Here is a 101,980-nt window from a genome sequence, read left to right as displayed (position 1 = left end):
TACTCACACGAATGGGAAGCTCAATGATAAAGGTTGGGCTAGTCATGGGACTGAATTTTACTTTAACGACCAAGGTCGTTGCACGAATTCCTCCCCTTGTTAAAACAAGGGGCTTCCTTCGTGATTATTCTGTGATGGTGGCGCAGGACGCCTGAATGACACTTATCTCAGTCTGCTGCACCTGGATATCCCGGCTCGAATTGAAGTTGATTCCACCAGTACTATGCTTTCACTCGTCGCTAATGGTATCGGATGGACCATTACGAGAGCGTTAGCCATTTTGCAAAACCCTGAAAAAGCAAAAGACGTTATCGTTTTACCGTTGCCTGCACCGGAGCTCTCTCGCCCACTTTATTTGGTCGCCCGACCTGATGAATCTCAACGTCTGATATCCCGGGTTGGAGAAGTCTCGCGAGAGATCTTCAATAACGAAATTACGCCTGAACTCAAAAAGATCGCCCCGTGGCTTCTCAAACCCAAAAAATAACCGACTCAAAAAATAAAGGCTCAGCTTAGATATAGTTTTGTGGAGCTAATTGACGTTCAACCAACTCGATCATGATATGAATCGTCTTGATATGCAATTCCTGCACACGATCAGCCCAACGGCCCGCCGGCGTCACAATGGCCACATCCGCCCTTTGAGCCAAGGGACTATCGACCTTGCCGGTTAAACCGATCACTTTCATTCCTTTTTCGTGAGCTGCCTCAACGGCATCAAGAACGTTGCCGCTTGTGCCGGAAGTAGTGATGGCTAAAAGCACATCGCCTTTTTGACCCACCGCCTGAACATAGCGGGAAAAAACAGCATGATAGCCGTAGTCGTTTCCCACGCAGCTCATATGAGACGGATCAGAAATAGCTATGGCTGCATAACCCGGACGATCACTTCTAAAGCGCCCGGTCATTTCTTCGGCAAAGTGCATAGCATCACACAAGGAACCACCGTTGCCGCAGGACAAAATTTTCCCGCCGCTACGGATCGCCTCAACCATTAATTCGGAGGCGCTAACAATGGCCTCTTGAGTCTGATCGGCTTCAATTAAAGCATCTAGCGCAGACCGCGCCTCTAAAAGTGCCGCTTTGACATGTTCTTTAGCCATAATCTCTATCCTCTTTGCCTCATTTTTTACCGGCGGCCAAAAATAGCTCCGGCAATGGTGTTGGCATCCGTGTACTCCAGCTCAACTCCTGCCGGAATACCTCTGGCCAAGCGAGTAACTCGAATTTGGGGAGCAACTGAAGCCATCGCTTTGGCGATAAAGTGTGCCGTAGCATCCCCTTCCGGGGTAAAGGGTGTCGCTATGAGTACCTCACGCACGAGTTTATCTTTTTTCACACGCTCCAGAAGCTTTTGCATATTGATGTCCTCTGCCCCAATGCCTTTTACAGGAGAAATTAGGCCCATCAGAACGAAGTAAAGTCCCCGGTACGCCATGGTTTCTTCAATCACCCGCTGATCTGCCGGCGTCTCTACGATGCAAATCTTCGTACGATCCCGAGACGCATCCGCGCAAATCGGACAAACCACCTCATCGGTAAGTGTGTTGCAGAGTTCACAGTGCTTGACGGTTTTAACAGCCCGTTCAAGCGTTTTTAAAAGTTTCGCCGCTTGTCGTCTGTCATCCGACAGGAGTTGTTCGGCGATACGGGAAGCCGAACGCGGCCCCAAACCGGGCAGACGCTTGAGCGCATCCACAAGGTCATCCAATGTGGGACTTAGCGTTGGCATCATTAATCCTTAGAAGGACATTCCCGGAGGAAGGGGCATTCCGGCCGTTGCCGCTGCCATTTTTTCCTTGGTGATTTTTTCAATCTGATCCAAGCAATCTTTTGTGGCCATGAAGATTAAATCTTCAACCATGTCCACGTCTTCCTGCAATAAACTCGGATCCACTTTCACAGACTTCAGCGCGTGCTTACAGGTCATCGTCACCTGAACGAGATTGCCGCTTGCGCTGCCCGTCACTTCAAGGTGCTCAAGTTCATGCTGCAAACGCTTGATATTTTCCTGTACTCGTGCGGCTTGTTTTAAAAGCGCTCCCATGTTTCCACGCATAATCTTTCCTTTCTTTTTATCAATAGGTTAAGAAACTTTCTTTTTTACCGACATCGGATCAATGCGAGCGTTAAAGCGTCGCATGACGGTTCTCGCCAACGGCGTTTGCTTAAGCGCTTCGATCGCTTCCTTTCGCTCAGCCTCGTCGGTTATTGTGACAAATTTATTCTTTTTGCGCTCAGCCTCTTGAGCCTTTTTCTGCTCTTTTTTCAACCTGGCACGCTCCTGGCTGATAGTGCGTGAGCGCGGCGTCTCCAACTCAAACTCAAAACGCATCCGGCGGCCAAAAAGCGGATCCACAATTCGCTGAACCGAAAGCATCGCTTTTTGGTTTTTCAGCCGGTTTTCATAGAGCGGATCTATACGCAGTTTGATCAGATCACCTTCTATCGAAACGCACTCACTGCGCTCCAAAATATCCTTGGCATAGGTTGCAGGATAGGTGTAGCGAAGCTTCTCGTACCAACGTTTACCGACTTCTGTAAATTCGGGAATCTGATCATAATCCTCGGCGTAATCATACTGATCGGCAAAAGACTCGTCCTCAGCGGTTTGCGCATCCGCTAAAGAAGGCTCAACCGAAGTTGATACGTAGCCGAAGTCTTCAATTGAGTCCTGCATCTGAGAAGCATACTCATCATAGTCATCGACGAACGGAGGATCGTCTTCTTCAATGACACTTGGCTCAGAGACTTTCTTCTCTTCTTTTTGCGGAGGAGTCGGCTCAAGGCGACTGCTCCGATCAGACTCCCCCAGAGAAGCTTCCTCCCATGGGGCAGGTTCTTCGTCAACTTTTTTTTCAGTTTCAGGAGCAGTCTTTTGCTCCTGAGATTGCGCTGACGGTTGTGATGGCGGCATCTGAACCGCACTTTGTTCAGTCTCCTTTGCGCTTTGAGGTTTAAAGCGTTCAGGTAATTTGACCTGTACGCTGCCGGCCGGTTTAAAGGCAAGCATACGCAATAGCGCCATGGTGAATCCGGCATACTCATCGGGCGCCAAATTCATATCTGCCCTGGCATTTAAAGCAATTTGATAGTAAAGCTGAACTTCTTGCGGCGTGAAGGTTCGCGCCAATGTCAAAATCGCCTCACGATCCATGTCATCGGCTGCGATACTCGCCACATCAAATTGGGCCAAAGCAATTTTGTGCAAAATGGAGGCCAAGTCACGAATCGCCTGGCTAAACGAGAGACTGCGCATGGACATCTGCTCGGCTACCTGCATCATTTCATGGGCTTTTCCTTCAGCCAGATAACCCAAAAGCTTGATGAGCACGTCGCTGTCCATCATGCCCAACATTTCCCGCACACTCTCGAGAGTAATCGGTTTATCGCCCGCAAAAGCGATGGCTTGATCGAGCAGACTCAAACCGTCACGCATAGAGCCTCGGGCCCCCACGCCCAAAAGCTTCAAAGCGGCGGGTTCGGCCTGAATATTTTCTTCCTTCAGAATGTGTGCCATATGTTCTGCAACGGTCTGCGGCGAAACATTCTTCAGATTAAATTGCAGACAACGAGACAGAACCGTAACAGGAACTTTCTGAGGATCTGTCGTTGCCAAAATAAATTTCACATATTCGGGCGGCTCTTCGAGCGTTTTCAACATGGCGTTGAAAGCGTGAGAAGTGAGCTGATGCACTTCGTCGATCATGTAGACTTTGTAGCGGGCGTTGGTAGGCGCATACATCGCCTGCTCGAGCAACGCGGTCATCTCCTCGACCGAGCGGTTGCTCGCCGCGTCCATTTCAATATAATCAACGAAACGCCCTTCATCAATGGCACGACACGCTTCACAAACTCCGCAAGGATGATCCGTCACCCCGCCTTTACCGTCCGGTCCTACACAATTAAGGCTTTTAGCCAAAATACGTGAAAGCGTTGTTTTACCGACACCACGAGTGCCTGTAAACAGATAAGCGTGATGAAGCCTATTTTCACGCAAAGCGTGTGTGAGCGCTTGAACCACCGGCTCTTGTCCCACCACACTTTCAAAATCATGAGGGCGCCATTTACGGGCCAAAACCTGAGAAGCCATAATCAACCTATGAACCTTTGGCAAAACGCTCAAGCGCCTCACCCGTTAAACGACACAATCTCCAATCAGGCAAAACCGTTGCACCGACCTTTTCATAAAATCCGATCGCCGGCGTATTCCATTCCAAAACAACCCACTCGAAACGACCGCATTTTTCCTTAACAGCCAAGGCAGCCAAGTAACGCATAAGCGCTTTCCCATAGCCTTTTCCACGATAGGCCGGATCAATGAATATATCCTCAAGGTACAAGCCCTTGCGGGTCAGGAAAGTTGAAAAATTATGGAAGTAAAGCGCAAAACCAACAGGGGTGTCATCCTCGTAGGCAATCACGGCATGCGCCGTCACCGATTCACCGAATAATTCTCGACGCACATCGTCAACCGTCGCTGTTACTTGGTCCAATAGCTTTTCGTAGTCGGCGAGTTTCTTAATAAAATTTAAAACCAATTCGCAGTCTTTTTCTTCTGCCGGACGAATTTCAAACATTTCTTTTGCTCATTGAGTTTGGTTCAAACAGGTGTAGTTTAGCGAAAATCTTTTCGATTAAACACCGATTTCCAAAAGCATATCGTAGAAAACTCGCGAAGCCAAAAACAAAAAGAAAGCGCCTCCCACGCAATTAATCACTCTTGCTGCATTTGGCGTAGACAAGAGCCGTCGGAAGTTGGAAGCTATCCAACCGTATCCGCAGTGAATTAGAAAGACCGTACAAAAGTATGTCACCGTCATCACACAAACTTGAGGCAGAAAAGACAGTTCGTGGTCAATGAATTGGGGAAAAAGCGAGACGAAAAACATGATAAGCATCGGGTTGGTCATCTGAAGCGTCACCGTTATGAAAAACCTACCTGAAGTTGAGTAGTTATACTCAAAATACCTACTCAGTCTCAGGTTTTTCTTCCTCCATCATCGAGATCAGTTTCACTTCAGATCACTCCGAAGCCAGCGCTCATCCCTCACCGAAAAACTCTCTTGCGAGAATCGTTTCAGGCCCACCTGAGGTCACGTCCCGAGTTTTCCCCTCTTCTTGGCAGGCAAAGGCGTTCACCGTGTAACTCACGGCACCGCCGGACTCATTAAAATCAGCCCGGCCGCTCGGTATATCTTCTTAAATTGATCGCCGCATTGAAGTCTCGATCCTTGATCTCTGCCCCACAATGCGCACACTTCCATCGTCTGTCCGAAAGCCTTAACTCGTCATTTTTCTGACCGCAATAACCGCACGTCTTAGAACTGGCATAAAACCGATCCGCTATGATCACCTCACAGCCTCTTTGCTCGGCTTTGTACTCCAGTTGACGCCGAAATTCGTAGAAACCAACGTCGGCTATGCAACGAGCCAGTTTCCCGTTTTTCAGCATTCCACTCACATTCAAATCCTCAATCACAATCCGAGAGAAATGAGTGGTCAGGTAGTTAGTGGGCTGATGCAAAGCATTCTGTCGGTAATTGAAAATCTTGCGATGCAACTCACCGATCTCCAATACCAACTTGATACGGTTTTTACTGCCTTTCTGACTTCGTGCGAGCTTCCTTTGCAGTCGACGAAGCTTCGACAGACTTTTCTTTAATGGTTGCAACGCTTCAAACCTCTTGTGGTTCGAGAGCACCGCCAGTGACTTCACCCCCAAGTCCACTCCCACCGTGCCTTGGTTTTTGGCCGGTTTTAAGTGGTTGAGATTGGCGAGTTCACAAGTCAGACTCACATACCATCGTTTTCCGCGTCGCGAGACCGTTGACCAAAGCAGCTTCGCTTCTTTAAATCGCAACGGCTCACGCATCCGCACCCAACCTAATTTCGGTATACGGATGCGTGAACCTTTGACTTCAAAGTGGTCATTGCTGATTGTGAAACTGTCAGAGACGTACTTTTTCTTGAATTTTGGGTACTTGAAATGCTCGGGGTTCTTCCAAAAATTCGCAAACGCTTGTCCTAATTGAATGATGGCCATCTGCACAGCGCACTTGGTCACTTCCATCATCCACGGGAATTGCTCACGTTTTATAGCATTGAGTTTGCGGCGAATACTGTATTGATTGGGTTCGGGCTGAGTCGGATCTTTCTTGTAGGCTTCATACTCTTCGATCCATTCATTCAATGCCCAATTAAAAGCAAATCGGGCGCAACCGACCGCTTTTTTCAAATACAGCTCTTGACTGTCGTTGACAATGAGCTCGATTTTATGGGCTCGATGAATCTGCATCTTCCTATTCTTTCAATCTATTGCGCGGCTTTCACTGCTTTTTTCATCCCGTTAATCAACTTTTGACTCTTTTTACTGCGTGAACCATAAAGTCTGGCACTGAAAACGGTAATGATTTCTAAAACATCTTTAGCTAAATCTTCTTCAAAAGAGGCTTCTTCCCCCTTATTGACGATCACCACTTCAACGCCTTTCATTTCGCAAACCGAGAAAATCAGCTCTGCGCCAAAGCGCAGGAGACGGTCTTTGTGAGTGATCACCAGGCGCTCAATTTTACCGTTAAGAAGTTTTTGCAGTAAAGACTGCAATCCCTTTTTTCGATAGTTCATTCCACTGCCAAGATCGCTGATGAGCTCGAAATTCCAACCTTGCGCGGCACAGTACATTTCCAAAACGGTTTTTTGTCTTTCTAGATCTTTTTTCTGATCAGCGCTTGAGACTCGAGCGTAAGCTAGCGTTATACGATCTGGCTTAGGAGTAACTTTCCGGACAAACCCCATGATTTGTTCAGCCGAATACCTTCTCTGATTGCCTTTGGTTCGCTGGGGAACTAATTTCCCCTCGGATTCCCAACGTCTGAGGGTAGAAATAGAGACGCCTAATCATCACACGCCTCATAGTGAAAGTTTTTTCGGGAATTTAAATATATTTCATTACTAGTGAAAGATTTTGATAAAACCAGAAAAATCTTTCACTAGATTTATTCTCAATTTATCAGCGTCATAAACCTTATCTGTGCGAAGTAGTTCACTACTGTGGGGTAGGTTTAGAGAAATGGTCTGATTGTGCTAATAAGCAAAAAAGAAGTGGCGAAACTTTTAAGTGCTACTAACTTGAAAAAGGTAAAAATATTTTTCGTTTGTTTTTCAACTAGTTATAAAAATTAAGCAAAAACTTCATCTAAGTTGAATCAGCAAAAAACAAGTAGCGTTAGTAGTCTGGATAGCAGTTTATACCGATGATAAAACAGGAGTAAACAGACTATTCATCGAGAAAATTTATGCCTAAAAAGCTATTACATTAACTAAAAAAATTGTTGAGCAGTACTGCGATACCCCTACCCGTCTCCAGATCTAGTCACCGACTGAACTATAAATGCTATGCCGATGGGAGAGCTCCCGGTTACAACACCACGGTCGTATTGGATGTTTCAATCCGCTGGACCATGAGAAAAGAGGGCAAGCTCTATTGGCCTGACTTGGCCTGTTTCACACACTACAAAAGGCAAAAGAATGAGCTCAAGCTTGCTTCTGCTGAAACGTATGCGTACTGCCGCAAGTGGTACTTCAAATAACCCGCTATCTCCAAAGAAGGGTGGCATCCGGCTCATCTGCAATCAGGTGGGCTGGATGCATCAAATTCTGAAGCCTGCCCTTGTAGGCTCACTTTAAAAGGAAAGAATAGAGAGGTAATAGCATGAAATTAGCTGAAGCCCTGATCCTGAGAAAGGATCTGCAAACCCGATTGGTTCGCATACAAGAACGCTTAAATGCCAATGTGCTGGTTCAGGAGGGTGACCGCCCCAGCGAGGATCCTGCTGAACTTATCAAGCGTCTGAACGAAACATGCGCCGAATTGAACACCTTAATTTGCCGCATCAACAAGACTAACTCGAGCACATTGATGGATGGACGGCCTCTGGCGGACGCAATCACGGAACGAGATCTGAATCTTCGCAAAATAAGCATCCTGCGCTCTGCTCTCAAGAAAGCCGCAGACCGTCCCAGCAGGTACTCTCAAAAAGAGATCCGCCTGTTAACGCCTCTGGATGTCCAGAAGGAAGAAAAAATCGTGGATCGTCTCTGCTACGACACTCGGGCTCTAGACGCCAAGATCCAAGGCAAGAACTGGGAGGTTGAGTTGCTGTAAACAATTCGGTTGTAGCAAACGAAATTTGGGCGAGGACACAAAGCTGAAAAGCTTTAGCTCGTATGAGCAACCAGTTGAGGGCTGGAGTCTGGCTAACGGCGGCCAATGATTAACAGTCAAGCCGTTACGGTGTACGCGAGAACGCTTACCGAGCACATTAACTACCAACGTTCTGACAAATTTTGATTTGCGAGGGTGGGTTTGGGGTTTATAACAATTGCTTTTAAACGTGAGAGGGCGATCTTGGAAACAAGCATCGCCCTTGAGCTTAACAAGGGTATCAACTAACTTTGCAGGTGCTTTATGTCTCTCTCAAAACTTTCGTTAACGCTGCTTTGCGCTTCTTGTCTTTCCCTGACAGCGTGCAGCATGACCAAATTAACCGATAAGGCCTATGACTGGCAATACGATACAACAGAAAGCCGAGCCAAAAACATCGGTGATGTCTTCGGGTTAAAGGGTGTTTCGGATGCTGAACTGCCGAAAGACGCCAAGATTGACAAAGACTCCATCCTCTTAAACGGTTCTATCAATTCTGGCTTATTGCATTGGGGCAGTCATTTTGGGACGGGTGCCACTGGTGTCGGTGCCTTAGGTTGGGGCTTCGGTTTCGCCCTTCTTGATAGCGCATTGCGTGGCGATCCCTTTGAAATGCAAGACGGATACTTCGGCTACGTTCCTGTATCGAAAGCCAAGGTGGGTGATCAAGCTGGCAAACAATTCCTTGACCACATCGTGACTGCAACTAAAAAAGCCGCCAAGGAATTAGGCATTACTAAAAAGTTCAAAATTGTTGTTAGAGATGCTTATATTTGGGGCGAACCTGATCGCTATGCTGGCAAGAACATTTATTTTGTCAACGAACGCTCAGGCTGCAAAATTACTGACGATCCTAAAAACAGTTGCCTAGTGAAGGTTTACGTTTCGCATCCCGAACAACAAACCGTAATCACCCCTGTTATTGCAAACGGCAAAGTCATCCCTGCTTGGAAGATTGAATCCCGAGATATCGACCGCGCTGCTCTTGGATACGATTCTTTAACCTTATATCGTGGCGATAGCGATCAGTTCCCTTATAACAAATACGACCTTTATCCAATCATCGCTAAGTATTTGCCGCAATACGCGTACATCTATTCTGCTCCAGCTAAGACAAAGGAATACACCTATCGTATGCCACCAATGATCTACGAGAAGAACAAAACTTTGTTCTTTGTTAAGCCTCAAAGATAATTATTCTGAGAAATCAAATTACCCCTGCTCATTTTTTAACAGGCTATAGCCGAAGATTTTTTGTAAAAAGTTTTTTCCATTTGATTGAACATGGTGAACATGGTTAGCATGATCAATTTAATATACGATCTATCTATTTGTTTATATTGATACTTTTCCGCTTGAACCATACAATCTCCTCAAACCTCCGATCAATTGATTGGACGTTATAAAGCCTGTAAGTAACGTTAAATTCAGGTGAGTTTCCGTTTGTCTCTTCGCGATGACAAAAAACGGCAGTAGTAGTTGTTCAATTTTTGAACAACCATTAAGAACCCAAGATTAAAAATCTTGCTGCCTCATACACAGAGACGCAGAAATCTAATAAGGATAAAAACCTTGGATATCAGGCGATCTGTAAAAAATCAGATAGTGAGTTCACTCACTTACGGTGATGAGAGGATGACTGGCAACGCCTTGAACCGACTGATTTTGAAACCATTGTTCAGCACTTCTTTTTTGTGCAAATAACACTAACCTATTTTTTGCCACGAGGGTTGTATGAGGAATAAAGGCTGGGGAACCCGGTCATTGCGAGGAATTGGGGAAATTGAATTAAAGCGCGCCGTTGCGCGTAAAGAAATTTCCTTCTCCTCCCGTGCTACGCATTTTGAACATTGGGTTAAGTTCTGCGACTACTGCAAATCTAAGGGTATCGGTCGGCTAGAAAACATCACCTCAGAATCTCTGATTGACTACGGCCGAACCCTAGCAGAGCAATCACAACAGAAGCAACTTTCTGTAGCCTATGCTCAAAATTGTGTTTCCTCAGTCAATACCATTATGCGACTGATCATTGGAACACAATGGAAAAGAATCTCACCGACAAAAGACTGTGGCATCGGTCATCGATCTTTTGTACGAACAACACCTCCCCGTACCGATAAATTGATCTGGGAAGCAATTGCTGCCTTATGGAATCGCCCTAGAGAAAAAGCACTTGTTTGGCTTTGTTTTGCCTTTGGTCTTAGATCGAAAGAAGCTTCTCTTTTAAATATCCGTCAGGCCATTAAAGAAGCTGAAAAAGAACAACAAATTACCGTTATTAAAGGTACAAAAGGCGGTCGAAAACGAATTGTCCGTATTACTAATGCAAATCAAATCGAAGCATTGAAATTTGCACTTTCCAGCATCGAAAACAGTGACTTGTGTCTAGTGCCAAAACACAAAACCTACAAGCAGTGGCGAGAGGGAGATATGAGGCACGCAAGGGAAATTGTGAAAACAGTAGCTCAAACCACAGGGTTACAAGCTCTTAGAGCTGCTTATGCCTGCAACAGATATCAAGCACTATCGTCATTTGAAGCACCTGTCATCAAAGGCAAAAGAAATGCTCCCAAACTGCTTGATATCTCGACCAGACAAGAGATCACAGAAGAGTTAGGTCATAGCCGCCTATCAGTTACTAATGCTTACTTAGGGAGTAGTAAATGAACCTAAGACAAGTGGCCTGGCAAGCCACAGCCGGCTACCGAAAAAAAGGTGCCAAAAAGTACCGACATCTTCAGTGTGCAAGGTTATTGAAATTTATCGCCTTTGCTCAAAAGCGAGGGGCAAGGGACTTTGGCCAAATTGGCAAAAGGACCTTCATCGCGTTCTGCAAAGAATACAAACTTTCAACCAAAACGGTTGAAGAGTACCGGAAGATTATTTCCTTTTTCAACCAACTGGTTGATGGGAAAATTCACATTTGAGAGGTAAAAATGTTAAAGCAAGCATTTAACATCGATCAGGCGGTTATTTGCACTGCCATCGACAGCCATTGTGTTGGACTTTATCCAATATTCGATGTGCCTTATCTGGCTGACGAATTAGAGCTCGAATCCATTCGAGTTGATCTGGATGATCCAGAGGGCATGCACATTCACTTTCGCCCTAGCCACATTTCAGCGATTAGAGCTAAACCAATTGAACCGTCGTTAGGCGAAGAAATCTGTAAAGACTTTTTGTCTGATCGAATTGGCTTATTCTTGCCGTTTGACAGTAGCAGATATCTTGGTGTTAGCGAACACGAATTGATTTGCTCAAGAGTCGGTGAGCTCCAAAGCATCTTCAATTTGGGGAACATCATTCGCATGAGTGATATCTTTCCTAAAATTGAATTTGACCTCCAACGTAAATTGAACGATGGAAGCGTTGGTTGTGTATCAGCTGGCGTTTATTCATTACTCATGGAATATGTCGGAGATTCTTTCCCGGCGTATCAAGCGTTGTTGGCTGAGCAAACGGAAGTATTCAACTCACTGCTTTCGTGTCAATACTTGCCCTTACACTCAATCCCAAACAAAGTAGCCAATCAAATTGGTGCTGTAAAAGTTGATGGTATTGGTTGGTGTGTCGACCTGTTTGAGGAAGGGACGTTGGAGCCATTCATTGCATATTTGGCAAAATCGCCCGCAATTGCTGAAATTGTTAAGCAACATGAGATCTGGTGCCATTACCGTCAAAAATCTTGCAGACGTCTCTTGAGAGCTTACGAAGAATTGATGCGTGACTATCAAAAATGGTCATCCGATCCTAAACCTTAACATCAAAACTAAAGGTGATTCACAAACGTGTTTCACCTTTCAACTTATATATACGTTGCGCAAAAACAACAAAAAAAGCTAAAGTTTGATCTAATACGTTAGTAGTTTCTTTAGCAGTTTGATTTTGAATTTCTTTTAAAATCAATGAGATAATAAACCAAAAAAAGAAGTGGCGAGCCTTATCCTCGGCACTACATTCACTTCGCTGTGGCTGCTCCGTTCCCGGCCTGACCAGGTTCACGACGAATGCATGCGAGGGGACCCGCCGGGAGCGCAGTTTATCAAATTTCCCCTGAAATTTCAGGATTTTTTCGTTGAACTTTTTGTAGAAAAACGGCCTACGAAAAAACACTCGCAGGCCGCCTTCTTTTAAAGCTCTAACGACTTAGAGCGGTTTGGGCAACTGAATTTGATCGCCCGTGCTCGTGATGTAGTCGTTATAGATTTCTTCGGCACTCGGGAAGTACCACTGGCCATTCGGGAGCTTCACCGTCGTTTCCTTAAGTCGGAAGGTCTTAGCGCCACATGTCCAGACGTTATAGAGCTTCATATGCGTACACAAACAGCACTTCATCTCTTCAGGCTTAGGCATAGCCTTCTTTGTCATCATGTCCCACCACTGGGTCAAATACGGACACTTACCCTCTTTAAGCATATAGCCGTACGGCTCACAGTTAGGCGGCACACGCATCTTAATGGCCGGAGACGACTTCAGCATACGCATCAAATAACCCGTAGCCGAGAGGTGATTGACTTCGATGTCATCTTCCTTGGCATTGATGTAAGCGGTCTTAACCGCATCGGGCAGGCCACATTCCTTACTGATCGTAAAGCGCGTGGCTACCTGCACTCCATCGGCTCCAACCTCTTTAATCATTCTGACGGCTTCACCACCCGTGAAAATACCACCGGCAGCAAACACCGGAATATTAAGGTGATTATGGGCCAGATACGCCTTTACATCTCTGACAATATCTTCAAGCGAAAATTCTCTCCAGTCTTCACCGAAGCCCAAATGTCCGCCAGCCAGCGGACCTTCCACCACAATGTAATCAGGCAAACGATTAAGGCGACGGTTGCGGTTTAAGAAAAGATTCAAAGCGCGAACAGACGAAACAACAATACCGAGCAAAGCATCGTTGAAGCGTTTGTTCTCACTCATGAGATTGAAGCTTGACAAATGTAGGCCCGCCGAAAGCGTAATACCGTCAATACCTGCATCCAAGGCAGCGTTTAGACGAACGCCGAGTGACTCATGAGGGGCGTTATAGGTCAGTTTTTCCATGCAATTGAGAAATACCAAGCCTTTGCCCGTAGCACGGCTCATCACATCGCCCACATAACGCAAAGAGGCCTCGCGCACATCATTTAAGTCAAAATGATTGTCAGATTTATCCGGATTTTTTTGGCATCCGTAATAGCGCTTAACTTTCTTAGCCGTAAAATCAGTGCCGTAAAGACGGTCGGACAAATCCATTTGCATGGCATCGGAAATGTGAGCAATACCACCCAACTTCTCCACGGCGAGAACCATCTCAGCCGTGGAAATGTTCACACCCATGCCGCCGACCATGAGCGGAACATATTCTTTATCTTTCAGACGAATTCGCAAGTCCTTAAGACAGACATCACTTAAAGCGTTCATCAGAGACTATCCTCATGGATAAAAATTACTATCTGAAAAGTATGACAGTCCAGTTTGTAAAAACCGTAACAGAAAAACTAGGACATTCCCCTAAGGCAATCACCCTTGACAAGCCACTCTTTTTCAGTAAATTAAGTCAGATTTAAACTTTCAGGAACTTAAAAATGGCTTTATTAACGGGCAAGAAGCTGCTGATTACCGGCATCTCTTCGAATCGCTCCATCGCCTACGGTATCGCAAAAGCATGTAAGGAAGAAGGAGCCGAACTGATTCTGACCTATAACAACGAACGTTTCCGCGAGCGTCTTGAACGCTTCGCAAACGATTTCGGTGCCGCTGCTGTTATTCAATTAAACGTTGCAAGTGATGAAAGCATTGAAGCTGCGGCTGCCCGTGTCAAGGAAGTGTGGCCGGAAGGTTTTGACGGTTTTGTGCATTCCATCGCCTGGGCTCCGCGTGAAGCCATTGAAGGGTCATTTTTAGAAGGTCTTTCCCGTGAAGGCTTCATGGCGGCGATCAATATTTCCGCCTATTCTTTCGCCGCCTTGGCTAAAGCCTTCCTGCCACAACTTGAAGGCAGAAAAGCATCCCTTGTGACGCTTTCTTTCTTGGGCGCTGAAAAGGTCGTTCCCAATTACAACACGATGGGTGTTGCTAAAGCCGCCCTTGAAGCCGTCACTCGTTATATGGCCGCCGATCTCGGCCCCAAGGGTATCCGTGTTAACGCCTTATCGAGCGGTCCGATCCGCACGTTGGCGGCAAGCGGCATTAAGGATTTCCAAAAGATGCTCGCTCACGCTCGCGATATCTCGCCGTTGCGTCAGACCGTTACGATTGAAGATGTGGGTCGTTCGACCGCGTTCTTGCTGTCTGACTATGCACTAGGCATTACGGCTGAAACGCTTTATGTGGACGCAGGATTCCAAGCCATGGCTGGTCAAGTCCAGGCTCAAGAAGAAGCCTAATAACGAAACACTTGTTTGAAGTCGCCCGAAATTTCGGGCGATTTTTTTGTATACGTCAAAGTTCCTTGAAAACTATTACCAAAATAGACAATTTCAAATTCCCAATCGCTGAAAAATCCGTTATGCTCGTCTCATCAGACACAGTGGCATCACTGTCAGGACAGTTTTTATTTTTTATTGAATGAAGGTGAAATCATGAGCGATATCGTTCACTTAAATGACTCCAACTATGAAACCGAAACGGCACAAGGTGTTGTGGTTGTGGATTTCTGGGCTCCTTGGTGCGGACCTTGCCGCGCGCTTGCTCCGCATTTGGAAGCCGCCGCTCAAAAGTTTGACGGTAAGCTTCGCATTGCCAAATATAACGTTGACGAAGCCAATGAATACGCAGCCAAACTCGGCATCCGCTCCATTCCCACTTTAATCGTTTACGAAGACGGCAAACCCATCCAACAGCACGTCGGCTCCATGGGTCAATCTCAGTTGGAAGATTTTTTAAATCAATTTGTTTAAAATGCCCTCCGAATCCGTTCCGGAGCTCATTATCCGGAACGGAATCTTTTGATTAAATCCTTTTTATACCTAACGATCAGAACAGCGGTGAAAGCTTGTCTGCCTTCCCCTGCCTTTTCAATACACAATTTCAAAAATTCAAATGCATCTTTCCGAACTCAAATCGTTGCATGTCTCCAAGCTCTTGGACTGGGCTATTGACCTTGGTGTCGAAAACGCCAACCGCATGCGTAAGCAAGAACTCATGTTCTCCATTTTGAAAAAACGCGCCAAGGACGGTGAACAAATTTTCGGTGATGGAACGTTAGAAATTCTGCCCGACGGCTTCGGTTTTCTCCGTAGCCCCGAAACCTCTTACCTCGCCAGCACTGATGATATTTACATTTCTCCTTCACAAATCAGACGTTTTAACCTGCACACGGGGGACTCCATTGAAGGTGAAGTGCGCACTCCGAAAGAAGGCGAACGCTATTTCGCCCTTGTCAAAGTTGAAAAGGTAAACGGTCAGCCGCCGGAAAACTTAAAGCATCGCATGCTTTTTGAAAACCTCACGCCGCTCTTTCCGAATGAACATCTGGTGCTTGAGCGCGATATCAGAGGCGATGAAAATTTAACCGGCCGCGTCATTGACATGATCGCCCCGATCGGTAAAGGTCAACGTGCCTTGATTGTTGCTTCACCCAAGAGCGGTAAAACCGTCTTGATGCAACACATCGCCCATGCCATCACAGCGAACCATCCCGACTGCGTGCTTTTTGTTCTGCTCATTGACGAACGTCCTGAAGAAGTCACTGAAATGCAGCGTACAGTTAAGGGAGAAGTGGTCGCCAGTACTTTTGATGAACCGGCATCTCGCCACGTGCAGGTAACCGAAATGGTTATCGAAAAAGCCAAGCGTTTGGCCGAAAGCAAAAAAGATGTCGTGATTTTGCTTGACTCCATCACTCGCCTGGCACGTGCCTATAACAACGTGATGCCCACCTCCGGCCGCGTGCTCTCAGGCGGCGTGGACGCCAATGCTCTGCATCGCCCCAAGCGCGTTTTCGGTGCCGCCCGTAATCTTGAGGAAGGCGGCTCTCTTACGATCATCGCCACCGCCTTGGTCGATACCGGCAGCCGCATGGATGATGTGATCTATGAAGAATTCAAAGGCACCGGCAACATGGAAGTGCATTTGGAACGTCGCTTGGCCGAAAAACGTATTTACCCGGCTATCAATGTTCTGCGTTCCGGTACCCGCCGCGAAGAACTGCTTTTGAAGCCGGATGTTTTACAAAAGGTTTGGATCTTGAGAAAACTTTTGAGCGACATGGACGAAGTCGAAGCCATGGAATTCTTGCTCGAACGCTTGAAAGCAACCAAGAGCAATGCCGACTTCTTCGATTTAATGCGTCGCGGCGGTTAAGCTTTAAAAAGCTGGCAAAAGCGGCTCTTCCAATCAACCGGAGAGCCGTTTTTTTAACCTCAACCCAGAAAACGTCTAATCATTGCGAAGCAAATGATTCCGCCTAAAAAGGCAAAGACCGCACCCGCATAACCGATCCATTCAATAGCCGGTATCGAGCACACCCAACCACCCACCAGCGCACCGCTGCCGATTCCAACGTTGGCAATCCCTGAATAAATTGACATGGCGATAGGAGTGGATTGCGGTTCCAGCCGAATCACAACGGCCTGAAATACCAAACCGAAAATTGTGAAAGTGATCCCCCAGAAAACACACAAAAGCATAGCTGACCAGATGTGTGCCGAAGACAATTCCATTAATGCCAGAAAAATACCGACACCAAACGTACCGGTTGCAAAAAAGAATTTGGGCTGTTGCTCATAGCAACGAGAAAAGAAAATGCTGGCAAGAATACCTGCCACACCAAACAAAGTCAGCGAAAAGGTAATCTCGCTTTCGGGCATATGAGCGACCTGAGCCATAAAGGGCTCGATATAACTGTAACCCGTAAAGTTAGCCGTAAAGATCAAAGCGGTCAGAACGTACACCCCAATTAAGGCAGGATTTTTCAAAATGCCCGGCAATTTTGCAACAGAAGAGCCTTGGGTGTTGGCGGGCACGCGCGGAAAAATAAAGAGTAAAAATATGGCAACCGCCAAAGCCACTAAACCGATTGAGAAAAAGGTGGCTCGCCACCCCATGTAAAGACCGACCATGCGACCCAAAGGAAGACCGGCAATCATGGCAACGGCTGTCCCTGTTACAACAAGGCTCAACGCCGTGGCGCGTTTACCTTGAGGAGCGATGCGCACAGCTAACGGCGAAGCAATGGACCAGAAAATGGAGTGCGAAAAGGCAACGCCTGCTCTTGAAAGCATCAGCGTGATGAAACTAGGCGCCACCGCTGACAAAAAGTGGCTTACTACGAATAGACCGAGAATGCCCAAAAGCAATTTTTTAAATTCCACTTTTGAGGCTAAAAGCATCAAAGGTAGAGATAAAACTGTCACAATCCAGGCGTAGACTGTGATAATCGTACCGGCCTGGGATTCTGTAATTTGAAAATCACGGGCTATATCGCTTAAAAGTCCAATCGGGATGAATTCAGACGTATTGAAGATGAAGGCCGATAAAGTAAGGCCTGCTACCGGAGCCCAGAGTTTGAGAGCACCAGTCTCTTCTTGTTGAGCCATGGCGCTTTCCTTTCTTTGAATTTAATACAGGCGCAAATTATAGAAAGATACCCAAGGAAAAAATAGACTTGTGACTTTCAGGCAAGATCAAGGTCAGTCACGTTTAATATTTTTAAAATTTTTAAAAGTACAGTTTCAAAAATTTTAAAAGTTGGCTTTTAATTTTTTTTAACTGATCTTTGAAGGGATAAAAATTTGGAATTCGTTTTTCTCTCAACAGTTTTGCAAAAATTTGATATTTATAGGAATTTATTGGATAATTCCGCTTCTCTGTCGGAACGTGGAGATGCATGCCCGCGGTAAGACCTTGGTTAACCGGGCTCGTGCGCAAGGCTCTCAGGGCGGCCGATAATTTTTTAGGAAAACTTTACAAATGAAACAAGGTATTCACCCCGAATATCGCGAAGTGGCCTTCTGCGATTTGTCCATCAACAAGACGTTCATCATCAAGTCAACCGCTCAAACCAAAGAAACGGTTGAAATCGACGGCGTGACCTATCCGCTCGTTAAGCTTGATACATCTTCTGAAAGCCACCCCTTCTACACGGGCGCTCAAACGCGCATCGTTGAAGCCGGCCGCGTGGAAAAATTCCGCGCCAAGTACGCCAACCTCGGCAAGAAGGCTGCGAAGTAATTTTCTCTTTGAAAGTTTCTCGCAAACAGAGGCAGTCTGTCATATATGGACTGCCTCTTTTCGTTACAATAGCTAAGTCAAATTCATTAGCCTATTCACATGTTTGAAGAACGTCCCTCCCCGATTGTTGCCTCGGCTGCTTCGGCTCGGAAGTTGCCTCGTATGGCGCTTCTGGCCCTTTTGGTTGTATTCATTATTCCGGGCTTGCTGTCACGCGACTTTTGGAGTTCATATGAGCTGACCAGTTTTGCGCTTGTGCACTCGATGCTGCAAAGTGATGCGGTCGGCTGGCTTTTGCCGCAATTGGGAGAGAACGCCTATGTGACCGATGGCCCTCTGTCTTTATGGGTATCGGCTCTTTTTGCCAAAATTTTCGGACCGCTTTTCTCCGAAGCCAGCGCAAGCCGCTTAAGCGTTCTGGTTTGGTTTGCCATTGCAACTTCAAGCATTTGGTATGGGACTTGGTATCTTGCCCGTCGTTCAGAAGCTCAACCCGTTGTTTTAGCGTTCGGCGGTGAAGCCTCGCCTATTGATTACGGACGGGTTGTCGCCGATGCGGCATTGCTTATGTTTGTCGCGACTTTCGGCCTTTTTGTTCCGATTCGGCAGCTGTATGTTGAAACGGCGCTTTTAGCAATCGTTGCCGCCTTTTTCTTTTCCTTGGCATGGACCTTGAGAAGGGATGTTTTAGCCCCTCTTTTAACAGGAGTGACGGTCGGCGCTGCTGTTCTTGCCTCTAATCTTTTTGCAGGTATTTCTCTTTTAATCATTGCGCTTTTCATTCACGCAAGAGTGCATGCCTACGAAACACCCTTTATAAACCGAGCCACACTCATTATTGTGGCTGCCTGTGCTACCTTTTTCGTCTGGCCCATTTTGGCCGTTGCCGTGGCCATTGAAACGGTTGACGCCTGGTTTGATATCTGGTGGCAAACGCAATTAGGCTTTTTCGGTCTTATCGCAAGTTCTGATGTTTACTGGATGCTGGAAAACTTTATTTGGTTTCTCTGGCCGTTGTGGCCTTTCGCCCTTTTGGGCCTTTATGCTTTCAGAAAACAGCTGGACCGCACACACATCAAAATACCGCTTTGGATTTTCATCGGACTTTTGGTATTTTCCGCCGCCGGTCACCTGCCCGGTGAGCGCTTCCTGATGCTTTTGACCGTTCCGCTCTGCATCTTGTCCGCATTTGGTCTCTTGTCAGCCAAACGATCACGCGAAAATATCCTCGACTGGTTCTCTGCAACCGTCTTCACATTAGCCCTGATCACCATATGGCTTTACTTCTTTGCCTGGCAAACCGGGTGGCCACCCAAGATGTCTAAGTCCATTGTGAATTTGGCACCTGGACTTGTCCCCTCGCTTCACGGATTGCTTTTTGTACTCTGCTTTGTCACGCTTTTAGGATGGCTTACCCTGGTTTTGTGGCGTATGAACCACTCACAAGTGGTGGCTTGGAAGGGCCCTTGGCTTGCCGCCGCCGGCATCACGGCTCTTAGCATCACCACGGTTTATTTATTTGAGCCGGTCATCGACCGCGCTCGCAGCTATGAACCGATTGTCCATGAAGTGACAACAGACTTATCAGCTCACGCTAAAAAACGAGACTGTCTGAGCATTCAGGAAGTTGATCCTGTCAAAGAGATCCTCTTTAACTACTACGGACTGACATTTAAAGATGACAACACTTGTCGTTTCGTTTTCACGACTGACAAGGCCTTTAAAGACAGTTCTCAAAAAGAATCTTCTGTTCTCGGCCGCTACAGTCGTCCGCGAGACCGTGAACGCTTTGTGTTATATAAAAAAGGTGAATAATGAGTCATCCGCTTCCGCAACGTCTGACCCCACCTGATATTTCCGGTCGTGCCATTGCTAAATTGGCCGGCCCCATTTTCGTTGCCAATATCGCTATTGTGGGCGGCGGCACCATCGACACAATTATGGCCGGCCATTTAGGCGCAGACCACCTGGCCGCCATCGCTTTGGGTCTGGCTTCCATGATCATGGTTTTCATGGGGTTGGTCGGCATTCTTCAAGGCATGAGCCCGTTGGCCGGACACCATTTCGGCGCACGGAAATTCGAGAAAATCGGTTTTGAACTCTCTCAGTGTCTCTGGCTTGCTTTTTTCCTATGCTTTATCGGCATGCCGCTTTTAGGCTGCACGGACATTTGGACCAATCTGGCTCAAGCCCAAGGCCCGGTAAAGACCATGGCCTCTCAGTATCTTTTGATCAGCATGCTGGGGTTGCCCGCGGCTATGGGCGGACGCGCTTTTATCGCATTGAATGCCGCTGTCTCCCGTCCCAAGGTGACGATGTACGTTTCTTTGGCCATGCTGGTGCTCAAAGCGCCTTTAAATGCGGTATTCATGTATGGCTGGCTGGGATTTGACGCATTGGGCGGCGCCGGCGCTGCCGTCTCTTCTACGATTCTGACCTGGCTTTCGTTCTTCGTTTATATCTACGTTTGGAAGAAAGATTCTTTCTACCAGCTCATGCGCTGCAAACGCTTCTACGGTCCAGACCCTCGTGCCATGTGGGCGCAACTGAAAATCGGTATTCCGATTGGACTGTCGACCTTCTTTGAAGTGAGCTCGTTTACGTTGATGGCCATTTTCATTTCGCGCTTTGGAGCCGTCACTGTTTCAGCGCACCAGATTGTCGCCAACATCACAAGTCTATGCTACATGCTCGCACTGGCAATCGGGATTTCCTGTACGGTCTTGGTCTCCCAGTGCTTGGGAGCCGGTTGGCCCAGCGTCGCTGAAAAGGCAACAAAAAAATGTCTGACTATTGCCGTATCGGTCGCCTCCATTGTCGCTTTGTCTCTCTTTTTTGGCAGAAGCTTTTTGCTCTCACTTTACACAAGCGACGAAACCGTTATTCGCATCGGTTTTTCGCTTATTCTCTTTGGCATCCTTTATCACGTCTTTGATGCCATGCAATGCGTGAGCTCCTTTGCATTAAGAGGTTATCGGGTCACATTCTGGCCGATGGTCATTTATGGCGTATTGCTTTGGGGGGTAGGACTTTTCGGCGGCTACTACATGGCTTTTATTGGCGAACCTTTCAGCACTCCTCTTGCTGCATACGGTTTCTGGGGCATGACAGCTCTCGGACTCTTCTTAGCCGGTGTTGCGCTTGCCATAACTGCACTTTATGTTGCCCGAACCCGTACCAAGGAAGAAGAAGCGGTCGCCAAGAAAGCCGCTGAAATGGCTTCTTAATCACAAAGGAGAGACAAATATCCTAATAAACCGTTGTCTCTCCTTTGAATCTTCAAAAAAAGTTCTGAATTTTTCAGGCGATTAGTCAAAAAGACAAAATATCAAAGCTTTTGTTAAATTCAAAACAATTTGAAAATTTTCTTCCCTGAACCATCCTCTGTTCCCTATCATGTTTTCTAAGAGCAATGGTTAAAGGAGAAGCAGATGAGTGTTCAACAAAATTTAATCGCCGGCGTCTGTGTGGCCATCGGTATCGCCTCTGTCGGCATTTCTCTAAAGGCCGGTATTGACCATTTTGTCGATCGTGATCGTGTCGTTACCGTCAAAGGACTGGCTGAAAGAAACGTTCAAGCCGATTACGTCATCTGGCCTGTCACCTTCCGCGTCACCGGCAACGATTTGAGTGCGCTCTATGAAAAAGCGCAAACACAAAGCGAAGAAATCCGAAACTTTTTAATCAGCCAGGGCATAAAAGCTCAAGATATCTCTCAGGGCACTCCTTCTGTCCAGGATCTGCATGCTGACTTTTACGGCAATAACCTGCCGCCCGAGCGATACCGTATGGAAATGGCCGTTTCTGTGGCAACCACCGATGTTGATACGGTTTTAAAAGCCATGGTCAACCAAAGCGAATTGATTCAAAAAGGGGTTCTTTTTACGCAGAATTACCGTACGCAATTTTCCTTTAACGGTTTGAACTCTATCAAACCGGAGATGGTTGAAGAAGCCACTAAAAACGCCCGATCCACCGCTCAAAAATTTGCTGAAGACAGCGATAGTGAATTAGGAAAAATCAGACGCGCCTCTCAGGGGCAATTCTCAATTTATGACCGAGACAGCAACACGCCCTACATTAAACGCGTTCGGGTGGTTACAACCGTTGAATACTATCTGAAGGATTGATGGATAAAGCTGGGCCGCCTCCCCGGGCGGCCACTTTTAGTTTGGAATCAAGAATTCTTTAATGTGCTCGGTTGCCAAAGCATTGGCATCTTCTTCAAACGGATCAATGGTCACCAGTTGCGGCATCGAACGCATCCATGTCATCTGACGCTTGGCTAATTGGCGAGTGGCAGCAATGCCTGCCAAAACAAATCGGTCGTAATCGATCTCACCGCTCAGATAATCGATGGCCTGACGATAGCCGACAGCTCGCATGGAGGGGCTTTGACGCTCGAAACGATCATCGGCCATGAGATGCTTGACTTCATCGAGAAAGCCCGCCTGAATCATCATTAAAAAACGTTTTTCAATGCGTTCGTGCAAAAGCTTCCGATTCTTGGGTAAGAGCCCTAATGTCAGGAAAGTGTGCTCTGAACCTTTATTTTGCTGACTTTGATAATAGGAAATCGGCTTTCCAGTTTGTCGATACACTTCAAGAGCCCGACTGATACGTTGAGAATCCGTCGGATGAAGCCTGTGAGCGGTCTGCGGATCCACTTCGGAGAGTTTTTCGTGCATGGCCGGCCAGCCCAATTGCCGCGCTTGCCGTTCAATTTCTTCACGCACGTTCAAATCACTGGAAGGCATTTGATTTAAGCCATCTTTCAGTGCCTTGGCATAAAGCATCGTACCGCCCACGATTAAAGGCAAACGGCCACGAGCTGTAATCTCTTCGATCAATCTTTCACAATCTTTAAAAAAATCGGCCGCGCTGTAACTATCAAAGGGATCGCGAATATCAATTAAGTGGTGAGGAACGCCTTCTTTTTCCTCTTCGGTGGGTTTGGCTGTTCCAATATTCATCCCTCGATACACTAGGGCCGAGTCTATGGAAATGATCTCCGCATTAAATGTATGGGCAAGCTTCACCCCTAAAGCTGTTTTCCCGCTTGCTGTCGGTCCCAACAATAAGACAGCCTTGGCCATCATTTGCCCCGCATAAAAAGCTTATCTAAGTCAGACATGGACATCTGCACCCAAGTCGGTCTGCCGTGATTGCATTGATCAATACGCTCGGTCTGCTCCATTTGACGCAAAAGCGCATTCATCTCATCGATACTTAAATAACGATGTGCCCGAACTGCGCCATGGCAGGCCATGGTGGCCAAAATCTCGTTGCGCTTTTCTTCCACCAAATTGCTCGCCCCGAACTTTTTAATGTCAGCCAACAACTCTGTAATCAGCGCTTCTCCAGTTTTCTCAATATCTGCAGCCAAAACAGCGGGAACAGCGCGCAATCGCAGATGTGTAGGAGAGGCAATTTCCAACTCTATACCAAGATTTAAAAGCAATGACTGATTGTCTTCAAAGGTTGCCATTTCTTCAGCATCAGCTTGAAACACAAGCGGAATTAAAAGTTGCTGAACAGCAAGCGTTTGAGCGTCCATCTGTGCTTTTAATTTTTCATAAACGATTCTCTCATGCGCTGCGTGCATATCCACAAGCACCATACCGTGATCGTTTTCGGCCACAATGAATACGCCGCCAACCTGCCCTAAAGCTCTTCCCAAGGGATAAGTCAGTTGCTCCTGATCATGCGCCTGAGTAAACGCTGTACCCGAGCGGATAGCTTGAACAGTGTCCGGAATAACACGCCCTCGAGACGGTTCTGCTTTAGTCTGATAAAAGTCTAAGTACCGATTCAATTGCGACGGTTCATAAGCCGGTGCGGCTTGGGAACGCAACTCAAATGCGCGGGCATGAGTTGAGCCCGTCCCCTCCGATATCGGTTTTTGCACCGTTTGAGTGTGCGGTTGAGATTGATCTGAAGCGCCTGCATCACTTTCCATTGCCGATAAGGCGGGAGCTAAAGCGTTTTGAACCGCGTGCATCACAAACTGGTGAACCCACTGAGAATCCCTAAAGCGCAATTCACTTTTTGTCGGATGAACATTAACGTCCACCTTCACGGGATCGATGTCTACAAACAAACAGTACATCGGCTGCAGCTGATTGTGCAGCACATCAGCATAGGCGCTCTTGACCGCATGGGCTAAGAGCTTGTCGCGAACAAAGCGACCGTTGACATAGCAATATTGAGCATCGGTTCGAGCACGACCGGCCGTTGGCAATCCTACCCATCCATAAACACGCGCAGAAGCCGTTTCGGCGTAGACCTCGCGTTGTGCGCGAGCAAACTCATCGGGCAGAATCCTGTTGACACGCGAGCGGCTTTCTTCAATAGGTAAAACCAAAACCGGCTTGCCGTTATTGACAAGACGAAACTCAATAGTTGGGTGGGCGATGGCGATTCGCTCCAAAGCCACTTTACAATGCGCCGCCTCCGTTGCCTCTGACTTTAAAAATTTTCGTCTGGCAGGCGTTTTAAAAAACAAATCCTCCACTTCCACCTTGGTGCCTTGAGTGCCGGCCGCAACATCCACCTCTCCTTCATGAATACTGTATGCACAGGATTGATCCTGTGTTCTGGACGTTAAGGTCAGTGCGCTTACTGAGGCAATCGAAGCCAAAGCTTCACCGCGAAACCCAAGACTTAAAACGTGTTCCAGTTCGTTTAGATCTCGAATTTTGCTGGTTGCATGCCGCTTCAGGGCCAAAGGCAGCTCTTCTTTGGCAATCCCCCGACCATTGTCTGTCACCGTCAGCCGTTTTATTCCTCCTGACTCCAGTCTTACCTCAATGCGGGTGGCATCCGCGTCAATGGCATTTTCGACAAGCTCCTTGAGAACGGAGGCCGGGCGTTCAATCACTTCGCCGGCGGCTATTTGACTGACCAATTGATCCGAGAGCTCTTTAATCGCTCTTTTTGGGGAATGTTCTGTGTTATTCAGTACTTGCATAATGACGGGATTTTAGCATTGGATTTTCCGCCGGGCTTTGTGTGTTCACAATTTGCTCTTGCCAGCGGACATAGGGCCTAACAAATTCGTGCGTTTACAGCTCTTTAAAACTAGCCTAAAAATGAGTAAACTCTCCAACGTTAAATTAATAAAAATAACCTTATTTTGATTGGCTCCCCCGTTTATGGACTGGTCTTTATTCATTGATTTGTTTACCAACGCCGATCGCTTTTTAATTACGATCGCCAACGATTACGGCATTCTGATTTATATCATCATGTTCATGATCTTTTTCCTGGAAACAGGGATTGTGGTCATGGCCTTTTTACCGGGTGATTCACTTTTATTTGTTGCCGGCGCCGTGACAGCAACGGGAGCAATTGATCCCTGGTGGCTTACGGGGGTTGTCACACTTGGAGCTATTCTCGGCAATACGTCCAACTTCTATATCGGTTCTTGGCTTGGACATAAAATCTACGATGGCTCGATCAGCTGGATTGACCAAGAAGCCCTTAACAAAACGCATCAGTTCTATTTACTCCACGGCGGGAAAACTATCTTTCTCGCCCGTTTTGTACCCATCGTCAGAACATTTGCTCCGTTAATTGCCGGAGCCGCTTCCATGCCGGTTTGGCGCTTTGAGTTTTATTCCATCACGGGTGCTTTTGCATGGGTTTACGGTTTAGTTTGGGCCGGTCACTTATTTGGCAACATGCCTTTTATTCGTGACCACCTGACAACGATTTTGCTTTGCGGTATCGGGTTTGCTTTAATTCCGACTGCCATCATCGCCGTTTCAAAGTTCTTAAAGAAAAAGAAAGGCGAGCAAAAAGCGATTCAATAATCATTTAATAATGGGCGCAAAATCTCACGGTTCTGCGCCCATTGACTCATAAGGAGAAAGACATGCGACAGTGGGAACACTTTATCGCGATTATCAAAAAGGAAGTTCAACCCGCTTTAGGCTGCACGGAACCAACTTCCATCGCCTATGCTGCAGCCCATGCAGCCAGACTTTTAGGGAAAAAGCCTGAACGTCTTTCTGTCGCAGTCAGTGACAATCTCTACAAAAATGCCATGGGTGTTTTTGTACCGGGAACCGGTCAAATCGGTTTACCCATCGCCGCAGCCGTCGGCGCTTTGGGCGGCAATCCTGACGCCGGGCTTGAAGTATTGGCAACCGTTACACCCGCTCATGTGAAAGAAGCCATGACAATGATTGAAAACGGTTGCGTCAGCATTGAAAGAGCCGATAGCCCTGATGCCGTCTACTGCAGCGCCACTGCGTATGCCGGAAGTGATTCCGCGCAAGTAACCGTCCAAGGTGACCATACCGGTATTGTTGAAGAACGAAAAAATGGCGAAGTTGTTTTCAAAAAAGAACCCGCTATTAGTACCAATGCGGAAGGACAAAGCGCTGTGGGCGGAGAAGAAATCAACTTAAAGGCTATCTATGATTTCGCATTGAAAGCTCCCTTTGAGGATATCGCTTTTATTCTCCAGGCACGTGATATCAATATGGCTTTGGCCGCTGAAGGCTTGGCAAACGAATATGGTCTTGAACTCGGCCGAACCATCAATGAGCAAATCAAGGCCGGTATTTTGAGTTCTGACCTGATCAACAATATGGCCGCCTGTACAGCTGCGGCCTCTGATGCTCGAATGGGCGGCGCAACCCTGCCTGCCATGAGTAACTACGGCAGCGGCAATCAAGGCATCACGGCAACCATTCCTGTTGTCAAAATGGCCGAGTACGTTAAAGCGGATGATGAAAAATTGGCTCGGGCGCTCATCCTCTCGCACCTTGGAGCTATTTACATTAAATCGCACTACCCATCACTGTCAGCGTTCTGCGGCAACACTGCCACCTCTTCGGCCGTAGCGATGGCTCTCGTTTACCTTAATTCGGGTACATTTGAGCAATGCTGCATGGCCATCAACAACGTGATCAGTGACACTTCCGGCATGGTTTGCGACGGTGCCAAATCCACCTGCGCCATGAAGGTTCATACGGCCGCACAAACAGCCTATAAATGCTGCTTCTTAGCGCTCGCTGGTCACGGCGTTGAAGGTCAGGGAATCGTCTCTGCCGATGTCGAACAGACGATTGATAACCTTGGTGCGATGATTACCAAGGGGATGCAGCAAACCGATGAAAAGATCATCGAGATTATGCGTCACAACTGATTTCTTTTAATTAAGTTTGAGTTATTCGTTGGATAGTGTTTAATTGAAACAACAAAGCAAGTTGGGCTTGTTTCTTCTAAGGGAAGTTTCAGTTATTCGTTGGATAGTGTTTAATTGAAACTTGACTGTTGGAAACGAGGACACATTGTTGTGTTTCAGTTATTCGTTGGATAGTGTTTAATTGAAACAAGAAGCTACTGTCGCCTTGTTGGACATCAACACTGTTTCAGTTATTCGTTGGATAGTGTTTAATTGAAACCGAGATTCGTGCCATTATCAGCGCATTGGGCGTTGTTTCAGTTATTCGTTGGATAGTGTTTAATTGAAACTCAAGGCTGCTATTGAAAAGGCAGCCGGGCTTGAGTTTCAGTTATTCGTTGGATAGTGTTTAATTGAAACATAGAAATCTAGTCGCTAACTACCGTGCGATTCTTTGTTTCAGTTATTCGTTGGATAGTGTTTAATTGAAACTTGCGGTTGGTTGTCTTGCGTCGCTCCTTCACTACGTTTCAGTTATTCGTTGGATAGTGTTTAATTGAAACGCGTTACTCGAACGCTGCTTCGAAGTAGCCTACGTTGTTTCAGTTATTCGTTGGATAGTGTTTAATTGAAACGGTTGGCTTTACAATGCTACTGGTGCGGCCCAGCAAGTTTCAGTTATTCGTTGGATAGTGTTTAATTGAAACCGACAGAAGACAAAGAAAAGAAAGAGGCTGAATTGTTTCAGTTATTCGTTGGATAGTGTTTAATTGAAACCCAATGCGCGGAGGATTCAGGATTTGAGCCTGAGTTTCAGTTATTCGTTGGATAGTGTTTAATTGAAACAGCTCCTCTTCCCCCTGTTTAATAGGGCTTGAGGGGCTGTGGCAATGTTCCTTTTTCGAATAGTATCATTTTGCAAAAAAATGGCGGTTTTATTCGAAAATTGCTTCATAGAAGCTTGATATTTCAATTTAAGCTCTTGTAAAATTCACATATCCAACGAATGAAGTCACTTTTAAAGTGAGCTGAAATCACTAAAAATTAAGATTGAACCCGGCTACTGACTCTGTCATCCGGGTTTACTTATTTCTACAGTCGATCAGCACAAAAATTCAGATATTCACACTGCCCACACTGCAAAATACTTGCTGAGCTATCTGGTAACAAACATTCTTCACATTGCGCAATAAGCGCATCGCGAACTTGTAATACCTTGAGTTTAATTTCTGGGTTAATAGACACTGGTTTTACCTTTCCTTTATCGCCAGAAAGAATATAACCAAAAGAAAATTGTCTTCCAAATTCCACTTCGCAAATCATACTATAAGCAGCCATTTGAATAATCTCACCCATATTGAGCTTAGTTTTTACTCGACTTTTAAACTCAACTATAGCCATGGGCTGGTCATCCTTAAACAACATGGCGTCACAAATTCCATGGAGTCTCAGCAGCTCGCTACGAAGAGAGACTCTGTGTTCAATTCGAATATTGCCATCTAAACCATATCTTTCAAATGAGCGACGTTTATTTAGTAAGGTTTGTTTCTCATGATAGGATTCTCCTTGCTTCATCCACGGTGTTTCCACTGGCTGAATTCCCTTAACGAGTAAAAAATAGGGAATTCTTGGGCAAAAGCAATACTGTCTTAAAAGACTCACTGGCACGCTAGAGAGTATCATGACCGTCAGCCTCAACGTACTCGAAGTCCTTATAGCCAATAAATTGTTTAAACTCGTTTGGCTCAAGAGAACATGCTACCCATATACAAGAATCAGTCTCAGACTTTAACATTTTTCTCGCAGCTGTTTTAAGAGAACGAAGCTCCGCTGCATTTAAATCACCATAAAAGACTGACTTTTGAACTGGAAATAAGCCAATATCTTTTAAAAAATCAAAAAACTTACTCCGCCTTTTATTGTCCTCAACATCGTAACACACTATATATTTTCCGAACATTCCCATTTGAATCACCATTTAAAGTGGTAACCGCGATATCGATTATCTTTCACTATGCAAGAGCAAAAGCGGTAAATTTGACGCTGCATAATAGTTTGCAACTTGAGTTTCTTTCCTTTGTAAGGGTAGAGGTCATTCATTGTTTGATGAATAGAATTTGTTAACTGTTTTTTCAAAGCAGGAGTAATCGCCTCTTCCTTCCCAAGAGCTGACCTCATTTTTATGACATTCCTGTCAACCACCCAAGCTCTATATTCTTCCATAACATCTAAAACAAGCGATGGTTTACCAGGTCTATCCGCGTGGTAAAGTCCGGCATAAACCTCAAGACCTGCATTATCTAAGCAAGACCATACGTACGAAGCCAAAATAGCATAACCATAATTAAGACACTGGTTTGTTATCTCCAAAGAGCCTCTTCCTTCTCTTCTAGAAAAAGACGATGGAACAAGACCCGATGCAAGCAAACTTTCCCAATAAATCCTTGCACCAGCCCCCTCAAAACCCAATAGATGATCATTCCAATCATCAGAAAGTTCAAAGGTATTTAAACGGGAAACTAAATTGGATATACGAAATGCATGTGATCGCAAATTCAACGCTAGCTTCGGATTGGCTTTAAGTAGGCTTTTAGAAAAATAAAGAATCACGGCTCTCTGATTGAGAAGCTTACAGCGAACCCACTCTCTAACTACTTCTTTGCATGATGAACTATCAATAAATTGAAACTGTTTCTTTCGTAAAGCTACTACTGCATGCTGATTCATTCCAACCACCGCGGCCACATTCTGTCCTCGCCAGTCATTAAAAAACAAACGAATCCCTCTCAACGCACAAGCTTGAACCAGTGCGCTGGATAATGCAATTCCTGCTTTACAAACAGTAATAGTTCGAAGGCGGGAGAGGGCTATCTCACGGATAACCTCTCCCTTTTCTTCAATAATGAGACGTTGACCGGATACACCAAGAAACGTTCCATAATTAGCGATAGTTAAATGTCTCATTGGTTAAAATGAACTAAATAAGCTTTTTGATATGCTTCATTCATCATTGAGTTCTTGGACTCAACACAATACCAATATTTCAGTGTGTTACCTAAAGTTATGACCGTAATTTGTCCACTTCTAGGTTTACCTAACAGAGGCATTTGCGAATTTTTGACAAAATTGGCTATCTGTTGAGAGCTGAGTTTGATCGTTACAGGATAGTTCCAGAAGCTTCCAGATATATAACCAGTCCAATCTTCAAATTGTTTTTTCGATTGAGTAATCTCGATATACCGTCGCCCGCTTGTGCCAGGACACATTTTGACAATAACATCATCTCGACCACAATCAACTTCATACCACTGATCCATCCGGACATATTGATCTGCCTTTAAATATCTACCATTCAGAATGGTTAACGTAGGTTGCTTATAAAGGTCAGCAACTAAATCTGAGCTCCAGTCGATTACGCCCTTTTCATTAACAACAAAGCCCTTACACTTAGTGTCATTTAGCATATACAGTTGATAAATATCATTACCGTTACTATCCTTTCGCTTTATTCGAACTCCACTTGAAATAGACGGAATCTTAGGCAGACTCCATACTCTTCTTGTTGCTTTATGCGAAAGTTTCTGCACTGGTATCGAGCGGAAAATATCGTAAATGAGAGTTTCACCATCAGGGGTTTTCTCTGAACCTTTATCAGACAACTTATCTTTGATTAGATTCTTGAGTTCCGATCGATTTACAAGTTTTTCCCACTCGCGTTTAGCCGGTAAGGTAATCTTTCCCTTAGCGGAACCAAAACGGTTACCCAAATCTACTTTTATGTCAAAATCTTTATCTTTAAGAATTTCTTCACGACATTTAAATTGACGGTTAACTGCATCATAGACGGAAGTCACAGATATATTTTGTGTAATATAGTGAAGCTTCTCTAAGACTTCTGCCTGCTCAAGCATCTTTTGAGAACAAGGACGAATAAAGACATCATGTAACAATTCAAATGCCTTTATCCGATCCACCGTATAGGTCTCAAATCCATTTACTGAACGTTTTTGAGATTGCTTTAATAATCCGTCTAGAACACCAAAAAGCTTATCAGCATCTTTTACCTTAACGGATCCAGATTCAGACCAATCAAAACCAATTCGACAATCATCGCCTCTGACTAATATTGGTAAGAAATGTTCTGCAAAAATCCCTTCTTTCATTAATGCTCGCGAACCTACCTCATTCTTATCCAAAATAGACTTTCGCTTGGGAGAAATAAGATTGACTTCGGAAGGCATCAACTGAGCAATTGTCTTAAGATTTTGCTCTTCGGCTACCTCATCAAAAACGCCTAAGACGTTAGCAATATCGCGTTTGTCTTTTGCAGCAGCAAAAACACAAAACGCATCAATTGCATGAGAAGCGATAGGTTGCTTTTTATCATCAGGTTTTGCCCAATCCTTATTGATCAAGGCAAACTTTTTTCTGTAATCTTGGCTGACTGTCTGAGCGTCAAGCCTATATAGATCAAAAGCAAGTGTAATTTGATTGTTAGCACACCACTCTTTGGTCAATTCACGCAACTTAGTAATAAAGCTCTTTGCAAACCAAGCTTGAGTTCCGTTGACTCGGGCAGTATTAATCTTGCCTAAAAGGCGAATAATCCTTCTACGAGCCTCAGAAAAATCCTCTAAAAAAAGAGCATGTCTGACTGCATCTTGTTGGGATCGATCCAATAATTCAAATTGAACAATCTTGGCATCTGTCAACTCTGATACTGACTTCTCAATATACTCGCAAATAGTACCTCGATCAGCAGTACCAAATACGACTTTCAAATAATTATCTGCAAGATCGGAAAGTTTTTTTCTACCGTTGAGCTTTAATTGATTACCTTCTTGGGAGCAGTAAATTAAGTTCGCTTCAGAATTAAGAATAGATCCCATATAGTTCATAGATAAACTTCTTGGAATAATATGGTCTACTTCCCCTTTATCACCAAGGTTCTTCCCTGTATATGGACAAAGACCTCTACTCGCAGATTTGATACGTTCATCTTTGCTAAGCCAGCGATCTTGCTGACGCTTCTGAGCTTTTGCCACTTTTTGTCTAATAGCCGCTGTGTTAGCACTCTTTTTAACTTCAGCTAATGATGCAGAAAAAGCAAACTGATTACTTTCTAATAAAACAACCAAATCAATTGTTTGATTTTTCAATTCTGTCGAAAGTAATTCTTCTGCCTTTAACTTAGCAATTTCATATGCTTGTCTATCCAAAATGTTTCTGAGCGCACCATCAAAGGGGCGAACTGTGTCAGCACACAATTGAACGCAACGAGCTTTACCTTGTAAATTATTTCTCCAAGCATTCTCATCCACCGCTGCTAGCGTGGTACTAATAAAGCCGCTTTTTTCTGTTTCTATGATGTTATAAAGTTGAGCCAATGAGAAAGGATTGGCAAACTTTTTCTTTTGCTCTTCTTTTATGTCTAACGCTTCAGCAATTACATCACTAACCAATAACACATTCGACTGTAGCTTAATAAAATCCTTGTCTTCTGCAGAAAGTTTTTTGCCTTTGCTTTGCAGATACAAGGCTCTTTGGTAAAGATAGTTGAAGCTATTCCCGTACTCTTTTCTTGTTTTTTCAATCGCAGTGCAAAGACTTCTGACCGTGCTTTGTCCCTTTACCTTTCGTGTCCAGAAACTAAGATCAACCAGGTCTGAAACACACAAAATATTACCGACCAAACGCAGTATCACGGAGTCATTTTTCATCGGCGGATGAATATCCGCTCTTTCCATCAAAGGCTTCTCAACAATAAACCATAAGCCTCGCTTGGCCTTATCAACCTCATCATAGTATTGACGAACAAAGTCTAAAAATTTTTTAATGTGCTGCGACCCCAAATCCCGAGTAAGTCGTTCTTGCGCCTGATGAATTTCGTTAGAGTTTCCGCGATTAGATGAAACAAGGGTCTTGAGCAAATAGGCATCATTTTCGACCGTTCTATCCAACAAACGTTGCAGAACATAAGAGTGATACAACTTTTGGGAGGTGTAATGAATCAGCCGACCACTTTGACGTTCTAATAAGCGAGCTTTGCGATCGGTCGTTATCAAAATTGTATCCAAATTTTCATCAATCCCTTTGGATAACGGAGAACGAAGAAGGTTCTGAACCCAAATCTCCCATGTATCTCCATAGCGCTGATCAAGTAATCTCGGGCTTAACCAAAGTGTTTGATCCAATGGCGGACGTCGGTTATTTTGATCTTCGTAAGGTGGAATCGTCAGTTCTGGATTCAGGGTTTGCAATGTCTCGAGAATATCAGTCGCTCCCTCATAAGCATTTAAGACTTCAGCTCGTTGTTGCGTTAAATCTTTGGGATAATGGAAAAATTGATACGCACGAACAAGTACCGACTTTAACCGTTCCTTGTCGAACACATTATTTTTCATCGATGGATCATTGAAGTACCAACGAAGTGCTCTTAACTGTAAATTGGAGAGGTTTCCGATAAAATGATGAAATTTCTCAACTCCAGAAAAAGCTTCAATAATTGGTTTTAAACGACTGTCACGAGGAATGTCTTGCGCGATGGCTTCCAAATAAAGGCGGCGGTGTTTATGCCCAAACATGCTCTGTTCGATCATGCTTTCTGCATCATCTCTCATGACCTTAAGTGCATTCTTATACTCTTTTGTGTCTTGATGCTGACTTTTAACTACGGTTAGAAACTCCTTAGAGTCTTTTGAACTCTCTAGGAATATCTGAATTTGCCTCCTTGAGTCTGAATTATTTTGCAAATAACCATCTGTCAGAGAAGTCCATTGCGTTAACAAATTTTCATCTTCATCAAAATTGGGCAAAAAACACTTAAAAAAACCGCTTTCAACTCCTTGTAGTACAGAAAGATCTAGCTCTGATTCAAGCCTTGAGTAACCTCGTCTTCTAAGTAATGACGAAATCGCCTCCTTTTCCCGAGGAGATAGCTTTCTTTTAAGTTTTCCTTCAATCAATATGTACGTCAGGCGTCTAGCCAATACAAATCGCTGTTGTGACCGAATACGATGTCTGGTCTGTGTTCTGGCTGCCATGCTATAGGTCAGGGCATCATTATCGGGCATATTAAGCACATAAGCGCGAGCCTCTTTTGCTTTTGGAAAGCCTGAATCTGTTGTATAAGAGAAAATTCCCGTATAACGTCCGCCCATATCAACGGCTAATGTTGATTTAACTGTCATTTTATGTTCCCTGACATGAATATTGAATCGGTTATAGATCAGTTTAACAAACAAGACTTCTGTTTGTGATGCAAATGAATATAGACCTTGTGCTTTTACAGTGCACGCTTCTCAAAGCTCACCCTCTAAGGACAAAAAATCCCAGGATTCGTCAAAAATAGAGTCCTGGGATTCTGGCTCAAACTAAAAATAGCTATTGAGCGCGCTTTTCCAAAATTTCAATTGCAGGTAAAACCTTGCCTTCCAAGAACTCGAGGAACGCTCCGCCACCGGTTGAGATGTAAGAAATACGGTTAGAAATACCGAATTTACCAACTGCAGCTACCGTGTCACCACCACCTGCGATAGAGAAAGCTCCGTTTTCAGTTGCCTTGGCAATAGCTTCAGCCATCACTTCAGTACCGTGAGAATAGGGCTGCATTTCAAACACACCCACCGGACCGTTCCAAACAATTGTGCCGGCCTTTTGCAAGATGTCAGCTAAAGCTTGAGCCGTTTCCGGTCCCACGTCCAAAATCATTTCGTCGTCTTGAACATCCTCAATGCGACAAGTACGGTGTTCGGCCGTTTCAGAAAATTCCTTGGCAACAACAACGTCTGTCGGCAAAGGAAGCGTCGCGCCCTTTTCTTCCAAGGTCTTTAAAATCTTCTTGCATTCGTCAAGCAAATCCGCCTCAGCCAAAGACTTGCCAACCTTGTAGCCGGCAGCCATCAAGAATGTGTTGGCGATGCCGCCGCCCACAATCAGCTGATCCACTTTTTGAGCAAGGTTATTCAAAATGGTCAACTTCGTTGATACTTTGGAACCACCGACAATAGCAACCAACGGGTGCTTGGCTTCTTCAACGGCCTTGGTCAAGGCTTCAATTTCGGCGGCCATCAATGGACCCGCACAGACGACATCGGCGTACTGAGCCACTCCATAGGTCGATGCTTGAGCACGGTGAGCCGTACCGAAAGCATCGTTTACAAAAACGTCACAGAGCGCACCGTACTTCTTAGAGAGCTCTTCCGTGCACTTCTTTTCGCCCACGTTGCAACGGCAATTTTCGAGCATAACCACTTCGCCGGGAGCCACTTCAAAGCCTCCGTCAACCCAATTGTCAATTAAACGAACGGGGCTACCTAATAATTCAGCCATGCGTTGAGCAATCTTCACAAGACTGTCAGCCGGGGTCTTTTCGCCTTCCTTAGGACGGCCCAAGTGACTTACCACCATCACTCGAGCCCCCGCATCACGGGCCATGCGAATGGCAGGCACTGAGGCAACCAAACGGGCCTCATTTGTAATGTTGCCGTTTTCATCACGCGGAGCGTTCAAATCAGAACGGATGAACACGCGCTTATCCTTCAAGGCTCCGGCCTTGACCAATTGTTCAAGAGTTGTCACTCGCATGGTTTATTTCCCTTAAAAAGAAAAAGACTAATTCAGTAATTATAAATGGCTCACTTTAAGACCACGGGCTCAGGTTCCAACCGCACACCGAATTTTTCCTCAACCGTGTCTTGTACAAAGGAAGCAAAATCAAGTAATGCCTGACCGTCAGCCGCGCCGTCATGGTTAACCAAAACCAGGGCTTGTTTTTCGTATGTTCCGGCAAATCCGTGACGCACCCCTTTTAATCCCGCCTGGTCAATGAGCCAACCGGCTGCTAATTTCTCACGGCCGCCCGATAAGGGATAGTGAACAATGCTTGGGAATTGCTCGAGCAATTGTTGGAAAACCTCACGCGTGACGACCGGATTTTTGAAAAAAGAACCAGCACTCGGTAATACTTTCGGATCAGGAAGCTTACGCGAACGGGCAGCAACAACCGCTTCAAAAATAGCTTGTGGCGTTGTCTCTTGAGAATCTTTAAATCCCAACGCCAACTCTTTGTAGCTCAAGTTTGCTGACCACTGGGAATCAAACGCCAACTCAACAGCAAGAACGATCCATTTTGATCCGGCTTGCGTTTTAAAAACGCTATGTCGGTAGCCAAAATCACACTCTTCATTTGTAAGCGTACGCACTAAAGACGTTTGGGGATCAAAAACTTCCACGCTTCTGACAAACTGTGCCACCTCGGCTCCGTAAGCTCCGATATTCTGAACAACGGCTCCGCCGACTGTTCCCGGGATTAAAGCCAGATTTTCAGGGCCACCCCAACCTAAATCCAAAACTCTTCGGACCGTTTCATGCCATGACTCACCGGCACCAACCTTTACAATTTTTTCGTCTGTTCGTGCTTCAAAACCCTTCATATTCATCTTGATAACCAATCGATTAACAAGATGAGAAGCAATCAGCAAATTCGAGCCCCCTCCCAAAATGAAGGGCTCAATATTCTCCCGACGAGCAAAGTCCAGTACCAGTTCCAACTCTCTACGGTCTGTCACTTCTGCAAAATAACGGGCTTTAGCACTGACAGCCATCGTATTATGGGGCTTTAGGTCCACAAAGCTTCGAACAAGAAGCGCTTCTTCTATACGTCGAAGGACACTCGTAGTATCCAACTCATTTTCACGCATCAGTTCATCAATGGTGCCCTGCGGAATGAAGCGATCTTTAATCCCCAAAACTAAAACAGGCACATCCATTCCCATTTCAGACAGGGCCTCAAGAACACCACTTCCCGCGCCGCCCGCCGCAACACCGTCTTCTACTGTGCAAAGCAAATCATGCGTTGCCGCCATTTGAGCCAACATTTCACGATCAAGCGGTTTTACAAAGCGCATATCCACCAAAGTGGCATCAAGCTTCTCGGCCACTTCACGCATCCGGCTAACCATTAAGCCAAACGCAAGAATCGCCACCCGTTTATCGTGTTTAGTGCTTTCTCGAATAATTCGAGCTTTACCGATTTCGAGAGTTTCCAGGGCTTCATCCTGAAGAACTCCGGGACCTTTACCTCTCGGATATCGGACCGCGGCCGGCGTATCCATTTTGAAGGCGGTCGTGAGCATCTTTCGACACTCGTTTTCATCCGACGGCGTCATGATTGTCATATTGGGGATACTGCGTAAATAGGCAATGTCGAAAACACCCTGATGTGTCTCACCATCAGCCCCCACCAATCCGCCACGGTCAATGGCAAACATCACTGGAAGATTCTGGATGGCGACATCATGCAAAATCTGGTCATAGGCCCGTTGGGCAAAAGATGAATAAATCGCCACCACCGGTTTGATGCCCGAAGTTGCGAGTCCTGCCGCAAAAGTGACGGCGTGTTGCTCGGCAATAGCCACATCGCGGTAGCGCTCCGGAAAACGCTTTTCAAATTCGACTAAACCTGAACCCTCTCGCATAGCGGGAGTTATGGCATAGAGTCGTTCATCGACCGCTGCCATATCGCAAACCCAGCGGGAAAACACTTCCGTGTAAGTGGGGTGTTTCGGATCAGACTTTTTCTCAACGATTCCTTTTTCAGGATCAAATTTCCCGACACCGTGATAGAGCGTGGGATTTTCTTCCGCAGGCGTATACCCCTTGCCTTTTTTTGTGACGACATGCAAAACCATGGGACCGTCAAGCGCCTTGATATTTCGCAAAACTGTTATGAGGTTGGCAATGTCGTGGCCATCGACCGGACCGTAGTAGTTAAGATCAAAGGCAGAAAAAAGCGTAGAGTGAGGCGCCACAAAGTTAACCGTTCGCTGCTCCATGCTTTTGAAAAGATTCCAAAGCTTAGGAAGCGGCTTCAAGGCGCGTTTTGAGAAATTGCGTGCGCTTGAAAACGCGTGACCGGATACAAGCTTGGCTAAGTGATGGTTTAGTGCACCAACCGATGGCGAAATAGAACAATCATTGTCATTGACGATGATTAAAAGTTTAATGCCATCCTTATATGTACCGGCATGGTTGAGCGCTTCAACGGCCATACCACCCGTCAGTGCTCCATCTCCGATAACCGCGATGTGCCAAGCGTCCTTCTCGCCGTTTAGGGCATCGGCAACAGCCATACCAAGAGCGGCAGAAATAGATGTGGAGCTATGGGCTGTGCCGAACGCATCGTGCTCACTTTCTCCCCGCTTGGGAAAGCCCGAAAGTCCATGATATTGCCTCAATGTCTTAAATTGGTCCATTCGCCCGGTGAGCATCTTGTGGGCATAAGCCTGGTGCCCAACATCAAAAATGATCTTGTCGTAAGGCGAATTGAAAACATAGTGAAGAGCCAATGTCAGCTCAACTGCCCCGAGGCTACTTGCCAAGTGACCTCCTGTTTTTGAAACAGAGTCAACCATAAACTCTCTGATTTCCCGAGCAAGCGTTGGCAACATCGGCACAGAAAGCTTTTTCAAATCTTTCGGAGAATGGATTCTATTGAGTAAACGCATCTCTTCCCCTGTCAGTGATCTCGGCTCAAAATATAGTTGGCAATATCAGCAAGACGTTCCGTTTTGCCTTCATACTCTTTGGATAACCTCTCAATAGTCTGCAACGCATCAAGCGCCCGACTGATTTCATTTTGAGCCATCGTGCGAGATTGTTCGAGCCCTAAAAGCGATACAAAAGTGGGTTTATCCTCGGCTGCGTCCTTACCCGCCGTTTTACCCAAAACAGCGGTTTCTGCCGTCACATCCAAAACGTCATCAATGACCTGGAAAGCCAAGCCAATAGCGTCGGCATATTGGGCAACTAACCCAATTAATGAGGCCGGAGGCGTTTGCTCTGCACCATAAAGCCCCATGAGAGCGCTCGCCCGAACCATGGCACCGGTCTTCATCCTATGCATCAACGTCAACGTATCCAGATCAAGTTTTTGGTGAACCGATAAAAGATCCACTGCCTGACCGCCGCACATACCGGCCGATCCGGCCGCCGCGGCCAATAATTTAACCAGCATGGCAATCTGCTCACCCGGCAATTTTGTTTGTGTCAGTTCAAAAAAAGCTTGTGCCTGAAGGGCATCACCGGCAAGCATTCCCATGGCTTCGCCGTATTTTTTGTGTGTTGTGAGTTTACCGCGGCGTAGAGTGTCGTTGTCCATGCATGGCATATCATCATGAACAAGCGAATACGAATGAATATATTCAAGAGAAAGGGCAATATGGTCCAGCGCTTCTTCTTTGGCGCCAACCAGTTCCCCGGCGGCGTACGCCAATAACGGACGAATGCGCTTGCCACCATCTAAAACGGCGTAACGCATGGCTTCATGAAGTTTCCATGGCAAACGATTATCCGGCGGCAGCGCCTTCTTTGCGCAAAGTTCAAAATGCGCTGCGCGTTGAGCGCTCCAACTCTTAAAGTCCATCCGTAATTCCTTTCTGACGAAGTTCCATTTCCCGCAGAGGCACTTCGGTACCATCTTCAAGCTGTCGGACTACCTCAGCGGCCTCACTGAGTAACTCCTGACAACGAGCCGACAATTCCTTTCCACGCTGATAGGCCTTAACGCTCTCTTCAAGCGTAAGCTCTCCCTTTCTCATTGTCTCAACAATGGCCTGCATCTCTTGCATAGCTTCTTCAAATGATAATTTTTGAACTGATTTCGGTTGAGCCATTTCACCCTCATCGTGACATCCACATTCTGCCCATTTTACCGCAGGTTCCGTTTAGGAACGCCGATGAGAATCAGCTATCATCGCTTTTTGAAGTTTGTATTTAAAAATCCTTGACTTCCTCTTCATAAAAATGAGAGGTCAAGCTTATTTGATTTAACTTAATGTAAAAGCCAAAAAAGACCGTTTCAGGCAAGTGTATATCAATTTAAATCATAAAAATCAGTGACTTTTTTAGCTCTCACCGCTCCTTGCCACCCAAATAAGAAAACACAGTGTCTCGCCTGGCTTTATTCATAAGCGGTTATTTTGATGCGGCTTTTGAGACACTGCTTCACACTTTAAAGTTTTTAACCGAATTGCACCTATCGGCGCGACTGCTATGATTGATTTATATAATCCTTTTTGTGTAAAAAAGTTCTGCAACTTCTGTGAATTTAAAAATGGATAGAGCTATTTTTTACCGTCAATGGAAATTACCCTGCGGGCCAATGATTGTCGCCTCCTTAGACAATAAATTAGTGATGACTGACTGGTTAAACGGTTGGCACCATCAAACGATTCTTAACCGATTTGAAAAGTTACTTAATCTTCCTTTTAAAGAAGCAACGACGGCTGTCATTGATTGCGCCATTGATCAACTGCAAGAATACTGCGAAGGGAAAAGAAAGCAGTTTGATCTTCCCATTGAACTCATCGGGACGCCATTTCAGATAAAGGTCTGGCAGGCTTTGCAAACTATTGCTTACGGACAATATGTTTCATACGGTGACATCGCTCAAGCGATCGGGCAATCTAAAGCCGTTCGCGCCGTTGGCGGAGCAGTCGGCCAAAATCCCTTATCAATCATCATCCCATGCCACCGCGTTATCGGTTCTAATAAGACGCTGACCGGATACGGCGGTGGTTTTGAGGCTAAGCGATTTTTGCTCAATATCGAAGGTTATCGATTCTAGGCAACCGCTTTCTGGCCGAGCTATGCTCGGCCAGAAAGATCGCAAAATTCTATATCCGCTGTTCTCTAATTTCGTGGCGCTTTTTCAAGTTTTCCGTGATGATGGCTAAGTCCAAATTCTCCTGCTGTAAAAGAACCAGCAGGTGATAAAGCAAATCAGACGCCTCGTTAATCGTCTCTTCCCGATCATGCACGGTCGCTGCCAGCGCTGTTTCAACCGCCTCTTCTCCGACTTTCTGAGCGATTCTTTTTGTGCCTCTGGCATAAAGAGATGCGGTGTAAGAGCTTTCTGGCGATGCGGTTTTCCGCTCAGCCAGAATTTTTTCAAGCCTGGCCAAGAATTCGTGAGCAGGAGCCAAATCCCCAAAGCAGCTCTCTTTTCCCAAATGGCACGTCGGTCCTTGAGGATTCACTAATATCAGCAGTGAATCACCGTCACAATCAAGAGCAACGTCAACAAAATCCAAGAAATTTCCGCTTGTCTCGCCTTTTGTCCACAAACGATTTTTAGACCGCGACCAAAATGTGACTTTCCCTGAATTGATGGTTTTATCCAAAGCTTCACGATTCATGTATCCCAGCATTAATACTCTGCCTGAGACCGCATTTTGAATAACAGCAGGCATCAAACCATTGCCTTTTTCAAAATCTAAACGCTTTAAATCGTCATTATTTAGCATTTTCAACTCCATAGGCCTTGCGCATTTCAACGCCTTGGCTGATTAACCAGTTTTTTAGTTCTTCAATATTGAGAATATTCTTATGAAATACCGAGGCCGCCAATGCTCCGTCGACTTGAGCCTCACTAAAAGCCTCCAAAAAATGTTCCCGTTTGCCGGCGCCCCCTGATGCAATTAATGGCACCTGACAAATGGCTCTAACTTTTTTCAGCTGCTCAATATCGTAGCCTTCCCGTACACCGTCTTGATTCATCATATTAAGAACGATTTCGCCGGCACCCAAAGACTGCACCTCCCGCACCCAATCGAGTGTTTTCCAACTCGTGCGTCGCGTCTTACTTTCATCACCGGTAAATTGATTGACCCAATAAGTATCGCTTTGCGAGTCGTACCACGAATCAATGCCAATCACCACGCATTGCACTCCAAACTCGTCAGCCAATTGGGTAATCAATCCGGGATTAGCCAATGCCGGCGAATTAATTGAAATTTTGTCCGCTCCCATTGAAAGGATTCTGCCGGCCTCTTCAACACTGCGAATACCACCAGCCACCGCAAAAGGGATGTCAATCACTTCTGCGACCCGTCTCACCCAATCTTTAGAAACTGTTCGTCCGTCAGAAGAGGCTGTGATGTCATAGAAAACCAATTCATCGGCCCCCTCTTCGGAGTACCGTTTAGCAAGCGAGACAATATCGCCAATGATCTCATGGTTGCGAAAACGCACGCCTTTGACAACTTGTCCATCTTTAACATCTAGACAGGGGATGATGCGTTTAGCCAACATTCAATGGCCTCCTTTACCGTAAATTTTTCTTCCAAAAGAGCACGACCAATAATGATTCCGTCCACTGCCGTTGCGGACAAGGCTCGTATGTCATCTAAAGAGCCAATGCCGCCCGATGCCTGAACGCGCAATCCCGGATAGCACTGACAAAGCCATTGATAAAGCTTGACATTACTGCCCTTTAGTAGACCGTCTTTTGCCACATCAGTACATAAGACATGTTTCAAACCGACAGACAAATAGCCCTCAATCATCTCAGCCACAGTAAAGGAAGACGCCTTCTGCCAGGCCTGAGTGACCACCCTGGGGACTGCCTTTTCATCGATTTTGCAATCAAGAGCCAAAACCAAGCGATCTGCACCAAACGATTGAAACCATCGGGAAACTGTTTGAGGATCACTAACAGCTACGGATCCCAGAACGACTCGCGCAACACCTGCATCGAGCAACCCACGAACATCGGCTTCCGTACGTACCCCGCCTCCGGTCTGAACCGGCACCGACAGCTCCTTAACCAAATGAGCAATAAAAGCGGTCTGCCTTTTTTCAGGGTCACGCGCACCGTCTAAATCCACAATATGAAGTCTGCGGGAGCCGTCTTCAATGTAGCGGCTTAATTGTTCAAGCGCATCAACACGGTAGCGAGTCTGTCTTCCGTAGTCGCCCTGCTGTAACCGAACAACAGAACCATCAATCAAATCAACCGAAGCAATGATATTGTTGGCGCTTTTCATAGGTCACCCTCAACAAAATTTCTCAGCAGTTTGAGTCCTGCCGCGCCGGAGCGCTCCGGATGAAATTGAACACCCCAAAAATTCTTTTGACGCACGGCGGCGGAAAATGTCACTCCATACTCGGTGCTCGCAATGGTGTAAGAATTCAAATTGAAGGCGTAGCTGTGAACAAAATAAAAGTACTCACCCTGCTCACTGTCAAGTCCTTCAAAAAGCGGATCCTTGACAATCGGTTTAACGCGGTTCCAACCCATATGAGGTAAGGTCAGTTTTCCCACCTGAAGTTTGCCGACAGATTCCGGAATCACATTTAGCATTTTCACGCCGCCTGTCTCTTCGCTCTCTGAACCCAAAAGCTGCATTCCAAGGCAGATACCCAAAACAGGACAACGACTTTCCGTAATGCAAGAAACCAGATCCCTATTTTGCAACTCACGCATGGCGGCCTGCGCTGTTCCCACTCCCGGCAAAAATAATCGGGACGCGCGTTTAGCTTGAGCGGGCTCTGCTGTCACGATCGGTTCAACACCCAGGCGCTTCACGGCCGACAAAAGAGAGGTCAAGTTGCAGCATCCAGTGTCCAAAATCACGATGTCTTTCATTGAAGTACTCCCTTGGAAGAGGGCAGCGCATTGCCTTCAATTTTTATAGCTTCGCGCAGAGCGCGGGCAAAAACTTTAAAGAGACTTTCTGCTCGATGGTGATCATTGTCTCCCGTTGTCTTTAAGTGCAGGGTGCAGCCCAGTGTTTGAGACAGTGACCTAAAGAAGTGCTCAATCATTTCCGTGGACATATCCCCTACCTTCTGATACTTAAAAGTTGCGCTATAAACCAAATAGGGGCGATTGGAAAGATCTAAGGCACATTGGGCAAGGCATTCATCCATCGGCAGCATAAAACCAAAGCGCGCAATTCCTCTTTTATCTCCGAGAGCCTGTTTTAAAGCTTCCCCCAAAACCAATCCGACATCTTCAATCGTGTGATGATCGTCGACCTGGAGGTCGCCTTTGACAGAAATCTTTAGCGTGATGCCGGCATGCGTGGCAATTTGCTCGAGCATATGGTCAAAAAAGCCTATCCCGGTGCTGATTTCTGACTCCATTGAGTGATCCAAATCCACAAAAATGCGAATATCGGTTTCTTTTGTTTTACGTTCAATCTGTGCACGACGAAGTCCAAAGGAGAGTATTTTCTCGGCAATACTCGTCCAGTTCCAATTGTCTCGGCTATACAAAAAAGCTTTTAAGCCCATGTTGACGGCTAATTCGACGTCACTGAGCCGATCGCCGATCACAAAGGAGCGCTCATAATCCATTTCTCCCGATTCCAAATATTTTTTCACCAGCCCCACCTTCGGTTTCCTACACTCGCACTGATCTTCGGGCTTATGCGGGCAAATCAAAACATCGCGAAAATAGATGCCTTGAGAATTTAAGATCTGAAGTAAAAGATTTTGTGGTCCTTCAAAATCCTTTTTTGGGAAACTTTCCGTGCCCAATCCATCTTGATTGGAAACCATTATGAATTCCCATCCTGCATCACGAAGTTTTTGCAATGCGGCGATGCAGTCGGGCTCCAGTACAAATTTTTCAAACCGATCCACTTGGAAATCTTCAGGCTCAGCAATGAGTGTTCCGTCTCGGTCAATAAAAAGAAATTTGGATTGACTCATGAACCTGCCTCCTGAAGTACCTGTGTTAATTTATTGATAAACAATTTGCACTCTCCGATTGTTCCGACAGAAACTCTTAGCACGCCCTTGTCAGAGCCAGGCTCCCGAATCGCAACGCCCTTTTCCCAAAGACTTTTATAGATTCTTTCAGGTTCATCAACTTCAAAAAGCACAAAGTTTGTTTGTGACGGATAGACTGAACGGACACCGGGAATTTTGGCCAGAGACTCTTTCAAATACGTCCGATTTCCTCGAATCAGTTCTACACGTTGCCTCATCGCGGCAATACCGCCTTCAGAAAGAGCGTGCGCTGCAATGGCCGCAACAGGCTCGGGCACTGGATAAGGGGCAATGACCTTACGCAAAGCCGCTATTAAATTCTCCTGCGCCAAAATCATCCCGCAGCGTAAACCGGCCAAGGCAAAAGCTTTCGAGAGCGTTCTAATGACCGCCAGATTGGGGTATTTTTCGATTAAATCCACGATAGTGGCTTGCGGACAAAACTCAATATAAGCCTCATCAACAGCAACAATGGCGTCTTTAGCCGCCTCCAACACTCGAATGATCGCATCGCGGCTGACCGTATTCCCCGTCGGATTATTAGGATTACACAAAAAGACCACTTTGATGTCCGGGTTTTGTGCTAACGCCTTGCATAATCCCAAAGTATCCAAACCGAGCGATTTCTTTGCCTCAACCGTCAAGACGTTAGCGCCACAGGTCTTCGCACTGATACCGTACATGCTGTAGGTCGGCAATGCGTAAAGCACGGTGTCCTTAAAAGGCGTGCAAAACGTACGGATAATTAATTCAATGCCCTCATCGGCCCCTCGGGTCACCAGCACCTCTTCGGGCTTTACGCCGGCATATTGCGCATAGCGGTTGCGAAATAAAGCCGGTTGCACTTGAGGATAACGGTTTAATGTTTCAAACCGCATCTCGTACTTGGTCGCTGTCGGGTACTCATTGGTATTAAGCCACACCGTCCCCTCTGGCGCCCCCTCGTTGGGAGATTCATAGGGGATCAATGTTCTAAGAAAAGAGGGCATTAATGAACGAATATCCATGATTTAAATTCCATTAAGTTTTTCCAAACGGATAGAAGCTGCGCGCTTGTGTGCGTCCAACTTTTCTGCCTGAGCCAATTTTTCAATCGCCGGTCCCAAGGCGCGAAGGCCTTCCTGCGTAACCTCCTGAATGGTCATACGGCGCTCAAAATCAGCCAACCCCAAACTGGAATAGGTTTTAGCGTACCCATAGGTCGGCAAGACGTGGTTGGTCCCTGAAGCGTAGTCGCCGGCACTTTCCGTGGACCAATCGCCTAAAAATACCGAGCCCGCATTTCGCACTTTGTTGACGAGCTCTCTTGCATTTCGCGTTTCCAATATCAAGTGTTCAGGAGCATAGCGATTGGAGATCGTAACACACGCATCCAAATCATCAGCCACAATAATACGGCTCATCGATAGTGCTACCTCTGCAATGGCTTTGCGAGGCAGCTGCTGCAACTGGGCATCAACCTCCAGCGCGACTTTCTCTGCCAATGATTGATCAGGTGTCACCAAAACCACTTGCGAATCCTTGCCATGCTCGGCCTGAGAGAGCAAATCGGCTGCAACAAAGGCTGGATTGGCCGCCGCATCGGCAATGACCAATACCTCGGAGGGACCAGCCGGCATATCAATAGCCGCACCGTCAGCACACTCGCTCACTAAACGCTTGGCCTGCGTTACAAAAGCGTTGCCGGGGCCAAAGATTTTCATCACCTTCGGCACGCTCTGCGTACCAAAGGCCATAGCGGCAATCGCCTGAGCACCGCCGGATTGATAAATCTCTGTGACCCCGCACAGTTTAGCGGCATACAAAATTTCATCGGCAATTTTGGGCGGCGACATTAAAATAATTTTGCGGCAACCGGCAATCTTGGCAGGAATCGCCAACATCATCACGGTTGAAAAAAGTGGAGCGGTACCGCCCGGCACATACAAACCCACTGAATCAATGGCGTGCGTTACTTGACGGCACGTAACCCCGGGCATCGTCTGCACCTCTACCGGTTTAAGTGCCTGAGCGCGGTGAAAAGCTTCAATATTTTTGACGGCTAACTGCATGGCCTCTTTTAGGTCATCACCCAAGCGGCATTCTGCCTCTTCAATTTCTTTTTCACTGACTCGAATGGTTGTAAGCGCTGTTTTATCAAATTTGGCCGCGTAGTCCCGCAGAGCATCGTCTCCTCTTGCCCGCACATCGGCCACAATGGCATCCACGATTTTGGCAATATCAGCCCCGGCCAGAACCGCCGGCCGCATTAAAAGCTCGGCTTGTTCTTTCTCCGTCAAATCATTCCAAATAACGGCTTTCATCACAGACATTTCCACTCCCCTTTCTTACTTCAACATCTTTTCAATCGGCAGAACCAAAATTGAGCTTGCGCCCAGCGCTTTGAGTTTTTCCATCGTTTCCCAAAACAGCGTCTCACGGCTCACCATGTGCATAACAATTTTTGAGTCATCATCGGCCATGGGCAAGAGCGTCGGGTGTTCTGCTCCAGGCAGCAGCCTCACAACCTCTTCAATTTTGTCTTTAGGCGCGTGAAGCATGATGTACTTAGAGCCACGAGCCATGAGAATGCCGTCGATGCGGGCCAAGATCATGTCCATCAATGCACGTTTTTGATCTGAAAACTCACCCTTGCGTTCAATGAGGCAAGCTTTTGAGCGAAAAACCGTTTGCACTTCTTTTAAACCATTGGCTTCCAGGGTGGCGCCGGTTGAAATTTGGTCGCAAATGGCATCGGCCAGTCCTGCGCGCGGCGCGATTTCCACAGAACCCGTCAAGATACAAGTTTTAAATTTCACGCCTTGCTCACGCATCCACCTGCCTAAAAGATTCGGGAAAGAGGTCGCAATGCGAAGTCCTTCTAAATCGGATACACCTTTCCAGGGTTTATCTAACGGAATAGCGATACCCAAACGGCACTCTCCGAAATCAAGGCGGCGGCTCACGGTATAGGCAGCTTCCCGGCCCAAAGCTTCGCGGGCAAGCTTTGTTTCTTCCAAAACACCTTCCCCGACAATACCCATGTCAACCGTGCCATCCATGACAAGTCCTGGAATATCGTCGTCTCTCACTAACAGCACTTCCACGGGGAAATTTTCCGCAATGGCAATTAAACGCTGAGCTCTAACGCGAACCCTCAGCCCTGCCTGCTCCAAAAGATCTAAAGAATCGTCCGACAGGCGTCCGGACTTTTGAAGCGCAATACGTAAACGAGAATTTTCAGGCATCGTTTTTCCTTTCCAAAAATCATCTGTCGACCTTTTTGAACCGGAAAACGAAGGACGTAATAAAAAGCCCCCGAAATTCTTTCGGAGGCGTCTTTATGAAAATGGATTTTATTTTTGTTGCCACCGAAAGATTTCTTTTCGTCTTCCGGCGCAAACCTCATCACTCGCCAGAGACTACTCAAGCGAATGTTGATGATGGTTAAGGGCAACAAATAAATATTTCATGTCAGTTCCTATTGAACAAGTTTTATTTTTGCACTTTTTTTATCGACTCGCATAGGCAAAACAATCTATTTTTCTAAAAATCCGAAATTGCACAGAAAAAAGTAGCCATATTGTTAATTATTTTCACTACACAGTGTTGATGACATATTCAGTTTATCTCTAGCATCCGCGATTCTTTCTAACGCTTCTTTCAGCTGCGCCCTTGGACAAGCGAAATTTATACGTTGAAATCCGTCACCTTCACCATTTGGGCCAAATACTTGTCCGTTATCAGGAGCCACGCGCGCCCGGTGCAACATAAAATCCCAAAGTTGTCGTGGACTCATTTTCCAAGCACTAAAATCCATCCATGCCAAATAAGTGGCTTGCGGCACCTGACATTTCACTTCAGGCATTCTGGCTTGAGTGAATTGATACAAGAATTCTGCATTACCACGCAAATAGATGAGCAGTTCTTCGAGCCAATCCTCGCTTTCGTTATACGCTGCGATCTGGGCCACTGCGCCGAAGTTACCGGGCCATAAATAATACGGAGCCATCTTTTTTTTGAATGCTAAACGAATTGACTCATTGGGAATAATGATGTCTGAAACGAGTAATCCAGCCAAGTTAAATGTCTTGGACGGAGAAGTGCAAATGATGCAATTTTGCGCTAATTGATCAGACACAGTTGCGTAGGGAACAAAAGGCTCCTTCTGAAGGATCAGATCAGAATGGATCTCATCAACGGCCACCATGACATGATATTTGTTGCAAATCTGGCCAACTTTCAATAACTCCTCATAACTCCAGCACCGTCCAACAGGATTATGGGGACTACACAAAATCATCAATTTTGTTTTCTCGTCACGAGCCAAATTTTCAAGTCCTTCATAATTGATCTCATATCGACCATCCTTGTTGACGAGCGGATTGTAGGCAATCTTGCGACCAGTACCCTCAATATAGTCATAGTAGGGATAATAAACTGGGGATTGAACGATTACTCGATCACCGACCTCGGCGTACATCTCAATCGCACACACCAAAGCCATGTTCACACCAGGTGTATAAACAATCCAATCTTTCTGAATTTCCCAATTGTTTCGTCTTTTTTGCCAGTCCACACACGCCTGCAGATACTCCTCAGACGGATATCCGTAACCATAGGTCTCATGAGAAGCACGGTTTTGCACTGCTCGCGCAATCGCGGGAGACACTTTAAAATCCATGTCAGCTATACCCATAGGAATAATGTCAACTTCATCGAACATCTGTTTTCTGAGTTGTTTCGACCATTTAATTGATATGGCTTCTGTACGGTCAATTCGTTCGTCGAAATCGTATTTCATAGAGACCTCCGTGGGTAAGGACTGAATTTACACAACATCAGTCCATTTTATTGGTATTTGTTGTTCATTATATAGGACTTTAGGAGGCTACATTGGACTCCATCATCCATGTTGTCGCACAGAACATTAGACGCTTGCGCACTGAGCGCAAACTCAGTCTCGAAGAACTTTCTCGAGTGAGCGGCGTCAGCAAAAGTATGCTTGCTTTAATAGAGCGAGGCGATGGTAATCCAACCTTGAGTTCTCTTTGGAAAATCGCCAATGGATTACAAATTCCCTTTGATGCGCTCACGGTTAGAAAGCAGCCCAATTCTGAAATCATTCGACTCAGCGAGATTGATCCAATCTTGGAAGATAACGGTAAAGTTAAAAATTTCCCTGTTTTCCCAGATGACCAAAATAGGCACTTTTCAGTGTTCTACATGCAATTACAACCCGGTAGTTGTTGGAAGTCCGACGCTCATGTGGTAGACACCACTGAGTTTATCCTTGTAACAGAGGGAGCAGTCGAAATCCAAGCAGGGGAACAATTGTTTCATATTAAAAAGGATGAGGGCATTCATTTCCAAAGTGATACTCAACACGGTTATCGCAACATCGCCCAGGGCCTCACTAAGCTGTATATGATCATGTACAACCGTATTTAATCGCCCGAAAATGTTTTTCTTTGAAGTGCAAATACTATGAAATCGCTTTGGATGTTGTCGGCCTCCTTTTTCTTTTCATTGATGGCCGTTTTTGTGAAGATGGGAGCCGAAGATTTCGGTACCTTTGAACTGATTTTTTACCGCTCGCTTGCTGGCGTCATTTTGCTCTACAGCTTTATCCGCGCCCGCGGCTACACCATCCGAACGCCGTACCTTTTCGGACACTTTAAGCGGAGCTTTATCGGTACATTCTCAATGTCCCTATGGTTTCTGTCGCTGACAATGTTGCCTGTCGGCACCTCAATGACCCTTAATTACACCTCACCTCTTTTTATGTCCTCATTCATGGTTGTTTTCTTATTGATGAGAAAAGAGCCAATGCCTTGGGGATTGTTGGGCTGCATTCTGCTTGGCTTCTGCGGAGTCGTATTGGTTCTTCGTCCCTCTTTTTCTTCAGGGGAAATGCTGGGCGCATTTTTAGCGTTGAGTTCCGGATTTTTAGGCAGTGTCGCCTATTGGCAAATTAAAGAGTTGGGACAACTTAAAGAGCCATCTTGGCGCATTGTTTTTTATTTCACCGTATTTGGTACGGTCTACGGTTTATTAGGTAACTTTTTTATTGAAGGCGGCCTTTCACCGATCACTTCCGATAACGTGATCTACTTAATTGGCATGGCACTGTGCGCCACGCTTGCACAATGCTCCCTGACGTTAGCTTTTGGCCAAGGCAATGTGCTATTGAGCTCGTGTCTGCAATTTTCTGCCATCATCATGGCCGAACTCATGGGGTGGTTCTTCTTTAATGATGAACTGTCGCTTGTTACTGAAATCGGCATCCTTGTGATAATGGTCGCCGGGGTCACTGCCACCATGCTGACAAAGCGCCAGAATACAAAAGCTTAACAATATGCAAATTTTACAGGCCTGTTAAAAATATTTAACACATTGTTTTTAATAGACATTTTTAAGAAATCAGCTTTCCAATGCCTTCGCTCTGAAATATTTAGTTGCGAGCGAATACATTTTGAATCGGTATTCGAAACCCAGGACCTGTAAAGTTAGAGCCGTGAGAGACAAGCAGAGCTGGTCCTCCGGAACAAGAGAAGAGAGAGTTTGGCTAGGGCTTTAAAAAATCCCTAGCCTTTTTTTTGAAGTTGGCAACAAGATGCAACAAAACTGGAGTCTCTGCAACGTTTCAGCTACGATCTCAACTGAGTTTTAAAGGAAAGGTCATTATGCAAAAATCTTTCATCGCCCTTTTAGGAGCATGTGTCATGGCATTAACAGGATGCACGGAAAAAAGCCCTGCCGATGATTTGGCTGGAGAAGCTGCTAAAAATCTTCAAGGTACATCCTGGCAGCTTGTGAGCTCAGAACCGAGTGCTAAAGACGAAGAGAACTGTGAAAACTTGCCACCCGTCATGGACTTTTTGGATGACTCCAAAGTGGCAGGCAATTTAGGTTGCAATCTTTTCAATACAACCTACACACAAGAAGGTAAGAAATTCTCCTTCGCCCCTGCTGCCACCACGCGCAGAATGTGTTCACCTGATGCGATGAAGCTTGAAGGTAAGCTTCTCAATATGTTGCAAGCCACGCGTTACCTGACGCAAAACGAAAAAGGTTTGATGTTCTGGGATGAAAACGGAAAACTCTTGGCTCAATATGAACCGGAAAAAGCCGGTCAATGCCAATAGTTTTTAAGAAATTTTGAAAAGGGCCTTCAGTTTTTGAAGGCCTTTTTCTTAGTGAGCGGATTCCCAGCTGTCCCCGCTGCCGACTTCCGCAATGAGAGGAACAGCTAATTGAGCAACTCCTTGCATTAATTTCGGCAAAGCCTCTTTCACTTTTTCCAACTCTTCCTGCGGCACTTCCAACACCAATTCATCGTGGACTTGTAAAACCAGCAGTGTATTTAGTCCGTTGTCTTCAATCCAACGCTCAACGGCAATCATGGCTTTTTTAATCAAATCAGCGGCCGTTCCCTGCATCGGCGCATTAATAGCCGCCCGCTCTGCCGCTGCTCGCACCGGCGCCCTGGAGCTCGTAATGTCAGGCAACCACAGTCGTCTACCAAAAGCCGTTTGAACAAACCCCTGCTCATGAGCCAAAGCTCGAGTTTTCTCCATGTAAGCTTTCACTCCCGGGTATCGTGCAAAATAGCGGTCAATGTAATTTCTTGCCGCCTGAGGCTCAATTCCTAAATTTTGAGCTAAACCAAAAGCGCTCATCCCGTAGATCAATCCGAAATTGATCACCTTGGCTGTACGTCTTTGATCAGGCGTGACCTTATCGAGAGTAACCCCAAACACTTCGGCCGCTGTCGCACGGTGAATGTCCAATCCCTTGTGGAAAGCATCCAATAAGCCCGCATCAGCCGACAAGTGGGCCATGATGCGTAACTCAATCTGAGAATAGTCCGCCGAAACGATAACGCTTCCCGTTGGCGCCACAAAGGCTTCTCGGACGCGTCTGCCTTCTGTGGTTCGCACAGGAATATTTTGCAAATTGGGATCACTCGATGCCAAACGTCCTGTCACGGCAGTGGTTTGACCGAATGTGGTGTGAACCCGACCGGTTTTCGGGAAAATCATCAACGGTAATTTATCCGTGTAGGTACTCTTTAATTTGCTTAGACGACGGTATTCCAAAATGGCTTTGGGTAACGGATAGTCAAGAGCCAATTGCTGTAGGACATCTTCATTGGTACTGTAACCGCCCGTTGCTGTTTTCTTAGTCTTGGGAGGAACGGGAATCTGCAAAACCTCAAAAAGAATATGAGACAGTTGTTTGGGGCTTGCAACATTAAATTGTTGCCCAGCCATCTCCCAGCACTTTGCCTCCAATTTCACAATCTCATCGCCCAAAGCGTCGCTTTGCGCCCCTAAACGCATGGAGTCAATCAAAACGCCGTTTCTTTCCATCTCGAAAAGAACATTTTGCGTGGGCAATTCAACCGTCTCGTAAATTGATTTAAGTCCTGCGTCACCATCCACCCTTGCGCGCATCAACACAAAAAGTTGAGCAATGGAACGGGCCCTTTGCGTGCAAAACTGAGCGGCGGCTTCTGTATCAATCTGTTCACACTTAAGTTGCTTAACCCCCTTACCGATTAAGTCTTCCAAAGCGGGCACATCCGTTTTGAGCCAGCGAAGCGCTAAATTGGCCAATTCATGCTTCATGTGCGCTTCAATCACGTAGCTCAACAGTGTGACATCTTCCGTATGCGTGTTAAGCGCGATCCCCATGTTGGCAAGCGCATGACGAGCGTATTTGCATTGCTGACTCACCTTGGGCTTGTCGGATGCGAACCACTGCCCCAAAATGTTGGTGACGTCTTTTGCCTCAAGCGCATCCGTTTTATTCGCAGCAAACGAAACGTAAACATTTTCCTCACCAAACGAAAAACCGATGCCGCTTACTTTTGCATGCATCCCATCAGAGGGATCACACAAAAGACTGAAAGCCACCATGGCATCTGTGTTTTGCAATTGCTCGGCTAATGCTTTAAGTTCATCGACGGAATGAATGATCTTCAGTTCAACCTCTTCACGGCTCACGGTTTTTACTTCCGGTTCAGCCGGAATACTGGAAAATAAATCCGCTGTCGTATCAACGATCACCGGTTTTGGTTTTTGCGGCATTCGTTTTTCAACAGCCTTTTTACTTTGCTGCATTTCCCAACGGGCGTAAAAACCGGATAAAAATTCGGTGTCCTCGTCTTTAAAGGTCAATGAACAAACATCAGCATTTTGAACGTAATCAGATAAATCGGCATCAGTCTTAATCGTCACCAAAGCGCGAGCAGTAGGTAAGAAAGACACGCCCTCTCGAAGATACTCTCCTGCCTTGCCTTTTACTTCATCGGCTCGACGGATAATCTCATCCAATCCACCGAAATCGTTGATCCATTTAGCAGCAGTCTTTGGGCCGCACTTTGTAATACCCGGAACATTATCAATTGCATCACCCATTAAAGAGAGATAATCAATAATTCGATCAGGCGCAACACCAAACTTGTTCTTTACCCCTTCCACGTCCAAAATCTGGCGCGTCATGGTGTTGAGAATAAACACGTTGTCAGTGACTAACTGACTCATGTCTTTGTCACCTGTGGCAATGAAGACCTTGAATCCTTTCGCTTCGGCTTGTTTGGCCAAAGTACCGATAACGTCATCGGCTTCAATGCCTGGTACTTGTAAAAAAGGCCAGCCTTGCGCTTTTACCATTGAGAAAATCGGTTCAACCTGACAGGCTAAGTCATCAGGCATCGGAGGACGATTAGCTTTGTATTGGTCGTAAATTTTGTCTCTAAAGGTGCCGCCGTGTGCATCAAAAACACAGGCCGCGTAATCCGGTTTTATCATGGAGCGAATCATCTTGAGCATATTGGCAAAACCCTTGATCGCTCCTGTAGGTTCGCCCGCGCTTGTTCTCAAATCCGGCAAGCCGTGAAAAGCTCGATAAAGAAAATTAGAACCGTCAACCAATAAAACCGTTTTCATAATCGCAGAAAAAACAAGACAAATAAGTCTTGATTGTAGAGAAAGCTAAGGAATTTTCCTGGCAACTTCATACTAGTTTTTTTGTTTTAGTCACTTAGACAACAATTCAGGCAACGCTACAGAAAAAAATCACCTTTGTGATCATAACTTATGCAAGAGCTGAATTTTTTTTATTGCAATAATTCTTTTGTACTTCTTCTTTCAAACTAAACAAATTAACTTCAAATTTTTTCTCCTTCGGTACAATCCAACACCTATAATCAAAGTAGAAACCGAATAAAAATAATTCGAGAGTAAGTTATGAAAAAAACACTTTTAGTCTCTGCCCTTGCCGCTTTAACACTGGGTTCTGCAGCTTTGTCTCCCGCCATCGCTGCTCCGATCAGTGCACCGCCCCAAATCAGTGAAGCCGATGCTCAAACGGCCAAAGACCAGGTGAAGGCTCCTCGCCGTGCAACAAGTTACGACAAAATTTCAGAAAAAGCGCGTCAATATGAGGTCAATCCTGACTTAGCGCCAACAGATGCTGACTACGCCAAAGCTCGCAAAGATCGCGAAGAAGGTAAAGTCACTCGCCGTTCTCAGCGAACAGAAATTGAAGAAGTTCGCGATCAAAACAACCGCATCACGGAATATGTTGTGACGCCCGGCAGCACACAAATTCCATATACGGTTGAAAACCGCTCTGACCGCCCCAGTACAAACCCCGGTCACAGCAAAGACACGCTCGGAACACCTAAGTTCATCAATTTCGGGTTCTAAAGCATGCAAGGTCACATTGCGAGTTTTTCCTCGCCGATTAAGTGGCTCCGTCAGGGCCTGAGCGCCATTCGCCAGGCCCCTTTCGGTATGGTGAGTATTTGTATTTTCTACGTTTTCACCATGTCGGTTTTGGGAGCATTGCCGATGTTTGGCCTCGTTGTCGCTGCTTTTTTTATGCCTTTCGGAACAATGCTCATCATAGAAGGAACTCGAGAGGCCTACGAAGGCAGACAACCGTCGTATGGTGTTTTGGTTGAACTTTTTAAGGATCCGTTTAAACGCTCCCGACTGATGAGAGTCGGAGTAATTTATGCGGCTTTTCTGTTAGTCGCCAATTACCTCTACATTTTTATGGCTGTCGATGAGGTCAGTCAGTGGCAAGTGGTTGACGGCAGACTCAATTGGGATTCTGTTTATGCCAATTTCCCGTGGTCAGCGGCCGTTGTCACCGTTATCATCTATGCATTAGGACAGATGGCGACCTGGTTTGCGCCCGCTTTGGTTACTTGGAAAAACATGGCGGTTGGGAAAGCTATTTTTTATTCCTTCTTCGGCTGCTTGAGAAATTGGCTCTCTATCGTGGTGTTGCTCATTCTCATTTTCGGCTTCACGGTGCTTTGTGCCTTAGCAGTCATTTTTATCACTGAATCTTTAGGTATCGGCGATCTTTCAATCTTTGTTCTCATGCCGATTGCATTTTTCTTGACTACTGTCGCCTATGGCACGATCTGGCCCATGTGGGTTGATATTTTTGGCGATGTTAATGCCGATTAGTCATTCTTAAGTAGAAAAAACTCGACGAAGGATAAAAACCAACGCCGAGTTTTTTATAGAGTACAACGACTATTTGTGCTCGATATAGTGATGCCACTCACCGTTCACTTCGTCCTGCGAAAGGATTTTGTGTCCGGTCTGCGAGGCAAATTGAGCTAAGTCGGCGACACTTGCCGGATCGGTTGCCAAAACCATCAGCACCTCACCGGTTTGCATCTTGGCCAAAGCCTTTTTCGTTTTAAGCACCGGCATGGGGCACTTTGTGCCCCTTGTATCGATTTGCTCGTCAAAATGCATGGTTACTTGCCTTGCAGAAAACCTTCAACCGAGGCTAACGCTTCATTGAGGCCTTCTGCCTTCGGAGCGCCCGCCATAGCTAAATCGGGTTTTCCACCGCCTTTGCCGCCCATCTTGGAGGCAACAAATCCGGCCAATTCACCAGCCTTCACACGAGAGGTAAGCGACTTAGCCACACCAGCCACAATCTGCACCTTACCGTCGTTTACGCTCGCCAACACCACAATGACTTCACCCAATTGATCGCGCAAACCTTCTGCCATTGAGCGTAAAGCCTTGGCTTCAATGCCTTCGACCTTAGTAACAAGGAGCTTGTAGCCATTAAAGTCCTTGGCAGAAGAAACCAACGTGGTTGCCGTCATTTGGGCAATCTTTTCTTTCAGACGTGTCACTTCTTTTTCAAGGCTCTTAACCGTATCAAAAACGGCGTGGGCCTTGTCAGTCACCACATCAACCGGAGACTTCAAAGCGGCGCACACTTCACGAATCGTATTTTCTTCTTTACGCGTAAAAGCCACAACGTTCATGCCGGTTGTCACTTCCACACGACGAATACCCGCAGCGATCGCCGATTCACTTAAGACCTTGAACGAACCGATGTCACCCGTACGGTCAACGTGCGTACCACCGCAAAGTTCACAAGAAGGACCAATCTTAACCACGCGGACAGTCGCACCATACTTTTCACCGAAAAGCATCATCGCGCCCGTCTTTTTAGCCTCTTCAATCGGCATTTCCTGAACACAGACTTCAGTATTAGCCAAGATTTCACGGTTAACGATATCTTCCACTGCGTGGATTTGATCCACAGTCATGGCTTCCGTATGAGTGAAGTCAAAACGCATCACATCGGGACCAACCCAAGAACCACGCTGTTGAACGTGATCACCCAATACTTCACGCAATGCGTACTGGAGCAAGTGAGCAACCGAGTGGTTGCGGCGGATGCTTGCACGACGTTCGGCGTCAATTGCAACATCAAACACGTCACCCACTTTCACATGGCCTTCTTCCACATGGGCATGATGGCCGGTTACCTTTGCCTTAATCTTTTGCGTATCAATCACACGAACAATAGTCGTGTCATTTTTCATAACACCGGTGTCACCGACTTGACCACCGCTTTCACCATAAAACGGCGTGGAATCCAAAACCACAACGCAGTCATCTCCTGCCGGTACTTCTTCAACCTGCTCGCCATCAAGGTAAAGGGCAATAACTTTAGCAGCCTTGCCTTCGGTTTCCGTATAACCGGTAAAGGCCGTATCCGGACCATTGTATTCAAGGCCTGCGGCCATCTTAAATTTAGCGCTGGCACGAGCCTTGTCGCGCTGCTCTTGCATGGCGGCGTCAAAACCATCCATGTCCACTGTCACATCACGTTCACGGCAGACGTCAGCCGTTAAATCAACCGGGAAGCCGTAGGTATCGTGAAGCTTAAAGGCGACCTGACCATCCAAAACGCCGTTCTTCGTCTCTGCAATAGCATCTTCGAGCATTTGCATGCCTTGGGAGAGCGTCTGAGCAAAACGTTCTTCTTCTTTGGCAAGAATCGTCTTAATTTTCGGATTCTTGATTTCAGGATAGGCTTCACCCATTTCTGTGACCACGGCATCCACCAATCCGGCAAAGAAGGGTTTGCGCGCACCGAGCTTATAGCCGTGACGGATAGCGCGACGGCAAATACGGCGAAGCACATAAGCGCGACCTTCGTTGCCCGGCAAAATACCATCAGCAACAGAGAACGTGCAGGCGCGAATATGGTCGGCGATCACCTTCAAAGAGGGACTTTCGGGATCCACATCGGTAGCACCGGCTTCTTCAACAGCTTTCTTTACCGCTGCCAGCAAATTCTTAAAGAGGTCAATTTCATAGTTGCTGTGAACGTGCTGCAGCACAGCAGCGATACGTTCAAGACCCATGCCTGTATCCACGGAAGGCTTCGGCAGTTTGTGCATCACACCGTTTTCGTCACGGTTAAATTGCATGAACACCAGGTTCCAAATTTCGATATAACGGTCACCGTCTTCGTCTGGACTTCCCGGAGGGCCGCCTTGAACTTCTTCACCGTGGTCGTAAAAAATTTCTGAGCAAGGACCGCAAGGACCGGTATCACCCATCATCCAGAAATTGTCCGACATGTAGCGAGCGCCCTTATTGTCACCGATACGAACGATACGTTCAGCGGGCACTCCCACTTCTTTATTCCAAATGTCATAAGCTTCGTCATCTTCAGCGTAGACCGTGACCCAGAGCTTTTCAGCCGGAAGATGAAAGTGCTGTGTCAAGAGCTCCCAAGCAAATTTGATTGCATCGTGCTTGAAGTAGTCACCGAAACTGAAGTTACCCAACATTTCGAAGAAGGTGTGGTGACGAGCGGTATAGCCAACATTATCCAAGTCGTTGTGTTTACCGCCTGCGCGGATACACTTTTGAGCGGTCGTTGCACGGGTGTAAGGACGCTTGTCAAAGCCCAAGAACACGTCCTTAAATTGATTCATACCTGCATTGGTAAACAACAGTGTCGGGTCATTGCCCGGCACCACAGGGCTGGAATGCACAATCGTATGACCTTTGCTTTCGTAGAACTTCAAAAAGGTCTCGCGAATTTGCGAAGTTTTCATAATCAGTCTCTTTTCATAAAAAACGGTTTTCCCAAGCTTTTTTCAAATCTTAGGAGCGAATTTGTTAATTTTAGTCATTTTTACACTAGCTGGGGACAATATCACTGAATCCATGCATTCGACCAAGGCACTAACAATCTTTTTGGCAACAATTTCAAACAGTCCTTTTTTCGTTTCAAGCCTATGATATTACTGATGAGGGAAACTTAACCCAAGGAAGTCAATATGAGCGTTACTAGACGATTATTTATAGCTTCCGCTTTAGGTTTAGCTTTTCTTGGCTCCAAGGCTTTTGCCGAAGAGAAAAGTCCGCTTGGCGAATTTCTCTCCAATGTCAAAGACAAGGCAATGAAAGACTTCATGGAGCGTCACGATAAGGATGGTCGTTGGGACGGAAAGTATTACTACGATCGCGAAAACAACAAACGCTATACGCGCGACGAATGGCGCAAAGAATTAGAGTGGCGCTATAAGGAAGAGAAAGCCGGACGCGATTGGCGAAAAGAGCGCTATGGGAAAGGGCCGCGCGAGATGGACGAAAACAAAAAGCGTAAGGATCGGGATGAAAAGAAACGCCCGCCCAAACCCAAGAAGGATAAGAAACCGCCTCGCCCTAAAAAGGACCATCGTCCGGACCGTCGAGAAAAAGATCGGCGTTAAGTTAATTTTTTTAAGGAGTTTATTTGATGCGAGAAGAGACACTTTTGGTCCATGCCGGTCGGCATATTTCCGATGATTACGATTTTGTTAATCCGCCGGTTATCCGAGCATCAACAGTGTTGCATAAGTCTGCCGAAGACATGATGAATCGTGCTATGCACGAACGGGACATGATTGAGGACAAAATTCCTTATGGAACATACGGCACACCGACTCACCATGCTTTCTACAAAGCGCTTTGCGCTCTTGAAGGTAAAAATGCCGCCGGGGCCTGGGCCTTCCCGTCCGGGCTTGCGGCTTGCACCATTCCTCTTCTCGCTTTTTTAAAGGCCGGCGATCATGCGCTTTTAATCGATACCATTTATGGACCGACTCGGGAGTTTGCAGAAGAAATATTGCGTCGAATGGGGGTGGAAGTTGAATTTTTCTCGCCTTCAGTCGGTGCTGATATTGCTTCACTTTTTAAGGCCAATACCGCTCTTGTCATGCTAGAAACCCCGGGCTCCCATACGTTTGAAATGCCCGATGTGCCAGCCATTGCCAAAGCCTGCCAAGAAAAAGGAGTCATCAGTGTTATTGATAACACCTGGGCGACTCCTCTTTTCTTTAAACCCCTTGACGTTGGCGTTGACGTTGTCATTCATGCGGCGACCAAATACATTGGCGGTCACTCCGACTTGACAATGGGCGTTGTCATCTGCAATGCCAAAACCTGGCCTCAAGCCTATCGTACTTTTGTACAAACCGGACAAACAACCGGTTGTGATGACATTTACCTGGCATACAGAGGGCTTCACTCAATGGCTGTCCGTGTTAAAGCGGCCGCTCAGAGCACAAAACAAATTATTGACTGGCTTTTACAAAGAGAAGAAGTTGAACGTGTTTTGTGGCCTGCCCTACCGACGGACCCATCGTACCCAATCTGGAAGCGAGACTTCTCCGGAGCCACTTCACTTTTTGGAGTTGTATTTAAGGAGCGTTACGCCAATAAGCTTGCCCCTATGATTGATGCTCTCAAAATTTTTGGTCGGGGTTACTCATGGGGCGGATTTGAAAGTCTTCTGATTCAAAGCTATGGAACTCGGAACCGGACACCTATGCCGTTTGAGCGAATGGTTCGGATTGCGGTCGGCCTAGAAAATCCGGTTGATCTGATTGAGGATTTAAATCAAGCTTTTAATCAACTGCCACACTAACGAAGTTGTCCAACCGCTCACCGGAAATGAGGCGTTAAACAATGGTTTTGTTTGACGCCTCTTTTAATTAACCACCGATCATAGAATACGTTCATTTTATTTACAAATATAGTCAATTATTTCTGTTATTTAAGCTAAATAGTACTGATTGATAGCTAAAATCAACATCAAAAAAAGAGCCACATCTAATTTATTTTTGATAAAATACCGCTCGTCACGAAGTGGGATTGTTTGGCTGTCTCACCTCAGCCCTGAAACCTTGCCGCCGAATCTTTCAATTTCTGCGCGCAAAAAAGATTACGGCGAAAGCCGTAGGGGCCCACGTAAGTGGTTTAGAAACGACAAAGCCAGTGCGCGAACACTGGCTAAGTCTTTTTACATGAGGTGAAGTTATGCCCGACTCTCAAACCTCGTGCTCGTTGATTATGACACAGATAAGTGTGCCTTACATGGGTAATTGTAGACTTAGTCCAATGCTCGTATCAGCCATTATTTGGATAGTGATCCGCACGAAACGTCAACACGTTAGGGCTAACTTCTTAAAAGGAAGTAGCCCTCATGCATTTTAAGCGATTTTTGAATAACCGCCTGCTCGATCAGATTCGCGAAGATAACGGTCAAATTGCATGGCGACCGCTCTGACGAAAATCTTACCTTTAGGACTTACAACAATTTCTTCCGGTGTTAGTTCAACAAAGCCCACCTTTTGATAGTTTTGTAATTTCCTAAGTTCGTAGGCAAACGTTTCATCAAAAGCAATTCCAAAGCGAGCTTCAATTTCTGCCTTAACGATCCTAAATTGACACATGATGGTCATAATGACCGCGTGGCGAAGCTGATCCTCATCACTTAATTTGTAACCACGATTTGTCGCTAAACGTCCGGAACGAATGGCTTCATAATAGGCCGGCAATTCACGGGGATTGCAGGCATAGCAGTGATGTACATTGCTAATAGCCGAGACACCCAAAGCCACCATGTCACAATCGGGACGAGTTGAATAGCCTTGGAAGTTACGTTGCAACTTGCCTTGCTGCTGGGCAATGGCTAATTCATCAGTTACCTTGGCGAAGTGGTCCATCCCGATGTAACGATAGTCATTTTGCGTCAGCCGTGTGATGGCATCCATCATGATGTGAACCTTTTCAACCGTACCCGGCAAATCTGCATCTAGGATGCGACGCTGCGGCGGAAAGTGATTCGGCAGGTGTGCATAGTGATAAAGGGCTATCCGGTCAGGCGAAAGCTCCAACACTTGATCAAGCGTTTTTTCAAAACTTTTTCTCGTCTGCTTCGGCAACCCGTAAATCAAATCCATGTTGATGGAATGAAAACCCGCTTCACGCGCAGCTTGCATCGTATCGCGAGTCATCTCAAAGGGTTGAATGCGATTGACAGCCTTTTGCACGTCCGGATTAAAATCTTGCACCCCGCAGCTCATACGGTTCAAACCTACTTTAGCGAGGGTCTGAACTTTCTCAGGCGGACAAGTCCTGGGGTCAACCTCAATAGAGAATTCCCCTCCCTCTTCCAACGGGAAACGACTGGTGATCAAATCCATCACCCGTTCAATTTCCTCATTATTGAGAAAGGTGGGCGAGCCTCCACCGAAGTGAAGTTGACTAACCGTTGTCTTGCCGCTGATTTTTCCCTTAACCAATTCAATTTCTTTGTCGAGAACATCCAAGTACTCGGCACTTTTGCTGTGGTCACGCGTCACTTGCTTATTGCATCCGCAATAAAAGCAAATGTCATTGCAAAATGGAATGTGTACGTACAAGGAGAGCGGTTTATCCGCCTCACGATTAGCGAGAGCTTCCTCGTAATCGTCCGTTGTAAAGTTTTTATTAAAGCGGTCTGCGGTCGGGTAAGACGTGTAGCGAGGAGCCGGAACATCAAACTTTTGCAACAACTCAATGGATGGCAATTCCACGCCGGTTAAATTCGGATCAGTCAACATGGGATAACACCTAAAGTTCACCAATTTGATTTAAGTTAAAGTTCTGTTATCATTTCACAATCTGATTTTGACGAAAGTCAAAAGTAAAAATGACAGCAGTGACATTGCTGACATTGTGCACAGGAATTATTACCGCAAGCTGAAAGCGGCCGTCCAATTGTCCAGTCACTGTCTGCGGGTGTTAAAACATTTTTGATTGGCATTTCATGTCGACTTTGTCTCCGAATCTTTCATCCGTGCCCTCTCTCAGGGTCAATTGTTCTCACTGTAATCTTCGGGAACATTGTGTTCCTCTCGGATTGTCGTTACGTGACATTGACCGCTTGGAAGATCTGATCGCATCTCGTAAGCGCATTCATAGAGGTGAGCCGCTGTTTCGGGCCGGTGACCGTTTTGAAGCTATTTACGCTATCCGTCTGGGCTTTTTAAAAAGTTCTGTAATGAGTAGCGACGGCCGAGAACAAGTGACCAACTTCCACATGTCCGGAGAATTGATCGGTTTAGACGGCATCGCCAATGAAGTGCATTCGTGCGATGTCATCGCTCTGGAAGATACCGAAGTCTGTGTCATCCCGTACGAAAGAATTCTTGCTGCCTGCAGCGAAATTGAAGATTACAATCTGCACTTTCAAAAAGTGCTTTCCCGTGAAATCGTTCGTCAACACGGCCTTATGCTCCTTTTGGGATCCATGCACGCCGAAGAACGACTTGCGGCATTCCTTTTAAACCTCTCTCAACGTTTTGAATCCCGCGGCTACTCCCGAACTGAATTTGTGCTCCGTATGACCCGTGCCGAAATCGGCTCTTATCTCGGACTCAAATTGGAAACGGTAAGCCGTGTTTTGTCACGCTTCTCGCACGATAAACTCATTGAAGTGAACCAAAAACACGTCCACATCATTGACGCCGACGGGTTGCGCGCCATCGTTTCGGGACAAAATCCCGAACCGACAGAAGAAGAGTAAGAGGTTTTCTTTGATCGCTTTCAAGCACCTGGCCGTCATCATAGCGGGGCTCGGATGGTCTCTGAGCGCCGCGGCTTCCGATTTTGTGGACTTGCTAGGTGACATCACTATTGAAAACGACGAATTCGTTCGTTCTGTTGAACTGCGTGAGGCTCAACGCACACGAATCAATCCCGATGACACCATTTGGGTAACCATTCGCCGCGGCTTTGGTTTATCGGACTTACCCGAAGCGGTTGTCGATAAGGAGCTGGAACGCTACACTAAAGCGCTCCCCTATACCGAGCAAATGGCTTTCCGCGCTCGGATGTATTTGTATTTTATTGTCTCGGAAACTCAGAAAAGAGCAATGCCGACAGAGTTGGCTCTTTTGCCCTTTGTAGAAAGTGCATTTCAGCCCGAGGCGCTTTCACGCTCCAAAGCGGCAGGACTTTGGCAGTTTCTCCCTTCTACAGGTGATATCTTTGATTTAAGACAGTCAAGCTGGCGAGATGACAGACTTGATGTTGTAGAAAGTACGCGTGCAGCACTTGACTACTTACAATACCTTCACAATCAATTTGAAGATTGGCACTTGGCTCTTGCTGCCTACAATTGTGGCGAAGGTTATATCCGCCGAGCGGTTGCCGCCAACAAAGCCAAGGGCAAACCCACCGATTTTATGAGTTTGCCTCTTCCGGCAGAAACTTCTCGCTACGTGCCCAAACTCCTGGCCATTAAGAAACTCATCCAAGAACCCGAGCGGTATGGATTAAAGTTACCCGCCATTGCCAACGAACCGTACTTTGTGCGTGTCAATAAAAACCGGGATCTTGATTTGGAAACGGCCGCTCAATTGGCCGAAACCGATTTGCAGGAATTCAGACTTCTGAATCCGAGTTTTAACCGACCGGTGGTTGTCGCCGCGCATCAAGGCTCTATTTTGATTCCGGCTGCCAAAGCTGACGCCTTTGTTTCCAACCTGATTAATTGGCAGGCAACCGGCAAACCGCTTTCCAATTGGTCCACGCATACGGTAAAAAAAGGCGAGACACTGAAAACCATAGCCAAACGTTACGGCATGACTGAAGATGAAGTGCGCGCAGCCAATAAGATCCCGAAAAATCGTCGTGTTCAGGTCGGCAGCACCATTCTTGTTAAAGATGCTCATGCCAGTCAGGACATTCAGGTCGCAGAAGCCGACTCCGCCATGCGCCTTGTTCCACTGCCCACCACTCGACGCATTACGTATCGAGTACGAAGCGGAGATACCTTATCGGGCATTGCCTCGCGCTTTGGTGTTAAGGCTGCGGACATTCGCAAACAAAACCGACTCAAAAGCAACACAATCAAGGTGGGCCAAAGATTGCGCCTGACCGTTCGTGAAGTACAGCGTGCCGGTCTTCGGAAGACGGCCTATCGCGTCAAGCGCGGCGATACGCTCTACACGATCGCCCAACGCCATCGCACAAGCGTAAGCGCCATCATGGACGAAAATCGTCTTCAAACAAAAAACCTCAAACCCGGTCAGCGTTTAGTCATCCCTCATTAATGCTAAACCTTGGCCCTTAACTTCAAAGTTTTTAGCGCTTTAGCTAAAATCCAATCCGTTATCCATTGTTAAAAAAGTGAGGATCAAATGGGTTTTCTTCAAGGTAAAAAGATTCTGATCACGGGTATTGTTTCCAACCGCTCTATTGCCTACGGCATTGCCAAGTGCTGCCACCGTGAAGGCGCGGAACTCGCTTTCTCGTACGCCAACGAACGCTTCAAAGATCGCGTAGCCGGTTTTGCCGCCGATTTCGGCAGTGACTTTGTACTGCAAATGGACGTCTCCAGTGACGAACAAATCGATAACGCTTTCGCGCAAATTAAAGAACGTTGGGGCGCCTTGGACGGTCTGGTTCACTCAATCGGCTTTGCTCCGCGTGAAGCCATTGCCGGTGACTTCCTTGAAGGCTGCACGCGTGATGCTTTTAAAACAGCCATGGATATTTCCGCTTACTCTTTCCCGGCAATCGCCCGAGCCGCTTTACCCTTGATGCAAGGCCGCGCCGGTTCTCTTTTGACCCTCACGTACCTGGGCGGCGAACGAGTGGTTCCCAACTACAACACCATGGGCCTTTGCAAAGCTGCGCTTGAAGCCAGCACTCGCTACATTGCCAGCAGCGTCGGCCCCAAGGGCATCCGCGCTAACGCCATTTCTGCCGGCCCGATTAAGACTTTGGCGGCTTCGGGCATTCAAGGTTTCTCTAAGATGCTCTACCATATGGAAGCCAATGCTCCTCTTCGTCGCACGGTAACGACTGAAGAAGTGGGCAATGTCGCTGCCTTCTTGCTTTCCGATTTGGCAAGCGCCGTCACGGGCGAAGTCGTCCACGTTGACGCCGGTTTCCACAGTGTTGCAATCGGCGCAGAAGCCGAAGAATAATTTCTTTATTAAAAAGGTCGGACCGAAAGTGTATTTTCCTTTCGGTCTGTCGCTTTAAAGGCCCTGAAAAGTGAAATCGTTTAAGAACGCCGCAGTCTTTGCCAAGCGAACGGAACCGATGGGTGAGGCATTAAAAAAGCTTCTTACCATTTTGCGTGCAGAAAACGTCCAATACTTGCTTGAAGAGAGTACGGCAGAGCATCTCCCTGGAACTCAAGGTGTCAGCCTTGATGAGTTAGGCTCTAAAGCTGACGTGATCATTATGTTAGGCGGAGACGGAACAACGCTTGGCATCGCCCGGCGTATGGCCCGCTTCAAGCTTCCCATCATTGCCATCAATGCCGGCCGTCTTGGTTTTATCACTGATTTTTCCCTTGAGGAAATGGATAAAGACTTGCCGCCTTTGCTTCGGGGTGAATATGAAGTCGATACTCGCTCAATGCTTCACATCCGTGTCTATCGCAAGGGCGAAATCGTCTTTAACGCCACGGCTGTAAACGATGCAGGTATCACACACGGTCGAGCGGGCTCTATGGTGGAATTTAACGTCTGGGTAGATGGCCATCCCATGGCCACTCAACGGGCTGACGGCATCATCGTTGCCTCTGCCACGGGTTCTACTGCCTACGCAATGGCCGCCGGCGGCCCGATTCTGCATCCGGCCTTAAACGCCATGGTTCTTGTACCGGTCGCCCCCCACGCCCTAACCAATCGTCCGATTGTCCTTCCCGGTTCTAGTATCGTGGATATCAGTCTGATTGAGGCAAGGGAAGCATCAGCTTATTGCGATATGCAGGATTTTTTCCCGATGCAAAAGGGCGACGTTCTCCGAGTCAGAACTTTGCCTGAAAGTTTCACTATTTTGCATCCGATCGGACACAATCATTACGACACACTGCGTCGAAAACTGTATTGGAATCTGATGCCTTCGGCCAACGCTTCGCTGCCCATCAAGGATTAGCCTTATCATGCTTTTGCACCTTTCACTTAAAGACTTTGTCATCGTCAAAGAGCTCTCTTTGGATTTATCGACTGGGCTGACGGTTCTTACCGGTGAAACTGGTGCCGGCAAATCCATATTGATTGATGCGTTACAGCTGATTTTAGGTGGCAGAGCCGATAGCGGTGTTATTCGTGAAGGGGCCAAACAAACAGACCTCACGGCCATTTTTGAAGTCAATGACGAGGTGTTTGCTCACCTTCGTGATTCTGCACTAACCACAGAAGATGATCTGTTGGAAAAAACCGCCATTATTCGACGTGTCATTGACCGCAACGGCCGCTCTCGCTCTTGGATAAACGGCGTGGCTGTCACCGCCTCCCAAGTTAAAGAGATTGCCGCCCAACTTCTTGATATTCATGGACAAAACGCCCAGCAATCGTTATTGAAAACCTCGGGACAGTTAGCATTGCTAGATGCCTATGGCGGCTATGGAAAAGAACTGGCTGAAACAAAGGTTGCTTTTGCCACGTGGCAAGACGCTCAAAAACGCCTGTCTCAAGCTAAAGAAGACGCGAAAAAATTATCTGATGAGGCTGACCGTTTGGCCTGGATACATGAGGAACTTTCTCAAATCAACCCTCAAAAGGGCGAATGGGAAGAACTCAATGCAGAGCACAAACGCCTGGGTAACGCGCATGACATTTTAGAAGCGCTCGATGCAGCCAAAAGTGAACTGTCTGAAAACGACGAAAGTGCCCTTTCGCTTTTAGGGCAACATACGGAACAATTGCAATCCCTTTCTCAATACGATGAGAAGTTAGGCGAAATTGCCAATCAATTGTCTGAAGCTCAGGCCATTTTAGAAGATGCGGTTCGTGAACTTGAACGCTATTCAGATCGCACGGATTTGGATGAGAGCCGTTTTGAAGAAGTTGATGAGCGAGTCTCCCTTTACTTTAATGCGGCTCGGAAATTCCATACCCTGCCGGAAGCCCTTTTTGAAAAATACGAAGAAACAGGCCAAAAGCTTAAAGCCCTGCAGCAAAATCTTGACTTAGAAGCGTTAGAGAAAGAAGAGGAAAAGGCACGCCAGAGCTTCATGCAAGTAGCCAAAGAACTTTCCAAGAAGCGACGTCAAGCCGCAAAGACGCTTTCAGTGGCTGTAACGGATGCCATGCAAATGCTCTCGATGACAGGCGGCCGATTTGAAGCCTCTCTTAATGAATGCGAACCTTATTCGCTTGGCGTTGAAAAGTGTGAATTCTTGGTTGCCGGTCACACGGGTGTGGCCGCTCGAGCCCTTTCCAAAGTCGCTTCCGGCGGTGAGTTATCCCGTATCAGTCTGGCCATCTCAGTGATCACATCAAAATCCACCCCTGTGGATACTTTGATTTTTGACGAAGTTGATGCCGGCATCGGCGGTGCGGTTGCTGACGTGGTTGGAAAACTTCTTAAAAAGCTCTCTTTTGAGCGTCAAGTGATGTGCGTCACCCATTTACCGCAAGTGGCCTGTTACGGGAAAAATCACTTAAAGGTACAGAAGTCTCAGGAAGATGACACAACGGTGAGCCGTTTGCGTGAATTAAACGATGATCAACGAGTTGAAGAACTGGCTCGTATGTTAGCCGGGGCCGATATTACTGAAAAGGCTCGAGCTAATGCTCGGGAACTTATAGAAAACGCCCGAGCCTACAAAGGCTAAGGCGTTTGATGAAAAAACAGGAAAGCGCTGTCTATTTGGCAGCGTTTTTTTCTTGACATTCCTTACAAATGCCATAAAGACAGAGCGTGTGGTGATCAAGCGTGTAGCCGAATCGGGAGGCAATTTCTTGTTGCCGTCTTTCGATTTCCACGTCCACAAATTCCTCAATTTTGCCGCATTGCAGACAAACCAAATGATCATGATGCTCGGGCTCTCCGAGTTCGTAAGAGGCGCTTTCTGTATCAAAGTGATGACGCCTTAGAAGACCGGCGACTTCAAATTGGGTCAATACACGATAGACCGTGGCCAAACCCACATCTTCACCTTCCTCTTTGAGTTGAGAGAAAACCTCATCGGCTGTTAAGTGACGCTTTTCTGTAAGCGCCGCTTTTTGAAACAACGCCAAAATACGAAGACGCGGAGCTGTCGCTTTTAAACCCAAACTTTTTAAATCACTCGGATCGTATCTCAATTGATCAACCTCTATAAGCAGGTAAGAATATTTGGCACACCCAAGGCCAGCGATTTTTTAATCATAACACGGCGATTTTGGCCAGTGAATGTTGAATTCACTCAGAATGTCAAAAAAATCACTATTCCTTAAGCGCAACTGCGCGCATTAGTTTATCATTCAGGGATCAGAGACTAACGCACTGAAACGACGTGTCACCTATGTACAAGAAATGTTTGCTGACGGGCGCCATGGCGGCTACGCTCGCGTTGAGTGGTTGCGCCCAAGTGGAATCAAAGTGGGATGCTTTCAATGAATGGTTCCAACCTACCGAAGCCCTCACGTCCGTAATCAAACCCTATCGTCCGGATACCCATCAAGGCAATTTGGTCACCAAGGAAATGGTCGATCAGCTCCACCTCGGCATGACGCAATTGCAAGTCCAATTCCTTTTAGGGGTTCCGCTCTTAAGAGACATGTTCCACCAAAACCGTTGGGATTATCTCTATTACATCAATCCCCGTTTTGGCGATCCTGAAATGCGCCGCTTGACGGTGTATTTCGATGATACGGGGCGTCTTACCCGTTATGAATTCACCCCGATGCCTGATGAAACCCAAGCCGACCAAATGATTTTGGGCGATAAGGAAGTCTTCAAGGCTGACAATTCTGATTTAACAGTCGTCGACCAGGCTCAAAAAGCCCAGGAAGATGTGGAGCAAAATGCTCTTTAAATAAAAAAAGCTAAAGGACAACAAAAAAATGCAAGAAAAGCTTGAACTCTTAGCCGATCGCGTTCGTGCCCTCATTCAGGAAGTCAATGACTTGCGCGAACAAAACGCCCAACTGCAGGCTCTTTTGACTCAAAAAGAAAATGAAGCCGGTTTGACTAAGGCTGAAACTCAAGAAGCCATCGAACGTTTGGACGCTTTGATTCGCTCTATTGAGAAGGCCCAACAAACGGTCCCTGAAGACCAACCGATGAATTTCTAATTGAGTTCAGAAAACCATGACTGCGCGTAAAACCTTAACCTTGACCATCATGGGACGTGATTATCGTCTTGCGGTGGCTCCCGATGAGGAAGCAAATTTGCGCGCCTGCGCCGAGCTTGTGCAAAGCAAAATGCAAGAAATTCACCAACCGGGTAAGGTTTTTTCACCTGATTCGGTTGCAGTGCTCGCCGCGCTGCGCATCGCTTATGAAAATCTGATTCAACGTCAGGCGGTCGAAGAAATGAATAAGGCCGTTGAAGATATGAATCGTTCCAAGGGGCAAATTGACTCCTTGATTGCCTTGTGTGATAACACACTGGCAGATAAGGCTTCCGACAACGGCGCCCAATAATGAATTTGTGATGACTCACTCCAAGCGCCGCCCATATCTGCGGCGCTTTTTTCTAAGATTTCACCATGACTGAAAACTTTCGCCCTTTGACCGATGAAGACATCAACCAACTCGATGACCTTTTAGCAACAAGCAGTTGCGGAGAGGATACGTTTGATGTCAGCATGCTTGACGGCTTTTTGTCCGCCATTGCCCTTTTAAACCCACCGCTCAAAGAAGACTCAGAGTGGTATCCGTACATTTTCAATGAAGAAGGGAGTGCTTGCGAAATCGATGAGCCGGAAACTGTTAAACGTTTGATCACTCAACGCTTACAGGAAATCCGTGCTTTCCAAGCTCAAAGACAATTTTACAACCCCATCATTTTCCCGCTTGAAGATGAGGACGGCAAGCAAGTCACCGGTCCCGACGGATTGGTGGCTCTTGAACCGTGGGCAATGGGTTTTTACAACGCGCTTGCCCAATATAGCGACCGCGTGGATGTGACTGAGGCCATCGAAGCCCAGTTATGTCGGATTCATCGCTTTTTAGAGCTCGATGAGGAGGATCCCGATTATCAGCAAAACCTGGCGATCCGTCAGGCAGTGGAAAAGGAACACCCCGTCCACACTCTGGAAGAAGGGATGCTTGAGATGATGCAGGGTGTCATTGAAATCGCCAAACTCAATTTGCCCAACAAACCGATCAGCCGCGCAACACCTAAAGTCGGACGAAATGATCCCTGTCCTTGCGGATCAGGGAAAAAGTATAAAAACTGCTGCGGTAAAAACGCTTAACGGACTTTTCCGTTGAACCACTGGCGCTTTAGATATCTCTGAGGCGCCAGCGTTTTTATGAGCGCGGGATCAGCCGGCAGCGGCGCTCCCGTCATCATAGAAGTCAGCATCTCAGCGCAAAGCACTGACATCGATAGTCCTCTGGATCCCAAACCGGCTAAAACCCACAAGCCTTTGTTTTCCCAACATTTGGAATCTTGCGGAATATGTTCTGAAGCATTCCAAACCGACAGCCAACGGGACTCATCTACAGAAGCCCCGACAACGGGAACTCGACCGGGACCGGCTGCCCGTACTCCGCAATAGGCTCCGGTTACAACCACAGGCAAATGATCTACCAGTAAAGTATCCAACTTTTCGAGATTGGCTAAGTGCGCTTTCTGCTCTGTCCATGAACCCGTTCTAGGCAATTCATAGGTAGCCCCTACTCCACAGTATCCATCCTCCATGTGAGCGATGTAGCCTTCACCACTTACAGGGCACTTCAGATCCCCAAAGTCCGTGTCGCGTAGTAAAGTGATGCGGCCCGGCAGCAAGTCAAGTCCAAGATGGGGTTCTTTTAACAGATCGGAACTGGCGGTTGCGGCGCAAACAACCACATTGTCCGCTTCATCGATAACCTCGCCAAATTCACCGATGAGCTGCCACTTTTCGCCCTTTTTGTCTATTGAACGCACAGTGGTATTGCCTCGATAGGGAACTGCACTTGCAGCAATCAACGCTCTGCAAAATGCACCGGCTCGGGCCATCCCGGCCATGGGGAAATACCATCCGCCTCTTTTTAACTCCAGGCCAACGATCTGACTGGCCTCTCGCCGATTAAGTAACAAACCATAATTTTCAGGAATTTTAAAAGGCTTATTGTCGGCAACCGCTTTCAACCAATCTTCATAGATCGTATCCTTATGCGCCATTTGAAGGCATCCAAGCTCTTTAAAAAGGCATTCCCCTGTTTGAACTTCTAATTGACGTAAGCGAGAACGTGTCATGAAAAAACCTTCTCGCGACAATTTGGATAAGGGACTGTCGTCACGGGTAAAGTGCGGATGCAAGATTCCCCAAGGCAGAGCACTGGCCGCCGCTCCGGGGACTGCAGCCTCATCAACGACTCGAACATTAATACCTTGAAGCGTGAGACTATAAGCTAAATTGGCTCCGGCAAGACCGGCTCCGACAACGATGACTTCATTAATGGGTCGCAAAATATGCTTTGTCCGCTTCGCTTTCATCACGCCAAAAAGCCGTTCACGCTTTTTGCCAAAACCCTTTTTCTTTTCCAGTGCAAAGCCCGCGTCGGTAAGAGCCCTTCTCACATCCCCTTTTGTACACCACGTTGTTACCGTTGCGCCTTCTTTGGCGTAGCGCGATAAATCCCGTAAAAGTTCAGAATTCCACATTCGCCAATTTTTATCAGGACTGAAACCGTCTAAAAACAAAGCGTCATAACTAAGCGACAATTTTTTAGCTAGCTCCATGCTGTCGCCAAAAACCAAAATGAGCCGTACACGTCCCTCATCAAAAGACAGCGTGTGGTAACCGGGAAGACAAGGCGGCCATTGTTTAGCAAGCTCTTTAGCTTCTTCGCTCACTTCTAGCGCTGAGAGTGATTGAATTTCTTGATCAGTGAGCGGAAAGCACTCAAGAGAGACGTAATTTAAACGTTTGCTGCGATGGGGATCATTTCTCCAGGCTTTTAATGTCGTTAAAAAGTTGGTTCCTAACCCAAAGCCATTTTCCAAAATAGTAAAACTTTCCTTATCGGCCCAACGGTTAGGAATATCACCTTCGGACAAAAACACGTGGCAAGCCTGACCATAAGCACCACTTCGAGTGGCATAAATGTCTTCAAATTCCGGTGAATAAGCCTTACCGTCTTCAAGCTCCACCCGAGCAGGTCTGACTTTTAGGGTTGCATTTGCACGGTTAAATATCATTTATAAATTTCTCATTATCACTACGGTTCAGAGTTTAACAAACGCCAAACCGTACGATGATCCTTAGATCTAGTCAATTTAATGTGATCGTGAAGACTTGAGAATAAAGAACATGACAGCGAGTGCGGCCGGGACGGTGGAAGAGCCAGGTCATAATGTGGGTCAAAAATCGGGCTTAAACCGAGCGATATTGGATCAGGCATGGGGGAAATTTTTCCAACGATTGGAGTGGAAGTGTGAACAAAGGGGCGCTCAAGTGATAAAGGTGTCGCCTCAGTACACCTCGCGGATCTGTCCGATATGCGGTTATGAGTCAAAAGAGAACCGAAAGAGCCAGGCGAATTTTAAGTGTATGGCTTGTGGCTATCGGGAAAATGCCGACGTAGTCGGTGCGAGAAATATTAAGGTGCGCTGGCAGCGCATGTCAGCCTGTGGGGAGCTCGGCGAAGTAGGCCGAGCTCAAGTGAATCGGCGGATGGAGACAGTCCATTGCGCGGGTCAGCAGCAGGAACCCATCGAAGTGATCAGTGGCGTAAGCCACTGACACAGTAGGGAATCCTCGCCGTTCACGGCGAGGAAGATGTCAAAACTAAAACCGATTAGTGCTTCAAAGGTTTAAAGCGCAAACGGTGGGGTCTTGCCGCTTCTTCACCAAGACGCTTACGCTTATCCGCTTCGTACTCCGTGTAATTACCGTCAAAGAACACCACTTTGGAATCACCTTCAAATGCCAAGATGTGCGTGGCGATACGGTCTAAGAACCAACGGTCGTGGGACGTCACCATGGCGCAGCCGGCAAATTCTAAGAGTGCATCTTCTAAGGCTCGAAGTGTTTCAACATCTAGGTCATTTGACGGTTCGTCAAGAAGCAATACGTTGCCGCCAGCCAACAGAGTCTTTGCCAAATGCAGACGACCACGTTCGCCGCCAGAAAGCGCGCCGACCAATTTCTGCTGATCGCCGCCTTTAAAATTAAAGCGTCCGAGGTAAGCACGCGAAGGCATCTGGAATTTACCGACTTGAAGGATATCCTGACCGTCACTTACCGCTTCCCAAGCAGTCTTGTCATTGGGAAGAGAGTCGCGCATTTGATCCACGGCACTGATTTTGACCGTTTGACCGATTTCAATCTCACCGCTATCGGGTTTTTCTTTACCCAGAATCATCTTAAAAAGTGTGGACTTACCGGCACCGTTCGGACCGATCACGCCCACAATTGCTCCGGGCGGGATCTTAAAGCTCAGATCATCAATCAAGAGTCGATCACCAAAACCTTTGCTTACGTGCTTAAATTCAATGACGTTGTTGCCCAAGCGCTCAGCCACCGGAATAAAGATTTCATTGGTTTCATTGCGTGCTTGGTATTCGTAGCTCGACATTTCTTCAAAACGAGCCAAACGGGCTTTACTCTTGGCCTGACGACCCTTGGCGTTTTGGCGCACCCATTCCAATTCGTGCTTAATCGCCTTCATACGTGCGTCTTCCTGACGCTTTTCAATTTCAAGACGCTTTTCTTTTTGGTCTAACCAAGAAGAATAATTGCCCTTCCAAGGAATACCTTCACCACGGTCTAATTCCAAAATCCATTCAGCGGCGTTATCCAAGAAGTAACGATCGTGCGTAACCGCCACAACCGTTCCGGGGAAGCGATGAAGGAACTGTTCAAGCCACTCCACGCTTTCAGCATCCAAGTGGTTGGTCGGTTCATCCAGTAACAGCATGTCTGGCTGAGAAAGAAGTAAGCGACAAAGCGCCACACGACGCTTTTCACCACCCGAGAGGTGGTCAATCTTGGCGTCCCATGGCGGCAAGCGCAAAGCATCTGCCGCAATTTCCATTTGCGTCTCGGCATTGGTTCCGGCGGCGTTAATGATTGCCTCAAGCTTAGCTTGTTCGGCAGCAAGCGCATCAAAATCAGCGTCAGGATCGGCATAAGCCGCATACACTTCATCCAAACGCTTTTGTGCGTTAAGTACTTCACTTAAACCCTCTTCAACAGCCTCACGAACGGTGTGATTTGGATCTAATTGGGGTTCCTGAGGCAAGTAACCGATTTTGATACCGGGCATCGGCAGGGCTTCACCTTCAATGTCCGTATCGACACCGGCCATAATTTTTAAAAGCGTTGATTTTCCAGCGCCATTTAAACCCAAAACACCAATCTTTGCTCCCGGGAAAAAGGACAAAGAGATGTCTTTCAAAATCTGCCGCTTCGGTGGAACTATCTTTCCGACGCGGTTCATCGTAAATACGTACTGTGCCATAACGGTACCGATACCTATAAGAAAAGTTGAAAATAGGCAGCCCCTTAGAGGTTGCCTACCAAAAAATTAATATTTGCGCTTTTTTCTCGCGCGACGGCGTTTTCTCTTGCCAAAGTAGCCCTCAAACACCCATTTGCGTCGCCAGTAAAGCGCTTCCTCATAACGCGCTTGACGCTCCTCGCCCATGGTTTGCGGCTGCCACTCTTTCCACTTCTTGTATACGCCACTCATATCGACTAATTCGATAATGCGGCGTAAGGAGGCGGGCATCCAACCGGTCGTCAGCGACGCCTGAAAATCGATTAGCAATGGCTTACCCTCAGGCGAAACAAGCCAATTGCCTGTGCCTCGGGTATCCAAATGCACCACGCCTCGATCATGAACACCTTGCAAAAGCGTTTCCATCTCTTCTAGAAATTGAGTGGAAATTTCCGCAGGATCTTTTTTGCCCAAAGGCGTACCCGGCAAAAAGGCGATGGCAATGGCATGGCGGTCAATTACAAAAGAGTCACTGGCAACGCCGGCCACTCCGGTTAACTTCTGAAGGATCTTGAACTCATGGCCCAAAAGAAACGGAGCCAAAAACGTCCTCACCCACCAGTTGCGGGGAGAGAAATCTTTAACTGTCCACTCACGCCCCTGCCAGGTCACACAAGTCACACGTGCGTTGGCTGCACGACCATCCCGCAATAGGCGTGACGGTAGCTCTGCCATTTGCGCACGAGTAAATCCTTCAATTGTCATGAGCTTTATCCAAATTATTAAGGCATTTGAATTTTGCTTGCCGCCGCTGCGAAACCGGCATCGCCCGGTGTCACGATCTTGCTGGCGGCTTCACGGCGCATTTCTTCCAGTTTAGCAATAGTTTCTTGAACACCGGCCTTGGCTGCTTCGCCATAACCTTTGACAGCTTCTTCGAGTGTGGCGGCCTTGATTTGGAACGAAATCGGCAAAGGTCCCATTTGAGTCATGATCTGTGTTTCACCCATGTAGACAACATCACGAGCAAAGTCACGGGTTCCGTCAACGGTCACCGGCGTTAACACACGGATCGTACCGATCTTACGGTCGGTAATGATTTCTTCACGCACCAAGGCGCTCACATCCATTTGAACATTCATTTGGTCGAGATCGGCCATTTTTTAATCCTTAAAAAACAAACCCCGTGCTGCCCGTCAAACACAGGCAACGCACGAGGTTATTTCAGCTGAAATAACGGTACCTAATTGTACCGATTTTGTCTGAATAATCTTAACGATAGACCATCACCGGCACTTTGGAGTGCGTGAGCACTTTCTGGGTTTCGCTGCCCAACAGCACCGCTGCCAAACCTTTACGACCGTGGCTGGCCATAAAGATCAAATCGCAGTCAAGCTCATCGCACACTTCCATAATGGCTTCCGAGGGCGAGAAACTCTTTTTAGAACAGATGGTCGCCTTCACACCGACTTTATCAAAATAAGCGCGAGCCTTCTCGAGACGTTCCTTTGCCTGATCCTTAACGCGTTGATCGTACTGTTCAATGCTTTCAGGACGATATTCGCTTAAATTCGTATAGGAGTATGGCTCAATCACCGTCAACACATACACTTCTGCGCCAAGGTTTTTCGCAAACGATGCGGCTCCTGCCACAGCCATATAGGACAGCTCACTGCCGTCAATCGGAACAAGAATTTTCTTATACATACACTCTCCAGGTACATCTACGCGTACTCTTTTCACTTTTAGTGTAGGCGTTTTTTCATCAAAATAGTTTGCGCTTTGTCAGTTACCGAAAGATTGAATAACCGTTCAGTCCGATTTTCTAAGCTATTGCTTGTACTCATGCAGCAATTGCTCAATACAAGCTTGAGTCAATCTCATGGCAAAGGTGGCTGTCACAGCCATAAAAACACCGAATCCTTCGCCACCGTCTTGACTGCCTCGGACAGATTCATCACTATAGACGGCTCCGATGCCAAAAGCCTTCGGTTTTTCGCCTGACTTTACTTTCGGGAATCCATACTCTTTTCTAAGCCTAGTGCGCATAGCAGCAATAAGCGAGTCGCCTTTTGCATAAGCAATGTCGGCAAAACTAACCCGCGAGGCATCGACTTTGCCACCCGCTCCGCCGCTAGTGAGCACAATACGTGCTTTTTGAGAAGCTTTTGCCACCAAAAAAGTTTTAGCTGACAGGGAATCAATGCAATCAATAATCGCATCACAGGCGGGAATCAGTTCATCAAAATTGTCCTCACCAACAAAGCGGTCAACGATATCGATACGTGCTTCCGGATTAATCGCCTGAAGTCTTCGGGCAAGCACCTCAACTTTTTTTTGACCGAAAGTTCCGTTAAGCGCCGGAAGCTGGCGATTGGTGTTGCTCTCTTCAACGGTATCGCCATCGATTAATGTGATGTGACCGACAGCTGTTCGGGCGAGAGCCTCTGCCACCCAACTGCCGACACCGCCCACACCAACCACCACCACATGGGAGCGATTGAGAATTTCAAAAGCCTGCGGGCCGAAAAGGCGACTTATGCCGCCAAAACGTCGTTTATCACTGGTATTCATAGTCTGAAATTGATAAAAAGCACAATATGGGCTCACGGGGCTAGCGCTTAACCCCAAATGGCGCTAAAGTGATTGTAAGGAGATTGAAGATAAATTTCGTTCTCCGGTTCAACTTGCTCGCGAGCCCTGTGGGGCTTGGGCTTGAGGGTTCGGTGCGCTGTATCTCTTCGCTCGCAACCGAACGGCTGTTTTTCCATTCTTATAAAAGGATGTTTTATGAAAATCCTTATTCCCGTAGATGGCAGTGTTTATAGTGACAACGCGGTGGCATTCGTTGCCAGTCGTACGACGTTGATCGGCCATGAACCGCATATTGTTTTATTAAATGTGCAGGCTCCCCTGCCCGCCCGTGCGAGCCGACTCGTGAGCCGCGAGGCACTCGATGACTATTACAAGGACGAAAGCGAAAAAGCCTTTAAGCCCGCCCGCAAGATTTTGAAGAAAGCCAAGATGGCTGCCGAAGAAATCGCCAAGGTGGGTACGCCCGCTGAAGAAATCGCCAAAGTAGCCGAAGAAATGAAGGCCGACCTCTTGATCATGGGTTCTCACGGTCGCTCCGCTTTGAAGGGTTTGCTTTTCGGTTCCGTCACAAACGCTGTTTTGGCCTTAACCAAAGTGCCGCTTTTGATGTTGCGTGACAAAGAAGCTCCGCAAACCGATGCGTTAAGCGTAGGCATCGCTGTGGACGGTTCCAAGTTCGGTACGGCCGCTGTGAAGTACGCCATCAAGCAATTAGACCTCTTCGGCGGTCAAAGCGCCAAGATCCACTTGATCAATACCGTGAGCGACTACGCCGGTGCCGTTATGCCTGATATGACCGGCATGGCACTGCCCGCTTTGTCTGAAGACGAAGTGGTCGAGTTGCAAAAGAGCGAATTTGCCGAAGCCATTGATCCGGTGTTGCCGCTTTTCGAAAAAGCCGGCGTCAAACCCAAAGAAGTGTGCTTGGTTGGTAACCCGGGCGATGAAATTGCCGCCTACTGCAAGAAGCGTCACCTTGACATTTTGGTGATGGGTTCTCACGGCTACGGTCGCTTTAAGGCTGCCGTCATGGGTTCTACCGCCACGCGTATCGCCTCTATCGCTGATGTGCCTCTGTTGATTATCCGCAAATAGTTAGCATAATCATCTAGATTCATCAGCTGAAACGAAGCCACAGTGGCCGTCAACCGCTGTGGCTTTGCTTTATTGACCGGAAAAAAATTGATGTCTCCCACCATCATTAAGGTAATTTTGCTCACCGTTGTGGTTCAAATCGGTTGTGTCTCCAACCGCGTAAGCTGCTCGCTTGATGCGCTCTATGAGCAAGCAAGCGCTCTTGAGGTAGGCATCATGATGGCGCTTTTTGCTTTCGTTCCGGCTCTTTTTGCTATTCGTTCTGGTCAGTGGATTGATTCAGTCGGCCCCAAAAAACCTGTTTTAATCGGCATTGCCATCATGAGCGTGGCAGCTTTCCTGCCGCTTGCCTTCGATGTCAAAACGTTTGGTCTTTGGCCTTTATTTGCCGCCTGCATGATTAACGGTTTGGGCTTTATGTTGGTGCAAATGACCAATCAGCAATTGGTGGGCCACCTCTCCAAAGCCGAAAGCCGAACCAATAATTTTGCTTTTTTGGCAATGGGCTACTCGGCGGCAAACCTTAGCGCGCCGATCGCAAGCGGCTACCTTATTGACCACTTGGGCTTTCAGAGTGCCTACACCTTGGCACTTTCTGCCGTTGTCTTAGGTCTGCTCGCCTTTATCCTTTTTATTCGCTCCAAACTGCCTTCTTCTTGGAACCGCCCTAAAGTCGTCAAACGCAAAGGCAACTTTGAACTGATGGGGATTCCGCACGTCAGAAACGTCCTGATAGCGAGCTCCTTTATGTCAATGGCCTGGGATCTTCAAAGCTTTATGATTCCGGTTTACGGCACTGAAATCGGATTGAGCGCCAGTGAAGTCGGTTGGATTTTAGGGGTCTTTGCCGCAGCAACGTTCTTTGTTCGGCTTTTTATGCCGATCATCGCCAGACATCTCACCGAATGGCAAACCATTACCTGTGCCTTTGCGCTCGGAGCGGCCTCCTACGCACTCTTTCCGATATTTAACAATTTCTACATGCTCTCGGCCGTGGCCTTCTTGCTCGGCATGGCCTTGGGTTCTTCGCAGCCCAACGTCATGAGCCTTATTCATACGGAGTCGCCTCCCGGACGCACGGGTGAGGCGTTAGGGCTTCGCACCATGCTCATTAACCTCTGCCACACAACCCTTCCGATCATATTCGGCGGCGCGGGCAATCTCATCGGAGCGGGCGCAGTCTTTTACGTTGTGGCAGGCCTCATGGGCGGTGTGTCCGTTTTCACCTCCCGTTGTCAGAAACAATCCGTCAGCCGTACCTCTCGTCGTGTGGTTGAAGAATTGGAGCAGGAACGTAGCCAAAAAAAGATCAACCAATAGAATCATCCAATCGTCAATCGCTTCATCTAAAAGTATTTTTTCTTCCAAAACATACGGTCAATAGCTTATTTCCCCTTGATTTTGTTGGGAAAATAGTTTGTTTTGCTTATTCACCTCAAACGTTCCTCTAATGCACAATTATTCCAAGGTCTAACGATTTAGACCCCAAGTAAGCAAAGGAAGATCGTTATGTGTAAAAAATTACTTGTTGTGATCCTAGCGAGCATGCTGGGAAGCGCGCAGGCCGAGACCCTGCGTTTTGCCAGTCAAGGCGACTTTCTCACGTTTGACGTTCACAGTCAAAATGAGTCCTTGAATTCGGCGGCAACAGGTTATTTGTACGATTCTTTATTTGCTTACGATAAGAACTGGAAAGTAATCCCCTGGTTGGCCGAATCTTGGAAGCGCAACGATGACAACACCGGCTGGATTCTCAATATCCGAAAAGGGGTGAAATTTCATGAGGGTCAAACGCTCACCGCCAAAGACGTGGCTTTTTCCTTAAATCGCGCGCTTGAACCCAGCAGTCAATTCAAAAACAATATGCTTGGCATTAAAAGTGCCAAGGCACTTGATGATTACACGGTATTGGTGGAAACCGTTTCAGCATCTCCTGTCTTTTTCCGTCAGTTAATTGATGTGAGAATCATCAATTACGAATGGGCAAAAGCACACGGAGCGCTTCATCCTCAAAATGCAAGTGCCAAAGAAGAATCCTTTATGGCGCGGCATGCCAACGGCACCGGACCTTTTAGATTGGAAAGCCGGGAAGTGGATGTCAAGACCGTGTTTGTTGAAAACCCGAATTGGTGGAATAAGGCCAACAAAACCGGCAATGTCACGCGAATCGAATACACCCCGATTTCTTCAAACGCCACTCGCACGGCCGCGCTTTTATCCGGTCAAGTTGACCTCGTCATCGATCCGCCCACACAAGACATTGCCCGACTTGAGCGCAACAGCGATATTACGGTCAGGACCGGCTCTGAAAACCGCGTGGTGCTGATCACGTTGGATCAATTTACCGATAAGCCTCTTTTTGTCACGGTTCCCGGTAAAGATAAAGTTAATCCTTTCAAGGATAAACGAGTCCGTCAGGCGCTCTACGAGGCCATTGACATTAATGCCATTCAACGCGCCGTCATGCGCGGCAAGTCTGTTCCGACCGGCACGATTATTGCTCAATCGGTCAACGGCTGGACGCCTGAATTGGCCAAACGTTTCCCCTATGATCCGGAACACGCCAAAAAGCTTTTAGCCGAAGCCGGCTACCCCAATGGCTTTTCCTTCACCATTGACACACCGAATAACCGTTGGATCAATGATGAAGCGATCACCAAAGCCATTGCTTCCATGTGGGCAAAGATCGGTTTGACGGTAAGCGTCAATGCGATGCCGCGTTCACAATTTTTCCCGAAAATTCTGTCATTGAACTCCTCGGCCTACCTCGTCGCTTGGGGTATCAACACCTTTGACGGACTCTATGGACTTCAGAGCCTATCTCAAACGTTTGATGCTAAGACCGGCACCGGACTTGCCAACCTTGGTCGCGTCAGCGACGCGAGAATTGACGAGCTCATTGCCAAGGCTGAAATTGAGGCTGATGAGGCTAAACGGACGGCTTACATCACTGAAGCATTAAAACTCGAAAAAGAGAACTATTACCACATCCCGCTACATGAGCAGTCTCTGACTTGGGCCATGCGCAAAAATATTGACGCGCAAGTTACCCCCAATAACAGAGTCGACGCTTTATCGGTTGTGGTTCACCCCGCTAAATAAACGATCAAAAAGCGTATCTCAAAGTAGTCGGAGCTGCTCGGGCGATGGCCTTAAAGGTTGTCGCCTATGAGTGCTTCGGCGTTGTACGAACTTTTTCGAGAATTCATCATGTTGGAATTTTTTATCAGACGTCTTTTTCAAGCGGCCGTTGTTCTTTTTACCGTAGCGTTTGTGGCGTTTTTACTCTTTCAGTTTGTGGGAGATCCCGTCTCTCAGATGCTAGGCATCGAGTCCACCCAAGCTGACCGCGAGCGGCTGCGTGAGGCGTTAGGACTAAACGATCCGTTCTATGTTCAGTTTTTCCATTTCGTTGCTAACGCCGCCTCGGGTGATTTTGGCATCAGTTTGAGACAAGCCACGCCTGTGTCAGAACTCATTGCGGATCGCTTCCCGGCCACGTTCGAGCTCGCAATGGTCAGCGTTGTGATCGCCACCGTTTTAGGCGTCACATTCGGTGTTTTGGTTGCTATCTACCGAGATAGTTTCCTCGCTCGTTTCTTAATGGGTTTTTCTTTAGTGGGAATCAGCCTACCCACCTTTTTAATCGGTATTTTGTTCATTCTCGTTTTCTCGGTTTGGTTAGGGTGGCTGCCCAGTTACGGCCGAGGCGAAGTAAGCAGCATCGGTTGGTGGACAACCGGGCTTTTAACCGCTGACGGTTGGGCGCATTTAATACTGCCGGCCTTGACACTGTCTGTGTTTCAACTGGCGCTCATCATGCGGCTGGTGCGGGCCGAGATGCTGGAAGTTTTGCGCTCCGACTTCATTAAATTTGCCAGAGCGCGCGGTTTGAGTGAACGCTCTGTGCACTTTAAGCACGCCCTGAAAAACACGCTCATTCCAGTCATCACCATCGTAGGATTGCAGTTGGGCGGCATCATCGCCTTTTCCATCGTCACCGAAACCGTTTTTCAATGGCCGGGCCTGGGTCTTTTATTCATCCAAGCGGTGCAATTTGCCGATATCCCCGTGATGACGGCCTACCTGTGCCTGATTGCACTCATGTTCGTGCTCATTAATTTTCTTGTTGACTGGCTCTATACCGTGGTTGATCCTCGTCTTAAACCCGGTCTGTCTAAAAAACACTAAAAGGGAGCCATCATGAGAAATCGTATTGTTCAAGCCTTATTCACTTTCAAAGAAAGCGATCTCTTCTGGAGTTTTCGACATTCGCCCGTGGCTATCATTGCTCTTATCGTGACGGTGCTTTTAATGGCCTGCGCTCTTTTTGCTCAAAGCGTTGCACCTTTTAACCCGTACGATCTGGCTGGCCTCGATTTGATGTCGGCTCACTTGCCGCCTTCCTGGTCTGACGGGGGCGACAGCCGTTATTGGTTGGGTACCGATGATCAGGGCCGAGACCTCTTTTCCACCATGCTCTATGGGCTGAGGCTGTCGCTGAAGATCGGATTGATTTCCGTTGTGCTGTCGCTTCTTTTAGGCGTCTGTCTGGGGCTTATTTCGGGATTTGTCGGAGGCAGGCTGGATGCATTCATCATGCGTGTGTGCGACGTAATGTTAAGTTTCCCGGCTATTTTGATTGCGCTTTTAATCGATGGCATTGCCCGAGCCAGTCTATCTCAACAAATGCACGACGAATTGGCTGAACCTGTTTTGATTTTAGCCATTACCCTTTCGGGTTGGGTGCAGTACGCGCGGACGGTTCGTGGGCAGACTTTGGTTGAAAAACAAAAGGATTATGTGAGCGCAGCCAAACTGATTGGCGCGGGCACTTGCAGAATTCTCTTTAAGCATTTGATGCCAAACGTCATGAGCTCGGTTTTGGTGCTCGCAACCGTTCACGTCGGAACCGCTGTCATTACCGAAGCCACGCTTTCCTTTTTGGGTGTGGGCGTTCCGCCCACCACGCCATCACTGGGCACATTAATCCGTGTCGGCAATGAATTCCTCTTCTCTGGCGAATGGTGGATCACCATCTTCCCGGGACTTGCCCTGGTTTCTCTGGTTTTGTCGGTGAATTTACTGGGTGATTGGCTGCGCGATGCGCTTAATCCCAAACTGCGTTAAGGAGTTCAAACATGTCAGACAATGTACTTGAAGTCAAACATCTGCGGGTTGAATTTCCGACTCGAAAGGGATTGCTCGTTGCCGTTGATGATGTCAGTTTTGAAATCGCTCAGGGTGAAATCTTGGGATTAGTCGGTGAATCGGGAGCAGGTAAATCGCTCACCGGCGCTGCCATCATTGGACTATTGGAGCCTCCGGGACACATCGCAGGCGGTGAAGTGTTCGTGGCCGGCCACCGCATCGACAATCTCAAAGCCTCTCAAATGGCGCATGTCAGAGGACGGATGATCGGCGCGATTTTTCAAGATCCCCTCACGTCCTTAGATCCCTTGATGACGGTGGGCGATCAATTGGTTGAAACCATTATGAGGCACTTGCCGCTTGATGCCCACCAAGCCAAAGAGCGTGCCATTGAACTTTTAGCGCAAACGGGTATTCCAGCCCCGGAAAAGCGCATCAATCAGTATCCCCATCAGTTCTCAGGCGGAATGCGTCAGCGGGTGGTGATTGCCTTGGCACTTGCTGCCAAACCCAAACTCATCATTGCCGATGAACCCACTACCGCCCTTGACGTTTCCGTACAAGCGCAAATTATCGAATTGCTTAAGCGCCTTGCTAAAGAATCGGGATCGGGCATTCTTTTGGTCACGCACGACATGGGGGTGATTGCCGAAACGGCTAACCGTGTGGCGGTCATGTACTCCGGTCGCATTGTCGAAATTGGGCCCGTGGCAGAAGTCTTACACAACCCCAAACACCCTTATACCAAAGGTCTGATGGCGGCTATCCCGGATATGAATGAAACCGCGGAATTTTTGCATCAAATTGACGGCGCGATGCCTAACCTCGCCAATATTCCGGCCGGCTGTGCATTCCACGATCGTTGCCCGAATAAATGCGAGAAATGCTCGCAGCTTCGTCCCCACTTAGTCACGGCCGCCCCCAACCATCTAGTGGCCTGTTGGTTGATGGAAAACGGTAAAGAGGCAGGAGAATAAGATGACCAATACTCAAAAAACAGAGGCGGTTTTAGTTCACGTAAAGCACCTTACCAAACAGTTTGATGTCTCGGAGCCTTGGCTTACGCGCCTGGTTAATCATTCGCCCAAGATGACCCTGACGGCAGTCGATGATGTCAGCTTTGACATCTATCGCGGTGAGATTTTGTCTTTAGTCGGAGAATCGGGCTGCGGAAAAAGCACAACGGCTAAACTGCTGTGCGGTCTCTATGAACCGTCTTTTGGCTCCGTTACCGTTGACGGCATTGATCTTGCCACGCTTTACAACAAAAAAGAAAGTGCTCTCGCAAAAAGTCTCAGACGACGCATCAATATGATTTTTCAAGATCCGTACGCAAGCTTAAATCCCCGCTGGCGCGTGCGCGACATCATCGCTGAACCAATTCGTGTACAGAAACTTTTGACTGATCAAAAAGCTATTGATGACCGTGTCAATGAGTTGATGAGCTTGGTGAAATTAAATCCTGAGGACGCCGATAAATATCCGCACCAATTCTCAGGTGGCCAACGGCAGCGCATATCCATTGCCAGGGCTTTGGCCAGTAACCCTGACTTCTTAATCTGTGACGAGCCGACTTCGGCCTTGGATGTATCCGTTCAGGCACAAATTCTCAATCTGATGCTTTCGGTTCAAAAGAAAGTCGGCCTGACGTATCTTTTTATTTCGCACAATCTTTCAGTCGTGCACCACATCTCCGATCGCGTGGGCGTCATGTACCTTGGACGTCTGGTGGAACTAGCCCCCAAGAAGCTGCTTTTTAAGTCCCCACAACATCCGTACACCAAAATGCTTTTGGATGCGATTCCGGACATGAAAATGACCGGCAAACCCCGTATTCCGATTAAGGGGGAAGTTCCCAATCCCCTCAATCCTCCAACTGGCTGCGCGTTTCACCCGAGGTGCCCCATTGCCTGTGAGCGGTGCAAAAAAGAAAAGCCCCAGTTGCGGGACATTGTGATTGAAGGAGAAACGGTGCGCGTTGCTTGCCATGCGGTTGGTGACTAGTACAGAAACTCGCTTTATAGCGCAAAGCGGCTTAGATGATTGCACACCTAAGCCGCTTAAAGATAAAAGAGTAACTATTCTTAAGTCATCGGTTTGAAACCCAGACCCAAGATTTAAAGCCCGATGATCTCCAACTCACGATCTTCGATCGTGAAGCGAAAATCAATCGCCACACCTAATACTCGTTTAATTTGCTTGCGAATTTTTTCAATGGAGGCCTGCTCAAGGGGAGCAGGCGAAGTCAACAGTACCTCAATGGTGAGATTATTGCCCTTTTTCACAAGCTTGAGGCTCTTCGCTAACGAACGGTGCGTGCGATCCAGATTTTCGGCGATGAAAAGACAGAGCGCGGCCCACTTCTGAGCCTTTGTGGCTGGCGCTCCTTGCAGAAACGCCGGCAATTCACTGCTCGGACGGGAGTGCCAGAAAACCAAACGAGCCATGGTGAGCACCTCTTGCTCGGTAAAACCCAACAGAGGACAATAACGAACCAGGTACGCGCCGTGCATGTAGTGCTTGTCGTACGAAATCGCAATCCCAATGTCATGAAGTCTGGCTGCGTAACCGATCAACTCAGGCAATCCGGGCTGGCTTTCGCAAAGCTTTAGTTTTTGAGCCTGTTCAAACAAACTCAAAGCCACCTCGCCCATGTGCTTGGCATGAGCTTTTTCGCAGTGATAGTGCTTGGCCAGACGCTTAACGCTTTTCTTTCGCCAATAATTTTCCTTTTTCCCGTCACGGTCAAAATGACGCTCAATGTAGTCAACCACCTGACCGTCTTGCAAGTTATTGGGTGTGACGTAAACACTGGATAAGTCCAATGTTTGCAAAATGGTGAGCAAAATCGCCGCTCCCCCCACAATCACCTGCGCACGGGCGGGACTTAAACCCGGCAGTTTTTCTCGCTCGGCAGAAGTCATCTGCGACAGGGACTTAGCCAATGCGGCAATTTGCGAGCGCTTTAATTCAATGCCGGCTTCTTTTTGTAGAAACCCTCCGGCCTCTCCAAACTTGGCTTGAGCCAAATTCAAAAGCGCCTGGGCGGTCCCGGAGCTTGCAATCGCAGCCTTAAAACGAGAGCGCTCGGTTTTCTTCAGAATGTGCTGAATTTTCTCCTGAGCTCTTTGCTGCATTTTGGCAAAAACACTCGAAGAGATTTTGCCTTGAGCGTTGCCCTTAAAGGCATCGGTCATCATCACGCAACCGATGTTTAAGGACTCCAGAAAATAGATCTTGTCACGAGAGGAAACCGACACCTCGGTGCTGCCGCCACCGATATCGATAAAAAGAAACGAATCCTTGGTCTTAGGCAGCGAATCCCAAATGCCGACCCGAATCAAACGCGCTTCCTCATCACCTGAAATAACCTGCAGGTCAAAACCCGTGCGCTCTTTTACTCGGTTGACAAAGTCAATACTGTTTTGTGCTACACGCAAAGCGGCTGTACCAACCGCGACCACCTCAGTCACCCCGTATGAACGACAGATTTCGGCAAACTCGACCAAGCAGGCTAAAGCCCTGTCCATCGCTTCGGGTTGAAGCTCTTTGGTTTCGAAAGCCCTTTCGCCTAACCGAACCATACTTTTGACGCGATTTAAAACCGTCACACGTCCCCGTCGGTCAAACTCCACAACGGTCAATCGTGAGGAATTACTGCCCAAATCAATAAAACCCACACGGGTAACGGTCGGATTGGGACGAACAAAGCCTCGCTCTTGTGACTTGGCCGATTCCTCGGCCAAGTTCAAATACTGGTGATTGGTACTCGACATGGTTAGTACAGACTCTTTAAATGATTTTGGGCGTTCTGAGCATCCACTTTCTTCATGCCTTTCGGACGAACAAAACGTTTGTATTCACCGGTCGGTCCCATAATCCAGGATTGTTCCGTATCGGCCAACTGCAACCTCATGATGTTATTCATAATGTTGCGACGGATCTTTTCGTGAAGAATCGGCGTGAGCACTTCTATACGGCCGTTTAAGTTGCGGCTCATCATATCGGCGCTCCCGATGTACATCCGCTCATCGCCATTATGATTGAACCAGTACACACGGGCGTGCTCCAGATAGCGTCCCACAATGGATTTGACGGAAATATTTTCCGACAAACCGGGGATACCCGGGCGCAGGCAGCAAATGCCGCGAACGACGCACTCAATTTTCACACCGGCAATACTGGCCTTATAGAGTTCAGCGATGATTTCCCCGTCCACCAATTGATTGCACTTGATCATGATGTGACCGTTACCATGTTCACGGTGCAGGGCCACCTCCTCCTGAATCAACTTGGTGATGGACGGACGAAGGCTCTTGGGCGAAACGAACAGTTTTCTGTACGTGGAGATATCACCGCAGCCGGTCATCACGTTAAAGAGATCGGTCACATCGGCGCAAATCGCTTCATCGGCCGTAATCAATCCCAAGTCGGTATAAATCTTAGCCGACGAGGCATTGTAGTTACCCGTTCCGATATGAACATAGCGCTTAATGCCGCCTTCTTCACGGCGCACAACCAGGCAAAGCTTCGCATGAATCTTTAAGCCTACGAAACCGTAGACAACGTTCACACCCGCGCGTTCCAACTCTTCGGCCCAATTGATATTGCGCTCTTCGTCAAAACGGGCTTTTAGTTCCACAACAGCCGTCACTTGTTTGCCACGGCGGCGAGCCTCAAGCAAGCTGCGGATGACAGGCGAGTCACTGCCACAGCGGTAAAGCGTTTGTTTAATAGCCACGACTTTAGGATCGCGCGCGGCCTGATCAATAAAATTCAACACCGCTTGGAAGCGATCATAGGGGTGATAGAGCACCACGTCGCGCTTTTTAATCGCTTCAAAACAATCACGTTCCCCGTCGAGCTCTTTAGCCAACTTTGTGGGATCGGCCTTGTACTGAAGCTTCGGCCGGTCAATACAGCCCAAACTCATAAATTCAGAGAAGGCAAGCGGAATCTTTTGCTTGTAGATCTGATGCGGTTTCACTTCTAGGTGCTCAATCAGAAGGTCAGCCAAACGAACCGGCATGCCACGGCCCATTTCAACGCGCACGATGTCGCCAAAGCGTCGTTGATCGACATAATCACGAACCGCCGCTAAAAGGTCATCGGCTTCGTCTTCTTCAATTTCGCCGTCCGTGTTGCGCGTGATGCGGAATTGTCCCGCGGCGTTTACTTTGTAGCCCGGGAAAAGTCGTTCCATGCACTCTTCTATCAGGTCTTCGACCAAAACGACGTTGACTTCGCTGTAGCTTGAGTCATAGGCCAACTTGGCGTTAACGTCTTCCTTACCCTTCGGTAAATAAAGGAAACGCGGAACGTTGTTGGGACACTTCAAGCGCGCGTAGCGAATGTCATTTTTATTTTTTTCGCTCACCAACTCAATGATGAAATTGATGCTGGTGTTTGAGACAAGCGGGAACGGGTGACCGGAGTCAATCGCCTGAGGAGTCAAAATCGGGAAAATCTCGTGATCAAAATAATCACTTAAGATTTCGCGCTTTTTTTGAGGCAGATCCGCGTAGTCCACAATGCGGATGGACTGCTTGGCTAACTCGGGCAACAGATCCTTTTTCCAAAGCTCTTCTGCTTCTTCAGTCAATTCCCGTACGCGACGGCCGATTTCAGATAATTGGCGTCTGGGAGGAAGTTTGTCCGCACCGGTTGCTTCGGCGCCGCTTTGCACCTGTTTCCAAACGTTGGCAACACGAACCATGAAGAATTCATCCAAATTGTTAAAGAAAATGGATAAAAACTTCACCCGTTCCAGAAGCGGCACAGACTTATCCTCAGCCTGTTCCAGCACCTTGCGGTCAAAATCGATCCAATTGATCTCACGGTTGAGATAAAACTCGGGATTGGTTACATCAATGGGTTTCCCCGCTTTAATTTCAGGGATTGATCTTGTTTTCTTTTGAGTGGTGCTTCTGCGAGTACGCTTGGCAGCGGTTGTTGTTTTCTTTGCGGCAGCGGCCTTTGTAGCCGATGTTTTATTCTCGGTTTTTGTATTGTCCACCTTGTCACCTACTTTTAAAACGACAGAAGCGTCCCCCTGACCCTCTGTTGCAGTCATTTCCGAAACATCCGCTTTGCCCATGAAATTTCTCCAAAATAAAAAGATCCCGTTCGGTTTAAACCGTTATTTTGAAGAACGAATATGACAAAGCCATGAACGTCTTACTTCTAAGATAACACTAAAGGAGAAGGGGAAAAGACTTTTTTTGCTTTCAGCAAAAATAAACCCGTGCGAATCGGTCACTTCGCACGGGCTATTTTGTTTTTAGGCCTCAAGCGGCTTCTAAACAATTCTTATTGTTATTTAATAACAATTTGTTTCTGAACGGGCACTTCAGGAGCTTTCTTAGGAACGCTGATCTGAAGAATACCGTTTTCAAACTTGGCATCAATATCTTCTTCGCGAATATGTTCACCCACATAGAAGCTTCTTGAGCAGGAACCGCTGTAGCGTTCACGGCGAATGTAACGGCCCGTCTTTTCTTCTTTTTGATCACGTTCCAAACCCTTCTGAGCCGTAATTGTCAAATAACCATCTTTCAGATGGGCTTGAATATCTTCTTTCTTAAAGCCCGGCAGATCAATATCCAACTCGTAACTTGTATCCGTTTCACGAATATCGGTCTTCATGATACGAGAAGCGTTCTTACCAAAGAGCGGATCGCGTCTGCCTTCTCCTTCATAAGAAGTCAAACCGAACATATTGTCTAAATCATCAAAAAGGTTTTCACCATAAACAGTCGGAAACAACATCTCAAACTCCTCAATTCTCTTCATCGAAGGCGAAGCTCTGTTTTTCTGGGGGCCTCGGCCTCGAGCAATCATCTGCGGTTCTGTGCAACTCTTTTGAGCTCACTCACCGCTTTCACTACTGAATGTGAGTCCTTTTTTCTTCATTTAAAGAGCCATTATGTTTCAATATGTAACAGCTTTACAAAAAGTAGCTATTTGTCTCTACCTCCCCCCTTATTTTTAGGCTTAGAGCCTTGTATGATAGAGGGCTGTCTAAGGGCTAACCCAAGATAAAAACCGCGGATCCCCCCAAATGACAATGACAAAAATTAAACAAGCGGAGAAAATTTATGGTTACGACTTTTGATAAGGAACAGACGCGCCAATTGCTGTCCTACCGACTTGAACTCGGTCTCACACAAATGGAAGTTGCCAAGCGCATGGGAACTGTCCAGCCTGCAGTCGCCCGCTTAGAAGGCAAGTTAAACCGCGGCGTCTATCCTTCAGTGACAACACTGCAAAAGTATGCTCAGGCCCTGGGCAAAAAAGTTGTTCTGAAGTTTGAATAATTGAAACCTTCCCGAAAAGAGACGGCCGTTTAGACCGTCTCGGGGAAGTGTTCACTTCAACACGATCTTTGATCTAATTTCTCATCTTTTCAATCTTTTCAGACTTGTTCAGTCAAGGCAATCCAAAACTAAAAACAACCGTTGTTCTCCACGCAGAACAATGAGTTCACTTGTTATTTCACTTCCTTTTTTTCCTATTACACAACGACAAAAATGCCGACGATGAAAACATCAATCGGGTGGATGTCCCTGTTTTTTTATGTCTTATTTTTTAAGTGAATGACATTGGGGAAGGTCAGTTTTTTGTTCTATGAAAAAGTTGAAAAAATCATTGTCTGAAAATAAACCCTATCCGTTTGATTTAATTAAATTTATTCGAAGTTACTCTTAGTTTTAGACAACGCCTACTTATATTTTTAGACAGGTTCTATTTATTTTTTTAGACAGTCTATTTCTATATTTTTTGACACTTTTTCAACTTTTTAAAGAACGAATGGCCTTCTTTTAGCTGATACAATTGCCCTTCAATTCACATTACCCATAAGTGCTTGATCAAACAACCATGGCAGAGAATCAACAAATCAAAGTGATTTTCGTTGAAAACGATCCGAATGTTCGTTTGAGACTGCAACGCGCAATCAGCGGTTTGGCTGATATTCACGAAATCGGTTCTGCGGCGACTTACCGGGAAGCCGATGCATTGGTGTCTCAGTTTAAATTCCAGATGCTCATTGTTGACTTGGATCTGCCCGATGGGTTCGGACTTGATCTCATCAGACGAACGGCAGCCAATATGCCGGAAGTCGATATCATGGTATTGGCCAACGCCAATGATGATCCCCATGTGGTAAGCGCTATTGAGTCCGGCGCGACGGGGTACGTTCTTAAAACGGAAATCGAAAATAGTCTTGTCTCGGCCATTCGTCTGTTGGCAGCGGGCGGCTCCCCTGTCAGCCCCGAAGTGGCTAAAAGCGTATTAAGAGCCCTTCGGACGTACACGACTCACACGATTGAAAAGACCACGGCTCCCATTCAACCCAATCCCCTTTCAGAGCGGGAAACCGAAATTCTGCAGCTTCTTGCCAAAGGGATGAGCTTTAATGAAATCGGCGACATTTTGACGATTTCGCCCCATACGGTTACGGCTCACATTAAAAAGATATACCGCAAGCTTCAAGTGCACTCCCGAGGAGAAGCCGTCTATGAAGCCGCCCAAATGGGACTGATTTCTTAAAAAGTTATGCCCGATTTTGTTCTCTCGCGCTTTCTGACCGTAGGATGCCTGGTCACAGTGTTTGCCGTGATGACGGTTTTGGCCCACCGCACCAAAGTTCACGCGCATTGGATAAGAGTCATCGGCTTAGGTTTATCTTGTGCACTTTTGGCTTCAGCCTGGTGGATCAATACCACGTCTTTTGAAATGGCTGCCTTTCCCGCACAAGCTTTCTCAATCATTTTATTTGTTGCGTTGGGTGTTTTTTATGCGGCCGCAGTCATGCGTTCGCAATCCGTTGTTCGTTGGGCCGGCGCACTAGCTGCATGTCTATTGGCGGTCATTGGCTTAGTGATGGACGCCATTTTGGCTTCTCACACAACCGATGTTGCCTTTAGCTTTGCGATCTGTTTATTAAGCGTTAATTTCTTAGGCCACTTGCTTCGCGCCCGCGTTAATCAAGCGTTGCTTCGCGCTCCTAAAGCGGCCGCTGATAATTCTGCTTCTCAGTGCCTTTGTTCCCTTTTAACGCAGCACCCCGATTGGGCAGAAAATCAAGACTTTTACAAAACCGTTGCCGGTGTTTTGTGTCTCAAAACCCAAGTTTTGACCATTCTTCGTGCTCTTTTGCCCCATTGCACAATCAGGGATTCAAAAGAAAGCACTCAAACGATTGCCCGTCCGGTTCCCGCCTCTGTGATTTTTTCTGTTGCAAAGCTTTGCCAAATCATCACGGCTGAAATTCGTTCCGAAGGCGATATCCAAGTCGTGGTATCAATTGATGCGGCGGGCATTCACATAACCCTTGAGGCCCCCAACACCCATAACATTCGCTCCGAATCTTTAAAAGGCTTATCCAATTTGGATATTGACGCATTACAAACCCATGTTGATGATCAATCCGTCAACATCGCTTTCGGTTACCGTTTTTAATGTCTTCACTTCATATGAAAAGCATCAGAATCCTTTCTCTTGCCTTCTGTTTGTGTGCCTCAAGTTTTGCTCAAGCAAGCGAGTGGCCAGCCGGCAAACCCATTAAACTCGTGGTTCCCTTCCCGGCCGGAGGCGGCGCCGATATCATCGCCCGAACGATTTCCAATAAATTGTCTGAAAACATCGGGCAAAAGATCATTATTGAAAATCGGGCTGGCGCCGGTGGCAGTCTCGGCACTGAAGCGGCCCTGCGTGAAAAAGCCGATGGACGAACGCTCATTTATGTCACAAACGGTACCTTGGGTACCAATCCGGCGCTTTATACAAACGTTGGCTATAACGCACAAAAAGACATTGAACCGGTCGCTAAGCTCACTGAAATCACGCTCGTGATGGCGGTCAATCCCAAACGAATCCCTGTTAAAAATTTAAAAGATTTTCTTCAGTACGCTCGGTCAAACTCAAAGCCATTAACCTATTCATCGGCCGGTAACGGCACAACCAGTCACTTAGCCGGTGTCTTATTGAGTCAAATGACTGAACTACCTTTTGAGCACATCCCCTATCGGGGCGGCGCAGCCTCTATGACCGACATGCTCGCAGGCCGCATTGATTTCACAATTGATGTAGCGCCTAACGTTCTCAGCCATGTAAAAGCACAGCGCCTTACCGCCCTGGGATTAGGTTCTCCATCTTCGGACTTGTCTTCAACCATTAAACCCATTAGTGAAGAAGGTGTGAGCGGCTATGAACTTTTTGCTTGGGACGGTATTGCTGTTAAGAAAGGCACGCCTGAAGCCATCGTGAAAAAGTTGGCCCAAGCGATACAAAAAACGCTCACGGACAAAAAAGTGCAAGAAGCATTAATCGCAAGAGGCGCGCGGCCGATTCTGAGTACGCCCGAAGAATTTACCCAATTTGTCGCTTCTGAAGAGAAAAAGTGGGGTGAACTTGTTAAATCCTCCCGAACCTCTTTAGACTAGCGGCGTTAAAAATATAAGGACATAGAACATCATGGAAACTAACGTCGAAATTAAAAAAGCTTTGGATTGGCAACCTGCCGGTGAATTCTCTGACATTCTTTACGATAAGGCTGAAGGGATTGCCAAACTCACCATCAACCGTCCGCGTGTGAGAAATGCTTTCCGGCCGGAAACCGTTCAACAGCTTTGCCAAGCTTTTAGCGATGCCCGTGAAGATCCGTCAATCGGCGTCATTATTCTGACCGGCGCAGGCCCCTTGGCCTTTTGCTCGGGCGGAGACCAAAAGGTACGCGGCAACGGCGGCTACGTTGGCGGTGATGGCGTGCCCCGCTTAAACGTTTTGGATTTCCAACGTATGATCCGCACGTGCCCTAAACCCGTGATTGCCATGGTGGCAGGCTACGCCATCGGTGGCGGCCACGTGCTTCATATGATCTGTGACCTCACGATTGCTGCCGATAACGCCCGTTTTGGTCAAACGGGGCCGCGCGTAGGCAGTTTTGACGGTGGCTGGGGTGCTTCCTACATGGCGCGTTTAATCGGTCAGAAGCGCGCCCGTGAAATGTGGTTCTTGTGCCGTCAATATGATGCTCAACAAGCTTTGCAAATGGGTCTGGTTAATACCGTGGTTCCCTTGCAAGAGCTGGAAATTGAAACGGTGAAGTGGTGCAAGGAAATTTTGGCCAACAGCCCCATCGCTATCCGATGCTTGAAGGCCGCATTCAATGCCGACTGCGACGGTCAGGCTGGCATTCAAGAATTAGCTGGTAACGCCACGCTTCTTTACTACATGACCGAAGAAGGTAAAGAAGGTAAGAATGCGTTCTTAGAAAAGCGCCGTCCGGACTTTTCCAAGTTCCCGCGCCTGCCCTAATTAAAAATGCAAAACCCTTTTAGCATTTTTGAAGCCGCGGCGAGTTGTCCTGATAAAATCGGGCTTCGCCGCGCGGGAGAGGATTATTCCTTTTCACGGCTCGCCACACTAACGCAAAATACTATTGATCGGTTGAGAAGGGAAAAGGCGCTGCCTGCGGCCGGCCGCCCGATGATCATCGAAGGCAAAAACACGGTTGAAACCATCGTGCTTTTATACGCTTTAATGGAATTAAATATTCCGGCGCTGATGTTGCACCCGAAACTTACCGCCGCTGAACGCTATGTTCTCCTATCAAGTATTCGGGAAATTAAGGATCCTTTACCCGAAGAGACTGTTGCGGTGCTCTTTACATCCGGCACAACGGGACTGCCGAAACCGGCCATCATCACCCGAAAAATGCTTTGGGAGTCAGCCAAAGCCAGTGAACGCAACCTCGGATGGGAAAAAGATGACTGCTGGCAGCTTTGCATGTCGGTTACGCGTATCGGAGGACTTTCTATCCTTACTCGGTGCCTTTTGGCAAGAAAAACGCTTGCCATCTCTCCCCTTTTCAATCCAGAGTCTTTTGTTAAAGCTTTAACAGACGATCAAGTGACGATTACAAGCATTGTGCCCACAATGCTTGCCAAGATTTTTGAAACTTACCCTGATTGGAGAGCGCCTAAACATCTGCGTGTCATCCTATTAGGAGGATCATCGGCTAACGACAAGCTTTTACTGAAAGCCCATCGGCAAGGCCTGCCTATCGTGACCACTTATGGGATGACAGAGACTTGCTCGCACGTTGTCATGACGCCCTACACTGAGCGGTTCAATCTTGTCAAAGGCAGCGGCAAGGTTATTGCCGGAGCAGAAGTTCGTACCCGAGACGGTCAAATTGAAGTGAAAAGCCCGATGACCACGCCTGGTTACTGGGGACGAGAACCACTCAAAGGTGAATGGTTTGAAACAGGCGACTTGGGTGAATTTGACGTTGAAGGTGTTTTGCACGTTCATGCCAGACGCCACGACTTAATTCTGAGCGCAGGAGAAAATGTCTATCCCCTTGAAGTCGAAAATATGCTCACCCGCTCCCCTTTTATTAAAGAAGCCTTGGTCATTGGTGAGCCTGACGAAACCTGGGGCGCTATTGTCTGCGCGTTAATTGTTCCGGAAAAAGGCACGCACCCGAAAGTTGAAGATGTCAGGCGCTTTTGTAAAGAAACGCTTTCTGCTTACAAGTGCCCGAGAAAAATTGCCTTTGTGGATGCCTTACCAGTGAATTCCGCAGATAAACCCGACAGACGCTCTGAAGTACTCAGGCGTTATGAACTGATCCCTATTCATTACAAACATTAAACATTGTCTGATCAAAATTCTGAGTCTAGTTGGGCGGTATTATTTCTCTTTTTGTCTGCTTTTAAACACTGTACGAAATTGTGTGGACTTGCAACATCATTTCTCAAAGCACATAAAGCCTCGCTAAGATTAGTCCCAACAATTTCGGATGACCGTACCGTGTTTACCAAGCGCCTCCTCGTCTCAATTCTTTGTGCCCATATGGCTCTGACACCTGTCGCAGGTGCCTGGGCGGCTCAGGATTTGGCAACGGAGTCGCTTAATTTGAATTTGCCGAGCATGGGCGCGGTAGCCGGGACGGAGTTGTCTCCTGCCGAAGAACAAGCCTTGGGTGAGGAAATGATGCGTCAAATCCGAGGCGACCCAAGCTACCTCAATGACTCCGAAACACTCGAATATTTAAACCGCTTGGGTTACAAGTTGGTCAGCGTTTCAGATACGCACACCTATAACTTCTTTTTCTACCCGCTCATTGACCATTCGCTTAACGCCTTTGCCATACCCGGTGGTTTTATCGCGGTTCACACGGGGCTTATCGTTGCCGCTCAAAATGAAAGTGAGCTTGCCGGTGTCATCGCCCACGAAGTTGGACACGTAAGCCAGCGCCATATTGCCCGCATGATTGATGCGCAAAAGGGTAACGCCGCCCTGACGCTAGGCTCCTTCTTGCTTGCCCTATTGGCCGCTCGTGCCGGAAGCGGACAAGCCGCGACAGCTTTAGCTGTCGGCGGTCAGGCTGCCATGATTCAGAATCAATTAAGCTACTCAAGAAGCGCAGAACGAGAAGCTGACCGTGTAGGACTGATGTCTCTTACCCGAGCTGGATTTGATCCGAAGGGGATGGAAAATTTCTTCATGCGGTTGCAGCAAAACAATCGTTACTACGAAGCCGCCGCTCCGGCCTATCTCCTCACTCACCCGCTCACGGTTGAACGTATCAGTGATATGGAAAACCGCACGCGTCAATTGGGAGCTCGCACTCATAAAGATTCACTGGATTTTGTTTTGATTCAACAGCGCATGCGCGTACTACAGGAGACAAAGCGCGATGGTTGGTTGAAAGTCATCAAAGAGATGAAACAGGATTTGGCTGATGCCAAAGACAGCCGCCGAAAAACAGCCTTGACTTACGGTCTTTCGATTGTCAGCCGAAAACTTAACCTTAAAGAAGATGCCATTCGTTACGCCAATCAAGCGGTAAGCCTTGGCGGCAACAATGCCATTTTGCTCAAAAACCAATCTGAAGTGCTCTTTTTATTCGGCAATAACAGCGATAAAAATCGAGCGCTTCAAATGGCCAAGCGTTTGGTCGCAAACAACCCCCTTTCGGAAATGGCCGTCAAGCTCTACGCAAGCGAACTCTACGATCTTAAACGCTACCAAGAGACACTTAAATTCATGCGCTCTCAGCAAGCCATGAGCCAAAGCAATCCCTCCTATCACGCCATCAACGCCCGATGCTATCGCGCGTTAAAGCAGATGAGCCGCCACTACATGGCTGTGGGCGACATGTATATGGCGCAAGGTGATAAGCGCGCAGCCGAATACCAATATAACTTGGCTCAGCAAGCAAGCGACGGCGACTACTACACCATGAGCCAAGTCGACGGGAAACTGCGCTCTGTGCGCGCAGACATCATTGAGGAAGAAAAGGCGAAAAACCGTTAACTATAAATTACTCGCTTAAAAGTTTGTCAATATTCTCCGGTGATGCGACCTTAATTGGACAGTCAGGGTATGCATTACGGAAGGCTCTGATCGATTTGCCCCGTACCCTAGGTGTCACTTTGCATTCAAAAGCCACCATCTGACCATCGGTTATTTCTACGAAGTCCATTTCCTGAAGAAAACGGGTTCGCCAAAAATAAATTTCTGTTCCGGTCTTTAAATAGCTGTGTTTTTTCAACCGTTCTGTATAAAAAAGACTTTCCCAAAGAGCTCCGACGTCCGTTCTAGTTGCAATTGGATTAAATCCCCCACTGATTAAAGCATTGCGCACCCCATTATCAATGAAATAAATCTTTTTCCCTAATTTAATTTCTGACTGAGGATTGCGACTAAAGGAAGGCACCACTTTAATAATGAAGCACGATTGTAGGAGATCCACATACCGTTCTATAGTCTTAGAACTTATGCCGAGTTCGCTTGAGACTGTGGCATACTTGATCTCAGAGCCAACGTTATAGGCCAGATAAGTCACTAATTTTCTTAAATCAGTCGGCTTTCTCATTTCCGCCAAATTAAACAAATCTTTGTAAAGAATGCTGCCAACAAAATCGATCAAATATTCTCGGGCGTATTGCGGCTCATTAATAACTGCTGGATAGCAACCGTAGATCATCCGGTCATTGATTGTTCTCTTGAGTTCAAGCCATGATGTTTCTTGAGCTAACTCTTCTAGAGAAAACGGCCAAAGATTAAACGAATTAATTCGACCGGCAGCAGACTCCATGACACCTCCTGCCAAATCTAGAGAACTTGAACCGGTCACAAATATATGGCATCCGGAATCATTGTTATCAACCATGCGCTTGATAACCCGTCCGATGCCTGGAATGTATTGAGCTTCATCAATAACAAGATTAGGATAATCCTTAAGTAACGGTAAATAGCTTGACGGATCGGACAGTACTTTGATGTCATTCTCATCATCTCCTGTCAGGTAATGAGCGCCTTGATCTTTCACAATATGCTCTAGGAGTGTGCTTTTACCGACTTGTCTTGGCCCAAAAAGGACTTCAGCCCGGTTACTGCGTTTTTTCTTAGCCAGTACGTCTTCGATTTGTCTAGGGATATATTTAAAACTTAGCATTTTTCAACTATAATTCATTTTTATCTAGATAAAAATGAATTATAGGTAAAAATAATCAAAAATCACACGGCTTTCTGACCTTGCCTGAAATTGGTTGACAGTTTTTAAAACTACGACTGATTTGGTTGACAGGTTTTTGATTCTTGCCTAATTTTCTTTACAGTCAAAAAACTAAAACCTAATTGTGTTGACACCTTTGGGATCATTCCCTACAGGTGTCTTTTATTTTAATCCTTTTTAACTCTCCTCCTTATGGTTGGCCCAAACATGGCGGGAGTCCTTTATAACGGTCTTCCCTGGTTTACCTGTTTTCTTTCAGAGTACGTTTTCCAGTGGCGTTTGGGGATCGCTCCAAAATCATGACCTTGCCTGAAATTAGTTTAGAAAGCTATGCGGACTCCTTAATCTGCCCAATCCAAATCGGGATTAACTTCTTGCATTCAGAAAGCGTTAGGTTTTCTTCCGTGACAGTCTTCGCATCAGTCTTAAATGTCATGTGATGCTTTCTTCCATGAAGATAGACCCGACCAACGAGTTTCTTTTTATATTTCACAACGACACTCATCGTTGAAGAAATACTGAATGTGAACTTATTCTCGATACCCGCCTCGGCCGCTTTGGTTAAAAGCTCCTTAATGAAAGAGACTTCCAGCTTGGTGGCTTCCACCGGCTGATTGTCAGACGTTAAGAAATAAAACGGTTCAGGTAGCGTTTGAACACTAAGGGGCTTTTCGGCCTTCAGTTTTCGCCACGGATACCTAGCGCGTAACGCTTCAATTGCCGCTGACAACTCTTTCTTGGGTCTCACGGTCGCCACAATGGTCACAGGCTTTTTCGCTTCCTTCTCTGTCTGGGTGGCTTTTTGACTCCCCTCTTTATCTTTGACTAATTGGATAACGGGGTCGTCTTTTTTATCTTGAAGAGCAGCTTTACTCTTCACCTTCACCGGTTCATCATGAGTAATGTGAATTTTTTTCTCTTCAGTTTCAAAATCATGTTTGGGGCGTCCCAGATCGATCGGTTCACCGGATGCTTTCCGAGTGCCGATGGATTTAAAAAAGTCGGCGATTTTATCGAGAATATTCTTTTCGAGCATATCTGTCTCCTTGAGCTCCTTTTTCCATACTAACGGAAAAATCGTTCCTTGACACACAATTTTCAAGGATCAGACGAAAAAGCCTTCATCATATACACTATTGGTAATACGCTTGAAGAGAAATAGAACAACAGTAACGCTCAAAGCGCCTAGAAACTCTCGTATAATTTTGCCGTTCTATCCGATTGGAAATCATTATGGCTATTGAAGATTATTTGACTATTGCCCCGAAAACCGACGAAATTATTGAAACGGATGCTGTCATTGTCGGCGCCGGTCCCGTCGGTTTATTCCAAGTTTTTGAATTAGGTCTTTTAGAGATTAAGGCTCACGTCGTGGACTCGCTCAAAATGGTGGGCGGACAGTGCATGGAGCTTTATGAACATAAGCCCATTTACGATATCCCGGCTCTTCCTGTATGTACTTCACGAGAATTGACGGAAAATCTTTTAAAGCAAATTCACCCCTTCGGACCGCAATTTCACTTAGGTGAAGAAGTCACAATTGTCCGCAAGGAAGAAGACGGCCGCTTTTA

The 101,980-nt window shown here is 46.9% G+C and carries 93 protein-coding genes, 1 other RNA gene and 1 CRISPR repeat array (1 of these 95 cut by a window edge); of the genes, 48 read left to right on the top strand and 46 right to left on the bottom strand.

Annotation, left to right across the window (positions count from 1 at the left end):
- Positions 1 to 151: 151 nt before the first annotated feature.
- Positions 152 to 487 carry a LysR substrate-binding domain-containing protein gene (locus NW199_RS03410; protein WP_309148111.1) on the top strand — a complete coding sequence of 112 codons (336 nt, stop codon included), beginning with the start codon at positions 152 to 154 and terminating at the stop codon, positions 485 to 487.
- A 25-nt stretch (positions 488 to 512) separates the two neighbouring features.
- On the opposite strand, the gene lpcA is transcribed toward NW199_RS03410, so the two are convergent.
- From lpcA to NW199_RS03370, 8 genes are all read right to left on the bottom strand, one after another.
- On the bottom strand, positions 513 to 1,103 hold the full coding sequence (lpcA, locus tag NW199_RS03405) for a D-sedoheptulose 7-phosphate isomerase (RefSeq protein WP_258333636.1): 591 nt from the start codon (positions 1,101 to 1,103) through the stop codon (positions 513 to 515).
- Between the two features lie 26 nt (positions 1,104 to 1,129).
- Positions 1,130 to 1,732 carry a recombination mediator RecR gene (recR, locus tag NW199_RS03400; protein WP_022473328.1) on the bottom strand — a complete coding sequence of 201 codons (603 nt, stop codon included), beginning with the start codon at positions 1,730 to 1,732 and terminating at the stop codon, positions 1,130 to 1,132.
- A gap of 9 nt (positions 1,733 to 1,741) precedes the next feature.
- Positions 1,742 to 2,059, bottom strand: coding sequence for a YbaB/EbfC family nucleoid-associated protein (locus NW199_RS03395; RefSeq protein WP_022473327.1), 318 nt, complete (start codon positions 2,057 to 2,059; stop codon positions 1,742 to 1,744).
- A gap of 27 nt (positions 2,060 to 2,086) precedes the next feature.
- Positions 2,087 to 4,093, bottom strand: a complete 2,007-nt coding sequence (gene dnaX, locus NW199_RS03390) for a DNA polymerase III subunit gamma/tau (RefSeq protein ID WP_258333635.1) — start codon at positions 4,091 to 4,093, stop codon at positions 2,087 to 2,089.
- Between the two features lie 7 nt (positions 4,094 to 4,100).
- Complete coding sequence (locus NW199_RS03385) at positions 4,101 to 4,580, bottom strand: GNAT family N-acetyltransferase (protein ID WP_022473324.1); 480 nt, start codon at positions 4,578 to 4,580, stop codon at positions 4,101 to 4,103.
- Between the two features lie 57 nt (positions 4,581 to 4,637).
- Positions 4,638 to 4,925, bottom strand: a complete 288-nt coding sequence (locus NW199_RS03380; RefSeq protein ID WP_258333634.1) for a LysE family translocator — start codon at positions 4,923 to 4,925, stop codon at positions 4,638 to 4,640.
- A gap of 251 nt (positions 4,926 to 5,176) precedes the next feature.
- Positions 5,177 to 6,298 carry an RNA-guided endonuclease InsQ/TnpB family protein gene (locus NW199_RS03375; RefSeq protein WP_258333633.1) on the bottom strand — a complete coding sequence of 374 codons (1,122 nt, stop codon included), beginning with the start codon at positions 6,296 to 6,298 and terminating at the stop codon, positions 5,177 to 5,179.
- Between the two features lie 17 nt (positions 6,299 to 6,315).
- Entirely contained in the window at positions 6,316 to 6,888 is a 573-nt protein-coding gene (locus tag NW199_RS03370) for an IS607 family transposase (RefSeq protein WP_258333644.1), read from the bottom strand.
- 826 nt (positions 6,889 to 7,714) lie between these two features.
- Between NW199_RS03370 and NW199_RS03365 the strand changes: the two genes are divergently transcribed.
- The 5 genes from NW199_RS03365 (at position 7,715) to NW199_RS03345 (ending at position 11,967) form a co-directional block, all read left to right on the top strand.
- Positions 7,715 to 8,167 (top strand): DIP1984 family protein, encoded by a 453-nt coding sequence (locus tag NW199_RS03365; protein WP_022473321.1) that lies wholly within the window; start codon positions 7,715 to 7,717, stop codon positions 8,165 to 8,167.
- 369 nt (positions 8,168 to 8,536) lie between these two features.
- A complete protein-coding gene (locus NW199_RS03360; RefSeq protein ID WP_258333632.1) occupies positions 8,537 to 9,400 on the top strand; it encodes a hypothetical protein in 864 nt (287 codons plus the stop codon).
- A gap of 540 nt (positions 9,401 to 9,940) precedes the next feature.
- Positions 9,941 to 10,873: an integrase domain-containing protein gene (locus tag NW199_RS03355; protein WP_258333631.1), complete on the top strand. Its 933-nt coding sequence runs from the start codon at positions 9,941 to 9,943 to the stop codon at positions 10,871 to 10,873.
- Entirely contained in the window at positions 10,870 to 11,133 is a 264-nt protein-coding gene (locus NW199_RS03350; protein ID WP_022473317.1) for a hypothetical protein, read from the top strand. The genes NW199_RS03355 and NW199_RS03350 overlap by 4 nt, the downstream gene beginning before the upstream one ends.
- 9 nt (positions 11,134 to 11,142) lie before the next feature.
- Entirely contained in the window at positions 11,143 to 11,967 is an 825-nt protein-coding gene (locus NW199_RS03345; protein ID WP_258333630.1) for a BTB/POZ domain-containing protein, read from the top strand.
- Positions 11,968 to 12,135: 168 nt separating this feature from the next.
- Here the strand turns inward: NW199_RS03345 and ffs are convergent.
- Both ffs and NW199_RS03335 read right to left on the bottom strand, forming a co-directional pair.
- Positions 12,136 to 12,234, bottom strand: an RNA gene (gene ffs / locus NW199_RS03340) — signal recognition particle sRNA small type.
- A 118-nt stretch (positions 12,235 to 12,352) separates the two neighbouring features.
- Positions 12,353 to 13,612, bottom strand: coding sequence for a nitronate monooxygenase (locus tag NW199_RS03335; protein ID WP_022473315.1), 1,260 nt, complete (start codon positions 13,610 to 13,612; stop codon positions 12,353 to 12,355).
- A 164-nt stretch (positions 13,613 to 13,776) separates the two neighbouring features.
- Between NW199_RS03335 and NW199_RS03330 the strand changes: the two genes are divergently transcribed.
- From NW199_RS03330 to rho, 3 genes are all read left to right on the top strand, one after another.
- Positions 13,777 to 14,577, top strand: coding sequence for an enoyl-ACP reductase FabI (locus tag NW199_RS03330; RefSeq protein WP_022473313.1), 801 nt, complete (start codon positions 13,777 to 13,779; stop codon positions 14,575 to 14,577).
- Positions 14,578 to 14,772: 195 nt separating this feature from the next.
- Entirely contained in the window at positions 14,773 to 15,090 is a 318-nt protein-coding gene (gene trxA, locus NW199_RS03325; RefSeq protein WP_022473312.1) for a thioredoxin, read from the top strand.
- A 142-nt stretch (positions 15,091 to 15,232) separates the two neighbouring features.
- Positions 15,233 to 16,495 (top strand): transcription termination factor Rho, encoded by a 1,263-nt coding sequence (rho, locus tag NW199_RS03320; protein WP_249092638.1) that lies wholly within the window; start codon positions 15,233 to 15,235, stop codon positions 16,493 to 16,495.
- A 59-nt stretch (positions 16,496 to 16,554) separates the two neighbouring features.
- Here rho and NW199_RS03315 read toward each other — a convergent pair whose 3' ends face one another.
- Positions 16,555 to 17,730, bottom strand: a complete 1,176-nt coding sequence (locus tag NW199_RS03315; protein WP_258333629.1) for a sugar transporter — start codon at positions 17,728 to 17,730, stop codon at positions 16,555 to 16,557.
- 373 nt (positions 17,731 to 18,103) lie between these two features.
- Here NW199_RS03315 and NW199_RS03310 point away from each other — a divergent pair, with 373 nt between their 5' ends.
- The 4 genes from NW199_RS03310 to NW199_RS03295 all read left to right on the top strand — a co-directional run bounded on the left by NW199_RS03310 (position 18,104) and on the right by NW199_RS03295 (position 22,494).
- Positions 18,104 to 18,364, top strand: coding sequence for a type B 50S ribosomal protein L31 (locus NW199_RS03310; RefSeq protein WP_022472578.1), 261 nt, complete (start codon positions 18,104 to 18,106; stop codon positions 18,362 to 18,364).
- Positions 18,365 to 18,463: 99 nt separating this feature from the next.
- Positions 18,464 to 20,179 carry an ArnT family glycosyltransferase gene (locus NW199_RS03305; protein ID WP_258333628.1) on the top strand — a complete coding sequence of 572 codons (1,716 nt, stop codon included), beginning with the start codon at positions 18,464 to 18,466 and terminating at the stop codon, positions 20,177 to 20,179.
- On the top strand, positions 20,179 to 21,591 hold the full coding sequence (locus NW199_RS03300; protein ID WP_258333627.1) for an MATE family efflux transporter: 1,413 nt from the start codon (positions 20,179 to 20,181) through the stop codon (positions 21,589 to 21,591). Before NW199_RS03305 ends, NW199_RS03300 begins: the two co-directional genes overlap by 1 nt.
- A 204-nt stretch (positions 21,592 to 21,795) precedes the next feature.
- Complete coding sequence (locus NW199_RS03295; RefSeq protein WP_249092642.1) at positions 21,796 to 22,494, top strand: SIMPL domain-containing protein; 699 nt, start codon at positions 21,796 to 21,798, stop codon at positions 22,492 to 22,494.
- Positions 22,495 to 22,530: 36 nt separating this feature from the next.
- Here the strand turns inward: NW199_RS03295 and miaA are convergent, their stop codons facing one another.
- Both miaA and mutL read right to left on the bottom strand, forming a co-directional pair.
- Positions 22,531 to 23,463: a tRNA (adenosine(37)-N6)-dimethylallyltransferase MiaA gene (gene miaA, locus NW199_RS03290; RefSeq protein ID WP_258333626.1), complete on the bottom strand. Its 933-nt coding sequence runs from the start codon at positions 23,461 to 23,463 to the stop codon at positions 22,531 to 22,533.
- Positions 23,460 to 25,334, bottom strand: coding sequence for a DNA mismatch repair endonuclease MutL (gene mutL / locus NW199_RS03285; protein WP_258333625.1), 1,875 nt, complete (start codon positions 25,332 to 25,334; stop codon positions 23,460 to 23,462). Before mutL ends, miaA begins: the two co-directional genes overlap by 4 nt.
- A gap of 184 nt (positions 25,335 to 25,518) precedes the next feature.
- Here mutL and NW199_RS03280 point away from each other — a divergent pair, with 184 nt between their 5' ends.
- On the top strand, positions 25,519 to 26,178 hold the full coding sequence (locus NW199_RS03280; protein WP_022472572.1) for a VTT domain-containing protein: 660 nt from the start codon (positions 25,519 to 25,521) through the stop codon (positions 26,176 to 26,178).
- Between the two features lie 62 nt (positions 26,179 to 26,240).
- Entirely contained in the window at positions 26,241 to 27,521 is a 1,281-nt protein-coding gene (locus tag NW199_RS03275; protein ID WP_258333624.1) for an L-cysteine desulfidase family protein, read from the top strand.
- A gap of 14 nt (positions 27,522 to 27,535) precedes the next feature.
- Positions 27,536 to 28,346: direct repeats of the CRISPR family, unit length 36 nt; unit sequence GTTTCAGTTATTCGTTGGATAGTGTTTAATTGAAAC.
- 246 nt (positions 28,347 to 28,592) lie between these two features.
- On the opposite strand, the gene cas4 is transcribed toward NW199_RS03275, so the two are convergent.
- The 8 genes from cas4 to xseB all read right to left on the bottom strand — a co-directional run bounded on the left by cas4 (position 28,593) and on the right by xseB (position 40,174).
- Positions 28,593 to 29,183, bottom strand: a complete 591-nt coding sequence (gene cas4 / locus NW199_RS03270) for a CRISPR-associated protein Cas4 (protein WP_258333623.1) — start codon at positions 29,181 to 29,183, stop codon at positions 28,593 to 28,595.
- Positions 29,170 to 29,478, bottom strand: coding sequence for a CRISPR-associated endonuclease Cas2 (cas2, locus tag NW199_RS03265; RefSeq protein WP_258333622.1), 309 nt, complete (start codon positions 29,476 to 29,478; stop codon positions 29,170 to 29,172). Before cas2 ends, cas4 begins: the two co-directional genes overlap by 14 nt.
- Positions 29,472 to 30,464: a CRISPR-associated endonuclease Cas1 gene (gene cas1, locus NW199_RS03260; protein ID WP_258333621.1), complete on the bottom strand. Its 993-nt coding sequence runs from the start codon at positions 30,462 to 30,464 to the stop codon at positions 29,472 to 29,474. The genes cas2 and cas1 overlap by 7 nt, the downstream gene beginning before the upstream one ends.
- Positions 30,461 to 34,690, bottom strand: a complete 4,230-nt coding sequence (gene cas9, locus NW199_RS03255; RefSeq protein WP_258333620.1) for a type II-B CRISPR-associated RNA-guided endonuclease Cas9/Csx12 — start codon at positions 34,688 to 34,690, stop codon at positions 30,461 to 30,463. The genes cas1 and cas9 overlap by 4 nt, the downstream gene beginning before the upstream one ends.
- Positions 34,691 to 34,883: 193 nt before the next feature.
- Positions 34,884 to 36,086, bottom strand: a complete 1,203-nt coding sequence (locus NW199_RS03250) for a phosphoglycerate kinase (RefSeq protein WP_258333619.1) — start codon at positions 36,084 to 36,086, stop codon at positions 34,884 to 34,886.
- A 50-nt stretch (positions 36,087 to 36,136) separates the two neighbouring features.
- Positions 36,137 to 39,007, bottom strand: a complete 2,871-nt coding sequence (gene dxs, locus NW199_RS08790; protein ID WP_373691791.1) for a 1-deoxy-D-xylulose-5-phosphate synthase — start codon at positions 39,005 to 39,007, stop codon at positions 36,137 to 36,139.
- Positions 39,008 to 39,018: 11 nt separating this feature from the next.
- On the bottom strand, positions 39,019 to 39,924 hold the full coding sequence (locus tag NW199_RS03235; protein ID WP_258333618.1) for a polyprenyl synthetase family protein: 906 nt from the start codon (positions 39,922 to 39,924) through the stop codon (positions 39,019 to 39,021).
- A complete protein-coding gene (gene xseB / locus NW199_RS03230; protein WP_022472620.1) occupies positions 39,914 to 40,174 on the bottom strand; it encodes an exodeoxyribonuclease VII small subunit in 261 nt (86 codons plus the stop codon). Before xseB ends, NW199_RS03235 begins: the two co-directional genes overlap by 11 nt.
- A gap of 440 nt (positions 40,175 to 40,614) precedes the next feature.
- On the opposite strand from xseB, the gene NW199_RS08750 reads away from it, so the two are divergent.
- Positions 40,615 to 41,127, top strand: coding sequence for a methylated-DNA--[protein]-cysteine S-methyltransferase (locus NW199_RS08750; RefSeq protein ID WP_022472621.1), 513 nt, complete (start codon positions 40,615 to 40,617; stop codon positions 41,125 to 41,127).
- A 49-nt stretch (positions 41,128 to 41,176) separates the two neighbouring features.
- Here NW199_RS08750 and hisIE read toward each other — a convergent pair whose 3' ends face one another.
- The 9 genes from hisIE to NW199_RS03180 all read right to left on the bottom strand — a co-directional run bounded on the left by hisIE (position 41,177) and on the right by NW199_RS03180 (position 49,842).
- Positions 41,177 to 41,806: a bifunctional phosphoribosyl-AMP cyclohydrolase/phosphoribosyl-ATP diphosphatase HisIE gene (gene hisIE, locus NW199_RS03220; protein WP_022472622.1), complete on the bottom strand. Its 630-nt coding sequence runs from the start codon at positions 41,804 to 41,806 to the stop codon at positions 41,177 to 41,179.
- A complete protein-coding gene (hisF, locus tag NW199_RS03215) occupies positions 41,796 to 42,593 on the bottom strand; it encodes an imidazole glycerol phosphate synthase subunit HisF (RefSeq protein WP_022472623.1) in 798 nt (265 codons plus the stop codon). The genes hisIE and hisF overlap by 11 nt, the downstream gene beginning before the upstream one ends.
- On the bottom strand, positions 42,563 to 43,327 hold the full coding sequence (gene hisA, locus NW199_RS03210) for a 1-(5-phosphoribosyl)-5-[(5-phosphoribosylamino)methylideneamino]imidazole-4-carboxamide isomerase (RefSeq protein ID WP_022472624.1): 765 nt from the start codon (positions 43,325 to 43,327) through the stop codon (positions 42,563 to 42,565). The genes hisF and hisA overlap by 31 nt, the downstream gene beginning before the upstream one ends.
- Positions 43,324 to 43,929, bottom strand: coding sequence for an imidazole glycerol phosphate synthase subunit HisH (hisH, locus tag NW199_RS03205; RefSeq protein WP_258333617.1), 606 nt, complete (start codon positions 43,927 to 43,929; stop codon positions 43,324 to 43,326). The genes hisA and hisH overlap by 4 nt, the downstream gene beginning before the upstream one ends.
- A complete protein-coding gene (hisB, locus tag NW199_RS03200) occupies positions 43,926 to 44,999 on the bottom strand; it encodes a bifunctional histidinol-phosphatase/imidazoleglycerol-phosphate dehydratase HisB (protein ID WP_249092653.1) in 1,074 nt (357 codons plus the stop codon). The genes hisH and hisB overlap by 4 nt, the downstream gene beginning before the upstream one ends.
- Positions 44,996 to 46,066 (bottom strand): histidinol-phosphate transaminase, encoded by a 1,071-nt coding sequence (gene hisC, locus NW199_RS03195; protein ID WP_258333616.1) that lies wholly within the window; start codon positions 46,064 to 46,066, stop codon positions 44,996 to 44,998. The genes hisB and hisC overlap by 4 nt, the downstream gene beginning before the upstream one ends.
- A 3-nt stretch (positions 46,067 to 46,069) precedes the next feature.
- On the bottom strand, positions 46,070 to 47,371 hold the full coding sequence (gene hisD, locus NW199_RS03190; RefSeq protein ID WP_022472628.1) for a histidinol dehydrogenase: 1,302 nt from the start codon (positions 47,369 to 47,371) through the stop codon (positions 46,070 to 46,072).
- A 15-nt stretch (positions 47,372 to 47,386) separates the two neighbouring features.
- Positions 47,387 to 48,286 (bottom strand): ATP phosphoribosyltransferase, encoded by a 900-nt coding sequence (gene hisG / locus NW199_RS03185; protein ID WP_249092656.1) that lies wholly within the window; start codon positions 48,284 to 48,286, stop codon positions 47,387 to 47,389.
- 338 nt (positions 48,287 to 48,624) lie between these two features.
- The gene (locus tag NW199_RS03180; protein WP_258333615.1) at positions 48,625 to 49,842 is read right to left on the bottom strand and encodes a MalY/PatB family protein; all 1,218 of its coding nucleotides are present in this window, start codon (positions 49,840 to 49,842) and stop codon (positions 48,625 to 48,627) included.
- Between the two features lie 92 nt (positions 49,843 to 49,934).
- Here NW199_RS03180 and NW199_RS03175 point away from each other — a divergent pair, with 92 nt between their 5' ends.
- From NW199_RS03175 to NW199_RS03165, 3 genes are all read left to right on the top strand, one after another.
- Positions 49,935 to 50,489, top strand: a complete 555-nt coding sequence (locus NW199_RS03175; protein WP_258333614.1) for a helix-turn-helix domain-containing protein — start codon at positions 49,935 to 49,937, stop codon at positions 50,487 to 50,489.
- Between the two features lie 36 nt (positions 50,490 to 50,525).
- The gene (locus NW199_RS03170) at positions 50,526 to 51,392 is read left to right on the top strand and encodes a DMT family transporter (RefSeq protein WP_022472630.1); all 867 of its coding nucleotides are present in this window, start codon (positions 50,526 to 50,528) and stop codon (positions 51,390 to 51,392) included.
- 332 nt (positions 51,393 to 51,724) lie between these two features.
- Complete coding sequence (locus NW199_RS03165; RefSeq protein ID WP_022472631.1) at positions 51,725 to 52,186, top strand: META domain-containing protein; 462 nt, start codon at positions 51,725 to 51,727, stop codon at positions 52,184 to 52,186.
- A gap of 48 nt (positions 52,187 to 52,234) precedes the next feature.
- Here NW199_RS03165 and polA read toward each other — a convergent pair whose 3' ends face one another.
- Positions 52,235 to 54,994 (bottom strand): DNA polymerase I, encoded by a 2,760-nt coding sequence (polA, locus tag NW199_RS03160; protein ID WP_258333613.1) that lies wholly within the window; start codon positions 54,992 to 54,994, stop codon positions 52,235 to 52,237.
- A 300-nt stretch (positions 54,995 to 55,294) separates the two neighbouring features.
- On the opposite strand from polA, the gene NW199_RS03155 reads away from it, so the two are divergent.
- Together NW199_RS03155 and NW199_RS03150 are read left to right on the top strand one after the other, a co-directional pair.
- Positions 55,295 to 55,756, top strand: coding sequence for a hypothetical protein (locus tag NW199_RS03155; RefSeq protein ID WP_022472633.1), 462 nt, complete (start codon positions 55,295 to 55,297; stop codon positions 55,754 to 55,756).
- Between the two features lie 3 nt (positions 55,757 to 55,759).
- Complete coding sequence (locus tag NW199_RS03150) at positions 55,760 to 56,530, top strand: BPSS1780 family membrane protein (RefSeq protein WP_258333612.1); 771 nt, start codon at positions 55,760 to 55,762, stop codon at positions 56,528 to 56,530.
- 69 nt (positions 56,531 to 56,599) lie between these two features.
- Here NW199_RS03150 and NW199_RS03145 read toward each other — a convergent pair whose 3' ends face one another.
- On the bottom strand, positions 56,600 to 56,827 hold the full coding sequence (locus NW199_RS03145; RefSeq protein WP_249092662.1) for a sulfurtransferase TusA family protein: 228 nt from the start codon (positions 56,825 to 56,827) through the stop codon (positions 56,600 to 56,602).
- Between the two features lie 2 nt (positions 56,828 to 56,829).
- Positions 56,830 to 59,451 carry an alanine--tRNA ligase gene (gene alaS / locus NW199_RS03140; RefSeq protein WP_258333611.1) on the bottom strand — a complete coding sequence of 874 codons (2,622 nt, stop codon included), beginning with the start codon at positions 59,449 to 59,451 and terminating at the stop codon, positions 56,830 to 56,832.
- A gap of 225 nt (positions 59,452 to 59,676) precedes the next feature.
- On the opposite strand from alaS, the gene NW199_RS03135 reads away from it, so the two are divergent.
- Positions 59,677 to 60,111, top strand: a complete 435-nt coding sequence (locus tag NW199_RS03135; RefSeq protein ID WP_258333610.1) for a hypothetical protein — start codon at positions 59,677 to 59,679, stop codon at positions 60,109 to 60,111.
- A 26-nt stretch (positions 60,112 to 60,137) separates the two neighbouring features.
- Positions 60,138 to 61,307 (top strand): cystathionine beta-lyase, encoded by a 1,170-nt coding sequence (gene metC, locus NW199_RS03130; protein WP_258333609.1) that lies wholly within the window; start codon positions 60,138 to 60,140, stop codon positions 61,305 to 61,307.
- 565 nt (positions 61,308 to 61,872) lie between these two features.
- Here metC and hemN read toward each other — a convergent pair.
- Entirely contained in the window at positions 61,873 to 63,267 is a 1,395-nt protein-coding gene (gene hemN, locus NW199_RS03125; protein WP_309148109.1) for an oxygen-independent coproporphyrinogen III oxidase, read from the bottom strand.
- 206 nt (positions 63,268 to 63,473) lie between these two features.
- Here hemN and NW199_RS03120 point away from each other — a divergent pair, with 206 nt between their 5' ends.
- From NW199_RS03120 to recN, 5 genes are all read left to right on the top strand, one after another.
- Positions 63,474 to 64,232 carry a helix-turn-helix domain-containing protein gene (locus NW199_RS03120; RefSeq protein ID WP_249092666.1) on the top strand — a complete coding sequence of 253 codons (759 nt, stop codon included), beginning with the start codon at positions 63,474 to 63,476 and terminating at the stop codon, positions 64,230 to 64,232.
- Positions 64,233 to 64,242: 10 nt separating this feature from the next.
- Positions 64,243 to 65,763: a LysM peptidoglycan-binding domain-containing protein gene (locus NW199_RS03115; protein WP_258333608.1), complete on the top strand. Its 1,521-nt coding sequence runs from the start codon at positions 64,243 to 64,245 to the stop codon at positions 65,761 to 65,763.
- Positions 65,764 to 65,850: 87 nt separating this feature from the next.
- On the top strand, positions 65,851 to 66,642 hold the full coding sequence (fabI, locus tag NW199_RS03110) for an enoyl-ACP reductase FabI (protein WP_022472642.1): 792 nt from the start codon (positions 65,851 to 65,853) through the stop codon (positions 66,640 to 66,642).
- Positions 66,643 to 66,712: 70 nt separating this feature from the next.
- Entirely contained in the window at positions 66,713 to 67,603 is an 891-nt protein-coding gene (locus NW199_RS03105; RefSeq protein ID WP_258333607.1) for an NAD(+)/NADH kinase, read from the top strand.
- Between the two features lie 7 nt (positions 67,604 to 67,610).
- Complete coding sequence (gene recN / locus NW199_RS03100) at positions 67,611 to 69,287, top strand: DNA repair protein RecN (protein WP_022472644.1); 1,677 nt, start codon at positions 67,611 to 67,613, stop codon at positions 69,285 to 69,287.
- Positions 69,288 to 69,318: 31 nt separating this feature from the next.
- Here the strand turns inward: recN and fur are convergent, their stop codons facing one another.
- Positions 69,319 to 69,759, bottom strand: coding sequence for a ferric iron uptake transcriptional regulator (gene fur / locus NW199_RS03095; protein ID WP_022472645.1), 441 nt, complete (start codon positions 69,757 to 69,759; stop codon positions 69,319 to 69,321).
- A gap of 200 nt (positions 69,760 to 69,959) precedes the next feature.
- Here fur and NW199_RS03090 point away from each other — a divergent pair, with 200 nt between their 5' ends.
- The 4 genes from NW199_RS03090 to NW199_RS03075 all read left to right on the top strand — a co-directional run bounded on the left by NW199_RS03090 (position 69,960) and on the right by NW199_RS03075 (position 71,859).
- Positions 69,960 to 70,472, top strand: a complete 513-nt coding sequence (locus NW199_RS03090) for an outer membrane protein assembly factor BamE (protein ID WP_022472646.1) — start codon at positions 69,960 to 69,962, stop codon at positions 70,470 to 70,472.
- A 28-nt stretch (positions 70,473 to 70,500) separates the two neighbouring features.
- Positions 70,501 to 70,731: a hypothetical protein gene (locus NW199_RS03085; RefSeq protein ID WP_022472647.1), complete on the top strand. Its 231-nt coding sequence runs from the start codon at positions 70,501 to 70,503 to the stop codon at positions 70,729 to 70,731.
- 16 nt (positions 70,732 to 70,747) lie between these two features.
- Positions 70,748 to 71,083 carry a cell division protein ZapA gene (locus tag NW199_RS03080; protein ID WP_022472648.1) on the top strand — a complete coding sequence of 112 codons (336 nt, stop codon included), beginning with the start codon at positions 70,748 to 70,750 and terminating at the stop codon, positions 71,081 to 71,083.
- A gap of 65 nt (positions 71,084 to 71,148) precedes the next feature.
- The gene (locus NW199_RS03075) at positions 71,149 to 71,859 is read left to right on the top strand and encodes a UPF0149 family protein (protein ID WP_249092803.1); all 711 of its coding nucleotides are present in this window, start codon (positions 71,149 to 71,151) and stop codon (positions 71,857 to 71,859) included.
- Here the strand turns inward: NW199_RS03075 and mnmC are convergent.
- A complete protein-coding gene (mnmC, locus tag NW199_RS03070) occupies positions 71,856 to 73,793 on the bottom strand; it encodes a bifunctional tRNA (5-methylaminomethyl-2-thiouridine)(34)-methyltransferase MnmC2/FAD-dependent 5-carboxymethylaminomethyl-2-thiouridine(34) oxidoreductase MnmC1 (RefSeq protein ID WP_258333606.1) in 1,938 nt (645 codons plus the stop codon). The genes NW199_RS03075 and mnmC overlap by 4 nt on opposite strands.
- A 97-nt stretch (positions 73,794 to 73,890) precedes the next feature.
- Here mnmC and NW199_RS03065 point away from each other — a divergent pair, with 97 nt between their 5' ends.
- Positions 73,891 to 74,337: an RNA-guided endonuclease InsQ/TnpB family protein gene (locus NW199_RS03065; RefSeq protein WP_258333605.1), complete on the top strand. Its 447-nt coding sequence runs from the start codon at positions 73,891 to 73,893 to the stop codon at positions 74,335 to 74,337.
- 55 nt (positions 74,338 to 74,392) lie between these two features.
- Here the strand turns inward: NW199_RS03065 and ettA are convergent, their stop codons facing one another.
- The 5 genes from ettA to NW199_RS03040 all read right to left on the bottom strand — a co-directional run bounded on the left by ettA (position 74,393) and on the right by NW199_RS03040 (position 78,610).
- Complete coding sequence (gene ettA, locus NW199_RS03060; protein WP_258333604.1) at positions 74,393 to 76,057, bottom strand: energy-dependent translational throttle protein EttA; 1,665 nt, start codon at positions 76,055 to 76,057, stop codon at positions 74,393 to 74,395.
- 66 nt (positions 76,058 to 76,123) lie between these two features.
- Positions 76,124 to 76,801 carry a protein kinase family protein gene (locus NW199_RS03055; RefSeq protein ID WP_258333603.1) on the bottom strand — a complete coding sequence of 226 codons (678 nt, stop codon included), beginning with the start codon at positions 76,799 to 76,801 and terminating at the stop codon, positions 76,124 to 76,126.
- A gap of 17 nt (positions 76,802 to 76,818) precedes the next feature.
- The gene (locus NW199_RS03050; RefSeq protein WP_022472394.1) at positions 76,819 to 77,196 is read right to left on the bottom strand and encodes a hypothetical protein; all 378 of its coding nucleotides are present in this window, start codon (positions 77,194 to 77,196) and stop codon (positions 76,819 to 76,821) included.
- A gap of 112 nt (positions 77,197 to 77,308) precedes the next feature.
- Entirely contained in the window at positions 77,309 to 77,743 is a 435-nt protein-coding gene (locus tag NW199_RS03045) for a universal stress protein (RefSeq protein ID WP_258333602.1), read from the bottom strand.
- A gap of 123 nt (positions 77,744 to 77,866) precedes the next feature.
- A complete protein-coding gene (locus tag NW199_RS03040) occupies positions 77,867 to 78,610 on the bottom strand; it encodes a tRNA threonylcarbamoyladenosine dehydratase (RefSeq protein WP_258333601.1) in 744 nt (247 codons plus the stop codon).
- A gap of 216 nt (positions 78,611 to 78,826) precedes the next feature.
- Here NW199_RS03040 and NW199_RS03035 point away from each other — a divergent pair, with 216 nt between their 5' ends.
- The 7 genes from NW199_RS03035 to NW199_RS03005 all read left to right on the top strand — a co-directional run bounded on the left by NW199_RS03035 (position 78,827) and on the right by NW199_RS03005 (position 86,881).
- Entirely contained in the window at positions 78,827 to 79,726 is a 900-nt protein-coding gene (locus tag NW199_RS03035; RefSeq protein WP_258333600.1) for a universal stress protein, read from the top strand.
- A gap of 90 nt (positions 79,727 to 79,816) precedes the next feature.
- A complete protein-coding gene (locus tag NW199_RS03030; RefSeq protein WP_258333599.1) occupies positions 79,817 to 81,046 on the top strand; it encodes an MFS transporter in 1,230 nt (409 codons plus the stop codon).
- Positions 81,047 to 81,235: 189 nt separating this feature from the next.
- Positions 81,236 to 82,828 carry an ABC transporter substrate-binding protein gene (locus tag NW199_RS03025; protein ID WP_258333598.1) on the top strand — a complete coding sequence of 531 codons (1,593 nt, stop codon included), beginning with the start codon at positions 81,236 to 81,238 and terminating at the stop codon, positions 82,826 to 82,828.
- Positions 82,829 to 82,936: 108 nt separating this feature from the next.
- Positions 82,937 to 83,917 carry an ABC transporter permease gene (locus tag NW199_RS03020; protein ID WP_258333641.1) on the top strand — a complete coding sequence of 327 codons (981 nt, stop codon included), beginning with the start codon at positions 82,937 to 82,939 and terminating at the stop codon, positions 83,915 to 83,917.
- Positions 83,918 to 83,929: 12 nt separating this feature from the next.
- On the top strand, positions 83,930 to 84,856 hold the full coding sequence (locus NW199_RS03015) for an ABC transporter permease (protein WP_258333597.1): 927 nt from the start codon (positions 83,930 to 83,932) through the stop codon (positions 84,854 to 84,856).
- An 11-nt stretch (positions 84,857 to 84,867) separates the two neighbouring features.
- A complete protein-coding gene (locus NW199_RS03010) occupies positions 84,868 to 85,854 on the top strand; it encodes an ABC transporter ATP-binding protein (protein WP_258333596.1) in 987 nt (328 codons plus the stop codon).
- A gap of 1 nt (position 85,855) precedes the next feature.
- Complete coding sequence (locus NW199_RS03005; protein ID WP_022472403.1) at positions 85,856 to 86,881, top strand: ABC transporter ATP-binding protein; 1,026 nt, start codon at positions 85,856 to 85,858, stop codon at positions 86,879 to 86,881.
- A 113-nt stretch (positions 86,882 to 86,994) separates the two neighbouring features.
- Here NW199_RS03005 and NW199_RS03000 read toward each other — a convergent pair whose 3' ends face one another.
- From NW199_RS03000 to NW199_RS02990, 3 genes are all read right to left on the bottom strand, one after another.
- On the bottom strand, positions 86,995 to 88,653 hold the full coding sequence (locus NW199_RS03000) for a Ppx/GppA phosphatase family protein (protein WP_258333595.1): 1,659 nt from the start codon (positions 88,651 to 88,653) through the stop codon (positions 86,995 to 86,997).
- Between the two features lie 2 nt (positions 88,654 to 88,655).
- A complete protein-coding gene (gene ppk1 / locus NW199_RS02995) occupies positions 88,656 to 90,974 on the bottom strand; it encodes a polyphosphate kinase 1 (protein WP_258333594.1) in 2,319 nt (772 codons plus the stop codon).
- Between the two features lie 218 nt (positions 90,975 to 91,192).
- Positions 91,193 to 91,645 (bottom strand): Hsp20/alpha crystallin family protein, encoded by a 453-nt coding sequence (locus tag NW199_RS02990; RefSeq protein ID WP_258333593.1) that lies wholly within the window; start codon positions 91,643 to 91,645, stop codon positions 91,193 to 91,195.
- 329 nt (positions 91,646 to 91,974) lie between these two features.
- On the opposite strand from NW199_RS02990, the gene NW199_RS02985 reads away from it, so the two are divergent.
- The 7 genes from NW199_RS02985 (at position 91,975) to NW199_RS02955 (ending at position 99,205) form a co-directional block, all read left to right on the top strand.
- Positions 91,975 to 92,193 (top strand): helix-turn-helix domain-containing protein, encoded by a 219-nt coding sequence (locus NW199_RS02985; protein ID WP_022472407.1) that lies wholly within the window; start codon positions 91,975 to 91,977, stop codon positions 92,191 to 92,193.
- A gap of 562 nt (positions 92,194 to 92,755) precedes the next feature.
- Entirely contained in the window at positions 92,756 to 93,427 is a 672-nt protein-coding gene (locus NW199_RS02980) for a response regulator transcription factor (RefSeq protein ID WP_022472241.1), read from the top strand.
- A gap of 6 nt (positions 93,428 to 93,433) precedes the next feature.
- On the top strand, positions 93,434 to 94,339 hold the full coding sequence (locus NW199_RS02975) for a hypothetical protein (RefSeq protein WP_258333592.1): 906 nt from the start codon (positions 93,434 to 93,436) through the stop codon (positions 94,337 to 94,339).
- Positions 94,340 to 94,353: 14 nt separating this feature from the next.
- Positions 94,354 to 95,322, top strand: coding sequence for a Bug family tripartite tricarboxylate transporter substrate binding protein (locus NW199_RS02970; RefSeq protein WP_258333591.1), 969 nt, complete (start codon positions 94,354 to 94,356; stop codon positions 95,320 to 95,322).
- Between the two features lie 31 nt (positions 95,323 to 95,353).
- Positions 95,354 to 96,196, top strand: a complete 843-nt coding sequence (gene menB / locus NW199_RS02965) for a 1,4-dihydroxy-2-naphthoyl-CoA synthase (RefSeq protein ID WP_258333590.1) — start codon at positions 95,354 to 95,356, stop codon at positions 96,194 to 96,196.
- Between the two features lie 6 nt (positions 96,197 to 96,202).
- On the top strand, positions 96,203 to 97,537 hold the full coding sequence (locus tag NW199_RS02960) for an AMP-binding protein (RefSeq protein ID WP_258333589.1): 1,335 nt from the start codon (positions 96,203 to 96,205) through the stop codon (positions 97,535 to 97,537).
- Between the two features lie 201 nt (positions 97,538 to 97,738).
- Positions 97,739 to 99,205, top strand: a complete 1,467-nt coding sequence (locus NW199_RS02955) for a M48 family metalloprotease (RefSeq protein WP_258333588.1) — start codon at positions 97,739 to 97,741, stop codon at positions 99,203 to 99,205.
- A gap of 7 nt (positions 99,206 to 99,212) precedes the next feature.
- Here the strand turns inward: NW199_RS02955 and NW199_RS02950 are convergent, their stop codons facing one another.
- Positions 99,213 to 100,349, bottom strand: a complete 1,137-nt coding sequence (locus NW199_RS02950; RefSeq protein WP_258333587.1) for an ATP-binding protein — start codon at positions 100,347 to 100,349, stop codon at positions 99,213 to 99,215.
- 388 nt (positions 100,350 to 100,737) lie between these two features.
- The gene (locus tag NW199_RS02945) at positions 100,738 to 101,445 is read right to left on the bottom strand and encodes a hypothetical protein (protein ID WP_258333586.1); all 708 of its coding nucleotides are present in this window, start codon (positions 101,443 to 101,445) and stop codon (positions 100,738 to 100,740) included.
- Positions 101,446 to 101,642: 197 nt separating this feature from the next.
- Between NW199_RS02945 and NW199_RS02940 the strand changes: the two genes are divergently transcribed.
- On the top strand, positions 101,643 to 101,980 hold the 5' portion of the coding sequence (locus NW199_RS02940; protein WP_022473438.1) for an NAD(P)/FAD-dependent oxidoreductase. The gene runs 742 nt beyond the window's last position; the window shows 338 of its 1,080 coding nt (coding positions 1–338); it begins with the start codon at positions 101,643 to 101,645; its stop codon lies off the right edge, out of view.

The organism is Parasutterella secunda (assembly GCF_024733725.1).
In the GTDB taxonomy this organism is placed as follows: domain Bacteria; phylum Pseudomonadota; class Gammaproteobacteria; order Burkholderiales; family Burkholderiaceae_F; genus Aphodousia; species Aphodousia faecalis.
The sequence above is the reverse complement of the archived record's forward strand: the minus strand, read 5'-3'. Positions and strand labels throughout refer to the sequence as shown.

Bases quoted from the DNA above. Each gene is read 5' to 3' on its own strand.
- hisH (WP_258333617.1), bottom strand. From the start codon at position 43,929: ATGAAAGACATCGTGATTTTGGACACTGGATGCTGCAACTTGACCTCT.
- cas2 (WP_258333622.1), bottom strand. From the start codon at position 29,478: ATGGTGATTCAAATGGGAATGTTCGGAAAATATATAGTGTGTTACGAT.
- NW199_RS03295 (WP_249092642.1), top strand. From the start codon at position 21,796: ATGAGTGTTCAACAAAATTTAATCGCCGGCGTCTGTGTGGCCATCGGT.
- NW199_RS03075 (WP_249092803.1), top strand. From the start codon at position 71,149: ATGACTGAAAACTTTCGCCCTTTGACCGATGAAGACATCAACCAACTC.
- recR (WP_022473328.1), bottom strand. From the start codon at position 1,732: ATGCCAACGCTAAGTCCCACATTGGATGACCTTGTGGATGCGCTCAAG.
- NW199_RS03350 (WP_022473317.1), top strand. From the start codon at position 10,870: ATGAACCTAAGACAAGTGGCCTGGCAAGCCACAGCCGGCTACCGAAAA.
- NW199_RS03395 (WP_022473327.1), bottom strand. From the start codon at position 2,059: ATGCGTGGAAACATGGGAGCGCTTTTAAAACAAGCCGCACGAGTACAG.
- NW199_RS03005 (WP_022472403.1), top strand. From the start codon at position 85,856: ATGACCAATACTCAAAAAACAGAGGCGGTTTTAGTTCACGTAAAGCAC.
- lpcA (WP_258333636.1), bottom strand. From the start codon at position 1,103: ATGGCTAAAGAACATGTCAAAGCGGCACTTTTAGAGGCGCGGTCTGCG.
- NW199_RS03035 (WP_258333600.1), top strand. From the start codon at position 78,827: ATGAAAATCCTTATTCCCGTAGATGGCAGTGTTTATAGTGACAACGCG.
- NW199_RS03015 (WP_258333597.1), top strand. From the start codon at position 83,930: ATGAGAAATCGTATTGTTCAAGCCTTATTCACTTTCAAAGAAAGCGAT.
- NW199_RS03385 (WP_022473324.1), bottom strand. From the start codon at position 4,580: ATGTTTGAAATTCGTCCGGCAGAAGAAAAAGACTGCGAATTGGTTTTA.
- hisIE (WP_022472622.1), bottom strand. From the start codon at position 41,806: ATGCTAAATAATGACGATTTAAAGCGTTTAGATTTTGAAAAAGGCAAT.
- NW199_RS03045 (WP_258333602.1), bottom strand. From the start codon at position 77,743: ATGTATAAGAAAATTCTTGTTCCGATTGACGGCAGTGAGCTGTCCTAT.
- NW199_RS02945 (WP_258333586.1), bottom strand. From the start codon at position 101,445: ATGCTCGAAAAGAATATTCTCGATAAAATCGCCGACTTTTTTAAATCC.
- NW199_RS03280 (WP_022472572.1), top strand. From the start codon at position 25,519: ATGGACTGGTCTTTATTCATTGATTTGTTTACCAACGCCGATCGCTTT.
- NW199_RS03145 (WP_249092662.1), bottom strand. From the start codon at position 56,827: ATGCATTTTGACGAGCAAATCGATACAAGGGGCACAAAGTGCCCCATG.
- NW199_RS03235 (WP_258333618.1), bottom strand. From the start codon at position 39,924: ATGGACTTTAAGAGTTGGAGCGCTCAACGCGCAGCGCATTTTGAACTT.
- NW199_RS03330 (WP_022473313.1), top strand. From the start codon at position 13,777: ATGGCTTTATTAACGGGCAAGAAGCTGCTGATTACCGGCATCTCTTCG.
- rho (WP_249092638.1), top strand. From the start codon at position 15,233: ATGCATCTTTCCGAACTCAAATCGTTGCATGTCTCCAAGCTCTTGGAC.
- hemN (WP_309148109.1), bottom strand. From the start codon at position 63,267: ATGTTGACTGATCCGAATTTAACCGGCGTGGAATTGCCATCCATTGAG.
- mutL (WP_258333625.1), bottom strand. From the start codon at position 25,334: ATGCAAGTACTGAATAACACAGAACATTCCCCAAAAAGAGCGATTAAA.
- NW199_RS03155 (WP_022472633.1), top strand. From the start codon at position 55,295: ATGAAAAAAACACTTTTAGTCTCTGCCCTTGCCGCTTTAACACTGGGT.
- menB (WP_258333590.1), top strand. From the start codon at position 95,354: ATGGAAACTAACGTCGAAATTAAAAAAGCTTTGGATTGGCAACCTGCC.
- NW199_RS02980 (WP_022472241.1), top strand. From the start codon at position 92,756: ATGGCAGAGAATCAACAAATCAAAGTGATTTTCGTTGAAAACGATCCG.
- hisD (WP_022472628.1), bottom strand. From the start codon at position 47,371: ATGTCTGTGATGAAAGCCGTTATTTGGAATGATTTGACGGAGAAAGAA.
- NW199_RS03120 (WP_249092666.1), top strand. From the start codon at position 63,474: ATGTCGACTTTGTCTCCGAATCTTTCATCCGTGCCCTCTCTCAGGGTC.
- hisC (WP_258333616.1), bottom strand. From the start codon at position 46,066: ATGGATATTCGTTCATTAATGCCCTCTTTTCTTAGAACATTGATCCCC.
- NW199_RS03030 (WP_258333599.1), top strand. From the start codon at position 79,817: ATGTCTCCCACCATCATTAAGGTAATTTTGCTCACCGTTGTGGTTCAA.
- cas1 (WP_258333621.1), bottom strand. From the start codon at position 30,464: ATGAGACATTTAACTATCGCTAATTATGGAACGTTTCTTGGTGTATCC.
- cas9 (WP_258333620.1), bottom strand. From the start codon at position 34,690: ATGACAGTTAAATCAACATTAGCCGTTGATATGGGCGGACGTTATACG.
- dxs (WP_373691791.1), bottom strand. From the start codon at position 39,007: ATGCGTTTACTCAATAGAATCCATTCTCCGAAAGATTTGAAAAAGCTT.
- NW199_RS03180 (WP_258333615.1), bottom strand. From the start codon at position 49,842: ATGAAATACGATTTCGACGAACGAATTGACCGTACAGAAGCCATATCA.
- NW199_RS03010 (WP_258333596.1), top strand. From the start codon at position 84,868: ATGTCAGACAATGTACTTGAAGTCAAACATCTGCGGGTTGAATTTCCG.
- NW199_RS03080 (WP_022472648.1), top strand. From the start codon at position 70,748: ATGACTGCGCGTAAAACCTTAACCTTGACCATCATGGGACGTGATTAT.
- NW199_RS03150 (WP_258333612.1), top strand. From the start codon at position 55,760: ATGCAAGGTCACATTGCGAGTTTTTCCTCGCCGATTAAGTGGCTCCGT.
- NW199_RS03300 (WP_258333627.1), top strand. From the start codon at position 20,179: ATGAGTCATCCGCTTCCGCAACGTCTGACCCCACCTGATATTTCCGGT.
- NW199_RS03355 (WP_258333631.1), top strand. From the start codon at position 9,941: ATGAGGAATAAAGGCTGGGGAACCCGGTCATTGCGAGGAATTGGGGAA.
- ppk1 (WP_258333594.1), bottom strand. From the start codon at position 90,974: ATGGGCAAAGCGGATGTTTCGGAAATGACTGCAACAGAGGGTCAGGGG.
- NW199_RS03085 (WP_022472647.1), top strand. From the start codon at position 70,501: ATGCAAGAAAAGCTTGAACTCTTAGCCGATCGCGTTCGTGCCCTCATT.
- NW199_RS03315 (WP_258333629.1), bottom strand. From the start codon at position 17,730: ATGGCTCAACAAGAAGAGACTGGTGCTCTCAAACTCTGGGCTCCGGTA.
- NW199_RS02990 (WP_258333593.1), bottom strand. From the start codon at position 91,645: ATGTTGTTTCCGACTGTTTATGGTGAAAACCTTTTTGATGATTTAGAC.
- trxA (WP_022473312.1), top strand. From the start codon at position 14,773: ATGAGCGATATCGTTCACTTAAATGACTCCAACTATGAAACCGAAACG.
- NW199_RS03275 (WP_258333624.1), top strand. From the start codon at position 26,241: ATGCGACAGTGGGAACACTTTATCGCGATTATCAAAAAGGAAGTTCAA.
- NW199_RS02970 (WP_258333591.1), top strand. From the start codon at position 94,354: ATGAAAAGCATCAGAATCCTTTCTCTTGCCTTCTGTTTGTGTGCCTCA.
- alaS (WP_258333611.1), bottom strand. From the start codon at position 59,451: ATGAAAACTTCGCAAATTCGCGAGACCTTTTTGAAGTTCTACGAAAGC.
- xseB (WP_022472620.1), bottom strand. From the start codon at position 40,174: ATGGCTCAACCGAAATCAGTTCAAAAATTATCATTTGAAGAAGCTATG.
- NW199_RS03135 (WP_258333610.1), top strand. From the start codon at position 59,677: ATGAGCGTTACTAGACGATTATTTATAGCTTCCGCTTTAGGTTTAGCT.
- NW199_RS03090 (WP_022472646.1), top strand. From the start codon at position 69,960: ATGTACAAGAAATGTTTGCTGACGGGCGCCATGGCGGCTACGCTCGCG.
- NW199_RS03050 (WP_022472394.1), bottom strand. From the start codon at position 77,196: ATGGCCGATCTCGACCAAATGAATGTTCAAATGGATGTGAGCGCCTTG.
- NW199_RS03250 (WP_258333619.1), bottom strand. From the start codon at position 36,086: ATGCGAGTGACAACTCTTGAACAATTGGTCAAGGCCGGAGCCTTGAAG.
- NW199_RS02950 (WP_258333587.1), bottom strand. From the start codon at position 100,349: ATGCTAAGTTTTAAATATATCCCTAGACAAATCGAAGACGTACTGGCT.
- NW199_RS03360 (WP_258333632.1), top strand. From the start codon at position 8,537: ATGACCAAATTAACCGATAAGGCCTATGACTGGCAATACGATACAACA.
- NW199_RS08750 (WP_022472621.1), top strand. From the start codon at position 40,615: ATGGATAGAGCTATTTTTTACCGTCAATGGAAATTACCCTGCGGGCCA.
- hisG (WP_249092656.1), bottom strand. From the start codon at position 48,286: ATGCCTGAAAATTCTCGTTTACGTATTGCGCTTCAAAAGTCCGGACGC.
- NW199_RS02985 (WP_022472407.1), top strand. From the start codon at position 91,975: ATGGTTACGACTTTTGATAAGGAACAGACGCGCCAATTGCTGTCCTAC.
- cas4 (WP_258333623.1), bottom strand. From the start codon at position 29,183: ATGATACTCTCTAGCGTGCCAGTGAGTCTTTTAAGACAGTATTGCTTT.
- polA (WP_258333613.1), bottom strand. From the start codon at position 54,994: ATGAAAACGGTTTTATTGGTTGACGGTTCTAATTTTCTTTATCGAGCT.
- NW199_RS03170 (WP_022472630.1), top strand. From the start codon at position 50,526: ATGAAATCGCTTTGGATGTTGTCGGCCTCCTTTTTCTTTTCATTGATG.
- NW199_RS03020 (WP_258333641.1), top strand. From the start codon at position 82,937: ATGTTGGAATTTTTTATCAGACGTCTTTTTCAAGCGGCCGTTGTTCTT.
- NW199_RS03055 (WP_258333603.1), bottom strand. From the start codon at position 76,801: ATGACAATTGAAGGATTTACTCGTGCGCAAATGGCAGAGCTACCGTCA.
- hisA (WP_022472624.1), bottom strand. From the start codon at position 43,327: ATGAAAAGCGCCAACAATATCATTGCTTCGGTTGATTTGATTGATGGT.
- NW199_RS03000 (WP_258333595.1), bottom strand. From the start codon at position 88,653: ATGTCGAGTACCAATCACCAGTATTTGAACTTGGCCGAGGAATCGGCC.
- NW199_RS02975 (WP_258333592.1), top strand. From the start codon at position 93,434: ATGCCCGATTTTGTTCTCTCGCGCTTTCTGACCGTAGGATGCCTGGTC.
- hisB (WP_249092653.1), bottom strand. From the start codon at position 44,999: ATGAGTCAATCCAAATTTCTTTTTATTGACCGAGACGGAACACTCATT.
- NW199_RS03040 (WP_258333601.1), bottom strand. From the start codon at position 78,610: ATGAATACCAGTGATAAACGACGTTTTGGCGGCATAAGTCGCCTTTTC.
- NW199_RS03365 (WP_022473321.1), top strand. From the start codon at position 7,715: ATGAAATTAGCTGAAGCCCTGATCCTGAGAAAGGATCTGCAAACCCGA.
- metC (WP_258333609.1), top strand. From the start codon at position 60,138: ATGCGAGAAGAGACACTTTTGGTCCATGCCGGTCGGCATATTTCCGAT.
- NW199_RS02960 (WP_258333589.1), top strand. From the start codon at position 96,203: ATGCAAAACCCTTTTAGCATTTTTGAAGCCGCGGCGAGTTGTCCTGAT.
- NW199_RS03375 (WP_258333633.1), bottom strand. From the start codon at position 6,298: ATGCAGATTCATCGAGCCCATAAAATCGAGCTCATTGTCAACGACAGT.
- hisF (WP_022472623.1), bottom strand. From the start codon at position 42,593: ATGTTGGCTAAACGCATCATCCCCTGTCTAGATGTTAAAGATGGACAA.
- NW199_RS03165 (WP_022472631.1), top strand. From the start codon at position 51,725: ATGCAAAAATCTTTCATCGCCCTTTTAGGAGCATGTGTCATGGCATTA.
- NW199_RS03025 (WP_258333598.1), top strand. From the start codon at position 81,236: ATGTGTAAAAAATTACTTGTTGTGATCCTAGCGAGCATGCTGGGAAGC.
- dnaX (WP_258333635.1), bottom strand. From the start codon at position 4,093: ATGGCTTCTCAGGTTTTGGCCCGTAAATGGCGCCCTCATGATTTTGAA.
- mnmC (WP_258333606.1), bottom strand. From the start codon at position 73,793: ATGATATTTAACCGTGCAAATGCAACCCTAAAAGTCAGACCTGCTCGG.
- NW199_RS03310 (WP_022472578.1), top strand. From the start codon at position 18,104: ATGAAACAAGGTATTCACCCCGAATATCGCGAAGTGGCCTTCTGCGAT.
- recN (WP_022472644.1), top strand. From the start codon at position 67,611: ATGCTTTTGCACCTTTCACTTAAAGACTTTGTCATCGTCAAAGAGCTC.
- NW199_RS03345 (WP_258333630.1), top strand. From the start codon at position 11,143: ATGTTAAAGCAAGCATTTAACATCGATCAGGCGGTTATTTGCACTGCC.
- ettA (WP_258333604.1), bottom strand. From the start codon at position 76,057: ATGGCACAGTACGTATTTACGATGAACCGCGTCGGAAAGATAGTTCCA.
- NW199_RS03305 (WP_258333628.1), top strand. From the start codon at position 18,464: ATGTTTGAAGAACGTCCCTCCCCGATTGTTGCCTCGGCTGCTTCGGCT.
- miaA (WP_258333626.1), bottom strand. From the start codon at position 23,463: ATGATGGCCAAGGCTGTCTTATTGTTGGGACCGACAGCAAGCGGGAAA.
- NW199_RS03335 (WP_022473315.1), bottom strand. From the start codon at position 13,612: ATGAACGCTTTAAGTGATGTCTGTCTTAAGGACTTGCGAATTCGTCTG.
- fabI (WP_022472642.1), top strand. From the start codon at position 65,851: ATGGGTTTTCTTCAAGGTAAAAAGATTCTGATCACGGGTATTGTTTCC.
- NW199_RS02955 (WP_258333588.1), top strand. From the start codon at position 97,739: ATGGCTCTGACACCTGTCGCAGGTGCCTGGGCGGCTCAGGATTTGGCA.